Annotated in this window: 103 protein-coding genes and 6 pseudogenes (1 of these 109 running past the window's edge); 47 read left to right on the top strand and 62 right to left on the bottom strand. The window is 59.4% G+C overall.

Features of this window, described 5'->3' with window-relative positions; translation table 11 throughout:
- The 5 genes and pseudogenes from ACZ1J6_RS24185 to ACZ1J6_RS24205 all read left to right on the top strand — a co-directional run.
- Positions 1-1958, top strand: partial view of a TonB-dependent receptor plug domain-containing protein gene (locus ACZ1J6_RS24185; protein ID WP_465128821.1) — the 3' portion only. The gene continues 403 nt to the left of window position 1, outside the view; 1958 of the gene's 2361 nt are visible here — the last part of the coding sequence; its start codon lies beyond the left edge, outside the window; the stop codon is at positions 1956-1958.
- Positions 1959-2252: 294 nt separating this feature from the next.
- Positions 2253-2717 carry a hypothetical protein gene (locus ACZ1J6_RS24190; RefSeq protein WP_465128822.1) on the top strand — a complete coding sequence of 155 codons (465 nt, stop codon included), beginning with the start codon at positions 2253-2255 and terminating at the stop codon, positions 2715-2717.
- 387 nt (positions 2718-3104) lie between these two features.
- The gene (locus tag ACZ1J6_RS24195) at positions 3105-3317 is read left to right on the top strand and encodes a hypothetical protein (RefSeq protein ID WP_465128823.1); all 213 of its coding nucleotides are present in this window, start codon (positions 3105-3107) and stop codon (positions 3315-3317) included.
- Positions 3318-3532: 215 nt separating this feature from the next.
- Positions 3533-4135 carry an ankyrin repeat domain-containing protein gene (locus ACZ1J6_RS24200; protein WP_465128824.1) on the top strand — a complete coding sequence of 201 codons (603 nt, stop codon included), beginning with the start codon at positions 3533-3535 and terminating at the stop codon, positions 4133-4135.
- 737 nt (positions 4136-4872) lie between these two features.
- Positions 4873-4953, top strand: a pseudogene (locus ACZ1J6_RS24205) (DUF2274 domain-containing protein); the annotation flags it as partial.
- Between the two features lie 116 nt (positions 4954-5069).
- Here the strand turns inward: ACZ1J6_RS24205 and ACZ1J6_RS24210 are convergent.
- Both ACZ1J6_RS24210 and ACZ1J6_RS24215 read right to left on the bottom strand, forming a co-directional pair.
- The gene (locus ACZ1J6_RS24210) at positions 5070-5816 is read right to left on the bottom strand and encodes a class I SAM-dependent methyltransferase (protein ID WP_465128825.1); all 747 of its coding nucleotides are present in this window, start codon (positions 5814-5816) and stop codon (positions 5070-5072) included.
- Positions 5816-6613, bottom strand: a complete 798-nt coding sequence (locus tag ACZ1J6_RS24215; protein WP_465128826.1) for a hypothetical protein — start codon at positions 6611-6613, stop codon at positions 5816-5818. The genes ACZ1J6_RS24210 and ACZ1J6_RS24215 overlap by 1 nt, the downstream gene beginning before the upstream one ends.
- A 449-nt stretch (positions 6614-7062) precedes the next feature.
- On the opposite strand from ACZ1J6_RS24215, the pseudogene ACZ1J6_RS24220 reads away from it, so the two are divergent.
- A pseudogene (locus ACZ1J6_RS24220) lies at positions 7063-7425 on the top strand (transposase); the annotation flags it as partial.
- A 289-nt stretch (positions 7426-7714) separates the two neighbouring features.
- Here ACZ1J6_RS24220 and ACZ1J6_RS24225 read toward each other — a convergent pair.
- Positions 7715-7903 carry a hypothetical protein gene (locus tag ACZ1J6_RS24225; RefSeq protein WP_132269420.1) on the bottom strand — a complete coding sequence of 63 codons (189 nt, stop codon included), beginning with the start codon at positions 7901-7903 and terminating at the stop codon, positions 7715-7717.
- 334 nt (positions 7904-8237) lie between these two features.
- Here ACZ1J6_RS24225 and ACZ1J6_RS24230 point away from each other — a divergent pair, with 334 nt between their 5' ends.
- From ACZ1J6_RS24230 to ACZ1J6_RS24245, 4 genes are all read left to right on the top strand, one after another.
- Positions 8238-8468, top strand: coding sequence for a PilZ domain-containing protein (locus tag ACZ1J6_RS24230; RefSeq protein WP_465128291.1), 231 nt, complete (start codon positions 8238-8240; stop codon positions 8466-8468).
- A 428-nt stretch (positions 8469-8896) separates the two neighbouring features.
- Entirely contained in the window at positions 8897-11632 is a 2736-nt protein-coding gene (locus ACZ1J6_RS24235) for a TonB-dependent receptor domain-containing protein (protein ID WP_465128292.1), read from the top strand.
- 86 nt (positions 11633-11718) lie between these two features.
- Positions 11719-13692 carry a S9 family peptidase gene (locus ACZ1J6_RS24240; RefSeq protein WP_465128293.1) on the top strand — a complete coding sequence of 658 codons (1974 nt, stop codon included), beginning with the start codon at positions 11719-11721 and terminating at the stop codon, positions 13690-13692.
- Position 13693: 1 nt separating this feature from the next.
- Positions 13694-14779 (top strand): amidohydrolase family protein, encoded by a 1086-nt coding sequence (locus ACZ1J6_RS24245; protein ID WP_465128294.1) that lies wholly within the window; start codon positions 13694-13696, stop codon positions 14777-14779.
- Between the two features lie 682 nt (positions 14780-15461).
- Here the strand turns inward: ACZ1J6_RS24245 and ACZ1J6_RS24250 are convergent.
- Entirely contained in the window at positions 15462-18791 is a 3330-nt protein-coding gene (locus ACZ1J6_RS24250; protein WP_465128295.1) for a S41 family peptidase, read from the bottom strand.
- 593 nt (positions 18792-19384) lie between these two features.
- On the opposite strand from ACZ1J6_RS24250, the gene ACZ1J6_RS24255 reads away from it, so the two are divergent.
- A complete protein-coding gene (locus tag ACZ1J6_RS24255; protein WP_465128296.1) occupies positions 19385-19654 on the top strand; it encodes a hypothetical protein in 270 nt (89 codons plus the stop codon).
- 540 nt (positions 19655-20194) lie between these two features.
- Here the strand turns inward: ACZ1J6_RS24255 and ACZ1J6_RS24260 are convergent.
- A complete protein-coding gene (locus ACZ1J6_RS24260; protein WP_465128297.1) occupies positions 20195-20638 on the bottom strand; it encodes a hypothetical protein in 444 nt (147 codons plus the stop codon).
- Positions 20639-22001: 1363 nt separating this feature from the next.
- Here ACZ1J6_RS24260 and ACZ1J6_RS24265 point away from each other — a divergent pair.
- Positions 22002-23201: an MFS transporter gene (locus tag ACZ1J6_RS24265; RefSeq protein ID WP_465128298.1), complete on the top strand. Its 1200-nt coding sequence runs from the start codon at positions 22002-22004 to the stop codon at positions 23199-23201.
- Between the two features lie 2792 nt (positions 23202-25993).
- On the opposite strand, the gene ACZ1J6_RS24270 is transcribed toward ACZ1J6_RS24265, so the two are convergent.
- The 6 genes from ACZ1J6_RS24270 to ACZ1J6_RS24295 all read right to left on the bottom strand — a co-directional run bounded on the left by ACZ1J6_RS24270 (position 25994) and on the right by ACZ1J6_RS24295 (position 36148).
- Positions 25994-26209 (bottom strand): hypothetical protein, encoded by a 216-nt coding sequence (locus tag ACZ1J6_RS24270; RefSeq protein WP_465128299.1) that lies wholly within the window; start codon positions 26207-26209, stop codon positions 25994-25996.
- A gap of 1275 nt (positions 26210-27484) precedes the next feature.
- Positions 27485-31195 carry an AAA family ATPase gene (locus ACZ1J6_RS24275; RefSeq protein WP_465128300.1) on the bottom strand — a complete coding sequence of 1237 codons (3711 nt, stop codon included), beginning with the start codon at positions 31193-31195 and terminating at the stop codon, positions 27485-27487.
- Positions 31195-32430, bottom strand: coding sequence for an exonuclease SbcCD subunit D (locus ACZ1J6_RS24280; protein ID WP_465128301.1), 1236 nt, complete (start codon positions 32428-32430; stop codon positions 31195-31197). The genes ACZ1J6_RS24275 and ACZ1J6_RS24280 overlap by 1 nt, the downstream gene beginning before the upstream one ends.
- Before the next feature lie 234 nt (positions 32431-32664).
- On the bottom strand, positions 32665-33654 hold the full coding sequence (locus ACZ1J6_RS24285) for an IS30 family transposase (protein ID WP_465128849.1): 990 nt from the start codon (positions 33652-33654) through the stop codon (positions 32665-32667).
- A 464-nt stretch (positions 33655-34118) separates the two neighbouring features.
- A complete protein-coding gene (locus tag ACZ1J6_RS24290; RefSeq protein ID WP_465128302.1) occupies positions 34119-34298 on the bottom strand; it encodes a hypothetical protein in 180 nt (59 codons plus the stop codon).
- Positions 34298-36148 (bottom strand): HipA domain-containing protein, encoded by a 1851-nt coding sequence (locus ACZ1J6_RS24295; RefSeq protein ID WP_465128303.1) that lies wholly within the window; start codon positions 36146-36148, stop codon positions 34298-34300. The genes ACZ1J6_RS24290 and ACZ1J6_RS24295 overlap by 1 nt, the downstream gene beginning before the upstream one ends.
- 19 nt (positions 36149-36167) lie before the next feature.
- On the opposite strand from ACZ1J6_RS24295, the gene ACZ1J6_RS24300 reads away from it, so the two are divergent.
- Positions 36168-36509: an alcohol dehydrogenase catalytic domain-containing protein gene (locus ACZ1J6_RS24300; protein WP_465128304.1), complete on the top strand. Its 342-nt coding sequence runs from the start codon at positions 36168-36170 to the stop codon at positions 36507-36509.
- A 26-nt stretch (positions 36510-36535) separates the two neighbouring features.
- Here ACZ1J6_RS24300 and ACZ1J6_RS24305 read toward each other — a convergent pair whose 3' ends face one another.
- The 7 genes from ACZ1J6_RS24305 to ACZ1J6_RS24335 form a co-directional block, all read right to left on the bottom strand.
- Positions 36536-37579, bottom strand: a complete 1044-nt coding sequence (locus ACZ1J6_RS24305; protein ID WP_465128305.1) for an IS30 family transposase — start codon at positions 37577-37579, stop codon at positions 36536-36538.
- Between the two features lie 752 nt (positions 37580-38331).
- Positions 38332-38481 (bottom strand): hypothetical protein, encoded by a 150-nt coding sequence (locus ACZ1J6_RS24310; RefSeq protein WP_465128306.1) that lies wholly within the window; start codon positions 38479-38481, stop codon positions 38332-38334.
- A 53-nt stretch (positions 38482-38534) separates the two neighbouring features.
- Positions 38535-38585 carry a hypothetical protein gene (locus tag ACZ1J6_RS24315; RefSeq protein WP_465128850.1) on the bottom strand — a complete coding sequence of 17 codons (51 nt, stop codon included), beginning with the start codon at positions 38583-38585 and terminating at the stop codon, positions 38535-38537.
- 88 nt (positions 38586-38673) lie between these two features.
- Entirely contained in the window at positions 38674-39009 is a 336-nt protein-coding gene (locus tag ACZ1J6_RS24320) for a hypothetical protein (protein WP_465128307.1), read from the bottom strand.
- Between the two features lie 293 nt (positions 39010-39302).
- Positions 39303-39983 (bottom strand): hypothetical protein, encoded by a 681-nt coding sequence (locus ACZ1J6_RS24325; protein ID WP_465128308.1) that lies wholly within the window; start codon positions 39981-39983, stop codon positions 39303-39305.
- Between the two features lie 51 nt (positions 39984-40034).
- The gene (locus ACZ1J6_RS24330; RefSeq protein ID WP_465128309.1) at positions 40035-40889 is read right to left on the bottom strand and encodes a hypothetical protein; all 855 of its coding nucleotides are present in this window, start codon (positions 40887-40889) and stop codon (positions 40035-40037) included.
- A 336-nt stretch (positions 40890-41225) separates the two neighbouring features.
- Entirely contained in the window at positions 41226-41984 is a 759-nt protein-coding gene (locus tag ACZ1J6_RS24335; RefSeq protein WP_465128310.1) for a hypothetical protein, read from the bottom strand.
- 483 nt (positions 41985-42467) lie between these two features.
- On the opposite strand from ACZ1J6_RS24335, the gene ACZ1J6_RS24340 reads away from it, so the two are divergent.
- Both ACZ1J6_RS24340 and ACZ1J6_RS24345 read left to right on the top strand, forming a co-directional pair.
- A complete protein-coding gene (locus tag ACZ1J6_RS24340; protein WP_465128311.1) occupies positions 42468-43649 on the top strand; it encodes a serine hydrolase domain-containing protein in 1182 nt (393 codons plus the stop codon).
- Positions 43646-44137: a MarR family winged helix-turn-helix transcriptional regulator gene (locus ACZ1J6_RS24345; RefSeq protein WP_465128312.1), complete on the top strand. Its 492-nt coding sequence runs from the start codon at positions 43646-43648 to the stop codon at positions 44135-44137. The genes ACZ1J6_RS24340 and ACZ1J6_RS24345 overlap by 4 nt, the downstream gene beginning before the upstream one ends.
- A gap of 319 nt (positions 44138-44456) precedes the next feature.
- Here ACZ1J6_RS24345 and ACZ1J6_RS24350 read toward each other — a convergent pair whose 3' ends face one another.
- Positions 44457-45284, bottom strand: coding sequence for an oxidoreductase (locus ACZ1J6_RS24350; protein ID WP_465128313.1), 828 nt, complete (start codon positions 45282-45284; stop codon positions 44457-44459).
- Between the two features lie 114 nt (positions 45285-45398).
- Here ACZ1J6_RS24350 and ACZ1J6_RS24355 point away from each other — a divergent pair, with 114 nt between their 5' ends.
- Complete coding sequence (locus ACZ1J6_RS24355) at positions 45399-46310, top strand: AraC family transcriptional regulator (RefSeq protein ID WP_465128314.1); 912 nt, start codon at positions 45399-45401, stop codon at positions 46308-46310.
- A 143-nt stretch (positions 46311-46453) separates the two neighbouring features.
- Here the strand turns inward: ACZ1J6_RS24355 and ACZ1J6_RS24360 are convergent, their stop codons facing one another.
- On the bottom strand, positions 46454-47566 hold the full coding sequence (locus ACZ1J6_RS24360) for a DNA alkylation repair protein (RefSeq protein ID WP_465128315.1): 1113 nt from the start codon (positions 47564-47566) through the stop codon (positions 46454-46456).
- 85 nt (positions 47567-47651) lie between these two features.
- Positions 47652-48557, bottom strand: a complete 906-nt coding sequence (locus ACZ1J6_RS24365) for a LysR family transcriptional regulator (protein WP_465128316.1) — start codon at positions 48555-48557, stop codon at positions 47652-47654.
- Between the two features lie 96 nt (positions 48558-48653).
- Here ACZ1J6_RS24365 and ACZ1J6_RS24370 point away from each other — a divergent pair, with 96 nt between their 5' ends.
- From ACZ1J6_RS24370 to ACZ1J6_RS24390, 5 genes and pseudogenes are all read left to right on the top strand, one after another.
- Positions 48654-48983: a nuclear transport factor 2 family protein gene (locus ACZ1J6_RS24370; protein ID WP_465128317.1), complete on the top strand. Its 330-nt coding sequence runs from the start codon at positions 48654-48656 to the stop codon at positions 48981-48983.
- Complete coding sequence (locus ACZ1J6_RS24375; RefSeq protein ID WP_465128318.1) at positions 48980-49768, top strand: SDR family oxidoreductase; 789 nt, start codon at positions 48980-48982, stop codon at positions 49766-49768. The genes ACZ1J6_RS24370 and ACZ1J6_RS24375 overlap by 4 nt, the downstream gene beginning before the upstream one ends.
- 151 nt (positions 49769-49919) lie before the next feature.
- Positions 49920-50528, top strand: coding sequence for a class I SAM-dependent methyltransferase (locus tag ACZ1J6_RS24380; protein ID WP_465128319.1), 609 nt, complete (start codon positions 49920-49922; stop codon positions 50526-50528).
- A gap of 425 nt (positions 50529-50953) precedes the next feature.
- Positions 50954-51709: an SGNH/GDSL hydrolase family protein gene (locus ACZ1J6_RS24385; protein WP_465128851.1), complete on the top strand. Its 756-nt coding sequence runs from the start codon at positions 50954-50956 to the stop codon at positions 51707-51709.
- A gap of 193 nt (positions 51710-51902) precedes the next feature.
- Positions 51903-52236, top strand: a pseudogene (locus tag ACZ1J6_RS24390) (transposase); the annotation flags it as partial.
- Positions 52237-52482: 246 nt separating this feature from the next.
- Here ACZ1J6_RS24390 and ACZ1J6_RS24395 read toward each other — a convergent pair.
- The 5 genes from ACZ1J6_RS24395 to ACZ1J6_RS24415 all read right to left on the bottom strand — a co-directional run bounded on the left by ACZ1J6_RS24395 (position 52483) and on the right by ACZ1J6_RS24415 (position 58938).
- On the bottom strand, positions 52483-53325 hold the full coding sequence (locus ACZ1J6_RS24395; RefSeq protein WP_465128320.1) for a type 1 glutamine amidotransferase: 843 nt from the start codon (positions 53323-53325) through the stop codon (positions 52483-52485).
- A gap of 182 nt (positions 53326-53507) precedes the next feature.
- A complete protein-coding gene (locus ACZ1J6_RS24400) occupies positions 53508-56099 on the bottom strand; it encodes a GAF domain-containing protein (protein ID WP_465128321.1) in 2592 nt (863 codons plus the stop codon).
- A gap of 398 nt (positions 56100-56497) precedes the next feature.
- The gene (locus tag ACZ1J6_RS24405; protein WP_465128322.1) at positions 56498-57538 is read right to left on the bottom strand and encodes an AI-2E family transporter; all 1041 of its coding nucleotides are present in this window, start codon (positions 57536-57538) and stop codon (positions 56498-56500) included.
- 505 nt (positions 57539-58043) lie between these two features.
- Complete coding sequence (locus ACZ1J6_RS24410; RefSeq protein WP_132270524.1) at positions 58044-58235, bottom strand: hypothetical protein; 192 nt, start codon at positions 58233-58235, stop codon at positions 58044-58046.
- A 175-nt stretch (positions 58236-58410) separates the two neighbouring features.
- A complete protein-coding gene (locus ACZ1J6_RS24415) occupies positions 58411-58938 on the bottom strand; it encodes a regulatory protein RecX (RefSeq protein WP_132270522.1) in 528 nt (175 codons plus the stop codon).
- Between the two features lie 589 nt (positions 58939-59527).
- Between ACZ1J6_RS24415 and ACZ1J6_RS24420 the strand changes: the two genes are divergently transcribed.
- Both ACZ1J6_RS24420 and ACZ1J6_RS24425 read left to right on the top strand, forming a co-directional pair.
- Complete coding sequence (locus ACZ1J6_RS24420; protein WP_465128852.1) at positions 59528-60085, top strand: PRC-barrel domain-containing protein; 558 nt, start codon at positions 59528-59530, stop codon at positions 60083-60085.
- Positions 60082-63216, top strand: a complete 3135-nt coding sequence (locus ACZ1J6_RS24425; protein WP_465128323.1) for a DEAD/DEAH box helicase — start codon at positions 60082-60084, stop codon at positions 63214-63216. The genes ACZ1J6_RS24420 and ACZ1J6_RS24425 overlap by 4 nt, the downstream gene beginning before the upstream one ends.
- 241 nt (positions 63217-63457) lie before the next feature.
- Here the strand turns inward: ACZ1J6_RS24425 and ACZ1J6_RS24430 are convergent, their stop codons facing one another.
- Positions 63458-64351, bottom strand: coding sequence for an SDR family oxidoreductase (locus ACZ1J6_RS24430; RefSeq protein WP_465128324.1), 894 nt, complete (start codon positions 64349-64351; stop codon positions 63458-63460).
- A gap of 1245 nt (positions 64352-65596) precedes the next feature.
- Here ACZ1J6_RS24430 and lysC point away from each other — a divergent pair.
- Positions 65597-65839, top strand: coding sequence for an Rz1-like lysis system protein LysC (gene lysC / locus ACZ1J6_RS24435; RefSeq protein ID WP_465128853.1), 243 nt, complete (start codon positions 65597-65599; stop codon positions 65837-65839).
- Positions 65840-66590: 751 nt separating this feature from the next.
- Here the strand turns inward: lysC and ACZ1J6_RS24440 are convergent.
- From ACZ1J6_RS24440 to ACZ1J6_RS24455, 4 genes and pseudogenes are all read right to left on the bottom strand, one after another.
- Complete coding sequence (locus ACZ1J6_RS24440; protein ID WP_165921594.1) at positions 66591-66755, bottom strand: hypothetical protein; 165 nt, start codon at positions 66753-66755, stop codon at positions 66591-66593.
- A gap of 676 nt (positions 66756-67431) precedes the next feature.
- Positions 67432-67800, bottom strand: coding sequence for a hypothetical protein (locus ACZ1J6_RS24445; protein ID WP_465128325.1), 369 nt, complete (start codon positions 67798-67800; stop codon positions 67432-67434).
- 67 nt (positions 67801-67867) lie between these two features.
- Positions 67868-68197: a major capsid family protein gene (locus tag ACZ1J6_RS24450; protein ID WP_465128326.1), complete on the bottom strand. Its 330-nt coding sequence runs from the start codon at positions 68195-68197 to the stop codon at positions 67868-67870.
- A gap of 88 nt (positions 68198-68285) precedes the next feature.
- Positions 68286-68624, bottom strand: a pseudogene (locus tag ACZ1J6_RS24455) (DUF2213 domain-containing protein); the annotation flags it as partial.
- Positions 68625-68763: 139 nt separating this feature from the next.
- Here ACZ1J6_RS24455 and ACZ1J6_RS24460 point away from each other — a divergent pair.
- A complete protein-coding gene (locus ACZ1J6_RS24460) occupies positions 68764-69135 on the top strand; it encodes a DUF6950 family protein (protein WP_465128327.1) in 372 nt (123 codons plus the stop codon).
- Positions 69136-70454: 1319 nt separating this feature from the next.
- Here the strand turns inward: ACZ1J6_RS24460 and ACZ1J6_RS24465 are convergent.
- Genes ACZ1J6_RS24465 through ligD form a run of 4 tightly spaced genes read right to left on the bottom strand, consistent with a single transcriptional unit; the run spans position 70455 to position 73445 of the window.
- A complete protein-coding gene (locus tag ACZ1J6_RS24465) occupies positions 70455-70661 on the bottom strand; it encodes a hypothetical protein (protein ID WP_465128328.1) in 207 nt (68 codons plus the stop codon).
- A gap of 50 nt (positions 70662-70711) precedes the next feature.
- Complete coding sequence (locus ACZ1J6_RS24470) at positions 70712-70957, bottom strand: cupin domain-containing protein (protein WP_207913194.1); 246 nt, start codon at positions 70955-70957, stop codon at positions 70712-70714.
- Positions 70954-71763, bottom strand: coding sequence for an exodeoxyribonuclease III (gene xth / locus ACZ1J6_RS24475; protein ID WP_465128329.1), 810 nt, complete (start codon positions 71761-71763; stop codon positions 70954-70956). The genes ACZ1J6_RS24470 and xth overlap by 4 nt, the downstream gene beginning before the upstream one ends.
- The gene (gene ligD / locus ACZ1J6_RS24480) at positions 71760-73445 is read right to left on the bottom strand and encodes a DNA ligase D (protein ID WP_465128330.1); all 1686 of its coding nucleotides are present in this window, start codon (positions 73443-73445) and stop codon (positions 71760-71762) included. Before ligD ends, xth begins: the two co-directional genes overlap by 4 nt.
- Positions 73446-73796: 351 nt before the next feature.
- Between ligD and ACZ1J6_RS24485 the strand changes: the two genes are divergently transcribed.
- Positions 73797-73946 (top strand): hypothetical protein, encoded by a 150-nt coding sequence (locus ACZ1J6_RS24485; RefSeq protein ID WP_465128331.1) that lies wholly within the window; start codon positions 73797-73799, stop codon positions 73944-73946.
- A 978-nt stretch (positions 73947-74924) separates the two neighbouring features.
- Here the strand turns inward: ACZ1J6_RS24485 and ACZ1J6_RS24490 are convergent.
- Positions 74925-75239 (bottom strand): cold-shock protein, encoded by a 315-nt coding sequence (locus tag ACZ1J6_RS24490; RefSeq protein WP_465128332.1) that lies wholly within the window; start codon positions 75237-75239, stop codon positions 74925-74927.
- 608 nt (positions 75240-75847) lie between these two features.
- Between ACZ1J6_RS24490 and ACZ1J6_RS24495 the strand changes: the two genes are divergently transcribed.
- Positions 75848-76030 carry a hypothetical protein gene (locus ACZ1J6_RS24495; RefSeq protein ID WP_132270602.1) on the top strand — a complete coding sequence of 61 codons (183 nt, stop codon included), beginning with the start codon at positions 75848-75850 and terminating at the stop codon, positions 76028-76030.
- Positions 76031-76693: 663 nt separating this feature from the next.
- On the opposite strand, the pseudogene ACZ1J6_RS24500 reads toward ACZ1J6_RS24495, so the two are convergent.
- Together ACZ1J6_RS24500 and ACZ1J6_RS24505 are read right to left on the bottom strand one after the other, a co-directional pair.
- Positions 76694-77744 (bottom strand): annotated as a pseudogene (locus ACZ1J6_RS24500) (nucleotidyl transferase AbiEii/AbiGii toxin family protein).
- Positions 77744-78418, bottom strand: coding sequence for a DUF6088 family protein (locus ACZ1J6_RS24505; protein ID WP_132270628.1), 675 nt, complete (start codon positions 78416-78418; stop codon positions 77744-77746). Before ACZ1J6_RS24505 ends, ACZ1J6_RS24500 begins: the two are co-directional and overlap by 1 nt.
- 308 nt (positions 78419-78726) lie before the next feature.
- Here ACZ1J6_RS24505 and ACZ1J6_RS24510 point away from each other — a divergent pair.
- Positions 78727-79107, top strand: a pseudogene (locus tag ACZ1J6_RS24510) (transposase); the annotation flags it as partial.
- Between the two features lie 684 nt (positions 79108-79791).
- On the opposite strand, the gene ACZ1J6_RS24515 reads toward ACZ1J6_RS24510, so the two are convergent.
- Both ACZ1J6_RS24515 and ACZ1J6_RS24520 read right to left on the bottom strand, forming a co-directional pair.
- Entirely contained in the window at positions 79792-80247 is a 456-nt protein-coding gene (locus ACZ1J6_RS24515; protein WP_132268993.1) for a hypothetical protein, read from the bottom strand.
- 986 nt (positions 80248-81233) lie between these two features.
- Positions 81234-82010 (bottom strand): hypothetical protein, encoded by a 777-nt coding sequence (locus ACZ1J6_RS24520; protein ID WP_465128333.1) that lies wholly within the window; start codon positions 82008-82010, stop codon positions 81234-81236.
- Between the two features lie 523 nt (positions 82011-82533).
- Here ACZ1J6_RS24520 and chrA point away from each other — a divergent pair.
- Positions 82534-83727, top strand: coding sequence for a chromate efflux transporter (gene chrA / locus ACZ1J6_RS24525; protein WP_465128334.1), 1194 nt, complete (start codon positions 82534-82536; stop codon positions 83725-83727).
- 873 nt (positions 83728-84600) lie between these two features.
- Here the strand turns inward: chrA and ACZ1J6_RS24530 are convergent.
- Positions 84601-85875 (bottom strand): LysR family transcriptional regulator, encoded by a 1275-nt coding sequence (locus ACZ1J6_RS24530; protein WP_465128335.1) that lies wholly within the window; start codon positions 85873-85875, stop codon positions 84601-84603.
- 301 nt (positions 85876-86176) lie between these two features.
- Here ACZ1J6_RS24530 and dctA point away from each other — a divergent pair, with 301 nt between their 5' ends.
- The gene (gene dctA / locus ACZ1J6_RS24535) at positions 86177-87490 is read left to right on the top strand and encodes a C4-dicarboxylate transporter DctA (RefSeq protein ID WP_465128336.1); all 1314 of its coding nucleotides are present in this window, start codon (positions 86177-86179) and stop codon (positions 87488-87490) included.
- Positions 87491-87557: 67 nt separating this feature from the next.
- Positions 87558-89018, top strand: a complete 1461-nt coding sequence (locus tag ACZ1J6_RS24540; protein WP_465128337.1) for a carbohydrate porin — start codon at positions 87558-87560, stop codon at positions 89016-89018.
- Between the two features lie 83 nt (positions 89019-89101).
- On the opposite strand, the gene ACZ1J6_RS24545 is transcribed toward ACZ1J6_RS24540, so the two are convergent.
- On the bottom strand, positions 89102-90469 hold the full coding sequence (locus ACZ1J6_RS24545) for a CoA transferase (RefSeq protein ID WP_465128338.1): 1368 nt from the start codon (positions 90467-90469) through the stop codon (positions 89102-89104).
- 621 nt (positions 90470-91090) lie between these two features.
- Here ACZ1J6_RS24545 and ACZ1J6_RS24550 point away from each other — a divergent pair.
- Together ACZ1J6_RS24550 and ACZ1J6_RS24555 are read left to right on the top strand one after the other, a co-directional pair.
- A complete protein-coding gene (locus tag ACZ1J6_RS24550; RefSeq protein WP_465128339.1) occupies positions 91091-91894 on the top strand; it encodes an acid phosphatase in 804 nt (267 codons plus the stop codon).
- A gap of 84 nt (positions 91895-91978) precedes the next feature.
- Positions 91979-92413, top strand: a complete 435-nt coding sequence (locus ACZ1J6_RS24555; protein ID WP_132269008.1) for an NUDIX hydrolase — start codon at positions 91979-91981, stop codon at positions 92411-92413.
- Here ACZ1J6_RS24555 and ACZ1J6_RS24560 read toward each other — a convergent pair.
- From ACZ1J6_RS24560 to ACZ1J6_RS24570, 3 genes are all read right to left on the bottom strand, one after another.
- Positions 92391-92816: an ATP-binding protein gene (locus tag ACZ1J6_RS24560; RefSeq protein WP_465128340.1), complete on the bottom strand. Its 426-nt coding sequence runs from the start codon at positions 92814-92816 to the stop codon at positions 92391-92393. The genes ACZ1J6_RS24555 and ACZ1J6_RS24560 overlap by 23 nt on opposite strands.
- Before the next feature lie 103 nt (positions 92817-92919).
- Positions 92920-93357, bottom strand: coding sequence for a hypothetical protein (locus ACZ1J6_RS24565; RefSeq protein ID WP_465128341.1), 438 nt, complete (start codon positions 93355-93357; stop codon positions 92920-92922).
- Between the two features lie 28 nt (positions 93358-93385).
- Complete coding sequence (locus ACZ1J6_RS24570; protein ID WP_465128342.1) at positions 93386-93502, bottom strand: hypothetical protein; 117 nt, start codon at positions 93500-93502, stop codon at positions 93386-93388.
- On the opposite strand from ACZ1J6_RS24570, the gene ACZ1J6_RS24575 reads away from it, so the two are divergent.
- Positions 93503-93835, top strand: a complete 333-nt coding sequence (locus ACZ1J6_RS24575) for a hypothetical protein (RefSeq protein WP_465128869.1) — start codon at positions 93503-93505, stop codon at positions 93833-93835.
- A gap of 61 nt (positions 93836-93896) precedes the next feature.
- Here ACZ1J6_RS24575 and ACZ1J6_RS24580 read toward each other — a convergent pair whose 3' ends face one another.
- The 7 genes from ACZ1J6_RS24580 to ACZ1J6_RS24610 all read right to left on the bottom strand — a co-directional run bounded on the left by ACZ1J6_RS24580 (position 93897) and on the right by ACZ1J6_RS24610 (position 99279).
- Positions 93897-94793, bottom strand: coding sequence for a hypothetical protein (locus ACZ1J6_RS24580; RefSeq protein ID WP_465128343.1), 897 nt, complete (start codon positions 94791-94793; stop codon positions 93897-93899).
- Between the two features lie 41 nt (positions 94794-94834).
- The gene (locus ACZ1J6_RS24585; RefSeq protein WP_465128344.1) at positions 94835-95482 is read right to left on the bottom strand and encodes a hypothetical protein; all 648 of its coding nucleotides are present in this window, start codon (positions 95480-95482) and stop codon (positions 94835-94837) included.
- Positions 95470-95901: a hypothetical protein gene (locus ACZ1J6_RS24590; protein WP_465128345.1), complete on the bottom strand. Its 432-nt coding sequence runs from the start codon at positions 95899-95901 to the stop codon at positions 95470-95472. Before ACZ1J6_RS24590 ends, ACZ1J6_RS24585 begins: the two co-directional genes overlap by 13 nt.
- On the bottom strand, positions 95898-96800 hold the full coding sequence (locus ACZ1J6_RS24595; protein ID WP_465128346.1) for a DUF6999 family protein: 903 nt from the start codon (positions 96798-96800) through the stop codon (positions 95898-95900). The genes ACZ1J6_RS24590 and ACZ1J6_RS24595 overlap by 4 nt, the downstream gene beginning before the upstream one ends.
- Complete coding sequence (locus tag ACZ1J6_RS24600) at positions 96793-97470, bottom strand: iron-containing redox enzyme family protein (protein WP_465128347.1); 678 nt, start codon at positions 97468-97470, stop codon at positions 96793-96795. The genes ACZ1J6_RS24595 and ACZ1J6_RS24600 overlap by 8 nt, the downstream gene beginning before the upstream one ends.
- The gene (locus ACZ1J6_RS24605) at positions 97467-98606 is read right to left on the bottom strand and encodes a 3-oxoacyl-[acyl-carrier-protein] synthase III C-terminal domain-containing protein (protein WP_465128348.1); all 1140 of its coding nucleotides are present in this window, start codon (positions 98604-98606) and stop codon (positions 97467-97469) included. Before ACZ1J6_RS24605 ends, ACZ1J6_RS24600 begins: the two co-directional genes overlap by 4 nt.
- A gap of 115 nt (positions 98607-98721) precedes the next feature.
- Entirely contained in the window at positions 98722-99279 is a 558-nt protein-coding gene (locus ACZ1J6_RS24610; protein WP_243654406.1) for a TetR/AcrR family transcriptional regulator, read from the bottom strand.
- A gap of 293 nt (positions 99280-99572) precedes the next feature.
- On the opposite strand from ACZ1J6_RS24610, the gene ACZ1J6_RS24615 reads away from it, so the two are divergent.
- From ACZ1J6_RS24615 to ACZ1J6_RS24640, 6 genes are all read left to right on the top strand, one after another.
- The gene (locus tag ACZ1J6_RS24615; RefSeq protein ID WP_132269029.1) at positions 99573-100058 is read left to right on the top strand and encodes a hypothetical protein; all 486 of its coding nucleotides are present in this window, start codon (positions 99573-99575) and stop codon (positions 100056-100058) included.
- 7 nt (positions 100059-100065) lie between these two features.
- Positions 100066-100899, top strand: a complete 834-nt coding sequence (locus tag ACZ1J6_RS24620; RefSeq protein WP_465128349.1) for a hypothetical protein — start codon at positions 100066-100068, stop codon at positions 100897-100899.
- A 29-nt stretch (positions 100900-100928) separates the two neighbouring features.
- A complete protein-coding gene (locus ACZ1J6_RS24625) occupies positions 100929-101336 on the top strand; it encodes a hypothetical protein (RefSeq protein ID WP_465128350.1) in 408 nt (135 codons plus the stop codon).
- Positions 101337-101346: 10 nt separating this feature from the next.
- Positions 101347-101799 carry a hypothetical protein gene (locus ACZ1J6_RS24630; protein WP_132269035.1) on the top strand — a complete coding sequence of 151 codons (453 nt, stop codon included), beginning with the start codon at positions 101347-101349 and terminating at the stop codon, positions 101797-101799.
- A gap of 147 nt (positions 101800-101946) precedes the next feature.
- Positions 101947-103674, top strand: a complete 1728-nt coding sequence (locus ACZ1J6_RS24635; RefSeq protein ID WP_465128351.1) for a DUF4153 domain-containing protein — start codon at positions 101947-101949, stop codon at positions 103672-103674.
- Between the two features lie 37 nt (positions 103675-103711).
- Entirely contained in the window at positions 103712-104467 is a 756-nt protein-coding gene (locus tag ACZ1J6_RS24640) for a hypothetical protein (protein WP_465128352.1), read from the top strand.
- Here the strand turns inward: ACZ1J6_RS24640 and ACZ1J6_RS24645 are convergent.
- Positions 104454-105137, bottom strand: a complete 684-nt coding sequence (locus ACZ1J6_RS24645; protein WP_465128353.1) for a lysozyme inhibitor LprI family protein — start codon at positions 105135-105137, stop codon at positions 104454-104456. The two genes, ACZ1J6_RS24640 and ACZ1J6_RS24645, sit on opposite strands and share 14 nt — an antisense overlap.
- Before the next feature lie 131 nt (positions 105138-105268).
- On the opposite strand from ACZ1J6_RS24645, the gene ACZ1J6_RS24650 reads away from it, so the two are divergent.
- A complete protein-coding gene (locus ACZ1J6_RS24650) occupies positions 105269-106042 on the top strand; it encodes a hypothetical protein (protein ID WP_132269044.1) in 774 nt (257 codons plus the stop codon).
- 5 nt (positions 106043-106047) lie between these two features.
- On the opposite strand, the gene ACZ1J6_RS24655 is transcribed toward ACZ1J6_RS24650, so the two are convergent.
- The 7 genes from ACZ1J6_RS24655 to ACZ1J6_RS24685 all read right to left on the bottom strand — a co-directional run bounded on the left by ACZ1J6_RS24655 (position 106048) and on the right by ACZ1J6_RS24685 (position 109250).
- Positions 106048-106713: a hypothetical protein gene (locus ACZ1J6_RS24655; protein ID WP_465128354.1), complete on the bottom strand. Its 666-nt coding sequence runs from the start codon at positions 106711-106713 to the stop codon at positions 106048-106050.
- Positions 106714-106717: 4 nt separating this feature from the next.
- On the bottom strand, positions 106718-107131 hold the full coding sequence (locus tag ACZ1J6_RS24660; RefSeq protein ID WP_465128355.1) for a hypothetical protein: 414 nt from the start codon (positions 107129-107131) through the stop codon (positions 106718-106720).
- A gap of 156 nt (positions 107132-107287) precedes the next feature.
- Complete coding sequence (locus ACZ1J6_RS24665; protein WP_465128356.1) at positions 107288-107443, bottom strand: hypothetical protein; 156 nt, start codon at positions 107441-107443, stop codon at positions 107288-107290.
- Between the two features lie 48 nt (positions 107444-107491).
- The gene (locus tag ACZ1J6_RS24670) at positions 107492-107668 is read right to left on the bottom strand and encodes a hypothetical protein (RefSeq protein WP_465128357.1); all 177 of its coding nucleotides are present in this window, start codon (positions 107666-107668) and stop codon (positions 107492-107494) included.
- A gap of 13 nt (positions 107669-107681) precedes the next feature.
- Positions 107682-108215 carry a lysozyme inhibitor LprI family protein gene (locus ACZ1J6_RS24675; protein ID WP_465128358.1) on the bottom strand — a complete coding sequence of 178 codons (534 nt, stop codon included), beginning with the start codon at positions 108213-108215 and terminating at the stop codon, positions 107682-107684.
- On the bottom strand, positions 108212-108703 hold the full coding sequence (locus ACZ1J6_RS24680; RefSeq protein WP_465128359.1) for a hypothetical protein: 492 nt from the start codon (positions 108701-108703) through the stop codon (positions 108212-108214). The genes ACZ1J6_RS24675 and ACZ1J6_RS24680 overlap by 4 nt, the downstream gene beginning before the upstream one ends.
- 49 nt (positions 108704-108752) lie before the next feature.
- Positions 108753-109250: a hypothetical protein gene (locus ACZ1J6_RS24685; RefSeq protein WP_465128360.1), complete on the bottom strand. Its 498-nt coding sequence runs from the start codon at positions 109248-109250 to the stop codon at positions 108753-108755.
- A 47-nt stretch (positions 109251-109297) separates the two neighbouring features.
- On the opposite strand from ACZ1J6_RS24685, the gene ACZ1J6_RS24690 reads away from it, so the two are divergent.
- Complete coding sequence (locus tag ACZ1J6_RS24690) at positions 109298-109792, top strand: lysozyme inhibitor LprI family protein (RefSeq protein ID WP_465128361.1); 495 nt, start codon at positions 109298-109300, stop codon at positions 109790-109792.
- Entirely contained in the window at positions 109789-110016 is a 228-nt protein-coding gene (locus ACZ1J6_RS24695; RefSeq protein WP_465128362.1) for a hypothetical protein, read from the top strand. The genes ACZ1J6_RS24690 and ACZ1J6_RS24695 overlap by 4 nt, the downstream gene beginning before the upstream one ends.
- A gap of 115 nt (positions 110017-110131) precedes the next feature.
- On the opposite strand, the gene ACZ1J6_RS24700 is transcribed toward ACZ1J6_RS24695, so the two are convergent.
- The gene (locus ACZ1J6_RS24700) at positions 110132-111331 is read right to left on the bottom strand and encodes a tetratricopeptide repeat protein (protein ID WP_465128363.1); all 1200 of its coding nucleotides are present in this window, start codon (positions 111329-111331) and stop codon (positions 110132-110134) included.
- A 182-nt stretch (positions 111332-111513) separates the two neighbouring features.
- Between ACZ1J6_RS24700 and ACZ1J6_RS24705 the strand changes: the two genes are divergently transcribed.
- From ACZ1J6_RS24705 to ACZ1J6_RS24720, 4 genes are all read left to right on the top strand, one after another.
- Positions 111514-111981 carry a hypothetical protein gene (locus ACZ1J6_RS24705; RefSeq protein ID WP_465128364.1) on the top strand — a complete coding sequence of 156 codons (468 nt, stop codon included), beginning with the start codon at positions 111514-111516 and terminating at the stop codon, positions 111979-111981.
- Between the two features lie 15 nt (positions 111982-111996).
- A complete protein-coding gene (locus tag ACZ1J6_RS24710; RefSeq protein WP_465128365.1) occupies positions 111997-112566 on the top strand; it encodes a hypothetical protein in 570 nt (189 codons plus the stop codon).
- Between the two features lie 123 nt (positions 112567-112689).
- The gene (locus ACZ1J6_RS24715) at positions 112690-113157 is read left to right on the top strand and encodes a hypothetical protein (protein ID WP_465128366.1); all 468 of its coding nucleotides are present in this window, start codon (positions 112690-112692) and stop codon (positions 113155-113157) included.
- Between the two features lie 419 nt (positions 113158-113576).
- The gene (locus tag ACZ1J6_RS24720; RefSeq protein ID WP_132269069.1) at positions 113577-113996 is read left to right on the top strand and encodes a lysozyme inhibitor LprI family protein; all 420 of its coding nucleotides are present in this window, start codon (positions 113577-113579) and stop codon (positions 113994-113996) included.
- A 184-nt stretch (positions 113997-114180) separates the two neighbouring features.
- Here the strand turns inward: ACZ1J6_RS24720 and ACZ1J6_RS24725 are convergent, their stop codons facing one another.
- Positions 114181-114606, bottom strand: a complete 426-nt coding sequence (locus ACZ1J6_RS24725) for a hypothetical protein (RefSeq protein WP_465128367.1) — start codon at positions 114604-114606, stop codon at positions 114181-114183.
- Between the last annotated feature and the right edge of the window lie 27 nt (positions 114607-114633).

Here is a 114633-nt window from a genome sequence, read left to right on the forward strand (position 1 = left end):
ACGGGGTGGTCGGGCGCGGTTCCGCGGCGGTGGATCTCAACACGATTCCATCCACTGCGCTCAGTTCCATAGAGGTGCTGCGAGACGGCGCTTCTGCACAATACGGCTCGGATGCCATCGCCGGCGTCGTGAACTTGCGCCTTCGCGAAGCCGATCACGGCGGCGGCAGCACGGTGACTTACGGTCTCTACGATACGCAGGTGGACACCGCGCGGGACAGCCGCCACGTCATTGGTGAAAGTATTGTCACTGCAGCGGGATGGCAGGGCATCAAGCTTGGGCAAGATGGCTTCCTGACGGTGTCGGGCGAATATACCCACCGCAATCCAACCAGCCGCGGCGACGTCGACCCGCGCCTGGCCATCCCGGTCGTGGACAACCGCTTCGGCGATCCAAAGGTCGACAGCTACTCCGTCTACGTCAACTCGGCTAAGCCGCTTAGCGAGACCTGGGAAATCTACGCCTTCGGTGGCTATCAGTACCGTGACACCAGTTCGGCCGCGTTCCCGCGCCTGACACAAGGCACCACGGGAGCGGGGGCTTACGGCCTTGAAGGGTTCCTTCCAAAGATCAACACTCATTCCAAAGACTTGACAGTGACCGGCGGGCTGCGCGGCGAAATCGCTGGCTGGAAAGCCGACTTCAACGCCAGCTATGGCCGCAACCGCATCGATTACTGGACGCGCGATTCCGCGAATTATACCTACGGCGCGGATAGTCCGACCGACTTCTACGACGGTGCGTCGATCTATGACCAATGGGTCGCTGGGGTAGACTTTTCCAGGAAATTTGATGTCTTCAAGTCGCTAAACGTGGCATGGGGCGCAGAGGGGCGCCGCGAAAGCTACCAGATAAAGGCCGGCGAACCCGCTTCTTATGGCTATGGCACGGCCTTTCCCAGCGCAACACCTGGCGCACAGGGCTTCCCCGGATTCGGGCCGCAGAACGTGGTTGATAGGCACCGTCAGAACGGTTCCGTCTATCTAGACCTCGAAGCTCAAGTCACCGATAAGCTCTTGATCGGATTAGCGGGTCGCGGGGAGGACTATTCGGATTTCGGCACGACCGGAACCGGCAAGCTCTCAGTGCGATATGACATTGCTCCCGCGTTCGCTATTCGCGGCACGGCCTCGACCGGCTTCCGTGCTCCCAGTCTCATCCAGCAGTATTATACGTCTATCACTACGGTCGTGCAGAACGGTAATCCGCTCAGCACAGGAACCTACCCTTCCACTTCTTCCCAAGCCGTATCGCTGGGGGGTCAACCGCTGGAACCAGAAAAGTCCACCAACCTGTCGGCCGGTTTCGTTGTGCGTGCCGGCGGCTTCTCGCTCACCGTGGACGGCTACCGCATCCACGTTCGCAACCAGATCGGGCTTTCGGAAAATATCCCGGTCACCGGTATCGAGAGCGTGTCCGCTGCCCGCTTTTTCCTCAACGGACTGGCCACGACCACCAAAGGTGTTGACGCGGTCGCAAGCTACAAGGTGCTTACAGACGCCGCAGGCACTTTCGATTTCACGGTTGCGGGCAACCTCAACAACATCAAAGTCACCAAGGTCCCCACCAGCGAGCTGTCGACCCTGTTTGCTCGTAGCCGGATCCTGACGATCGAAGACGGCACCCCTGGTGAAAAGGTGTCAGGCACGCTCGTCTGGACTGGCAACAATCTCGGGGCGACGGCGCGCGTCACATATTACGGCGATGTGCTGCAACCCGGCACTGTGGCCACGAGCGATCTTAATACCGGAAAGCGTGCAGTCACCGATCTGGAAGTACGCTATCAGCCCCATGCTTCTGCTTTAGATCTGGCAGTTGGTGCTAGCAACCTCTTCGACGTATATCCCCGACAAACTCCGGCAGCTCTCAACAGTACGGGCGTGACCGCATTCCCGTACTACTCGCCGTTTGGCTTCAATGGGCGTTACCTCTATATTCGGGCCGGCCTAAACTGGTAGATCATTATTCCAAATGGGAAGACCGGAGGATTCTAAGATCTCCGGTCTTCTCTGTTTCGATCTCGTTCAAATCGGCGACAGCAGACTTTCCGCGGCGCGAACCGTCGGACTCTTGGCTTTATGATCCGCTCTGTCAGCGGATGGACGGCGCGCCATTCTAAGATATGTATTCCATTGCTGGGTCCGGGTTTTTCCCGATAGCGCCGCCCGACTTGGCGTAGCATCCTTGGAAGACTCGAATCGGCTCCGCAGAACCGGTGCACACCATCGGATTTGTGTCGCTGGGAGTTTTGCGTGACGCCAATCCGCGCGGAACTCCCAAACCTTTCAAAGAACCCATCTCCGATATCCGGCGGCTCGCTACGTTGCCAGCTTGGAGCTTATCAATCTCGATCAAGCCCAGGCCCTCGAAAGCCCAGCGGAACAGCAAAAAACCCCGGAACCGAAACCAAATCAATGGACACGGTGTTGTGGCTTGACCCCCATGGAGTGAGCTTTATGCCAAAAGCAACGTTCGAGAACGTCGATGGTGATGACGTTGAGATCGACAGCGATGATGTCGTGCATCTTGCGGCCGGTGAGGAACCGGAAGTGACGATAATCGAACTCGAAAATGGAGACCAGATTGAGGTGGTTGCGACCGAACTCGAGGTTGCTGCTGAGCTCGGTCTCAATCCGTTGGAGTATGTAGATGTTGAAGACGATGATGAATCGATCGAAGGCATGGTCGAAGACGAAGGCCTAGATAACGAAGAATGAGACTATGCGGCGGCTAATTTTAGCCGCCGCACAATTCTTGATTTCCCGACCTGCAAGTATCATTCTATTTTTGAACAGACTCGGGCTCATCTTGCGATGCTCGCGCGGGGTGAGCCTTGCCGCTGGCCGACATCGTCAGGCGAATTGAATATTCCCATCTACAGCCTTAACTTAAACCGCGGTGGCATTCTCGCAGGGAGAAAAGCATTGTAGACCGGATGTGAACAATGATCATCCCGCCTATTGCTAATTTTTTCGATAACCGCCAGCACTCCTGCCTAGAACCGCCAGTTCAGTCCGCTTCGTTGCGGCGATCCGCAAACAATCTCGGCGTTTTCTTCGAAATCCACCGGGCACGTAAGTCCATATATTTGGGGGTCCGGGGACATGCTCGAAAAATGCCTTAAGTATTTTAATATCGAGCGAAGCCGCCTCTTGCAAAAGATTGACCTGCTGCAAACAGCGCCGTCTTCTGACCCGGCAGAAGCTCAGAAATTGAACCTGTTAGCCCGGATCACCGAAGAGCAGATAATCAAATGGTCACTCGATCTCGGCGGCGATGACAGCGAACAACAAGCAGCCCGACAAAGCAGGGAATAGCCCAACAGGAAGGGGAGGGCACCACAACCTGGCGACGTCCGCGATTCGCGGTTACCGCTTACACCCGCTGGATTGCTCCGCCTCGGCTGCCATTAACCGATCGCTTGATAGCGTTCGCGAAACTTTCGGAACTCATCGATACAGCCGATGTTGTGGTGAATGAATGGGCGCGGGCCCAAACAATGTCCCTTTTTGGGAACGCCGGAGCTTGGCACATGACAGGATCGAACGATACTCGCGGGAAAGCCAATGCGAACCGCCCCGATCAACAATCCGTTGACGACCAGCGCCATGACCAAGGCCCCCCGGGATCTGTAAATGACTCGTCCCTGCCATCGCCCGAAAGGATCCAAGAGCTGCTGTTTGAAGCAGCGCGAATCGGACGGGACGATATGATCACCCCCCTGATCGACGCAGGTGCGGATCTGGAAGCCCACGATATCAAAGGCCATACGGCGCTGGTACTCGCAACGTACAATGGTCACGAGAGCACAACCGGATTGCTCCTCGAGCTGGGCGCGGTGGCCGATGGTGACACGGTGAGCGGGAGCCCGTTAATGGGAGTGTGTTTTAAGGGCCACCTCAGGATTGCGAAAAAACTCATTGATGCAGGAGCTGATGCCAACCAGCGCAATTCCGCCGGTCAAACGCCACTGATGATGGCATCACTTTTTGGTCACCGCGATATTATCGATTTGCTTGTTTCCAACGGCGCGGATCTGCGAGCGATTGACGCTGCGGGAAACGATGCTGTCAGCTTAGCCCGGGCCCAAGGCAACGAAGAGATGGCGTCCTGGCTCTTGGAACTCGGACCTTAGGGAGGTTTCGGAGCGTCCTGCGACTTCGCGATATGAAGCGAACCATGCACAACCAATTACGATGGCCTACGAATGCCCCGGCGATGATGACCTGAGTCTCTTGTCGAAAGAGGCTTTCCGCTGAACACAGCGATGCGTATTCATGATAAGCCGCCAGGTGGGCCACATCTTCCCGAAGACTGCGGCGAAACCGGCGGTGCTCCCATTTCTTAAAGCTCGAAGCGGCCTCGGGAGAGATCGCTCACGTCGGGTGAAAGGCCGAACAGATGATGCTCTTTGCATCGCCTGGTTTCGGCGACGGCGAGGTCAACCTTAATCGCCCGGTTGAGGGGGGAGATGCCCGATCCCGGACATAAGGGCGCACACCCCTAGTTGCAGTGAACGAGCCACAAGTCGTCGCGGCGTACATCGGCAATCCATCCACCGAGCCATCTCATGGCTTCCACCATAAGAAGGCCACTATGAAAATTCTTAAATAACCTCTTGTACTTGCGGCAATAGCTGGCGGCCCGGCATAGCCGCTACGGCCGACGCACACCCTCGCGATCACCAGCGCTACGAAGGGCGACGCGACCAATATCATGATTATCGCCGCTATGATCGCCCGCGGTATTGGAGCGGCCACCGCTATCGCTGAAACGATCGACGCTGCTGAACCGAATGGCGCCACCACCACAAGTTCCATGTCTGCCGCTAAACCTGGGGATGCGAAGGATTAGGGCAAAGAGGCTTTTTCTACTCTAGTTCCAGCGATGCTCGAAGCATTTCTGAGCAGCGATCGCGCGTTCTCTAGATCGCGCGGCCGTAGTGGGAAATAATGCGTTGCGTGAGGTGCGCGCCCGTCACGCGTTTTGTGACACGCGTGACAGTGCAATGCAATTACGGCATCTAGCTAGCTAGGCCGACGGACGTGCCGTTGGCGGTTATGCTGGCGTTATGCCTCCTTTATGAGGCGGTAGAAGTAGTAATCCGTGCCGTCACGCCCGTGCTCGACAAGTATTCGGGTATCGATGCGAAGTTTCAGCTTACGGAAAGTTTGGAATATCACATCCCTGTCATGCTGGATCGTGTGAGGGGCGTTCGCCTTGGGGTGTCTCAACAGTCGCCTCAGGGATCGCCTGAAATCGAGCAAATATCTTGTCACGAAACGCCGCAAGCCTTTTGGCCCGTTAAGCAGCAAGTCTCGGGTTGGAACCTGGTGGCGGATGCCCACGATCAGGTAGCGCTTTGAAACGCGGCGCAATTCGCCCAGGACTTCCTCAAGACCGCGAGCGTCGACCCAGTTGAGGAAACGACTGCTGAGTGCGCAGTCGTAAGTGTCATCATCATCCGGAATGGCGCGGATATCTCCGAGTTGGAGCGTGCAGTCCGTCCAGCCCGCTTCGCCGTTTCCGTGCAGTTCTTCCAATTCGTCGACTTCTTCCAGCTTGGCGCGCGCGGCTTTCAGCATGTCGGGAGAAATGTCGCGTCCAACTATGGTCATGCCGCGCTTGCGGTAGAGCTTGAGAAAGCGCCCGGTTCCAACCGGCATGTCAAGCACGGTGGAGCCGGCAGTGACGACCCGCAGAAGTTCGTCAACCGCGCTGTCTTCTCCAAGCCACTTCGTGGTCGGCGCGCGGCGGGCATCATATCCTGTTGCTGCCGCGCCCGTGTATGCGGTGCTTAATGTCTGAAAATCCATCAATTGATCTCCTGTTGAAGCATCCTGTCTTGCAGGAAACCTGCAACTTGCTCTGCCGCATCCGCAAGGTCCGCCTCGCCGTCCACTTCGAGCACGGGGACATCACGGCGCGTCATGATGTCAGATGCAAGATCGAAGGCTTCTGCGGCGTTTACGGTGGCGGCATGAAGCTCGCTCGGGCTTAGATCGATGTGGGCATTGATCCTTCGGTCCCTACTGCGGAGGCGTTCCACAATCACGTCGGGCCGCGCCGCGACCACTACGACCGCTCCGGGCTTTGGCACCGAAGAAAAATACGCCTCTCTCAGCGGGCGGTCACAGGCCCATCCCTTTTGAACAAGGGCGTCCTGTTGGAGAATTTGTACGGCAGGAGGAAGACGGTTCCAAAGGTGCAGGTCGCGCAGATGTTCCAACATGATCGGTAGCCTGGAGAATCGGGAGAACGCATCTCCAAACCCTGTCCGGGCCAATTCGATGCAGCACTCCAGGAAGGCGCTTTGATCGTGCAAAGTCTGCCGGAATGAAACTTCCGAAGCAGTTATCGCCAGTCGCCGGGCGTATACGTCCCCTATTCGTGGGAGCCGGAAGGCTGATCGATAGGAGATACGGCGCAATGGACTAACGCGATCCAGGTTTGCCATCGCCGCCAGAAGCCTGCCTTCCTGTACCGTGCGAAAGACTCGCTGCCGCCCCAATCGAGCATGCACCGCTTGATAGATAGCTGACTTCCCAACTCCCGGAGGACCGACGAATTCGACTTGCCGCTCGGATCCGGGAAAGACCGAGGATATCGCCATGGGCGGCACTGCATTGGGAATGGATAGGTGCTTCACCTTCACATCCTTGAGCCAGGAGGTTTAGAGCTTGGCTGCGCCAAGGCTTCGAAACAGGCGCGCTTCCGCAAGCGCCACCTTTTCAACCAAAAAGGTAGAGAATAAAAATTCGCGGTCAATCTATCCAGAATGGGTAGGAGATAGCGTGCGCGATTGCCGTTAGTCTGCGCGTCTGGGTACTGATTTATGGTAAGAAGTCGTTAAGGGAAAGGCGGTGCCATCTCTTAGCTATGTTATTGTAATTAATGCCATATCGAGTAAATAAGCCCTGACGATTGAGTTGATCCGGCTAGCTTGGAACGTCGGCGATAGCTCGGAACAGCGAATGATCAAAGCATCTGGCACGCTACAAGGCTGTTCATCTCGTTACATCCAAGCGTTCTCGACTGAAGGTTGTTTTAGAGGCTGGATAAGGCTCCGCCGAGTATATCTACGACAGCCTCTACTGTGCCCGTGGCCAAGCCGAAAACCTCATCAAACTGCACAAGACGCAACTCGCCAGCGATCGCACCTCGTGCCGCTCGGCCAACGCAAACCAAATGCGGCTCATCCTGCACACCGCCGCGTTCTGGATCATGTGGCGCATCCGGCGGGCCATCCCAAGGGCCTCCGCTCTTGCCACCGCCGAGTTCGCCACCTTGCGCCTGCGGCTCCTCAAGGTCGCCGCCCGCGTCATCGAAACCGCCACCCGCATTCGTGTCGCCTTCGCTTCCGCCTGTCCCGACGCCGCCGTGTTCCAGGCCATGGCCGCCGCGCTCAGGATAACCCCGACTTAGCTTGGGCGGCCATGCCGCAGAACGCTCAACCCCGCCCTTCAACCCAGCAAACCTCTCGATCCCACGCGATGAAAAAGACGCTACGATCCCGCTCGACCTGATTACGTGGAAAATCCGCAAGCAGGTGCGCGCTCGGGAATGCAGGCGCTTTATGAATAGGACGGGCTAGTGAAGTTCGCCAAATGACGCGCCGAGCAGTCTGTGCACATCCCGACAGACCTTCCTTACCACGCCTTAGTTCCAAACAATTGCTGCCCAGATTTTCGCAGACAGCCCGGGATTGGGTAACTCAATGATTCGGCGTTGAATCACCAGCCTGAAGTAAATCAAGCATAAACGTGAAAAACCTTAAAAGGTCTTCCTCGTCTTGAGGCCATTGAGAAAAACCTGCGGTTGATAAGGTCATGAAAACATGCTCGATGCGAGGAGCCGGGACGGCTGAAAAAAGTTGCACTGAAGAATTGAGATTTTTCTGCATCTGTTTAACATACACCGCAAATCGACGCCGCTCGCCATTACAATGCTGTCATTGAGAGCTATCGGCATCCCTTACGCGAAAAATAAAATCATCCCTCAAAATAGATATGAGATGAATGAAAGTTCATCATTTTGACGTGTATTTAATTAGCGCTCCGCGAATATGGTGATTGGACTTAGCATAAATTTAACTATCTGTGTCTAAATTGGTCGTCGAAGGGCGGAGAATTGGCGCAGTGACAATGCGAGCTAAATTGTCGGTGAGGGATGCACGGAAAGCCCTGCGACACCGAGTCGATTTTCAGACGGTTGGAACCAATCGCCGGCTGGGCGACATGGCCTTGCATATTATTAATCTTTCAGCGCAAGGCTTCATGAACGAGGGCACGATTGCTCTTGAGCTCGGCGAACGTGTTGAGCTTCTCCTTCCGTTCATTGGCCGGATCGATGCCCATTTAGTCTGGCAACATGGACACCAGGCGGGATTTCAGTTCGAGAGAGTAATCCGAGAGAAAGACTTGAATCAACTGCTTGCGGATATCGCAGAGCGACCGCAAGCCATTTGATGGATCGATGAACTTTAGACAGGATCGACTAGACTTCTTCGGGGCCCGTGCGATGAGTTACAAATGGTGTCTATGGCGGATCGACATGTGGTCAGCCGCTTTGGACGTTTGCACAATCCGTTGATCATCTTCAGGCCGTATATCGCGGCAATCGGCAGCATTTCACAGTGCAGATCTTATCGACAGGGTGCGAAGCGTGGAAGGGCTGCACTAGGGTGCAACATTTTTGCGTCTGCTCAAGTGCAAAAATTGTTGTTGTGTATCGCGGCGCCATTGTTACAAACCTTTGCAATAAAAATGAGACACTAGAGGGTCGCACCTCAACATAAACGCAATATCCATCGATCGCGGCCTTATACTTGGCGGTGACAGCGGAGCGCGTTCAAACACTCATTGATAGATATTCATGGGGGAGGCCACCAACATAAATGGCCTCAGGAAATGAGGCTCAGCAACAGGGCTTCTTAATGAAATCTTTTCGTAACCGGCTGACCGGCAGCGCCAGTGTGCTTGCCGCCGCCATGGCGTTCGCGCTCCCGGCACTAGCACAGGACAACACGGCTGCCCCCGACGAGCCATTGGGTGAGATCGTCGTGTCCAGCTCCCGCATTGATGCCTCCGGCTTCGACGCGCCTACGCCGACACTGCATCTCGGCGCCGACGATCTTTCGGTCGGCCAGCGCGCCAACGTTGCTGCGGCGCTGAACGACATGCCGCAGTTTCGCGCAACCACCTCGCCCCAGACGACCGGCACGAATACAGGCGCTGGACAAGCACCGGTCGATCTTCGCGGACTCGGCGTGAACCGCACGCTCGTGCTCATGAATGGTCGCCGCTTCTCTAGCGAAAACGACTTGAATACTGTGCCATCGATCATGCTGAAGGGCGTCGACGTTGTCACCGGCGGCGCTTCGGCGGCCTGGGGTTCGGGCGCAGTGGCTGGTGTCGTCAATCTCCAGACTGACAGCAAGTACACCGGCGCTACATTGGGAGCCTCTGCCGGCCTGTCGCGCTACAATGACGATTTCGAATATCGCTTCGAAGGCAAGGCGGGGGTATCCTTTGGAGACGGTCGCGGCCACTTCGTGGTAGGCGGCGAATTCTACGACAGTGAAGGCGTGGTGCCCAAGGTCAGCCGCCCGAACGTGGGCCGCTGGGCGGTCTTCAACGGAACGATGACGCCGGATGTTGGCTATGCGAACATGGCCTACGGCGGCCTCATCACGTCGGGCGCGCTGAGGGGGCAAGCCTTCAATTCGAACGGATCGCTGCGTCCTTATGACTATGGCAATGCCGTCTCGGGGAGCTATTCGGCCGGCGGCGAGGGTCCTTCGAACGACGACCTGAGCCCACTTGTCACACCGCAGCGCCGCTATTCGGGCATGGCCAGCCTCAGCTATGAAGTCAGCCCCGCACTGACTGTTACGGCTGAACTGCGGCACTCGCGCATGTACAACAACTACACCTGGTTCGGTGATAACGTGCAGGGTTCGGCAAGCTCTGGCGTCTATATCAGTGCAGAAAACGCATTCCTGTCGCAGGGCATCAAGGACACCTTGGCAAGCGCAGGCCAGACCGGTTTTTACATGGGCCGCTTCAACAACGACCTGTCCTTCTCTCGCATCGATTTTGAGCGCAAGACTACGCAGGGTACGCTCGCGGTTGATGGGACTTTCGGCGGAGATTGGCGCTACAGCGCTTACTACAGCCACGGTGAGTACCAGAACAACATCGACACCCCCGGTTTCCTGCTTACGCAAAATTTCGCGAACGCTGTTGATGCTGTTATCGATCCGGCCAGTGGCGCTGCCGTGTGCCGCGTGGCCCTGACCAATGCAAACTCCGGCTGCGCACCGCTTAACCTGTTCGGAGAAGGCTCCCCCTCACAGGATGCCATCGATTACGTCACCGGCACCCCTTCGATGCGCGCGAAGTCCAAGCTTGATGTCGGCGGCATCAGCCTTCGCGGCGAGCCGTTCCAACTTCCTGCGGGCCCAGTCTCGATCGCTATTGGCGCCGAAGCGCGCAAGGAATCGATTCGGCAGACCGTGAGCGACCTCGATGCCGCTGGCGCCTATCGAACGTTCAGCTTCTCACCGTTATCTGGCAGCTTCAACGTGAAGGAAGCCTTCGCTGAAGTTTTGGTTCCGCTGGTCCACGACACCCCGCTTCTGCGCCGGTTTGACTTCAACGGCGCAGTCCGCCTGTCGGACTATAATACCTCTGGCTCAATCTGGTCGTGGAAGCTGGGCGCAACGAACGAATTCTTTCCAGGCTTCCGTGGCCGCATCACGCGTTCGCGAGACATCCGCTCGGCCAATCTTTCGGAACTCTTCACGCAGTCGACGACGGGCTACAATAATATCGTAAACCCCTGGAACGGGCAAACCGAATACGTACTCAGCAACGGTGGCGGCAATCCGGATCTCGATCCGGAGAAGGCCGATACCTGGACCTTCGGGGCGACCTGGAACCCGCCCTCGATCCCCCGCCTAAATCTCTCGCTCGATTACTTCGACATCACTATCGACGACGTGATCACCACAATCTCGGCTCAAGATCTGGTGACGCGGTGCTACAACGGCAATAACGAACTGTGCGGCCGCGTTGAGCGCAACGCAGCTGGGCAAATCACCCGCACCGTGTCAAGTTACGTCAATCTGTCGAACTACAAGACCAACGGTATCGATGCCCAGGTTGATTACGTCCTACCGCTTGACCAAGTCTTCGGCTCTGGCAAGGGACAGGTCCGGCTCGGTCTCGTCGGTACCTGGATCGACAGTCTGACTACCAACGACGGTGTCTCGCAGATCGAATATGTCCGTTCGCAGGGCTATTCCTTCGGTCTCGGCGTGCCCAAGTGGCGTGTAAATGCCACGGTTGGTTATGAGAGCCAGGCCCTGTCGGGTCTCGTGCGCGCTCGCTATATCTCGCCCGGCGAGTACAACTCGACGCTGGCGATCTCGAACAACCACATCAAAGCCTATACCTACTTCGATGCGCAGATGAAGGTGAGGATCAAGAATGATACCGGCCCGCAGCTCGAGCTTTATGCCAATGTCAACAATCTCTTCGACAAAGATCCGCCAGTCGGCTCGCTCTACTCGCCTTACTATGACGTGGTGGGACGCTACGTGACGATCGGCGCCCGCGTCGCGCTGTAAGGCTTGTGGTATCACTTCGGCGCGGTCCGCGAAGGACCGCGCCGATCCTTCCTGTCATTTCCCCAATTTCCCATGAGGACCGCCTGATGAAATCACCTGCCGCGCTCCATCGCCTTTCCGCAGGTTCCGCTTGTGCATTGGCGCTGCTGGCCCTGGTTGGCACCCCCGCCTACGCCGATGCCGAAAAGCCCGCCGCTATAGACATCGAGGACGTTCCCGCAATTCCCGATTCTGTGGTCTCTGCGACCCGCCCCTACCTGGAATCCCGCCGTGCCGATTTCCTCGGTTGGAATACCACCGACCGCTCTATGCTGGTCAAGACTCGATTCGGTGCGACTAACCAGCTTCACGTCGTGAAGGCGCCGGGCGGCGCGCGGACCCAGATCAGCTTCGGCAAGGAACCAGTGTTGGCCTCCTCGATGTCGCCTGCGAAGGACCACCTCACGGTGGTCATGCAGGATAGCGGAGGGGATGAATTCTATCAGCTTTATCGTCTCGCGGATGGGCGGCTCGAGCGCATAACTGATGGGAAGAGCCGGAACTGGCTCGGTGCCTGGAGCGCGGATGGCAAAACGATGGGCTACACCTCCACACGCCGCAACGGTACCGACATGGACCTCTATGTCATCGATCCGCGGGAGCCGAAGAGCGACCGCCTCGTTGCGCAGGTTAGCGGCGGTGGCTTCACCTTTGCCGCTTTTGCGCCCGACGGCAGAACCGCGCTGGCCGTCAATCGCCTGTCGATCAACAAATCCGTGGTCTACAAAGTGGAGCTTGCCTCGGGCAAGCTCAACGCGCTGACCGATGCCAAGGCAGAAGCCTCGTTTATCGACCCGCAATACGCCGCTGACGGCACCATCTGGGTGCTGAGCGATGCTGGCGGAAGCGATTTCACGCAGCTCGGCAAGCTCGATTCCAAGAGCGGCAAATTCACGCCGATTACCCGGGAAAAGTGGGACGTCAGCGACTACGCGCTGGCCGGAGATGGTAGCTTTATCGCCTATGCGACAAACGAGGCGGGCGTAAGCGTACTTCATGTGATGGACATGCCCGGCGGCACAATCCGAAAGGTCACAGGGCTGCCGACGGGGGTCATCCCCTGGGCGATCGGCCCTGCCATTCAGATCGCGCCTTGGGGAGCCATTGGCTTCAGCCTGTCCTCCGCCAAAGTCCCGGGCGATGCCTTTTCAGTCGACCCCAAGACATTGGCGGTTACCCGCTGGACCGCAAGCGAGACAGGCGGGCTTGACGCAGCAAAAAATGTAGAGCCCGAACTCGTCACCATCAAGAGCTTCGACGGCGAGACCGTGACCGGCTTCCTTTACCGTCCCGATCAAGCCAAATTCCCCGGCAAGCGCCCGCTACTGCTCGACATCCATGGGGGGCCCGAAGGGCAGACCCGCCCTGATTTCCTTGGAGCGGAAAACTATTACCTGAACGAACTGGGCATCGCACTGTTCTTTCCTAATGTTCGGGGCTCCTCGGGCTTCGGCAAGCGTTTCGTTAATCTCGACAATGGTCCCTTCAAGCGGGAGGATTCGGTCAAGGACATCGGAGCCTTCCTCGATCACTTCGCAAAAGACGGCACGCTCGATGCCGGCCGCTTCTCAGTGACAGGCGTCAGCTATGGCGGATACATGTGCTATGCCTCCTCGACACACTTCTCCGACAAGCTGAAAAGTGCGAGCTGCTATGTCGGAATATCAAACTTCGTGACGTTCCTTGAGAACACCCAGAGCTATCGGCGTGACTTGCGTCGACCGGAATATGGGGACGAGCGCGATCCCAAGCAGCGTACCAAGCTAATGGAGATCTCGCCGCTCACCAGCATCTCGAAAATCCACATCCCGCTGTTCATTGCGACAGGCGGCAACGATCCGCGCGTTCCCGCCTCCGAAGGCCAGCAGATTGCCAAGGCTCTGCGGGCGGCAGGTAATCCCACCTGGTACCTAAATGCCACCAACGAAGGGCACGGGTTCCACAAGAAGGAAAACGAGGAATATTACTTCCAGGCCAGCGTGGAATTTTGGAAGCGTACACTGCTTTCGGAAGGGCAGTAGGATGCGAAGCGGGCGCCTGATCGCCGTGATCCTCCTGGCCGCCTCAGTGCTGCCGGCAGTGGACCCCGGCTTTGCCCGCGCGCCGTCGACGCCGCCCGCTTCGGCCCCCACTGTTGCTGCAGCCGGATCGCAGGTGTCGGTGGCAGTGGACCATCACCTTCATGTTCATTCTCCCGCGATCCTCGCGTTCCTGCCGGGCTACTGCTCCAGTCCCGGCAGGATTGGCAAGTGTCCTGAAGCGTTTACCCGGGCCTATGGAATGGCCGAACTCATCGCGCAGATGGACAAAGCCGGAATTCGGCGGGGTCTTATCATGTCCACGGCTTACCTTGCGGAAAGCCCGATGATGGTGCCGGAGAATCCGGATCACGCCAATATCTTGCACGCGGCGAATGCATGGACTGTGGCCGAAGCCCGAAAGTATCCGGGGCGCTTCGGCGTCTATATCGGCGTGAACCCGATGACCGACACTGCCTTGTCGGAGATCGCGTATTGGGGCGCAGACCCCAATGTGACAGGAGTGAAGATCCATCTCACCAACTCAGGCGTGGATTTGCGCGATCCCGCCCAGGCCCACAAACTAGCGAAGGTATTGCGTGCTGCTGCTCGCTCCCACCTCGCGATCACGATCCACATGCGAACCCGGGCACCGGATTACGGGGCAAGGGACGTAGAATCGTTTGTACGTGTGGTTCTGCCGGCGGCCGGCAATACCCCAGTGCAGATCGCTCACGCTGCGGGGTGGGGGGGGACGGACCCGCAGACGCTTTCTGCCCTTGCTGCCTTCGCCAAGGCGCTCGAGACGCAACCCTTGCTCGCCGAGCATCTGACATTCGATCTCGCCGAAGTTTGGGGGGCCGACACCTCTGACGCCAACCTGGTGGCCATGGCTACCGTGATGCGCCGGATCGGCCTCTCTCATTTCGTGCCAGCCTCAGATTACCCATTCAGCGGCGACCTTGCCCGCTATTACGGGGCGCTCTACCCCCGCCTCCCTTTGACGCCGGCTGAATGGGCTGTGATCCAGTCCAACCAACCCGCTTACGCCCAAGCGGATTATTACAAACAAAGATTGCTCGTTCGATAAGCGTCATCTCTTCAAGACACCGGCTTTGTGCGAGGTATCCCCCAAGATGCAAATGAGTGACCAGTCAAACTTGCAATTGGCTCACCAGCCTTGATGAAGCTGACGATGCAGGTACGCCGCCATCGCTGGCTTGGCCAAGTGTAAACTAGGAGGCGCCCTGCGCACCAGGCCCGCCAATCATAGGACGTTTCAGGATGTTCGCCGCGTTTGCGGAGGTGTTGTTGAATAAAATAGATATGACGAGATATCGGTAAAAGAAAATTCGACTGGATTTACAAGTAAACTATATTAGTTTGGGACGACAGAATTGAACTAAAACCAAAGAGCAATACCGCAATATTTGCGAATAATCCGGCGCAAGCGCTGCCCATACGATAAAGACATCCCCCCGTCCCGGCATTACCCCTGAGTTCCACAAGAGAAAAATATCAGCGGCGTCCCACAGGATTGGCCACCGTGCACTGCTCAGGCGAGCAATAGCCACGGGTATTCACAGCTGCCTTTCTGCCGTGCTGACAGTGTGACCCTGCCGCGGCATCGGTCGCTAAAACCATACTTTATTCGCCCATTCGCAATATATTTCATAGCCCCTGTAAAACGCCTTTTGCCTGTCCGCATAAACAGGGGCTGCATCACGTGAAGGTGCTGCCGGCGGCGGAAAAGGCGCCGCCGGCAGCGGCATTTACCGCAGGTCTGAATTCGATCGGGTCACGTCGCTTGCCGGCACGCCTAATGGCGGTAATGGCTTGGGTATGAGGAGGTGGATAGGGTCCTTTGCGATCTCCTGCTGAAGGAGGGAAACTGCCGCTTCAAGTTGGGCATCCCGGCCTTCGAAAGTCGCATGCGGTCCGTTCTCCACTTCGACGTCCGGGCCTATGCCGTGTCCCTCCACAATCCAGGTACCGTCGGCTGCATATTGCGCGTTCTCGGCCACTCTGACTGCCCCATCGTCGCTCAGCCGGTTGCGATCGGACAACCAGATGCCTGCCCCCGCCGTGCGCTTGCCGATCAGCGGGGCGATGCCGAGCGACTTGATCGCGGCGGCGAAAGTCTCCCCATCGGAGTAGGTCCTCTCGTCGATAAGAACGGCGACTTTGCCACGATAGGCATTCTGCATGTTCGTCGTTGGAACGCCGGTGCCATCGGGCTTGGCCCAGAATGCCCATGGGCGGCGCATCAACATCGAGATGATAAGACTGTCGATATTGCCGCCGTTGTTGTTTCGCACATCGATGATGAGGCCGTCCTTGTCGAGCTGTGCAAAGTAGTCGCGCGCGAAACTGGCGACGTCGTCCGATCCCATGGCGCGAAGATGCAAATACCCGATTTTTCCTCCCGACAGTTTCTGCGCAGCAAGGCGCCTACCTTCAACGAAGTCTTGGTAGCTGGCGGTTACTTCGCCATCAAAGGTCATCGGCTCGACGATAGCGCTCAGCGCACGGGTCCCTCGTGTGACATCAAGGCGAACTTCCTGGCCGGCCTTCGACGCCAGTTCGAGCCGGAGAGCGCTAAGTGAGGCAACGGGTCGGCCGTCGACACGGCGAATCACGTCCCCAACCCGAACATCGACGCCTGGCCGGCTGAGCGGAGGACGTCTGGAAACGAGGTCTGCCTCTGCCCGGAAGATACTGTCCACGCGCAGCCCTCCCGCAACTGCGGTGTAACGCGCGCCCAGAAAAGCCATGGCGCTGTTCTCGTCATCCTTTGGCAAGTCACCGGGGCGCACCTGGCTGTGCAGGATGCCCAGTTGTGAGGCCATCTGGCCGAGGATCGTATTGAGTTCGGCCCGGTGCCCGATGCGGGCCAGAAGAGGTTCCATCCGCGTCCGCACCGCAATCCAGTCGACACCGCGCATGGCCGGATCGTAGGCAAAGTCACGGTGAAGCCGCCAGGCGTCGACGAACATCTGTTTCCACTCCGAGGCGGGATCAACAGTAAGACGCCAGTCGTCCAGCCTAACGGTGTCCGGCTCGGTCTTTTCAGGTAACTTGCTCTTGGCGGGCACCAGCATGAGCGCCGGTTTCTTCGCGGGCCCTGTGACCACCAGGAGAGTTTTGCCATCTGCGGAAATATCGGCACTTTGGACCTTGTCCGCGAAAGTCTCAATTTTTGGATCGCTCTTGTCGATCGCGATCGAGACAAGCTTGTCATCTTTCAGGCTATACAAAAAGTCCTTGGAAGCGAGCAGCATCTCGCTCATCCCCGGCTCGGTCGGAATTTTGTAAAGACGTTCCGATACCCCATCGATTACGATATGCGCAGCCTTCGGTTTCTCGTCCTTCTTTCCGTTATCCCTTTTTTTGTCCTTGTCCGAAGAAGGTTCCTCATCGCTTTCGGGTTCTTCGTCGGGCTTTCGGCTTAGCTCGTTGTCCTCGCGAAAAGGGAACTCCGACGCTGGATCGAGCTGGAGCGCATAGATTTCGCCGCGATTTGGGAATGCCACACCCATGTTGCGATCGCCCCAAGGGCTGCCCGGTGTCGGTTCGAAATTGCGGTCGGACAGGAAATAGAGCCATGCCCCGTCATGGGCGAAGGTAGGCGCATAGTCGTTGTACTTGCCTGAGGTCGCCTTCACGCGCGCACCGCTATTTATATTTTGCAGGAAAATGTCGGTGGTGTTAGCATTGTTGCGGCGAGAGACCTCCGCATAAGCAATGTGCGTTGAATCTGGCGAAAAGACGAGGTTATGAAAGGGCTCGTCATCGCCGGCATCGCTTGTAGCAAGCAGGGTGACGCGGCCGGTGGCGATATCCACCTTTTGCAATCGGGCCTGCTTGTCCCACAAGACTAACGCCTTCCCATCGGGCGAGAGCGCAAAGGACCAAATGTAGGCGTCATAGCCGTGCGTGATCGCGGCGGGTTCTCCTGAACCGTCCGATCGCATGGTGTAGATGTCGCCGCGCTCTCCCTGGTCCAGGACCATGAATACGCGCTCGCCGTTCGGCCCTGCAACCGCCTGCCGGGCGCGAGCCTGCAGCGGCACCGAGAAGTCCACCCGGCGCAACTGTTTGGGCGCACCCAGTGCTACCCGCCCGCGCGCCGTTACAGCCACGCTTTCGCCCGACGGCGATATCCGGGCGCCCTCCAACTGGCTCAAAGGTGCGCCGATCGAACGCAGTCGCGTTTGTTCGCGATCGGTAACAATGTCGATGGAGAGCTTGCGCAGACTATTGTCCCGCAAGGAGAAGACATGAATGTCCGCCCCGTTCTGAAGAAAGATATCTCCTGTATCGAGACTGGCCTGAAGCACGGGGAACGGCATTTCGGCGGAGAGCTTGGTTACACCGCTGCCATCCTCGTTCACTGACCAGACAGCATCGGCGCCGCTCTTGTCCGAAATGAAGTAAACCCGGCCAGCATAAGCCATCGGGAAGCGAATTGGTGCATCGAAGCCCGCCAGCAGCTGGACTGCCTCCACAGCCGTGCCGGTCCGCCAACGCCAAAGTTGTTCCATTCCGCCGCCCCTGTAGAGAACGGCATTGTCACGCGCGCGGGCGGTCAAGCCCCGGCGGCTAAAGAACAGGGTCTGGCCGTCCTGACCGTATGTCGCATCGTTGGCGCGCCAAAGCGGAATAGGGGTGGCTTCTCCGCCAGCTGGATCGACGGTGTAGAGTATTTCCCCTTGACCCGCACCAGTGATGCGAGAGGCGTAAATAACCTTGCCCTCGGGCGTCCAACCTACCGTGCGCAGCATACCTCCCTCAAACGTAAGGCGGCGGGGCGCTCCGCCGCCGATCGGCATGACATAGACGTCCTGGTCACTGTCATAACTGGCAGTGAAAGCTACCAATGTGCCGTTCGGTGAGATATGAACGTCACTTTCCTCGGCAACATGGTTCGTCAGTCGGGTGGCAGTCCCGCCGTTTCGGTTGGTGCGCCAAAGATCGCCTTCGCTGGCAAAAACAAGCACGTCCGCGCGAGCGCTCGGATATTGATAGTAGCCTTGTTCTGCGTAGGCAGCAGAAGACGCCAGAGCGAACAAGCTGGTCGCGATCGCGCGAAAACGATTCATATTAGAGAGCCCCTGGTCGAACACCTGAAGCGATCATGGCCCATCTGGGGAGCGCAGCGCAACCTGCGCGGCGATCATCAGCAGCGAAGTTATATCCGTTTCGGTTGCTGGTCTAAGCGGTATAGAAAGGTCTGCAGCCGGTTCGCAGGATTACCGCGAGTTCTGCCGGGGGTGCTGGTTGCTTATGTACCGCGAGGTCAAGTTCCGGATTTTTGCCGGACTGTACTGTTGATTGGGATGGCCGCTATAAGCCTTCCGCTGGGCCACGGACCATAGGCAGAACCGTCTATGCCTCACCGAGACATAAGTCTCCAAGCAATATGTTTATTTTCAGGTATACCGCCCGCTCAGAAGCCGTGCCCATCGACCACGCCGGAGCCGAAGGGCCGCGTCAGCTTGGCACGCTCATGAAGGCACAGTGCACCGCACCAAGATCAGTGTCCTACCACCTCATCGCGTGTTGGAACTGGAGCTAATGAACTCTCCTGCTTGTTCGTGCTTGATTTCAGCCGCCCCGAGGGGACCTTTCGCGTTTTGCCTACCAACGAGCTGCGGGCTGGCGTATACCATCTTGAACGCCCATGGAGACGGACATGTTTGAAATTGACCCTCCCATCATAGATTCCCCGCATTCGCAGACCTTTATCCAGGACGGCGTTACTCTCAGAGTAGTGATCTTCAAACTTGAGGAGGACGAGGGCTGGACCTTGGAGGTGGTCAATGAAGCTGGCACTTCCACCGTTTGGGAAGAGCCGTTCGATAGCGACATGACAGCTTTAAACGCGTTTAAGCGCGCAGTTGAGCAGGAGGGGATCGAAGCCTTTCTCGACGATGATAATGGCGGCTCGGCCACCATTCACTGATAGGATGGCTGCTGTCTTCGGCGCTGAAAGATGATAAATACTTCAAGGCCATGCATGGAGAGTTTATGCGGCTGTTCGCCCGCGCAGGCCGAGACGGTAGGATACCGAAGCCTCCCGGACTTCCTTGCCACATGCATCGCAGACGCCAGGCCCCCAGTGACTACGTTGGGTGGTATAACGTCGCTATAGCTCTGATCTCCGTAGCTGGGGCGGCCGGTTCATCTCGTTAGAAAAAGAGCGCGAAGGAGGGTGCCGGGTAAGACCGATTTCCCAATAAGCGGTTTAAGGAGGTCCCCGCCTCCCGCATTGACATCCCGATTACCAGTTCGGCTGCGTCCTGACTGGAGCCTTTCTCAGGAGATAACGGCTATCCGATCCAGCGAAGGCTCGAACTGAATGGGATTTTGCACGTCACGCCAGCCAAATCGCGAAAGCCAAGTCGTGCAGAACCGGAAACCGATGTGCGAATTAGCTGGCTGCAAATCCATGCTTGTCAGGTCTGGAATTTCGTGAAGAGCCGCTACTCGGACCGGCAGCGACTCAGTGAGTGCTGCCAAAACCCACCGGCATGCGCAAGGCGTCGGCGGCTTCGTCGCTCTCTCGCTGACCCGACAGCACATCCAGCATGCAGTTAAAGAACTCGAGCGCTTCGTAGCTCGTCGTCAGGGGCAATGCCACTTTTGCGCCAAACAGGGCTTTATCCGCGTCATCCTCCGAGGCGCGGCGAAGCATCTTCATGCCGATATGCTCGTCTTTGAGGATTGACGGACCGTGCGCTGCCACCGCGCCGATCAGACTGAGCAGAGCCAAATGCTCAGACGCTGCTGGTGAGCTTTTGAGAAAATCACCAATCTCGATGCGCGTGACAGCCCCGCCTGAGGGTTTGTTAGCCTCATGTATCACATAGCCTGCGCCGTCCATATCGTCTCGCGCCAGGAGCCAGCGGTCACCATTCGAGCTTGACGCAAATTCCTTGCCAGACATTTTCATCGCAGAATCCCTTTTTTTGTCGGAATTCCCCGGTCATTTACTGGCGAAGAGACTGCTTCTGACGACAGTGAGCGTACCTTGCACCGTTGAACTTTTCCCAATACCTTTCACGAAGCGCTTCTCCGCTAGAACACGAGTGAACGAAACTTGGGTCCGCGCCGGTCGAGACTGCGTGAGCAGGAGCCAGAAGCCCGTCTTTGAACGGACACCAGATGCATCAAAGCCTCCAATACAGGCAGTCCGCTGAGCCCACTTCACTATGGCTTCGGTTCTGAAGATACTGCCAATTCTTTTGTGGAAGGTTTCGCGGCATCCTGTTTGGGAGGAAGGGCTTTTTCGGTTTGTGCGCTACCTTGTTGCCTCGAACCTGACCCTTAGCCATTACATGCCGACAGTGCCGAAGCCTTATCCGCTACCAAGAGCTCGGCCATGCGAGCTGTGGCCGTGAGGCTATGCTTCCCGGTTAGAGCGAAGCGACCAGGTATGCTCGCCCCTTGTCGCCATCGCGTTCCATGCCTCGGCAGAGCGCAAGCATCTTTCCTTCACGTTCTGAAGGCCAGCCATTTCCGCTTCTGCGAGCGCAGCGGCGGCACGTGCAAGATAATCGTCTTTGACGGCCATGAGTATGTTCTCCAACCCGGTGGCAGCTACAAACGCTTGCCATAGACGGCGCACATCGAGGGCAGATTAACAGGAGCCGCAAAGCGCCAATAAACGTCAATACGCTTCCGGGATTTTTTTATATAAACCTGTCTACTAAAAAAGATAGCTTCAATTCCAGGTAAATTTCATTACCCTCCGAATTTGTTTCTAAGACAATTGATCTATAAATTCTCAACGTCTGCGAAATGGTGATGCCGATCGGAGCGCAGGCCTTCCGGCACCGGTGCGATGGGCTGGAAGACCGAGTCGACCGCACTCAGAAACCTTGGCGCATACCCGTTCTTGCGGGCGGCTGACGAGTTCGCTTGTCGCCACCGTCCGCAGCTACTGCATCTTCATGCTCGGCGGTACCTTCGCCCTTCTGGGGATAGTGAATTCTGCGCAAATGGCGGCGGCACGCATCATGGAGATATTGCAGGCACGAGCTACGCTAACCGGCCCTTGACCGGACAGGCATCGCAAAGGTCGAAGTGATCCGCCATCCGACCTTATCGAAAACCGGAGATCTGGCTAGTCGATCACGCAGAGGAGGAAAGCGTACAGGCTGAACCCTGAACCATAAAATTGACCGCTGAACGACGGGAAGGGGGCGGCTACACGCGATCCGATATATCAAGAGCGGGCTGATATCCGTCCTGCGAATGCGCTCATTCTGGCGAGTGCGCACCGGGCATAGCTGTGTCAGCGTGAAAGGATGACAAAAGTTACAACCACACGTTTTTCCGCTCACTCTGAATTTGGAGGCGGGTGGCCGACGATCCTGGGCGCGGCGCTGGCAATTGGCGTAGGCATGATGGGCGTTGGCTTCTATTCTTTGGGCCTGTTTGTGACCCCGCTTCAGGCCGAGTTCGGCTGGACGCGAGCGCAGGTTTCCGGCGCGGCGACGTTTCAACAGTTAGGCATCTTCATGTCTGCGCCGATCGTTGGAAGATTGGCCGATCGCGTTGGCAACCGTACCATCGCCATTGCCAGTTATATTGCAACTCCGTTGGCTTTTCTGGCGCTGGCTCAAACCGGCCCTTCGCTGACCGCATGGTATGCTCTGTGGCTGCTCGTGTCGCTGGCGGGCTGTGGTACAACGCCCGCAATATGGGCTCGCGTGGTTTCGTTGCGGTTCGACCACCATCGCGGTCTGGCTCTGGGACTGATGCTGATGGGCACTGGAACGGCGGCGATGCTCGCCCCTGCGCTGCTCGGCCCGTTCATAGCCGCCCATGGTTGGCGCGCCGGGCTGACGGCGCTCGCCGCAATCGTGGCGGCCATCGGCATTCCTGTCAGCTTGTTGACCGGTCGCGAGGAGCCCGCGTCCGACCTTAGGGCGCAAGCGCACGATCGCGGAAAGATAGAAATCAACTTTGCCACTGGCCGCATTGCGCTGGTTGGGTTTCTGCTGGGTGTGATCGTGGCAGCGCTGATCGTCCATCTCGTGCCGATGCTGATCGACCGGGGTACCTCCCCCGCGCAGGCCGCGCGCATGGCGGCCCTCGTTGGGATGGCAGTGTTGGTCTCGCGGTTGGTGGTCGGCTGGCTGTTCGACCGTTTTCACGCTCCGCGAGTGGCCTGCCTGTTCCTGACATCACCCATCATCGCATGCGTCATTCTCTGGATGGAAGGCCCTGCTGTTCCTGCCGCGCTTATGCTGGGCCTTGCCGCAGGCGCGGAAGTCGACATGCTAGCCTATTTCACCAGTCGCTATGCCGCGTTGGAGAATTACGGGGCCACTTACGGTTTAGTGCTGGGTTTGTTCAGCTTGGGCGCAGCGTTCGGGCCGCCGCTTTTCGGAGCAGCCATTGACTCGACCGGCAGCGCTGATCTGGGGTTGCTGGTCTGTGGCCTTGGATTAATCGGCGTCCAGGCGCTGATCGCCTCATTGGGCAGGTATAGGGCTAGGTGAATTACCCACCGGATTTCAGATCAAACCAAGGAATCCTTATCCAACCTACCTTCCCTCCATTTACCAGTTCAGCCTCCTACGCCGTTTTGTCTCGTGAACTCTCAGTGGAGGGGCGGCGGCAATGGGGCCGACCTAGGCGACCTCTGTCGACGGATTTCCAAAATCGGCATTCAGCGCAGAGGCTGCTGATCGGCCAGCTGGCGAATGAGCTTGTTGACCAGCGCGATCTTGTCCGCGCTCACGCAAACGAGCCATTGCGCGGGACCATCATGTCGCATGCGTTCGGAGCTATTGACCAGAATCCCCGCCGCCGCAGACGCATTACCAGCACGAGCGCAAATCTGCCCGAGACGCCGAACGGACCATGGCCGCGTTGCTGCGAGCGAGCTCGGCCTAGAGTTTAGCCCACGCGTTGCCGCGCGCCTTGAGGTCAAGTTGATCCGGTCGCGGTGATGGTTTGGGGAGGCGGGTAAAAGCGATCCCCGAACTGAGGCCCAACGCCGCTTGTTGCAGCGCACCTGCCACAGGTCGTCGCAGCGTACATCGGCAATTCATCCAGCGAACCGTCTCATGGCCTCACGCATAAGGAGGCGACTATGAAAACTTTTAAATTATTGCTGGTACTTGCAGGAGTGGCCGGTAGCCTCGGCGCGGCAGCGACGGCAGACGCACACCCTCGCGATCACCACCGGTACGAGGAGCGACGCGATCACTATCGCGATCACCGCCGCTATGATCGCCAGCGGCATTGGAGCGGCCACCGCTATCGCGGAAATGATCGGCGCTGTTGGACGGAATGGCGCCATCACCACAAGGTCCGTGTCTGCCGCTAAACTCAGTCCAGATGTGGTTGTCTAAAGGAGGGTCGGGCTGTCAAAGGTCCGGCCTTCATGGCATTTGGTTCCTCGCCGCTTGCGGACCACGGCTTGTCGTTCGGTTCAAGACTATCGGCCGTTGTCATATTCGCAGCAGTAAGAACGTAAGGCATTCTACTCGTTCAACGCTCGCAACCTTCAAGCGCTAACTTAGCGGACGCTTCCCAAGCAATCAAAGTGATGGCAGACGCGGCAACTCACCAAGCAACCCACCGGTTATTGCCGTGCCGCACGTCCGCAACGATCAAAAGGGCAGGGCGCGTTAACCTGTCAATCGCAGATGTTATCCGGATTTGATCGCCAAAGGAGCGGAAGGGTCCCGGCTCAATCGCAGTGCGTTCGTTGGCCAGGCCGCCCCCGCGAGAACTTGTGTGCTGGCCGATATTGATTAGGCATCAGGAGCATTGGCGCTGTCACCAACCCCTCGATAGATAAGATCGGTTTTCCGGCAGCGCCGCCTTGCATAGTTCCTAACTTGCAAGCGCTTTAAGGGACATCGACGAGATAAGCGATGGAGCTCTGAAGACGATGCGGCCATCATGCCTGCGGACAGTCACAGCCCTGATTATATGCCCGCCAATCAGGTGTTATGGACAAGCCTAATCACGCCTTCGAGTGGACGGCCAATCCATGCTTCTTTACCAATCATCTGGCGATCCTCGAATATCGGTACGCCATACATCTCAAAGTCCTTACGGAACAGGATCAGATCGAAGGGGGCGTATTCTCGATATCGAGAAACGCCCCCTTCTCACCGCTCGGCATAGGGCAACTTGGGAGAGAGCCATGCCGCCGAACTTGATCCGTCTACAGATCCGATTACGGCAACGAGGCTAGATTGGCATCGGTTCCTAGAGAAAAATCGAAATAGCTTCAACGCAGCACGACAAAGATCGGAACTCTATATCCTGGGCAATAGGTTGCGAAAAAACACGCCGTCCAATAGATTGGATTGCGCGCCAATATTACTTGCATCGGGCCGATGCTGTCGATCGGCGTTCATCAGGTTTTGACTGACTTAAAAAGCTTCGACGCCTGCGATCTAAGCGTAGAGTGGGAAGAAAGACTCCGATTGCGAAGCTTGCGCGATCGCTACCTGTCAAAACATCCGCCTCCCGGACGGGACGCAATCTCGATAACCGGGGTGGGCTGTAAATCGGCTGTATTTACAGGATACAAATATGCTTAAAGCTAATCTCGAGGGATGGGTTAGTCCCGCGGTGCCAACGCAATACGATCACCGCCGGCGGCGGCAGCACAGATGCCGTTCACGTAACGACTACGGTGAGTCTGGCTTCGTCAGAAATATATGACAGCCGGTGAGAAACCCGGCCTGGAGTAAAGCGCGCATAATAAAAGAGGTCCCGCAGAGGTGTATTCGGCCGCGGGACCTGAGGTTCAGCGTGATGGGTCTGGCCGAAGCAGACTGATGGCTTTTCAAAGCAATCCATCAACTGGATCGGGTGCGCCTCCTTGCATGAGACGTGGGTCGTTCTCACCCGAGTGGGAGGATAGCGCTTGCGAAGGGCGGAAGTTGCGCGTTTCTCATAATTGCGAGATGATCTCAACAAAGCAGCCCCGCCCTTGCCGCGGTACTTTGATCCCTGAGCGCGAAAACGGTATGCCTGTAAGGGACAACCATAGTGGAAATTCTGTGTATTGTCAGTGGCATACCGCTAGCGTCGTGACCTGACAATGACGAACAGTCGCATTGACCGCAGCCGGCGAGGCACTCTGAGAACTGTCAGTACTTCGCATGTACGCGCGATGGCACTGCTAAGCCGCTCGCCTTGGCACGCCGCTGAAGAGCGAACCACTTGACCGAATCCCAGACGCTGATCCTGGCGAGCGCGCAATTCACCACAAATGACACACAAAGGGCTGGGTCACTGCATGGCCGTGCCGGTTCGCTGGGCTTCACGAGCCGATTGCAGCTGCTGACGCGGTCAAGAAAAACACTGACAAATGCTGATCGAACTGATTGTCAAAAAGAGCGGGCGGCGCCAAATCATCCGCCGCCCCGGTAATACCGCCCTCAGCGCGGGCGATTCCACTCCCCCCGGTCGCGATCACCATCACGACGATGATCGCCGCGGTGACGGCCCCGGTCGTGATCCCGATCATGACGATCATACCGGTCTCCGTGCGGCGGGCGGTAGCGGCCTGGGCGGTCATCAGTGCACGCGGCAAGTCCGGTGCTGGCGACCATCAAGAGGGCCACTCCAAGTTTTAGGTAACTGGGCATTCGAAACTCCAAGCTGGATGCGTCGCACGGCGATGCAGTTTGGTGGAGTTAACCTGAAGTCCTGAGCAGCTGCGAGGTTCCGTGAAATCGGCTCGGAGACGCGCGAAGGATGAGCCTCGAGGAAGGCTCTGCGAATTTGGACCGGACCGCCTCATCAAACTGGTACCAAAGCGCTCGACAGGTTTAGCAGGCCACCAAGTTTCGGCGCTACGGATCCCGCCGATCATCGCCAACTACGAATGCCTATCGCTATGGGACATTTCTAATTTGCGCCGGGAGTTCCAGTGAAGCGCGACATTCCTTGACGCTGAGTTTCATTGTTCCATGTGTGAAGCGAGCCTACTCAAGAGGCATCCTTCCTTGGCGCCCATAGTCCGACCTGTTTCGTCAAAAATTATTGGGGTGTCCGATAGGATAGGCATTTGCGCTAGGTGTTGTTTAGCTGGAGACAGACCACTTGGGTCGCCATCTCGTTCAGCGCAATGTCTTTATCTGATGGCAGGTATCGTCAGCAAGCGGACAAGGAGGAAGCCGCATGAGCGAACGCACGAAGCTGCAATTCGATGACCTGGCAGTGCGACCAAAGCGTCCGAGACCCAATCTCGACGAGTTGCACAACGTTAGCGAAGAGCACGGCTTTCTGTCCCGCGATCCGGCCGAACCGGCCGGGACAGGGGCGGGGGGCGACCTCGCGGCACCACAGACGGATTCTGCCCCACCGGTTGCAGCCCCGCAGCCTGCAGCGCCATCGCTTTAGCACGTAGAGACCGTCCCAATACCACAGGCCTCGGCCCCATCCATGTCGATGAGCGCTCCGGGTCAAAGTGCTGCAAGCACATATCCGATGGTGTTCCGCCGGCGGGGAAGACCGCCTAGCGACAGGCCGTATCCCCTTAACATCAAGGTCAGTCAGAGCGTGCTGCAACGCGTCTATGCCCGCTACGACAAAACTGCCCTATCCTTCGCCAGCTTCCTAAACCTCGCCGCAATCCGCAAATGGCTGCCACACTTTGTCAACGCGAGCTAGCACTGTATAGGCTTGCCGCGAGAAGGTTGACGGGCAGTGCCTATCCTGCGGGGCCTAAGCATAGCATTGCGTCTTCAAAGAAGGCGCAATGCCATCGCTGGTCTGTCTGGGGTGAGAAAACGCAAATCGGGCATTTCTACCCGTATGCAATCCCGATGGTGCTGGTGCCGCGCCCAGTAGGCGTCACCTCGATCTTGACCGGCACGCGCTCTTTCAACTCCTCCACATGGCTGATGACGCCCACCCGGCGGCCACTCGCATGAAGGTGTTCGAGGAGCGCCAAGGCCTGGCCGAGACTGGCTGGATCGAGCGCCCCGAAGCCTTCGTCGATGAACAGGCTCTCGATCTTGACCCCGCGTCCGCTCGACATTTCGGCGAGACCTAGGGCGAGGGCGAGACTGACCAAGAAGCGCTCGCCTCCGGACAGGTTGTGTAGTCCACGCACTTGCCCTCCCATGTCATTGTCCACGACCTGGACGAGCATTTCGCCGCCGGTCCCTCGCTCCAGAACGTAGCGCGGCTTCAGCTCTGCAAGCCGGGTATTGGCGTGTTCAAGCAGTCGATCGAGTGTCAGCCCTTGCGCAAAGCGTCGAAATGCCTTGCCCTCTCGGTCGCCGATGAGGTCGGAAAGACGCAGCCAGACGTCGGCTTGGGACGTGGCCGCCTCAAGCTCCGCGCGCAATGACGAAGTGCGCGCCCGGACCTGATCGTCCTGCAGAATGCGCAGGCGTGCCTGTTCTCGCGCGGCATTGGCGCCCTCGAGTTCGCCCTTCGCTTGCATCAGAGCGTCAGGGAGCAACTCGGGCGTGAGCTCTTCATTCTCCGGTGCTTCGGCGGTGTGACGTTCAAGGTCGGCATGGCACTTGCTCAGGACAGCCAAGGCTTCACCGACGCCGGTGTCCAGCGCCGCGAGCGCCTGTGCCTCCGCATCAATGGACTCCTGGCCGGCTTTGGCAAGCTGAGCGAGTTGATGCTCGGCGACTTCCATGCTGGAAAGTGACGCGTCGAGCGCCGCCGATGCGGACGAATATTTAACGTCGGCCTCATCGTGGTTTCCAACCGCGCTCTTCAGCGCAGCTTCGCTTCCGGCAAAAAGCCGCGCCGCATTTTCGCTAACCTGTCGAGCCACCTCATTCGCCTGTCGCGCTTCGCCCGAGGCCCGCGCTGTTGTTTCCTCGACCTCTGCGACGCTGCGCCCTTCGAGCAGTTCAGAGCGTTCGGCGCTCTTGAGGGCACGTGTATTGGCAAGATTGAGCTTTGTTGCGGCAGCAGCCTTAGCCTGTATGCGCGCGAGATCGCGCGTACGTACGGCCTCGTGGCGTTGCGCATCGAGGCCGGGCAGGGCAGTTTCAGCTTCGCTCTGCTCGGCCGTGTAGGACCGCCAAGTTTCTGCCTGCTTACGCAGCCAACTTCCTGCGTCCGGCAATTGCCGCCATTCCGAGAACGCCGCGAGGGCCCGATCGAGCGCGCGATCGTTGTTCTGCATTTCTGCGTTCTGCCGGTCGGTCATGGCACGACCTTCGCTGAGAGCCTGGGCACGAGCCGCCAGCGCGACGCGCGCGGCGTCCTCGCTCTGCTGCATATCATCAAGCGCCTTGCGCGCGAGATCCTGCGCATCACGGCTTTGAGACGCGATCTGCCGGGCGGAGAGAGCATCCTGGCGCTTCTGGACCCGTTCATCGCGGTGGCGGGCGAGGTCCTCACGACTGGGAAGGGCGGAGCTATCGAGACCAACATCCAGCAACGCAGCGCGCAAGGTCCGATTTGCCTCGCCGGCCTTATCCTGCAGTGGCATCAGCGCTTCGGCGCGCGAACTCTCCTCCTGGGTTAGCGCTTCTTCGCGCGCGGACAGCGTTTCGCGTTCGCGCGTAAGTGATTGCTGTTCGCTTCGCTGCCGGGAGAGTTCCTGCTCGAGGGCCTCTGCGTGCCTACGATTGCTTTCCAAATGTGTCCCGAGCAGCGTTTCGAGGGCGGAGAGCGGGTGCTCTTGCGCGCCGCAGACCGGGCAGGGCTCACCGTCCACCAACTCCGCGCGCATGAATTCGGCGGCCTTGCCCGACGCCGCAACAGACTGCGCCAGAACGTGACGGGCTTGCCGGACCTGCGTCTCCAGATCCGGAAGCGAGGCTTCGTATTCCGCCAAGCGCTGGACGATGGTCGTACGACGCGAAGCCGCGTCGGCTTGTGCGGCGCGCGTTTCCTCCAATGCGGCTTGGGCCTGCGTGACATCACGGCTGGCCTGCGCGAATTCCACCGACCGCAGCTCGGCTGTAGCCAGCAAGTCGATCTCCCGCGAGAGTGCGTCAAGAGCCGCTTCGGCGGGGGCTTCGGCTTCGGCTTCCGTGCGATGCCGTGTTGCCGCGCCAAGGTTTTCGCGCGCTATGCGCACAGCGTCTAGCGTTGTCGCATGCCGGGCGAGGGCGAGTGTCTCTTCGCGCTCCAGTTCGACAAGGCGGCCCTGCGCCTCTTGGGATTGGGTATGCGACGATGCGCGGGCGGCGATGAGCTCGGAGAGTTCCTCTTCGCGTTCATGGAGAGTGCGAAGTGCGGCGTTGCTGGTGCACCACGCAGCGGCATTGGCGATCCGGGTTTGCGCCTGTGCGAAGGATCCTTCGGCCGCCGCGGCGGATTCCTCTGCCTCATTGGCATGCTTGGCAAGCGCATCTGCTTCTCGCGAAGCATGCATGAGCGCTTCGCTGGTGTCTGCAAGTTGGCGGTCGAGGGCGCGTGCGGCCGCCAACACAGGGGTGAGAGCTTCGGCTTCCCGCTCCTGTTGCTTCAAGGCATTCGCTGCGGTCCGTGCTGCTGCTGCGGACATCTCGAGCTGCGCATTGGCGTTAGAAAGCGCATTCTGCGCTGCGGTGCGCTTGTCGTCGGCTTCCTGCAATACAGACCTGGCATTCTCGCGGGCCGTCCAGAGTGGCACGAACCGCAGCAAGGCACGATTGCGGGCTAGCGCGTCGCGTCGATCCGCAGCGAGGGCCTGAAGATTTTTTGCGGCGTCGAGCGCTTGCTCGGCGGTCGAGATTTCATTTGCCAACTCGCGTGCGCGTGCCGCCCGGCGCTTCTGGGCTCCCAGTGCCTCGAGAGCCTCCGAGGCAGCCGCATGAGCCGCCTCTGCCTCCGCCAATTCGGCTTCGGCAACGGCGCGGCCTTGGTCATCGAGACCGTGGAGCGCGGCAATGCGTTGGCGGATCGAGTCCAGCCCGGCGCGCAGACCTTGCGCCTTCTCGTAGGCAGCCCGGCCTAGGCGGGTGTAGATTTGGGACCCGGTCAGCCGTTCCAGGAGCGCTGCCCTCTCATTGGCGTCAGCACGAATGAATGCCTCAAAATCGCCTTGGGCAAGCAGCACCGCACGCGTGAATTGCTCGGCGGTCAATCCGATCACGGCTGCGATGGCGCGCAGAGTTTCCGTGCGAGTGCCGCCCATCCGCTCACTGGTGTCGAGGCGTTCGAAAGCGTGCTCGTGGTTTTGCAAGCGACCTTCTGCTTTGCCTCTTGCCCGCCTCACGCTCCAGCGAGCGCGGTAGACGCCGCCAGCAGGCATTGCGAAATCGACTTCGGCGTATCCATCGGCGGTGCCATGACGAAGGATCGAACGCGGGTCGCGCGCGGCGATCCCGTTTTCGTCGTTTCCAACGCTGCCGCTTGTCGGGGCAGCGCGTAAGCGAGGGATTTCCGCGAAGAGCGCGAGACAAACGGCGTCAAGAAGCGTGGATTTTCCAGCGCCGGTCGGCCCGGTAATGGCGAAGATGCCCGAGCCGGCCAGCGGTTCCGCCTCGAAATCGATTTCAAATTCGCCGGTCAGGCTGGCGAGGTTGCTGCCCCGGATCGCAAGAATGCGCATCAGGCGGGTTCCTCGGCAGCTTGGGTTTCGATCAGGAGCGTGGCGAAGGCGCGCGCGAGGTCGTCCGGAGGGCCGTCACCGCCATATTCACGGTTGAAGAGCGCCGCGAACACTGTTTCGGGATCGAGATCGGCAAGTTCGGCGCCGACGAGGGGATCGCAGCTACTGCCGGCGTCTTGTGGGCGAATGGTTGCAATGCGCACGAGCCGCACTGGCAACGGTTCGATCGCCGCGAGGATGCGCGACTGAAGGTCCGGCTCGGGTCCGTCGATCTCAATTGCGATTTCGATGAAAGGCCAGCTGGCGGCCGACAGTTCGGCGTCGAGTTGCAGCGCTTCGATGGCGGCCAGGGCGGTATCCAATGGGGCGGGCCCGACCGCAAGAAAGTCGACGGGACGCGGGATCGGCAGCAATTCGACCTGGCACGGCACTTCGCTGCCTTGAACCTTAACGATCACCACTGAATGGCGGTAGTCGCGTTCGGCGCTCGAGAGTGGGAAGGGTGAGCCGGCGTACCGAACCGTGGTCTCCGCGGCGACCGCTTGAGGGCGGTGGAGATGTCCGAGTGCGACATAGGCCGCCCTCGCGTCGAAAAGCGTTGCTGCTTGCGCCTCCTCGCCCCCGATTACGATGCGGCGCTCGGATAGCTCCGAGACCTCGCCGCCGGCGACATGGAGATGGCCGGTGAGGATCATCGGCAAATCACCAGCTTGCGCTTTGCCCGCTTCCGCGACGGCGTCGTAAAGCGAGGGGAGGTCGTGGGAGCCGAGATCGCCGGGACGGCAGAAGGGTACCGCGGCAAGCCATGCCCCTATATCGCCGGAAGGGCCAAACAGCGGCAGGAGCAGGCGCTCGAAGTCGGGGCTTCCATTCTTTCGCGGCAAGGCGCCGATGAAATGCACGCGGCCTTCCCCGAGTAGTGCGGCGGGAAGGTCGATCCGAGCTGCACTGTCGTGATTGCCGCCAATGACTACCACTTGAAGTCCAGAGAGCCGCGTGGTCGCCAGGTTGAGGAACCGGAAAAGCCGGCGCATCGCAGATACTGGCGGATTGGCGACGTCATATACGTCCCCCGTGACGAGCAGCACATCCACAGCCTCCGCTTCGAGGCGATCAAGCAGCCATTGGAGGAAAAGATCGTGCTCCGCTTCGCGGGCGTGACCATTGAGTTCGTGGCCAAGGTGCCAGTCGGATGTATGACAAATGGTGAGCGTTTGGGCGCGTTGCGACATCATTTGCTCATTGCCTGCGCTTAGGCCCGAGGCAAGCGCCAGATTGGGAGAACTCGGTGCTAAGCCATCTGGCTGCCGCCGGTAAGGGTTTTCAGATTGAAACGTGCTTGCGATCCACCTTCGGAAAACCGTATGTCAAGTAGTACTAGGCAGTGTCATCTCTATCTAGCGGAGGATGTCATTTCTATCTGGGGCTGCGAGTTCCAGTTGAAGCGCGACATTCCTTGGCGCTGAGTATCATTGTTCCTTGGGTGGGGCGAACGCCACCCAAGGAACATCCGACCCCGGCGCCCATAGCCCGATCTGTGCCGTCAAAACTTCTTGGGGTGTCCGATAGGACAGGCATTTCCGCGGAGTGTTGTTCAGCTGGTGACAGACCGCCTGGATCACCATCTCGTCCATCGCCGCAATGTCCGTATCTGATGGCAGATATCGTCGCAGACGGCCATTGAAGTTCTCAACGCCGCCTTTCTGCCAAGGGGTCTTCGGATCACAGAAATAGCTTTCGATTCCGAGCTCGGTCCGGAGCCTCCTGTAGGCTGCAAACTCCGTGCCTCGATCAAAAGTGATAGTCTGGCGAAGCGTAGAGGGAAGGGGGCCAAGTTGGGCACAGATCCCTCCCATGATCGCAACTGAGCCCCTATCCGGATTTCGCCAAAGCACCGCAAACCGGCTCGTTCGCTCGACCAGGGAGGTGAGGTTGGCTTTGCCGTAGATCTGGCGGAAAGCAACGAGATCGCCTTCCCAATGGCCAAATGCGGCGCGCAGCGCGATCTCGGGGGGACGGTGCTTGATACCGTTGAGCAGCGGGATTTGCACACCTCGAGGCTTGCGGCCACCACGCGGGCGACGACGACGACGCGCCCACGGCAACAATCGGGATAACCCTAGGCGTCGACCTTCCGTCCCATAGACGTATTGGTAGATTGTCTCATGGCTGACGCGCGGTTGCTGGGCGGTCAGGCGCATTCGTCCAGCAATTTGCTCTGGAGACCAACGCCGCCGAAGGCCTTGGACGACATCCGCGGCTAACTCCATGTTGCGTTCAAGCTTACGACCAGCAGCCCGGCGACGGCGGGCTCTTTTGTGTGCGACGACGGGGAAATAGCCACGAAACCACGCTTCCTCATCGTGCATAAAATAGCGGCGCAGCTCCCGGTAAATAGTAGATCGATGCCGTCCGAGCCGAGCTGCAATCTCGCAAACCGGGACGGCGGCATCCCTCATTTTCGCCAAAGCTTCACGCTCATCGTAATAGATGACGATAGCTGTCCGTCATAGACTTTCCTCCGAGAGGGCACAAAGCCCAGAAATCCTCGGAATTCGCACTTCGATCTAGAACCCACCAGCTTACACCGTAAAAAACAGATACTATTTATTAAGTTAAATCGTAACGCGCGAATGGACAGCAGCCGCCTAGCTGAAACCATGTGGGGCTGGGAGAAAGCCCGGTTTTCAAGAGGGCATATTCGAAACCTTGCAGATAGAACCGGCCGCTGTGAGGGTGAATTGGCGAGCGCCTTGGCGCGTCGTAGGCTGATCACGTCCAAACTCTTACGCGCGCTGCTTTGGGTTGTCGCAGCAGCGTTAGGTGGCGCGACATTTCTCCTGTTTGCCTTCTTAGCAACAAACATCGTCGGGCGCCGACGCCATGTTCGCTAACCACCCCTCTCAGCCGCGAACGAACCTGGTCAGCAAAGCCGGATCTCGGAATGCCAAAACGACCGCTGAAGGTTGCGAATGGGCGCGTAGCCGACCGGCAGCCGTACGACTGGCGAAGGACCGGTTCCAGCGTGTGCTGCCAGACCGCCTTCTGATAAGCTGAAATTGTAGCGGTCTTTGGCGCCTTCGCCTTGGTCGCGCAGGTTCATCATAGTTCGGCAGCGAGTGCAGCATGACGCGATCGCACAATCTGGAGAACTGCCTCGGCCGTTTCGCTCGCCGATGCGGACTCCTGCACTATCGGTGGCAATGCGATCACGTCCATGGCCTCTCCAAGCGCCGCCAGTAAATTTTCGATGATTTCGCGGGCCTTGCGGAGCGGGAGATCGATCGTTCGCGCGCACGTCTCGAAGTCAGCCAGATGCAACCGGTCGTCCTTGCCGGCGAGCTTCAAGGCCATGTGATCGTTGTGCAGCCCCGGAAAGACGCGCGTGGTAAGGGCATCGTAGAGCGGTGCCATCCGGACACTCTCAAACACCCGTGCGCGCGGTGCCGCGATTTTGAGCATCGCGATATTCTTCAAGTGCATGTCACCGTCGGCAATCAGCCAAGAAAAAAGCGCGCGCCCGAAAAGCTCCGCGATGTCTTCGGTGGGATCCGTCGACAGGGCGCGAAGCGCGCGTGCCATGCGCTCGATAGTACCTTTGTACTTGTCTTCCGCGGGTACGCCCAAGATCGAGCAAAAATCCTCCATGGCGAGCCGGCGCGGATCGCTGCCATTCTCACGAATGTCGAAACGCTCGACGACCAGCGCCGGTGCCATCCCGTCCGGCATGACAGTGAGCGCGGCCTCGGCTGACGTGAAGCCAGCCATTCGTCCAAGCTCAATGCATAACCATTCCACTACCGGCATCTGTTCGAATCCCGAAGTGCCAGCGGGTTTGAGAATATGAGTGAAGGGTAGATCGGTCGCGGGCAGCAGTGTACCGTCGTGGCGCAGATGCATCGGTGCCTTGATCTGGACTCCCGACAAGCGCGGCGTTGTACCGGTGGCGAAAATCCGTGCGAGATTGGTCTCGAAGCTTTCCTCGAACGCTCCGCGGGAAGGGCCGCCGTAGGTTCCGGTGAACATGCCGTGCTCCTTGAAGTCACCAAGGCGCCCCGCAAGAATATCCGCTGGCAGTGAGGCCAGTTCATGAGCGTCTACGCCAATGGTGATATTCGACATGTACCGTTTGCCGTGACGCAGAGTCGAGCGTTGGTCTTCATCACGCAACACGTGGGCGAGCCACCCCTCGGGCAACAGGGATTCGATAAATGGCGGCAGCGTACCGGGTAGCGTTTCGCGGATGAGCGGTGGGGTCGTAATCTTGCCGGGCGACCAGCGCCATTCATGGCCGTCATGAGCGAGCATGCCGAGGGGGCTACCGTGCCAGGCCACGAGCAGAGAGAACGCGGCGTGGTTGATCGCAGGAGCCGCGCTATCGATGCCCCCTCGCAGATAGCGCTCGGCACTCTCACCCTCGCGGAACCAATCATTTGCGCGTGCTAGCACCCACAGAGCGTCTGCCACTGCGTCGTTCGAACCATATTCCGCGATGAGCCGCTCGGCCGTCGCGCGGCGCTGCTCCTCATTGAGTGCATTTGCCTGCTCGCTGCGCAGCCGGAAGGCTTCTAGCATGCGCTGCTCGGGCGAGGAGACCGAAAGGGTGAAATCGCCAAGCGAGTCGCCGATGACTGCCCTGTCGAGCGAGGGCCTGGGTGGTGCCTGAGTCTGGATGATTTCGAGCGAGCGCAGCCGCGTTCGCTGGTTGCGCCGACCTCCCAGGAAAAGTCGGCCGTCGAGGGTCGGGCCAAGCAAGGCCGCGCTGGCGGAACTCAGATAGGCGGCGGGGTACAGGTAATGGGCTATACGGACAGCGTGCGCACGCAGAATGGCGTCGGCGTTCGCTTCTGCATCCACGTAGATACCGCGATAGACTTGGAGGATATCGCCGTCTCGCCCCCGTCGAAAGGCGGTCTGAGCATCTATATCCTCGCCAACCAGATAGAGGGTCATAAATTATTCCGCATGTCAGATGCGGGATAATTTCATACGAAAGCGTCGTTATGTCAACCAATATGACGCATTTGAAATGCGTGAAAATTTCAACCGAGGTATGGGGGCGTTGGATCGCCCAGAGGGTCGCTTCGACATCGAGGAAATTGCGATCGACACGCCCAAGGGGCGCGAGGTCCTCGTCCAGGTGAAGGCTAGCGGCCTGTGCCATTCCGACCTCCATCTCGCCGAGGCGGATTTCGGCACCCCGCTGCCGGCAGTCTTGGGCCCCGAGCCGACATTCCGCACACCACACCAGGCAGTGTCATTTCTATCTAGCGGAGGGGTGTCATTTCTATCTGGGGCTGCGAGTTCCAGCTGAAGCGCGACATTCCTTGGTGCTGAGTATCATTGTTCCTTGGGTGGGGCGAACGCCACCCAAGGAAAATCCGACCCCGGTGCCCATAGCCCGATCTGTTCCGTCGAAACTTCTTGGGGTGTCCGATAGGACAGGCATTTCCGCGGAGTGTTGTTCAGTTGGTGACAGACCGCCTGGATCGCCATCTCGTCCATCGCCGCAATGTCCGTATCTGGTGGCAAGTATCGTCGCAGACGGCCATTGAAGTTCTCAACGCCGCCTTTCTGCCAAGGGGCCTTCGGATCACAGAAATAGCTCTTGATCTCGAGCTCGGTCCGGAGCCTCCTGTAGGCTGCAAACTCCGTGCCTCGATCAAAAGTGTTGGTCTGGCGAAGCGTAGAGGGAAGGGGGCCAAGTTGGGGACAAATCCCTCCCATGATCGCAACTGAGCCCCTATCCGGATTTCGCCAAAGCACCGCAAACCGGCTCGTTCGCTCGGCCAGGGAGGTGAGGTTGGCTTTGCCGTAGATCTGGCGGAAAGCAACGAGATCGCCTTCCCAATGGCCAAATGCGGCGCGCAGCGCGATCTCGGGGGGACGGTGCTTGATACCGTTGACCAGCGGGATTTGCACCCCTTGAGGCTTGCGGCCACCACGCGGGCGACGACGACGACGCGCCCACGGCAACAATCGGGATAACCCTAGGCGTCGACCTTCCCTCCCATAGAAGTATTGGTAGATTGTCTCATGGCTGACGCGCGGTTGCTGGGCGGACAGGCGCATCCGTCCAGCAATTTGCTCTGGAGACCAACGCCGCCGAAGGCCTTGGACGACATCCGCGGCTAACTCCATGTTGCGTTCAAGCTTACGACCAGCAGCCCGGCGACGGCGGGCTCTTTTGTGTGTGACGTTGGGGAAATAGCCACGATACCACGCTTCCTCATCGTGCATGAAATTGCGGCGCAGCTCCCGGTAAATAGTAGATCGATGCCGTCCGAGCCGAGCTGCAATCTCGCAAACCGGGACGGCGGCATCCCTCATTTTCGCCAAAGCTTCACGCTCATCGTAACGTAGATGGCGATAGCTGTTCGTCATAGACTTTCCTCCGAGAGGGCACAAAGCCCAGAAATCCTCGGAATTCTCACTTCAATCTAGACCCCACCGGCTTACAACCGTAAAAAACAGATAATAAGAATTATGTTAAATAGCGATGATTTATGCCGATGCGGAGCCTGATATCGCTGCGGAGACGGTAAATGGAAGTCCCATTGAGCGCCACGCCCAAGGGCAATGGATTTCAGGCAAGGATTGCGCTGCCCGACGGCGTTTCGATCAGCTCGGCGGAATCCTTTCCGGCCAAAGCTGAAGCTATCGTCGCAGCGGCGGATTGGAAGCCGGCTCTCTTGCCGGCTGACGATCAGCGGCGGAGCACCGCGAGCGCCTCGGCATCACGGTATAGACCGCTTCACGCTGCGCGCCGCGGTTCTGATGATCGACGCGGAAGCCCTGACAATTGCGACGCAGTAGCCTGACCCTGCAGAGATCCGAAACCGCACGGCTCACGTTGCACCGTCCGGAGCGCCGCACCCGCTCATGAACCTTTCTTCGAGGACTCTGTCAGCTTCCGCCAGATCGATCGGAAGTGCCTCGGCTAGCTAAGCGCGGACCGCCTCCATGGTCGATCGACGGCGAGCATCCCGCCGCGCCATCGGCACAGGCGCGTCGCACAGCCACCCCCCTCCTCTCCTCGGCCGTTCGGCCCAGTAAGGCGCGCCAGCGCCGCTCCAACGGGCGCCACTGCGGCACCGTCGGTTGGCTTCGGGTCATCTTTGAGCTGTCCTGGGGTATCAGGCCCCTGGCCGTGACGCCGGCGAGCGCCACAGGGCGATGATGTCCTGCATCTCCTCGGCAAATCCGAGGCTGTCGATATAGACTGCACCGCGATCGGTCTGGCCCAGGAAGCCGATGACGGTCGTGATGTCATTGGCGATCGCCACGTCGAGCCCGAAGATGTCGGCTATCTGGAGTGCCCAAGGTCGGGCCCGCTCCACTAGGCCATCAGTAAATCGGCGACGCGTTTCGACTGCCCGGTGTCGGTCATCGCGATCGGGATCAGCCGCGCCAGCGCGGCCCGCACTGAATCATAGTCGGTCGGAACCGGACGTCATCGACCTTCTTCCCGCTGCGGCTCAGACACCTTCGTAGTCGATCGAGAGGCTGACCGCGAGCTTCTGGATTTCACCATGGCAGATGGGATCCGCGATATCGCGCTTGCTCAAGCCCTCGAGGATATCATCCGGCACACGATCGCCGAACAGGAGCACCGCGAACTCGGGACCATATTGGTAGGACGTATAATAGAGACCTTCGGCGGACGGGCAGACAACGTGAATTTTTTCCGCCCAGCCCCGCTTGACGGGGTAGGAACTACGCGGACCGGCCAGCAGGGCGTTGCCATTTACGCCGATCTTGCGTTGACCCGTGATCGTGATGCTGACGAGGTTGAGGTCATGCTGCGTGCGCACGTGACTATGACCACCTCGCAAAGCAGCACGAAACGGAGCGCTCGCACGCTTGCGGAGGTCGCCATGGCGACAATGGGCGCAGAGCAGCCGCCTTGCTGTAGGGGTCCCCGATACACCATTTCCACCGAGGGACTGATGGTCATCCGCGCCTCACAAGGACAGCTCCTCGTCGCCGCATGGCCGAAGGAAGATAAGGGGTTGCGCCCCTTCGTTTCGTATCGGTGGGGTAGAACAAAGGGAGCCTGACACGTCAGGGGGACAAAGCCACCCTGGCGCGTCAGTTACGCAAAAGATCAGAATCCGTCGCGGGTCATGGCCATGACGTCGATGAAGCGTCCCCGCGCATCGAACCTGCAACGAAAACGCTTGATCCCGTTACGCCCCTGATCGGCTGTCCCGTCGATCATGATACCGGCCGCGTTCGCTATGGCGGGGCTGGTCCGGATGTAATTGGGCCGCACGCCGTACTGCTGAGAGGCCTCGCCTCGGCAATAAGCCGGCCTGTTGCCGGCCGATATCGCCGCACCCGAGCCGACTGGCCCCGGTGCGGTTCCGACGCTACCGGGCCGGGTTTTCACGCCGACCGTAAGGCTGAACGTCGCCCGCTCACCTCGCCTCGCGGCGCTGCGGATCAGGTAAACCCTGACGCGGTAGTCGCCCGAGTCCTTGAGCCGACCGTCGAACCGGCTACCTGTGATAGAGCCGTTGAAAACTGCTTCCTCGGAGCGCGGGGGCAGAACATTGAAGTAGGCCGACGTACTGCTCGTTTGCATTGACACGGACATGGATTGGCCGGCACGCGCGCCGACGATGTAATCCACAGTGTCGTAGCCTTTGAGGGAACCGCGAATGGTCGACGAGGTGGCACCTCTGGCAAACTGGACGCGTTCGCTCCTTATTGGCGATTGCGCCGTGACGGGCATAGCTGCGGTCACGACCGCGAGGGCAACGATGGCTCCATGCTTCCATTTCATGAGCATTCTCCCAAAGCCAGTCGGGCCGGGTACACCGGTCCGGGCCGAATCTTAGAAGCGGCGGTGATCGTCGCCGTCAATGAGGTCGCAAGATCCGCTGAATGCGTAAGGATCGACCCCGCGAATGCTGATCTGGCCGCTCCGGCGGTTGATCGTGACGGTGGGCTTGTTCATGCCATTGAGCCGATACTTCGCCCGGATCACATCGGGGCCCATCTCGACGTCGTACAGGTCCCACCAGCCATCGTTACCCCGGCTGTTGATCGGCGGGACAAGCTTCTTGGGAAGGCGGATATGCCCTCCGCCTGGCCAGAACTGCAGCGAAACCGAAGCGTCGAACTGCTGTCCGGTCATCTCCGTACGGTTACCGTAATCATAGCGCTCGGTACGGCTGTTCCACGAATATCCGTAGGTCGTGGCAAAGCCCGGCCGCTGGCCATCGCCGAAACACACGAGGCCCAAATCGACGTTCTGGCCATCAACCTGATATCGGCCCTGCCCGCGGTCGCGATCTTCCACATAGCTGGGAGACTGGCGTTGATTGGAGGATGCCCCCCCGTAGTTGTAGCTCTGGGTGGGACGATAGCTGCTGCCCTCGCTCGATCCGCGATGCTCTTCACGCTGGCCGCAGTCCGGGGCGGGCGAGGATGTGATCGAATCGTAACGCCCATCCATCGTCGCCACGGTGACGCACTGCCGGCTGGAGGAGTTCCACCAGTAGGAGTAGCTGCGATCATCGCTTTTTTGGGTTTTGACGAAGGTATAGCCACGCGCCGCCATCTGGGTCTCGGCACCCGCAGCTCGTGCGCCTACCAGGTCGTTCAATGCAGAAGGGGTCTGCGCTTGCGCGATCCCGATCATGTTGGCCAGCACGAATGCCGAAGCGGAAATGATTGCCCTGCTCATTCTTGTCGCCTTCCAACTTTTATATTTGTTGTTAAAGCACTCACGCCTTTAAACGCTCCATATCATGGAAGCGGTATGACACCATCCATGATCGTGAGGTGCCCGCGCTGACCATCATCGCAAGGCAGGCATCCCCCCTGCGCACATTGTAGTGCAGCTACGAGCAAGCTCGATTAGCAAGTTCGAAGCTCCGTACTTGCGCGAAGCACGTTCGGCAGCGTGGTCGGCCGTCCCTGCGCCCATCACCGTAACGTCTGTCCGCAGAGTTATCGACTAGGCTCTGTGGTCATTCATGGGTGGGTGCTTCCTATCGATTGGTAGAGGTATTTGCAGGGATCAACCGTGTCGCGCCCGGTGTTGGTCGAGTGTCTTTTGGATCGCTGAGAGCGCGCGGCTCAGTTCATCGCTCCATCCGTCTGGCGGCAAGTGACGCACGGCGGAATGAGCGGCGCAGACAATCGAAGTAGTTGCCCACTTTTCAGCCAAATCGTGTGTCCATGCGACGAAATCGTCGACGGCACCGTGACGATGCTGCAGCGCTTTTCCCAGCATAGGATGAAAGCGGAGCCGCGACTGGGGAAGAACGCTGCCCAGCGAGCCGGGCATTGCAAGCACCATAAGCGTATCGTCGACGTGGACGATACTACTCGGTCGGTGCCGGACGAGAACGGAAGCCGCATGCACGCCGTCGTCGCTAGTCACGAGATCAAGCCCGGCAGGAATCGACAAGTCCAGATCCTCGAACGTAGCTTGGGTTGCCACGTCCTCAATAGTCTCCTTTTCCCAGGGCAGTTCCGGTGCCTGTTCGCGATGCCGCCGCGTGCCAAACAACTTCGCGCGGGGCGCCAGTTCATGGGCGGCCGTGCAATGCAGAGTGTGAAAGGGATGAACGTTGATAATCGTGTCAATCTCGGCGCCGTTTCCGGTTAATTCCAGCAGTGCCTCGCGGTCAGCGCCTGAGACACCATAGCTGTCGATCAACGTGAAACGCCCGCCGTTCCGGCGCACCAATGACATTTGCGTGCCCACTTCGACGATCCTGGCGATCTTGAACGAGCCTCGGAAATTCCAGAAGTTCTCGGCAAGTTGCTTCATGTTCGGCTCGGCTCCAACCCTAACATTGCGATCGATTGACCGAGGGATATGCGTGCAAGTCATGGAAGCCGCCATCGTTCCTCATCAATATGCCCGAAAATGCGCAAAGGCCGCACGCCGTATTGCAACAGGAAGGAGTTGCGAGACATTGGCCGGAAATCTCGAACATGGCTGGGTTGGCACTCGACGGACTTTGATTCACCCTGTTCGAACTGTCCGGCGCGCCCGGCTCGCCCCGCTATTTTCGAGCCCGATGTCGGAAAGGCCTCCCAACATGGAGCGGTTGGTCAGGCGTCGATATTGCGTTCCGATTTGGTAAGGTTCGGAAACGGTGGGTGTCGGCCAACTCACGTCGGTCCGGTAGACCACGGTGATTGGCGGTTATCTGCCAAATCATTCATTTAACGGTGTTGAACCGCTCCCACCTTGCGCCGTCTTATCAAATAACGTAGGCGCCTACGTAAACTTTTGTGGGTGGGATTTATGGCAAGTTTTTATCTTCCTATTTTCCGTGCACCGATGAGCCGGCGAACAATGCTCGCGGCCTCCATCTTCGGTGCTGCGGCCCCCGCGCTGGCGAAGTCGGATAACGACCCACTGGAACGGTTTCTCAAGAAGCAGCTGGAAGGTGCCGCGATCCCCGGCATGGCGATAGGTGTCGCCAAGGCAGGCGAAGTAACGCTGATGCGGGGTTATGGCTTTGCTGATATTGCGCAGCATCGGCAAGTCACTACCGATACGATATTCCATCTCGCTTCCGTGACCAAGACTGTGACGGCCACGGCGATAATGATGCTCGTTGAAGCAGGCCATATCAATCTTGATGCGCCGATCAGCGGCTATCTCGATTTCAAGGTCATCAATCCGGCTCATCCCGATTCCGCGATTACAGTTCGGCATCTGCTGACCCATGTGTCGAGCCTTTCCGATCAAACATATTACCAAGTCGATTTCCGAACGATCGGGATGGATTCGCCGCTACCGCTCAGGGCTTTTTTGACGGACTATCTCGTATCTGGGGGCACCTACTATACAGCTGCTGGCTGTTTTTCGTCGGCTGCCCCGGGCGCGGTCTATGACTATTGCAATGTTGGTTACGCGCTACTGGGCTATATTGTGGAGCAAGTCGCGGGCCAAGATTTGCGCACGTTCACCCAAGAGCGAATGTTCACGCCCCTTGGCATGCGCCCCGTTTCCTGGCGCATTGCAGATGTGCCTCCACAATTAGCCGCCACCCCCTACGAGGTCGTGGATGGTCGGGCAGTCGCCACCCCAGCCGTCGGCTTCCCGGACTATCCGGTGGGCATGCTCCGCGCCTCCATCGCCAGCTTCATGCCCTTTGTCGCGGCGGCGGCAAATGGCGGAGCGTCCTACAAGGCCCGGATCTTGTCGTCCGCCAATCAGGCCCAAATGCTGACCATGACAGTTCCGTCCGGCCTGCCGTCGTGGGTAAGTGGGCAAGGACTGGGCTGGATGGAATCCAATAGCCATGGCAAGCGCTTGATCAATCACTGGGGCGGCGATCCCGGCGTGTTCACCGCTGTCTATCTGGACCCCGTCACAACCACCGGTGTGGCGGTCTTCACGAACATGTCGGCCACTCCTGCGAGCAAGAACGCCATCAAGAGTATAGCCGAGCATCTTCTGACAGGACCATTTGCATGACAGAGAAGCGGAAGGATTATAGCCGTGCCGCGGGCGCGGCCGCCTTGGGTGCGCGCCTACGCCGCTTATCCGAACGACTTGATCGTGAAACGGCGGAGATTTATGTCGCGCGAGGCATTCGTTTCGAGCAACGATGGTTCGGTGTTCTCAATCAGATCGTTCTGAATGGGCCGATGACAGTCGGCGACATCGCAGAGGCGCTTTGCATCACCCATGTATCGGTGAGCCAAGCGAGACGGGCGCTTGAGAGCGCCGGTTTGATCCAGATGGCCGGCGACAAGGCCGATGCGCGGCGTCGCCTCATCTCTCTATCTGCCCAGGGCGATGCTCTGGTCGCCGCCCTGGCGCCACTCTGGGCTGCTCTGAGTGAAAGCGCCAAGGAACTGGATGCCGAGGCTGGCCATCTCGTGCCATTGTTGGACCGCTTGGAAGACGCACTCGATGCGCGCGCCCTATCGGACCGCGTCGCTGCTCGCCTCGGCGTTTAGATATGAGCCGTCGTTTCCTATTCTGAGCGACGGGCCGGTTGGCGAAGGAATTTGACCCGCTCGGCAATCGGATTTGGCTTGGTGCAATCAGCGCTGGGATTTCTCATTCCGAGCACTGGAAAATCGTCGTCGGGTGGCAAAAAGTGGCGAGATGGTGTGCAGGGCCGCTCTCAGCCGTACGCTGGCATCCAACCGTCAACTGGCGAGCGACAAATTGCCGTTCGTCAGTCGACTCTTCCAGACTGTCGAAGCCGATTTCTACTCCCCAGGTGGGGACGTCCCGCTTATCCGCGAAGGCTGTCCTTGCTCGGCGGTTGGCTTAGCCATCCGTTGACAGGGTCAGGCCCTCCCATTCATCGATCTCACGTTCCATGTGCTTGTATCGTTCGCGTACCAGGCGCAGGGCATCGCTACCCAGCAGCAACTGCGGTGGCGGCGCGTCGGCATCGACCAGGGCGAGGACAGCTTGGGCGAGCTTGGCTGGATCGCCCACCTGTTTACCGCTCTTCTCCATGCGCGCAGCCCGGATCGGATCGAACTGGGCGTCGTAGTCGGCGATCACGCGGGAGCTTCGGACCATCGATCGTCCCGCCCAATCTGTGCGGAAGGAGCCTGGGCACAGGGCCGTGACATGGACGCCAAAGGGAGCCATTTCCGCGCGCATCACTTCGGAAATGCCCTGAAGAGCAAACTTGCTGCCGCAGTAGTAGGCAATCCCCGGCATGGTAATCATCCCGCCCATGGAAGTCACGTTGACGATGAAGCCGCGGCGACGTTCGCGAAAGCGCGGCAGCAAGGCCTTGGCGACCGCCACCGCTCCGAAGACGTTGACGTCGAACTGACGGCGCATTTCCTCGAGCGGGGATTCCTCGATTACACCTTCATAGCCATAGCCCGCGTTATTGATGAGAATATCGATCGGACCATGATCGCTGTCGGCTCGATCGACAATTCCGGCAACCGTCTCGAACTGGGTAACGTCGCACAAGACCGTCACGACCTCGGGCAGACGCTCAGCCAGGCAATTTCGTGCTGCCTCGGATCGAACCGTGCCGATTACCCGATGGCCGGCCTCCAGCGCGGCTTGGGCGATTGCAAAGCCGAATCCGGAATTTGCTCCGGTTATGAAGAAAGTGTGTCGCGACATGGCGTTGTTCCTGCTGGTTGCGTTTCTGCTTTGCCAAATGGTACAATCGTCCTCATTCGAAAACGGCAGTTTCTCTGAGTTTCTTGCTCAATCCTATGATACGATTCCCGGAACATGACTGATCTTGTCGAAATTGCGGCCGAGCTCGCGCCGCGGCATGGGTACAATTCGACTGGCCTTCCCGGCCTGCGCATCCTACGTTCGGAAGCCATGCTTGAGGACGTGCCGGTGCTCTACCGGCCCGGAGCCGTCTTTGTCTTACAAGGATCAAAGCAGGGATTTCTCGATGGCAATGTGTATCGCTACGATGCCGATCATTACCTCGCCATCTCGGTGCCCGTGCCATTTCGCATGGCCTCACAGGCGGATGCAGGCAGCCCCTTGGTCGCCCTCTATCTCGATTTCGACCTTCCTCTCGCGGCCGAGATCGCCGCAGTGATGGCCAAGGCGGACGCGTCGCACGCCCGCGAGCAAGCACGCAGTCTGGTTTCAAGTCCAATGGAGCCCTCCATTCGCGATGTACTGCGACGGTTGCTGGTGGCTCTGCACTCCCCGCAGGAGTGCGCTATCCTGGGTCCCGGGCTTATCCGTGAATTGCATTTTCGCGTGATGACGGGGCCGCAAGCTCGGCCGCTATTGGCCGCACTTCACCACGAAGGGGCGGCGGACCGGGTCGTGAAGAGCCTGTCAGAGATCCGCGAACGCTTTCACGAGAAACTTACCGTTCCCGCCCTGGCTAAGGCTGCGGGGATGAGTGTTGCTTCGTACCATTCCGGATTCAAGGCTCTCACCGGAAGTTCGCCCATTCAGTACATCAAGGCCATGCGCTTGCACGAGGCGCGCATGATGATCGCGCGGCGCGAAGCTCCCATAGCGACGGTCGCGATGCAGGTCGGCTATGCCAGCCCAGCGCAGTTCAGCCGGGATTTCAAACGTCATTTCCATCGCAATCCAAGCGATGAGGCCCTCTGGCTGCGTGAGCACATCGGCGAGGCCTCGCAGGTATGGGAAACTGCGACCAGATGACGCTGTTCACTGATCGTCGTGTGGACGGCAGCCCATGCCAAGACCTTCCGTTCACCTAACTTGCAAGCCCGTTCCGCTCTACGAACCTTAAAGCCAAATTCTCCTCCAGTTCGCTATGTCTTTGCGGCAGCGTCGCTGGTTTCTTAATCAGAAGGATCGCTCGCGATTTCAAAAACAGTGTTCGCCATCGTAAGCCCGTTGACGATGAGCTCGACCTCATGGCAGCCGGGATGATGGCGCCGGGTGCTAAAATCGCGAATGGCCTGGCGAATTTTCAGCGTGGCGATCTGTCCGGCAGGGAGGTCAAATGTCCAGAGCTTGAAGACTTTGGCCGCAGTCTTTCCGCCGGCACGCGCGTAATGGATGCGATAATCGACGACCAAGCGTTGATCCTGTGCGGAGGTGGAGGTCAGTTCGGCATCGATCACGATTGTGTCGCCTAGCCGAACTATGTGAGGTTCAATCGAAAAGCGGCGTACCATTACCGAGGCTCCGTGTTTGACGCCGATGAGAGCAAGAGCCCGAGGTTCGCCCTTCTTGATCAAGGTCCGCAATGCATGACGGATGATCCAGACTGTGTGAGGATCATCGATCGGCCATTCGGATAAGCAATCCAGCAGCCAGTCCGGACGGTCCTTTGCGATATCGTTGAGATGATTGCCGACAGACTTGCACACGTAGGCGCTGGGGTCCGCCTTGAGCGCGTTGAGGATCTGCGCAGCGAGCGTTGGGTCGTCCCTTAGTGCCGGGATGCGCGATGCCCATGGTAACCTTGGCCTGCTACCTTCGCTTGCGAGCCTGCGGACATGTTCGTCGGCGCTGCTGGTCCAGCGCTCCATCACGGCGAGAGTACGTTCAGTATCCTGAAGCAGAAACGGACGAATGGCGAACTCGGCGGATCCGAAGCGAGTCAGATCAGCGAGCGCGCTTAGCGATCTGTCGAAGTCGTCCAGGCCATATCGTGCCACAAACTCGGTGACAGCGACCGCCTGGAAGCCATGGGTGAGGCTTGGCACCATAGCGCGGACGATCTCAAGTGCATCCATATACTGGCGAGGCAGTGCGACGTAGAGGGCATCGGCGATATGGCGCACGCGCTCCATTATCGACAGCGTGTCGAGTCCATCTGACGCAGCGCTGAGAAAACCCGCGTGATCGAAGCGCGACGATACTGACGTTCCAGCATCGGCGATGATGGCAAGCGCCTGCGGACCGAGAATGTCTTTAAGCAAGGCAGGGGTGGTTTTGTCCGTCATTGCAAAGCCGATCTCAGTTTGATTGTCGCTGGGTTGTGTGATGGCATGCCTGCAGCGTGGCTGACGTGCTGGTACCGGCTTCTGACTACGTGAGCCGTCCGGCAGCGAAGTCGCGCGCGAGCGCAATAAAGGCCTGGAAAGCCGCGGACGAATTGCGCCGGTTGGAATAGTAGAGGCAAAAGGGCGCAAGCGTAGGCGTCCAGTCTTCAAGAATGCGCACAAGCCGACCCGCAGCGATGTCTTCACGGACATCGGGTTCCATGAGATAGCCGATGCCGACGCCATTCGTGACAGCAATGCGCGTCAGGAAGGCCTCGTCGAGCGTCATCGGCCCCTCGACGTCGAGCTGAAGTGATTCGCCGTCCTTCTCGAACCGCCATCGGAGCAAAGCGCCATTGGGAAGCCGCCCGCGAACGCAGGGGTACGCAAGCAATTCCAGCGGCATTTGGGGAATCGCTCTGTCTTTAAAAAAGTCAGGAGAGGCGACAACCGCGATACGTTGCATCTGACCCAGTGGTATAGCGATCGCGTCGCTGGGCACCAGATCCGCACGTCGCACACCCAGATCAAACCCCGCCGCCACGACGTCGACCAGTCGCCCCTCGGTGACTAAGTCGATATGAACCTGCGGGTAGCGCTGCATATAGGTCAGAACCAGCGGCACCATGATCTCCCGCGCGGCCGTTGCGAACGCATTGATGCGCAAGGTTCCGGATGGTGTCTCCTGTTGCGACCGCGCCGTATCCATCGCCTTCTGGATGCCTTCGAACGCTGGTTTGATCTGCGCGACAAAGATCCGCCCCGCATGAGTGAGCGACACGCTGCGCGTGGTGCGATTGAATAATCGTACGGCTAGGTCCCGTTCGAGCTTCCCCACAGCATTGCTAATGGCGGTGGTCGACATGCCAAGGTCAAGTGCTGCTGCTCGAAACGAGCCGCATCGCACTATCGCGATAACAGCCTCGAGCTCGATCAGCGACTGGCGACTCATTATCCCGATCCCCGTGATACTGCATGCCGATTTGTCTCGATTATCAGGCGAAAAGTCCATCGCTAAACAGGTCTCATCACCGTCGAGGAGATGAGCATGTCTATGAACTTACCCAAGCCGATCGCCGACTATGTCGAGGCAAACGCCCGTCTCGATATCGAAGGCATGTTGAAACCCTTCCAGCCCGACGCCGTCTTCATCGACAACGGCAATCATTTCGATGGACAGGCGGCAATCCGCCAACTGCTCGAGGAAGAAGTGCTCCCGGCGAAGGCGATCTTCATGCCCGATACCGTCCGAGAAGGAGACGGGGATGTCATCGTCGAAGGCCCCGCTCAAGGTGACTTCCCGGGCAGCCCGCTCCGCTTCACCTATCGATTCACGCTAGCGCACGGCGCCATCAAAACCTTGGAGGTTACAATATGAGCATCAAGGCAGATTCCACAGAGTTCGCCGGCAAGCGCGTGCTCGTCAGCGGTGGGACCAAGGGGCTGGGCAGAGCAACGGTCGAGCGCTTCCTGGCCGGCGGAGCCCGGGTCGTCACCGCCGCCCGTACGAACAAGGATCCCATTGAAGGGGTCGACTATGTGCAGGCGGACCTGACGACTGCGGAGGGTGGCGAAGCGGCGGCCCAAACGGCGATCGAGCGGCTGGGAGGCATCGACATTCTCGTACATGTCATCGGCGGTTCGGCCTCGCCAGCGGGTGGCTTTGCCGCGCTGACGAACGATCACTGGCTCGCAGAGCTAAACCTCAATCTGCTGGCGACGGTCCGACTCGATCGGCTGCTGATCCCGCAGATGCTTGAACGGGGCGAGGGCGTCGTGGTTCACATCACTTCGATCCAGTCCGTCTTGCCGCTGCCCGAATCTACTACTGGCTATGCGGCCGCCAAGTCCGCGCTGAGGACCTACAGCAAATCGATCTCGAAGGAGCTTGGCCCTAAAGGTGTGCGGGTCAACGCCGTCTCGCCCGGCTGGATCATGACGGAGGCCACCGGAGACTTCCTTGAAATGCTTCGGACTGCAAATGGCGGAACGATCGAGGACGCGCGCCAGTCCGTGCTCGACACGTTGGGCGGGATCTCGATTGGACGGGGAGCCCAACCCGAAGAGGTGGCCGACCTCATCGCCTATCTCGCCGCAGACCGTGCTTCAGCGATCCACGGCGCGGAGTTCGTGATCGATGGCGGAACCATCCGCACTGTCTAACGGTGCCATTCGCCGCTCGCCCACGGAAGCCTGTTGGGACAGACTGAACGACCTTCGTCCCGCTCCGCCAGTTGGCTCATTCAAGCCACATCGCATGCTGTCTGGTAGCGGTGGCTAGAAACTAAAGGTATGCTGTTCGCGGGAGAAGAGCATGACCAGCGGCGCTGAAGATTCCGTAATCGATGTCTATCAGCGCCACGGTGTGGCCTGGGCGAGGCTGCGGAGTGATACTTTAGTCGAGACGTCATGGCTTGATCGCTTCTGTGCACGACTCCCTGCCGGGGCAGCGGTGCTCGACATAGGATGCGGTTCTGGCGTGCCGCTCGCACGCGAGTTGATCCGGCGCGGTTTTGACATCACTGGCGTGGACGGCACGCCGACGATGCTGGCACAATTCCAGCGTAATTTTCCAGGGGTCACAGCGCAACTTGCCGATATGCGACACCTCGCCCTTGAGCAACGGTTCGCCGGACTGCTCGCGTGGGACAGTTTCTTCCATCTCTCACCCAAGGAACAGCGAGACATGATCCCGCGCTTCCAGGCACATGCCGCCCGGGGAGCCGTCCTGATGTTTACCAGCGGAGATGCCGAAGGCGAGGCGATTGGCGAACTGGAGGGCGCCCTTCTCTATCATGGCAGCCTCGATCCTGAGGAATACCGAAGCTTGCTTGCCAACGCTGGCTTTTCAGTCATCGCGCACGCCGCAAAAGATGCAGCGTGTGGCGACCGCACCATTTGGCTGGCCCAAAAAAACATCTGATTAGGAGCGGCAGCCCTGGCCGTGCCGGCCGCTGCGCTCGCCACCCGTTTGCGCTACCCCGCGTGAGCGCCGCGCTCGATAGTAACCTATCAGGTGCCGCCGTCCGCGAATAAAAGCGCCCTTCCGTCCACGCATACGCGCCATTCCACTGCTCAGGTCAATGATGTGGGATCCCGATAGCAGCTAGTTCGTCAAGTGCGGTCATACCGCACTTCGGTCATTCAAAAATTCAATCTTCAAAGATTGAGGGCCGCTGGTAGGCCCTTCGCAAGCCTTGGATTGGGCATGGCATCGGAAGGACTGAACACTTGCGCGATTTGAAATGGCATTTCGGCTGCCTGCTCATTTTATTGAGCATCGCCGCCTGTGCAACACCGCGTTCCCCGCACGTCAGTCCGATCGCGCCAGCATCAATTTATATTGCGTTGGGGAGTTCTTACGCCGCTGGGCCTGGCATCACGACTTCAGCGGATGAGCCGCAGAACCGGTGCGCCCGGTCGACGGACAACTACGCGCATATCCTGGCTCGAAAGCTAAATTTGCGGCTCTTCGATGTGAGTTGTAGCGGTGCTACAACCGAACATGTCCTCGGGCCGTGGAAAGAACTGCCACCTCAGATCGAAGCACTGACTGTCGACACCAAGCTAGTCACGGCGACAATCGGTGGTAATGATGTCGGTTATTTCGCAATGCTGTGGTCTGCCTCCTGCACTACGGCTCCATTGCCTGCCGCATCGCGCAACTTCCAATGCCCCTCGCCCCCGGCAGGGGCTGATGCATGGAGAAAGGTTGAGGTCGGTATGCGAGAGATCGCTGCTGAAGTTCATCGCCGGTCGCCTACCGCAAGACTGGTTTTCGTGGATTATCTGTCTGTCCTGCCTGCAATGGGGACATGCGGTAACGCTCCTATGAAGCTGGATAAGGCCCGGAGCATTAGGGCGGTCGCGCAAAGGCTTGCGCGGCTCACCGAACGTGTGGCAGCAGAAACTAAGGCCGACGTGATCCAGGCATCGACATTGTCAGCCCACCACAGTGCCTGCAGCCGCGATCCATGGGTTACGGGTTTCCCGACGGAGAGATCGGCACCGGGTTTCGTACCCTATCATCCCAATAAAAGCGGCATGACCGCTATTGCTGACGTGCTAATGCAGCGGCTTGTCACCGCTCCTGGAACACCATAGTCGCTTGCGGGGAGGTCCAGCGCCGCACTGTCGACTCCGCATCTGCATTTCCAAAACTGTACAGAAACGCAATCCCCGCAATCCAGTTCCAAACCGGTCGAGCCGCTACGGCCGATCCGGACCAGAGCACGCCTCCGCTTCGGGTGATTGTCGCTTGGAGTGAGGTAGCGTAGTGTTACCCGGGGTTTGAGTGCGTCGTCCTTTCGCCGGTCCCGAAGCGGTGCTCGCCTATCTCGCGCGCTACACCCACCGCGTCGCCATCTCGAAGCCCACCTCATCGCCTTCAACGAGAATGGGGTGACCTTCCGCGTCAAGGATTACCGCCGCGACGGTGCCGACCGTCAGCGCGCGATGACGCACGAGACCCACGAGTTTATCCGGCAGTTCCTGACCCACGTCCTGCCTCGGGGCTTCCATCGCATCGCCACTACGGCCTGCTTGCCGGCTCCGCGCGCAAGACCTCGCTTGCCTTGGCCCGTCACCTCCTCGATATTCTCGCGCCCAGCGAGCCGCAGTCCGAGCAGGCTGACGATTCCGGTGTCGGGATCGGCATTTACGCCGCGGTCCTCCAAGCAATGTGGCTCTTCGGCGGCCTTGGAACGCTCGCCGATCCCGCCAATGACATAACCGGACAGCGCCTCTCCGCCGCCGCCTTGTCTTAGCGCGGACGGATCAAGCGGCGCAAACCGCTCTCCGTAAATGCTCGACCTGACGGCGATGGCTGAGGACAGGTCTAATGGGTATTTATGCCATTGCGCTTAACCCAGAGGCCTCTACCGCCGCAAGTGCGGAGCGTAGCCTAGAAAATTGACGATCTCACGTCGGCGTTGTTGTTCATGCGCGAACTCACCATCGATACCGATACGCCACTGAAGCGTTTGGTCCTCGGGATCTTCGTGAAGTGCCTCTATCTCGTCGGCTCGCGAGAAAACTTGCTGGTCTGTGCTGGCAAGACCAGCCTCTACCAGATCGCTAGCTTGCGCCCGAAGCGCAATTGCTATCTCTCTCAAAGCTAGCTCCGGGTGATACTGCACCCCCCAGAAGATGCCTCGATCATACCTTATCTCGGCGGCCTGGATTTGCGTCATTCCGTTCGAGGCCAGCAATATAGCGCCATCTGGCAACAATTCCACTTCATCACCATGGATAGCCGGCGCATCCCAGCTACCGGGGCGGCCAGCAAGAAGGGGATGATTTCGGCCCGCTTCGGTCGCACTGATGCGACGCGCGATACCCGCTTCCATGCGCCTAGGCATTCGGCGCACTTTTCCGCCCGCTGCGGCCGTCGCGACCTGTAGGCCCGCGCAGGAACCGAATGAAGGAACTCCGGACGCGAAAACGGCGCGCATGAAATCAAGCTGGCGATCTACCTCGGCTGTCTCACGATAGACATGCATAGGAGAACCAGTCAGAAACACGGCATCATATTTTGCCAGGTCGATCGGTTTAAATCGCCGGGAATCCGCGTCTGCGGGAGATGCGATGTCTATTCTGGCTGCTGGCCGAAGCTGCTTCAGTGTTGCCTTGTATGTTTCCCCTGCGCTCTTTCCGGCCCTTTCGCGGCGCTTCTCGCGTTCATCGGGAAGTTCACTTTGGGCAACCAAGTATGAAGGCATCAAAATCTTTCTGAGGCGAGCGGAGTCAAACGTTTGGGGTAGTTTCTCAGATCACGTAACTGACAGAAAATTTGGAGTTGCTTTAGTCAGGCGGCGATAAATGAGCGAAGCGTATGCGCATAATCGAACGGAGGAATAGGGGTGCTGGAACAGTTTGCACTTTTCTCCAGATTAAAAAAAGATCATCCGTCGAGGCTCAGCAGGTCGGTAATATGATGTTTAATAAGGTCCACCGCGAAAGGCTTGGTGACGAGCCGCACACCAGGCTCAAGCTGTTCATTGCCCACGACCGCATTCTCCGCAAACCCGGTGATGAAAATCACCTTGAGGCCAGGCCGCCTAGCGCGCGCCGCATCGGCAATCTGCTTTCCATTAAGGCCGCCCGGCAAGCCCACGTCTGTGATGAGCAGATCGATATGCGTGTCGGAATTAAGCACAGCCAGCGCTGAAGGCCCGTCGCAGGCCTCCAGCGCCGCATGATCCATATCTTCGAGCAGTTCGCACACCAACATCCGGATGGTCGGCTCGTCGTCGACAACCAGCACGCTACGCTTTCCCGTGCTTGGCAGATCATTGATTACATGCGAAACCTCTTCCCCAAGCGCATCGCCGTAATGGCGCGGCAGATAGAGGCATAACGTTGTGCCCATGCCGAGTTCGCTATAAATGCGAACCTGCCCGCCGGATTGTCGAGCGAAGCCGTAGATCATCGACAGCCCCAGACCAGTCCCCTCGCCAATCGGCTTGGTGGTGAAAAACGGATCGAACGCGCGCTTGATCGTTTCCGAAGTCATGCCAGTTCCGGTATCGGTGACGCAGAGCGAGACATATTGTCCCTCAGGGAGATCGCGCTCACGGCCCGTCCGGGCGTCTAGCCACTTGTTCGCCGTCTCGATGGTTATGCGTCCGCCACCAGGCATCGCATCGCGAGCGTTGAGGCACAGATTGAGAAGCGCATTCTCGAGTTGATTAGGGTCGACCAGCGTCGACCACAATCCGCCGGCACCCACGACCTCGACTTGTATTCCAGGCCCGACTGTCCGGCGAACCAGATCTTCTATACCCGCTATCAGGCGATTTACGTCCGTTGGTTTGGGATCGAGCGTCTGGCGCCGCGAAAAGGCCAGCAGGCGGTGCGTCAAAGCAGCCGCTCGGCGCGATGCTCCCTGAGCCGCCGTCACATATTTCTCAAGTTCGCTGATCCGCCCCTGCGCGATGCGGATTTGAAGCATTTCCAAAGACCCGACCACCCCAGCCAGCATGTTGTTGAAATCATGCGCAAGACCACCGGTGAGCTGTCCAACTGCCTCCATTTTCTGCGCCTGCCGTAATTGCTCCTCGGCAGCCATGAGGCTCGCGGTACGCTCTTCGACCTGCTCCTCGAGCGAAGCCGTGAGTTTTGCAAGATCATGTTCGGCTCGGCGACGTTCGGTAGCGCTGCGAGTTCGCGCGGCAATTTCCCGCATGAACTCCTGTTCTTCGGCCAGCCATACCCGCGGCGTCGCATTGTTCACGTAGATCAACGCGACAAACGCGCCGTTCTCCTGCAGCGGCATGTTGATGAAGGAGTGCGCAGTAATAGCTTTCAGCACATCTGCGGTGGCTCTCGTTCGTTCATCGACATCGGCATCGACACACATCACGGTTTCGCCCCGCTTCAGGTCCTCGATGTAGCTGCCATGCTCGCGAAAGTGCAGTGTACCGGCGATCGTTTTGACGCCCGGGGCGTTCCAGTCGCGTTCTACTGTGATCGTCTCTTTGACAGGGTCGATTGTGCCATATCCGGCTCGGCTCACGCCAAGCGTACGACCCAATATTTCGGAAGCGGCAAATGCAATATCGGACGGGTCGTCCATATCGCGCAGCCGATCGCTCAATTCGAGAAGGGCTGCCTGTCGTGCTTCTGCGCTGCGTCGCTCGGTAATATCGAAGCTTACGCCCGGAAAATGCCGTTCACCGTTATCTGATACGGTGCACTGACCCTCTGCGGCAACCCATCGAAATGAACCATCGGGCTGAACGAGGCGATATTCTGCCGAAAACGGAGCTGAGGTCTCTACCGCCTTATCGATCTGCGCGGTAATCCGCGGACGGTCATCGGGATGGATGTTCGCAAAAAACTCGCTGATCGGTGCGCCGCGTGAAGCGCGCCCGAGATCAACGCCGTACAGGCGAGCGAAGCCGGCATCAGACACCACGAGATCATCGTCCACAGACCAGTCCCACGTGCCGACGGAACGAGCCGCCACGAGCATCGCATCGCGCTTGCGCTGGAGGAGGCGCCGCTCAATCAAAGCCATGATTTGTTGAGCAAGGATAGTCAGTCCCCGGCGCTGCTCTTCGGTCAGGCCGCCGGGTCTGGGAACTGTGTCAATGACGCACAACGTCCCCAGCGGCATACCGTTCTCGCCGACAAGAGGGACCCCCGCATAGAACCGGATTTGTGGTGCCTCAGTGACGAGTGAGAAGGCCGACGTTCTCGGATCGCAAGAAAGATCCGGGACCTCGAAAACCCCCGAATGACGAATAGCGAGCGCGCACACGGAGGTCGCGATGGGCGTTTCCGACACAGTCACACCGACACGCGCTTTAAACCATTGACGTTCTGTATCAACGAGACTGACGAGCGCGATAGGCGCCGAGCATAGTGTCTTGGCAAGCCATACGATCTCGTCGAATGCAATTTCGGGAGCCGTATCAAGCACCTCGGCCTCGAGGAGAGCGTCAATCCGCGCTTCTTCGTCCCATTCTAAGGGCACCTGCCTGTCGCTCACAGCGATATTCGCACGCTAAGCGCCGTGCCGATAGGAATTCCGAGGTAAAACAATGTAACATCCGAAGTGCGGGTCTGATGACAAGATCGAGTAACCCGAAACGCTTTAGCTCGCCTGCGGTTGCGGGACCCTCGTTCGGGATATCACCTTCCAGGAATATCGGTTGCTTGCAGGGCACCCTGGATTGCCATGATACAGCAAGCCACTCCCCTTTCCCGGTCCCGCGGTGCCAGCCTGAGAGGCAAACCGTCCTGTTTGACGGGCCCGCTATTTTGCAAGCCCCAATGTCGATCGACATCGCCCGCCGGATTTAGCAGAAGATTGTCGGGCACCCTTCTTTTCGCAATTTCGTTATGATCTCCCTGAAGGGAAACACTGTCAAGAAACGGTCAATGCTTTCAAACTTCGATGTTTTTTCCAAGGATGGTCTTCACATAGATCCGCTTAACCAGGACAAAGATTGTAATGGTTAAAGGAGCCGCCAGAAGAACCCCAAGCAAACCAAACAACATGCCAGCCGCCAGGACCGTAAAGAGCAATACCGCAGGTGGAACATCAACCGCCTGCTTTTGTATCATGGGCTGTAAGAAATTGCCCTGAAGTTGCTGCACTACTAGGAATAGAACGACCGTCCAGAGCGCAGTAGCGGGCGATTTCGTGAAGGCCAGCAGAACTGCCGGCACTCCTGAAATAACCGGCCCCACCATCGGAATTACGTCAAGCAATCCAGCGATAACCCCCAAGCCACCCGCGGAAGGCACGCCCAGGAGCGCAAGTCCTGCCGCCGTCAGGGAAGCAACCACGACGGAAGAGATGGCCTGCCCTTTCATCCAACCGTTCAAGCCGCGCCTGACGTCATCAAGGGAGGCCCCTGCAACCTTTACCCCGCCTTGCGGGACGAGCAAAAGCAGACCGCGTCTATAGAGGCCTGGGTCTGCTGCGAAAAATATTGCGCCGAAGATCACGAGGACCAGGTTGGTCAGCCCGTTTCCAATCGCCAACATGTAAGTCCCGATCTTGGATACGACGCCAGAGAAGGCACCCTTCCCCCCTTCGAGGATGCCATTGGCAGCATCGCCCAGCCCGGCCCGACTGAGGAAAGCCTGGAGTTGCTCGATGCCGTTTGGCAGGTTCTGACGGATCATGTCGAACTGACTTGTCAGCTGAGCGCCGAATAGAATGAGCGCACCAATGAAGATCCCGAGTAGGAGAATAACGGCAGTTCCCAGCCCTAGCGTTCGCCCCACGGGCACGAGAGAGCATATGGCACGCGCAATCGCATCGAAAACGACGCCCAGTACGGCGGCTGCAAAAAGCAGCAGGAGAAAGCTGGAAAGTTTGACCAGTAAAAGGAAAACGCCAAATATCGCAGCTACTACAACAGTGGCAAGTGCGATCCGCCCTAATGTCCAGTATTTCCCCTCGTCGCGCACCGTCATTGGCTCCAAGCGTATTTCCTTTGCTCCAGTTGCTCACCGGCCTGGCTAAGCATCACGACCGCCCGAAGTTTTTCTAGCCGGTCACATTTCGGAATTTTTCCAAATGCCGGCGCGGACGACCGGGAGCTAAGCCCCAGCCGCCCTGCCTTTTTTACAATTTCTACTTATCGCCGATCACGGCACCTGCCGTGCCGCCGATCACAGCGCCTTCGGCCGTGCCCAATCCGGTCGCGCTACCGACAACCGCGCCCCCGGTACCCCCGATCAATCCGCCGCGGGTCGCCCCATGGGAACATCCTCCTAGGCCAGCGCCTGCAGCAAGAATCATGACGAGCCCACTTACAAATTTGGTTTTCATAAAAAAATCGCTCCTGTGCAACTTCGTGCTGGAGCGGCCGAACGGATTGAAAGTTCCGTTAGCAACACATTGAAATTCAGAACGGACCAATTGCGTGAAAGCGAACGAAGTATCGTTCGCTTCTCTCTCAGGCAAGCTCAGCTCACATCATGTTTGCAGTGGGGAAGCCTGGGCACCTTCGTCGAGCTTGCGGGCGGGCTTACAGCCCAGATCAGGGCTAAAGAAATGATTTTTTGAAGCGGCGGGCATGGCTTGTGACAGCCAGAACCAAGGAATGGGCGATTTGCGCAGGATGGCGGTCGGCAACCGCCACGCTGACAACTCCAGCAGAGCCTTCAAGAAAAGGGGTGGCTGCGAGCACGTGCCTGTGAAACATCGCAGCCGACGTGCAAACGACGACGGTCTGAGGAGGTTCCACGTAGAGCGCAGACAATTTGAACCCGCTGTAGATCCCTACTGCGACAATTGACGCGAACGTAAGTGCGGTCCCAAAAAATGGTGGAAGCTCTATCCGCTAAATCAAGGCTGCGCGAACACCCGGCAGAAGCGTGTAAACAGCTTCCCTTTGGGCGCCGCGATTCTCGTGGTCGACATGGTAGCCCTGATAGTGCCGATGTACCAATCCTGCCCGAACCAGATCGGAGACGGCTCGGCTAACTCCGCAACGAGCGGACTGTTGCAAACGATCTTGAACTTGAGCGTCCAGAATTTGGTCAAGCTCGGCCTGATCGGCAGGTAAAGGCGCCTTCTTCTTCATTTCATCCAGGATCTTGCGCCGAATGTCCTGCCGGCGATGATGTCGCCGCGCCATCGGAATCAGAGCGCGTCCCAACCAGTCTCGTACCGGCACCGCCTGCCCTTCTTCGAAGATGTACGGGCCGGCGACTCCATTGGGATTTGCCGCCTTCGCGAGCAGATTGAGTACAAGCAAGGTATAGCGAGGACGCGGCGAAACGGCCATGATCTTGTCGACGACGGCCGGCATGTCCAGCCTCTTTTCCTTGGCTGGCTGCGGAGCGAACAGATCGAGTTGATAGAACATATCACGAATCTAGCGCGAACGTGGCGTAAGGTGAATCCCCTTATTTTGTCAGGCGTATATTTTCCACCTATGGCACTTTACCGGCAAAGCGCTGGTAAAGTGCCATAGGTGACACTTTGAAGATCGCTTACGGAAAGTAAGCCGCAGAGCACCGATCTCGATCTACCCTGATGGGTACGCCCCTTAAGATGAAGCTGCCTTTCCTGACGGCATCGAACTGCGCAATGCTATGCAACGCAGAGGCGGAGCCTTCATCCAAACCGCCTCATTCGATCAGCAATCTGCAAGATCATGCCGGGCGATAGCGGGATGCCGCCCAGTCCCCCATTCGCCTGGGGCCTGTGCTGCCTATGATGACATACTGAAGACAGCAGCAAGCACTTAGAACGCTCTGGGATGAAAGGCGGCGATGGCTTCCGCATACTCTCGATAGATCCGGCGTGATTGTTTTGTATCGCTGGGCACACCCGGGAGAAGTTGTTCGCCGCAAGGCCACCAAAGTGGGCTGCTGCGCGTTCTGGTCACTCAACGCTTAGACAAGGAAGTTGAATTGGAAATTGCAGCCGGTTGGATCGCGCCAGTGGCCACCATGATAGCGGCGATGATGACGGCGGCAAACCTGGGCGCGCGCATTACGGGCTGGGGCTTCGTTGTCTTCACTGTAGGCTCGATTGCCTGGTCCATCGTGGGGCTTTCAACGGGCCAGACCAATCTCCTGGCCACCAACGGTTTTCTAACCTTGATCAATCTTATCGGTATCTGGCGCTGGTTGGGCAAACAGCGCGCATATGAAGACGGTGGTAAGTCGGCCTCCGAGGCGAGCCGCCGCTCCGCGGCACCAACGCTGTTCATGGCCACCGGGATTTCAGGAATGCCGGTCGAAGACGAGACTGGCGATCGGCTCGGCAAAGCGGTCGAGGCACTGATCACCTGCAATGACGGGAATATCAGCTATGTCGTGGTCTCGTCGAACGGGATAGGCGGTATCGGCGAGGATCTGCGTGCCGTAGCCCGTGCAGACCTTACTTTCGCCTGTGACCGGCTGATCGTTCGCAATTCGCGCGCCTTCTACGAAAATCTACCCGCGTTGAGCGATGGAGAATGGCCCGCATACCCGGGTGAAACCAAAGGGGCCGCAGCGTCATGAACGATGCAAAGAGCACCGGTGAGACTGTCCTGGCCTTGGTCGAACAGCTGCGAGCGGGAGATCTGGTTTATCTCGCGGACGATGAGCAACAAGCACAAACTATCGCCGGAGCGCTGGCCGCCCTCATGCCAAAAGCTCATGTTATCCACTTACCGTCCAGCGACACTCTCCCGGGCGATAGCGCACCTGCCTCACCAGCCAATATCGGTCGCCGTGTTTCGGCGCTGAGCACGTTGCGCCGCATCTCGCAGCTGCGCGAGCGATCCCATCTAGTCACTGTGATGAGCGGCGAGGCCGCAGCAAGGCTGTATGCCGAGCCTCGTGTCTTCGAGGAGGCCCCTCCCCTTCTTTCAATAGGTGATCCGCTCGACCCTGCGGCATTTGCCTTGGAAATGGAGGCGCTAGGTTATGTGACCGATGACCGCGTCGATGAACCCGGTGAAGTGGCCGTTCGAGGAAACGTTATCGACATCTACCCTGCCGACGCCGGCCATCCCGCCAGGATAGATGTGGCCGATGGGCGTATCGCATGCATCAGGCGTTACGATCCGGCTACCCAGCTCTCAGAAGGGACTTGCGAAGTTCTCGCGATCGGGCGAGCGGCCGAGCCTGTTTCCAATAAACGTGTAACTATTATTGCTCATCTTCCTTCCGGCCGGATCTTTTTCTCGGCGCTTGCCAACAAGCGCCGCGAGCGTTTCATCCGCCTGGCGCGTGAGGCTGCATCTGCAAGCCGCAAGGACCTTGATGCAACCTCCGAAGCCCTCTGGCAAAGGGATCTTAATGCGTCGGCGCTGGAAGTTTCGGATTTTCCTGAAACAGCGCCGGTCCCGCGTTTTGCCGCGCATCGCTCGCCTCTGCAAACACTGAAGAAATTTGCCTCAGGCCATCTCAGAGAGAGCAAGCGGCTGTTACTGGTCGGGGCGGAACGGGATATCCGTTTCTTGCGAAGCAAGGTTGGCCGGGTTCTCGATGCTGAAGTTGCGCTCATTGAAGAGATAGACGCACTGCGCGAATTGCCGCCCGCCAACATTGCAGCAATTTCAGCCCCTCTCGATCAGGGCGGCGTGCTCGGCGATATAGTGATGATTGCTGCGGCCGACCTTTTGGGCAGCCGCGCGCTCAGCCCGGATCACCAAGAGGGAAAATCATCAGGGTCCGCCCTGGGCGGCCGCGAAATCCAGATTGATGACCTTATTGTCCATGAGGATCACGGCGTAGCTCGCGTGCTCGGGTTGGAGGCTGCGCCGGGCGAAGCAAACTCAGAACTCATTGTTCTCGAGTATGCACAAGGCGATCGTAGGTTGGTGCCTGCACAGGAAGCCGGCCGACTTTGGCGGTACGGGGCAGATAAAGATGCCGTGAGACTCGATAGGTTAAATGGCTCTAGCTGGCAGAAGCGCCGCCTAGCCATCGACGAGGCCGTCGCGACCAGCGCACGCGAACTCCTTCAATTGGCTCGGCAGCGAGAACAACTGAAGGCACCAATTATGGAACCTGACAGCGCAGCCTACGAACGCTTCGTTGGTACGTTTCCATTCAATGAGACCGCCGACCAGGCACGGGCAATTCAGTCGGTGCGCGAGGACCTTGCCAGCGGACATCCAATGGACAGGCTCGTGATCGGCGATGTCGGCTATGGCAAAACGGAAGTGGCACTGCGGGCAGCGGCACTGGCGGCCCTTGCCGGCTTTCAGGTTATCCTGGCCGCACCAACTACCGTATTGGTAAGGCAACACATTCAGACTTTCGAGCGGCGCTTTGCGGGGATGAAGATCAAGATTGCCGGATTATCCCGTCTTTCGACCACGGCGGAAAAAGCGGCCGCCAAGACCGGGCTTGCAAATGGTGCGATCGACATCGTTATCGGTACCGCGGCTGTCATGGCCAAGGATGTGCATTACGCCAAGCTTGGGCTCGTCATAATTGACGAGGAACAGCGTTTCGGTGCTGCCGCCAAACGGGAGCTGCGCCGACATCCCGAGGTTCACCTGCTGTCTATGAGCGCAACCCCGATCCCAAGAACGTTGCACCGTGCAATGATCGGGCTACAGCAGATTTCGGTCATAGCAACGCCCCCCGCGCAGCGTCAGCCGATCCGGACCAGTCTCGTGGGACCCGATGATGCAGTCTTTCGAACCGCGCTTTTACGGGAAAGGTCGAGAGGCGGCCAAAGCTTCGTAGTGGTTCCCCGGATCGAGGACCTGGCGCCCTTAGCGGATCGCCTCGACCGTCTCGTACCAGGCCTTGAGGTGGTCCAGGCCCATGGCAAGATGCAAGCCGCCGAGATCGATAATGCAATGGTTCGATTTGGTGATGGGCGCGGCGATGTTTTGCTGGCGACCAACATCATCGAGGCGGGACTGGATGTCCCGCGCGCAAACACCATGATTGTCTGGCATGCCGATCGTTTCGGTCTGGCTCAGCTTCATCAATTGCGCGGCCGCGTAGGCCGCGGGAACCGCCGCGGCCAGGTTTTCCTCCTTACCGAAAGCCAGGAAATCTCCGAACGCACGATGAAACGGCTACGCACTCTGGCCACTTATGACCAGCTAGGCTCCGGCTTTGGAATTAGCACTGCCGACCTCGACCAAAGAGGAGCAGGCGATCCTTTGGCCGATGCGCAGGCAGGTCATATGAAGCTTATCGGTGTCGATCTCTATCAGCATCTGTTCGAGGCGGCCCTAAGGAAAGCGCGCGGCGAAAACGCAGGGCTTTGGCACCCGGAATTGAACGTAGGAGATGCAGGAGGATTACCAGCAACGTGGATTCCGGATGAAAATATCCGGCTCGGCCTTTATGTCAGGCTAGCCCGACTGACAGACGGCGCTGAGGTCGATGCGCTGGAGGAGGAACTTGCAGACCGGTTCGGGCCATTACCGCCGAACGCAGAACGGCTCGTAGAAGCCGCAAGAATCAACATTCTCGCCCGAGCGGCGGGCATCGAGAAGGTCGATGCAGGCCCTGCGGCCGTGGCGTTGACCCCTAGATCAGCAGGGCCTGCGTGTCCTTGCGCACATGGCTTTGCAAAAAAAGATGGCCGCTGGATTCTTAAGGAGCAAATCGCGGACGCAGCGCGCCTTGTCAGAGTGCGCGAAGTTCTTGAAACTCTGCTTGAGGACGAGAATTGATGCTCGCCATGCGTGGCTATCCTCGCCCGCGAGCGCGCGGACCTATCGGCCTGCTTAGGTTCGCCAGATGGTCCATGCCGATTGATAGCCTTTGTTACCCCTGGTCTCGATCCGCTGGTCGCCGCCTTACCCGCACCGGCGCGGCTATAAATGCTGATCGGCCAATTTGCTGCGACGCGTTCAGAGACCATTGATTGGAGCAAAACTAACGGCCCGGCCGGTACGGCCGGGCCGTCTCGATTCAGGCGATTCCGGCTCCGCCGGTTACCCCGTAGACTTCACCGGTAATGTAGCTGCCTTCCTGCGAAGCAAGCAGCACATAGACAGGCGCAATCTCAACAGGTTGGCCTGGACGGCCGAATTGGCTTTGCTCTCCAAATTTGGCCACTTTGTCTTGCGGTTGCCCGCCGCTGGATTGAAGCACCGTCCAGAACGGTCCCGGCGCCACGACATTAGCCCGGACGCCCTTTTCGATCAGCTGCTTGGCAAGGGCCTTGGTATAAGCAACAATGCCTGCCTTGGTGGTGGCGTAGTCCAACAGAATATCTGACGGTTCATAGGCCTGGACCGAGGCTGTCGTAATCACCGAAGCCCCTGGGGGAAGATGCGGCACTGCGGCTTGGGAAATCCAGTGCAGGGCATAGAGGTTAGTTTTTAGCGTCTTGTCGAAGTCTTCTGAACTGACCTCACTGAGGCTTTCGCGAAATTGTTGCCGCCCAGCGTTAATGACGAGGACATCCAGCCCTCCCAGACGTTCGACGGCTTCCGCTACCAATTGCCTGCTCCAGGCCTCGTCAGTGATGTCGCCGGGAAGAGCAACTGCGATGCGTCCCTCTGCCTTGATAAGCGCTATAACTTCCTGGGCATCGCTCTCTTCGCTTGGAAGGTAAGAGATGGCGACATCAGCACCCTCGCGGGCATAGGCTATCGCCGCGGCGCGCCCGATCCCGGAATCGCCTCCGGTAATCAGCGCCTTGCGCCCCTTGAGTTTGCCCGCGCCCACATAGCTTTCTTCTCCATGATCGGGCCTGGGCTCCATTTTCGCCGCAGCACCAGGCGCTGGTTGGGGCTGCTCGGGAAATGGAGGCTGCGGATATTGAGTGCGAGGGTCCTGCAGCGAAAGGCGGTCAGCCATGAATTCTCCTGTAAGCTGGAATGACGCGGCATCAAAAGCCGGGCACACTCTACAAAGGGAGAAGGATTGATCTGGTTCCAATCGGGACCGAGCTGGTCCCCGTGGCAAGCCTCCATTGAAAATAGGCGTTAAAGGCCACAGACTGCTCGCTGGTTTGGGACCCCCGGGGGACAGCTCGCAGATTTTCTCGATCAGCCGCAGCGGATGCGGATCAGGCTGACCCCATAGGCGATAAAGCGCGTTTTATCCTGAACGACGGCTCAAGTAGAATGTGTCGATAAATTGCAGTCTGCGAAGCTACTTATAGTTGCCGATCTTCTTATTCGGCCAAGCTGACTTTCTTTCTGAGCGCTGCGATAACCGGAAATCACGGCCGACGAAGCTTATCTGCGATGATTGCAGCGAAAAATTTGGCAACCGAGGAACGTTCCTTGTACGCAGACCGTTTATTATACGTTGTAGCCGCGTCTTGCCCTTACAAGCTACTGCGACCGCGGGAAACGGTCCCGAACAAACCTTACCTTTACCTCGCAGCCTCGAGAAAGCTGCGAGGTTTTTTCTTTGGCGACAGAAATCAACTTTGAAGCGGCGGCTTTATCGATTTCCGCCTCAAGCGTCGGACACGGCGGAATGCAATATCGAATATCCGGTCGGCGATCAGCTTGGTTTTTTCTCTACGCTGAAAAAATCGGCAAGCTTTTAAGCTTTTGGCGGATCGGCCGCTGCTGTCAGCGAGCGGTTGCTACGCTGGGATGGCTATCGATGTATATCACATTCGCTAAAACATAGACTGCTGTAACAAAAGTTAGGGCAACAACCGCAGAACGGAGCATATTTTGCGGAACGCGGTTTGCAATCGGCCGTTGTCCGTGAAAGTTTCCAGGTCGGTTCATAATCATTTTCCCGAAATTCGAGCGCGCTCGGAGCCGATAGTCGTTTGGCGCTATAACCTTTGCGGCTAACGAATGTTCCCGCAGCGCTTCGCCAGCATTGCAAACGAGCCGAAGCCCGAAGCCCGAAGCAGGTGCGCGTGAATAGCTGAGGAGTAACAATTTAAGGCGATTATTATCACCTCCGAGGGTTAGTCGCGGTTATTCACCGTAGAGCTCGAGGGGATGGCGGGAGTAGCGTATGGCACTGTCCTAAAATACAAGTGGCTCTCTACACCTTCTCCTGTTCAAAGCTGAAAATGCCACAAGCCTTACTCAGCGAGGGCGAGCTTAGCGCGCGCGGATTTTCGTTCTGCTGACCTGCGCCGCCTGCTCGACAAAAAGTGAGGTCGCCTCGGCGCCGCCCCTGCCGGCTTACCTAGGCAGTCCGGCCGGACTGATGAGCCGCTGCACGGTACACAACGTCGATATGGTCACGACCGGGGACATCGTCACGAGCAGGAAAAGCTACAAGGAGGGGTTCGAGAAGTGCGCGGCTGAAGTGGATGCAATTCGGGAACATGACGCGATAGCGAGGTCTCGCGCAGTCACAAACTAGTGCGCCCAGCTTCAAGAAGACTTTCACATTTGTTTGCTATTCCTCGGACGATAGGCTGGCTGCGCGCTTCCTGCCGTGCCGCTGACCTCCCCTAGCGTGCTTTTGCGCTTGGAATGCAACCTGGCCCCGGAGCGCGACCTCGAGTGCGCCCCGGGGCCTTTTCCAAGCCAAAAGCTTAGGGGAGCGCCATTGTCTGGACGCTGTGACGCCGTACAGGCGGGCATGCAACTCCAGCCTTTAAACCTGTCTTAGCTGCTGGTATCGGATCAGGGCCGTAATCCCTTGACTGTTTCAGAGGGGCCATCGTGACGGCAATTGAGGGCGGCCCCTCATCTCTGCTGATGCGGTAGATCGCGCCGCGAAGAGTATCCACCCGTGCCTCCGGCGCATTTACCGGAAGGGTCGTTCTCCACTCGGGAGAACGGCCCTTCAAAAATCAGAACAATAGTTAGCTGAAGGCCGGGCTCGACACCGGCTGGCGAACACCCATGCGTCCACCCCCTCTGCTGAGCCTATGAGGGCGCGTCCCTCCGCGCTGCCGCGGCTGCTAATTATATATCAAGTTGGTAGGTGCAAACCGGCATGCGCATAATTGCCAGCGAGGAGCCGGCCCGACGCCGGCGCAGACCTGCACCGACCACGGAACCATAGCCCTTGCTGAATGTTAGCTCGTTGCGGTGGCCAATTAGACCCCTCGGCACGTCGCCCCGAGGCCGTTCCTTTTTGTGAGGGGCGGGCTCTTTTCTTATGATCAGAACGCGACGACGCTCAAAAGAATTACACAGCAGCCGAGCGCAGCCACAGCCCTGCGGACCTGCCGGCCAATTACCCCATCTGCCAAGATTCCTACGGAAACCAGCCCGATGCCGAGAACGATCGCGGCAAGCAGGGCATGAAGATGATTAATCTCGACCACTAAGCCTCCTCAATCGATTCCTTCGTTCGATCTCAATAGCAAATTCGGGGAATTTTCTGATTAAAATATGTAAAACGGAGGAACCAAATATCAATGGCGCTTAGCCCGCGATCCTGTCCCTCGTGAACTTAGGTACCCTGCGACAAGCCTACGCCATTTACGGCCAGCAGGTCCGAGTCGGCAGCTCGGCCGCGTCCTGCTGTTCCTCGCCATAGCTCTGGCCGACGTACGCCTCGGCCCTCGCGGCCCATGCGGCATACGGTTCTTTGGTCCAGCCTGGAGAACTCGGCGTAAACTGCTTTGAATTGGGCTAGCGGGAGGCGAGCGTGAGCCATGGTTCAAAGTGCAGGGAAAACCGCCCGCACCTTACCCCTTCGAGCTGACAGGTTTGCGCCAGTGTGCCTAAGGTACTCACCGGAGCCCTTCGTGCGACCCGAAGGATTAAGTGTCATTTATAGAACCAGTTATGACGGTTGCAAATGGAATTTTTGCACCTTGATTTTATCAGTACGCGCCCTCGCCAGATCACAAGATAGCAAAAAATACCCGGCCCAAATAATTGGGTCGGGTAAGTTATGATAGGAAAGTTATGACTAAATTTCCCATCGGGTCGCATGTGCAAATTGGGCCTATCTAGCATAGATCGCAAGAGATCAAATTGACCGATATTTGGAAATTAATAGAGATTGGCTTGCGGGAACTTTTGGGTTTTGTAAGTCAATGGGGTTGACGCTCTCGATTTTAACGACTTTGGGCCGCCACGACGATGCGAGCCGGCCCTGTATGTCGCTGACGCCCCGGGTGGCTTGACGGGCTTCTTCAGCGTTTCGGTTTGCTTGGTAAGGTCGGCACCTGCTTTGCGCCCCGGCAGCGCCGCCTTTAGCTCTTCCACCTCGCGCACCTGGTAAAGGTCAATCCCGGGCAAAGACTCTAGATACACCGGGCCGAAGCGGCCGGGCAAGGACCCCATCACTGGAAGCCGCGTCGGCCCGTCCAGTGTTTCAAGTTGGTAGGGCAAATTGGTCACGTTCTTGTTTTCGTGCATCTATCGTCTTCAACGAAAAGGTCCGCCCGGTTAAAGACGGACCTCATCTCGTTCAGGCCTTGCCCGATCAGGCCGGAGCGGGGGTAGCTGCGCCGCCGTAGCTGATGGCGTTCGGGCACATGACGTCCGGCGGCCCGGTGCGGGCGATGCCCGGGACCGTGAAGTTCGGCAGACCGTCCTGGTAGACCGGCAGGAAGCGATACGGCATCGGCATCCAGGGCTTTAGCATGTTCGCGTCATAGCGGGAGGCAACCGCTCGACCGCCGCCGGGAATGTCCGCGCTGGCCCTGTTCTTCAGTTCGTCGAACGAACGGATCTTGAGCTGCTTTCCGGTGCGGCGGGTGTATTCGTTGTTCGCCGCGATGTACTGCATGATGGTCTGGTTCGGTTTCGTCACGCCGTAGGGGTGCCGACCATGTAATCGAGGGCCGTGTCCGGTAGCAGCAAGGTGTCCTAATGACGAGAGTCGACCAACTCGGCGGGTTATTGATAGTGAAAACGGTCGCCGCGAACGGCGCCATGCTATTGCGGCTGAAAACTTCATTTTCCGGGCGATAAGCGCGAACGACCGAGCCCTTGAAATCTTTAGGGGCTCCGGCTTCGTCAGGAAGATATGTTTGGACGCCGACGCGAGCACCACGGACTTCGGCAACAAAGCTGCCGTCCGCGCAAATGCGGGCAGTCGTGGCAGCGTCGAGGGTGTCGCAGCGCTGCACATGCCCCGCACAGTATTCGCGCGCGAGGCATGGTTTCACCGCCGTCGGGTCATCCGCCTCACGGCGCCAGTACCGCGTTAGCTTAGTTACTACGAGTCGCGTTGGCATGCGGTTTGAAAAACGCGTCAGCAGTGCCGCTTTCCGAGGCCATCGATATGACACATACGATGACAACGGCGGCGACGAGCAGGAGAATGATGGCAGCCGCGATCAATTTACGAAGGAACATCGACTGCCTTTGCCGTAATTGAGGCTAATTGCCAATGATTGGCGCCGTTATGGCACACGGCCCGTCACGGCGTTCGAAACGGTCGAGATAGCGGCCGGCCGTGATGGTATGGTGCAGACCGACTGCGCCCTAGTCGCGGCCGATGCTGTGCTTGCCATGACCGGCGAAGACATAGCGGCCCCCTTCCGTGGCAAATACTCCTCTCCGGCCGAGCCGGCCCGCGCGCTCAAGCGCAGCAGCGTTGCCGATCTCAAGGTCACGTTCGACACCCTCCTGCCCCCGAAGCCGATCGGTTATCTTCACATCCAGCGGCAGCACGATCAGATCGAGACCTTGGACGGACGGGATGGCGATCTCGCGGTCGCAAATAAGGGCTGGTCTACGCGATAAGCGGAGCAGGACCGCCTCCGCGCTCTTGAGCAAAGGAACGTCCTACGGCTTCAGCACAAGCTTCCCTCATCGAACAGCACAACACCGCCGCAGCAACGCAGCTCAAGCAATGGAGGCAATCAATGCCGAGGTTAAGGAATATCGGTCTCGCCCGATCCCTGCTGACCTGCGCCGCCTGCTCCACAAAATGTGAGGTCACCTCGGCGCCGTCCCCGCCGGCTTACCAAGGCATCCCGGCAGGGCTGATAAGCCGCTGTACGGTGAACGACGTGGATATGGTCACGGCATCATGACGAGCCGGAACCTCTATAAGGACGGCTTCGAGAAGTGCGCCGCGAAGCTCAATGCAATCAGATCGCCTGACGCCGAAGCTCCAACCGTCCACTAGACAGTAAGTATTGCTGATGCCGGGATGACAGCATTTTTCATTCGCAAAATCATCAGCGCCATCGCAAGCTTCGCGTGATTCGGTTGGTCACCTTCCTCCCTTCCGGCTGATCATCAGATACGCTCCGGCGTATCGCGACCCAACACCTCACCCGGAATACCCATTTGGGTGTTTCGGGTTTTTTCGCACTCGCTATCGCATTCAAAATCAATCTAATGATTTACCGGGCTCATGCTCTATATAGCCTTCAAACATGCATATTCACAATCAGCGAAAGCTAGTCTTCGCTTTGAACCCTCCAGAAATGGAGACGTTGGATTTTTCCATTTTTGAAGGTGCGCGTGACATTTGCGCATTGGTCATCCCGGATAAGAACGGCCTTTGACTTACGTTTGTGTAGGAAACAGAGATGGATCTGGACGACGTTCTGGTTTTACCAGGTTTCAGGCGCGTCAGAGCTCGGGTTTCAGGATCGAAGGAAGGCACTCGGCATTAGGGCGGCTAAGCGCCGATCCCCTCCTGTTGGTCTCTTTGCATACTAAAGAGGCAAAGCAAAAATCCCATCGAGATATTGAGCTGATCACGGTCAGCTATCTAAAGTTGCTGGGTAATCGGTGCCCCCCGGTTATAGAGGTCGCCCTTTCCGCGAGGGGCGGCCTCTTTCAATAGAAGGCGCATCGGAACCTCGCGTGAAGTCGCCGTAGTGTAGCTGCGGACCGGGTTCGACACCGGCTGGCAAACGCCCCCACGCGTCCGCCCCCTCTTCAGCCCATAAGGGCGCGTCCATCCGCGCTGCCGCAGCGGCTGCTTCTATCACGTTGGTAGGTGCGGAGCGGCATGCGCACAATTGCCAGCAAATAGCTTGGCCTGTGCTGACGCCGCACCGCCGCGCGGGAACCCTTGAATGTGGCGATGCGAAAACGTTCAAGCCTCATACGGCTTGATAATCCAGTTCTGCATCCTCCAGCGCTTCCCAATCATCGCCGCGGGCGCTGCTATCCTGAAGCCATTTTCTTGCCGCCTCGATATCGCCGCCACGCGGAAAGCGCCAATCTTTCCGGCCCCTGCGGTTAGGCCCCACGACTTGAAAATCCTGGCTCGCAGAGACCGCGCGGTGACCGGTCGCCGTCGGCAGCATGGCGCATCGCCAGCTGTTACAGAAACGTTGCGCCCACCTGGCCCGCCAAGCTAAAGCGTCGCCTCGCCTGCAAAGAAACCCAAAGCCTCATATGCGATCGAATGATAGTGGTGATAATCGAACACGCTGTCGCGCCAGTCCGGGGACCCACCGTGACCTTCGAACAGGGCCTCGAACTGGTCCGCCAGTCCATTAGCATCACCAACCAGTGCCCCGCGGTAGAAGACTACCGGCAGCCGCGAATTATTCGGTACCCAGCCCTTCTCGCTGAGCAGGAAGCTCTCGATCTTCATCACGACTTCGCTTTCCGGGCTCGCTTTCGTTTCGGCTTGTCGGCCAACTCGATCCAGACAGGTGCATGGTCGCTGGTCTTTTCCCAACTGCGCACATGGCTGTCGACTTGCGCATCGAGCAACCGGTCGGCGAGCGCGGGGCTGAGGAGCAGATGATCGATGCGCAGGCCGGCATTGCGGCCATAGGCGTTCCGAAAATAGTCCCAGAACGTGTAGATCACTGCACCCGGATGCAGCGTACGCAGGGCATCGATCCAACCTTGGTCCAGCAGCCGGAAGTAGGCCGCCTTCACTTCGGGTGCGAACAACGCATCATCAAGCCACCGCTCCGGCTTGTAGACGTCCAGATCGGTCGGAATGACATTGAAGTCACCCGCCAGGATCACCGGCAACCCACTCTCCAGCAGCCCGGCGGCATGCTCGATCAGCCGGTCGAACCAGCGCAGCTTGTACTCGAACTTGGGGCCGGGCCGCGGATTGCCATTGGGGAGATAGAGCCCGCCAACCAGGATGCCGTTGACTGCCGCCTCGATATAGCGGCTCTGACCCAGGTCAGGATCGTCCGGAAGTCCGCGCCGCGTCTCGTGGATATGGCCGACGCGGCTTAGCAGCGCGACCCCATTCCACGACTTTTGTCCATGCCAGATGACATCATAGCCAAGGTCGCGAATGGCACTTTCCGGAAACTTCTCCTGCGGCGCTTTCAACTCCTGGAGCACAACCACATCGGGTTCTGCTTCCTCGAGCCAGCGCAGCAGCACCGGCAACCGGCCATTTACGCCATTCACATTGTAGCTGGCGATTTTCATAGGTCGGGCAAGGTCTGGTCGGCGCGCCCCCAACCGCTGAGCGCCTTCGAGCCGGCCCGCTTTACCAGATCGGTACCATCGCGGATGCTCCAGTGCGATGGCTTGTCGATCATCTCCATTTCCTTCCAGGTGATCGGTACTGCGACCGGTGCGCCTTCACGCACGCGGACCGCAAAGGGCATGACCGCCGTCGTCCCGCGCTGGTTGCGAAGATAATCGACGAATATGCGGCCCTTGCGCTGCACTTTTGGCAAGGCGGCGGTGAAATGCTCGGGGTCGCTCTTGGCAACTGCCTGCGCCAGCCGATGCGCAAGGTCCTTCACTTCCAGCCACTCCGCCTCCGAGACCAGCGGCGCAATCTCATGCACGCCCTTGCCGCCGGTCAGCATCGGAAAGGTCTCGAGGCCCAGGGTCTTGAGGATGTCGCAAAACTGGAAGGCGGCACTGCGCACATTCTCGAAATCGAGGCCGACATCGGGATCGAGATCGAAGACGAGGCGGTCAGCCTTCTTCACGTCTTCAATCCTCGAACCCCACCCATGAAACTTGATTGTGCCCATCTGCACACAAGTGAACAGACCCTCTGCTGTGTCGAGGAAGAGATAGGGCTCATCATGCCCGTCCTTTTTACGAATCGCGACATGCCGCACGGCATCTCGGAAACTGCCCGCGTCATGCTTCTGGAAGAAGCATTTTTTAGCGCGGCCCTGGAGGCAGCGCACAAGACTGATGGGTCCGGATCCAGCCCAGGGCAGCATGATCGGAGCAACTTGCGCGTAGTAATCCGCCAGCTCGCCCTTACTCATCTTGCCCTCGGGAAAGATGACGCGGTCGGGGTTGCTGATGACGACCGACCTGGCCGGTATCGTCGCCGCCTTCACCGGCGCCTCCGTTTCCATCACTACCGCCTCGTGCTTCTTGTCTTCGTGTAGACCCAGATAGAAGGGATGCCGGAGCGTTCCCACATTGGTCATCTCGCTAAACGCGATCTCCGCCACCCGCTTGGGTCGCAGCCAGTGCGCCCCACGAACCTCTGCGCGCGGCGCCTTCACCGCCGGCGCCTCCTGTTCGAGCGGTGCCATGACCACCATCAGGCCGATGATCTCCTGGTTGTCGAAACCGGTGCCGACCTTGCCGGCGTAACGGAGCACTCCATCCTCGGAGACGCCCAGGATCAGCGATCGGAAAAGCCGCGACTTGTCCGACGGCGTCCATCCGACCACGACGAATTCCTGACGCTTGATACATTTGGTAGTGAGCCAGCCTCCCGATCGCGAGCCGACGTACCGGCCATCGGCCGGCTTGGAGATGACTCCCTCGAGGCACGCGGCGCGGAACTGGTTTAGCAAGTTCTCACCATTGCCCGCAATGTGATCCGAATAGGGAAAACGCGACTTACCCTGAGGGAGGATCTTCGCGAGCTCCGGCTTGCGCTCGGTCAGTGCCAGCTGGGTCAGGTCCTCGCCATCGGACTCCAGTTGGTTGAACGCGAAATAGTCGATCGAGGCGGGCGCGCTTTTCAGTGCATTCTGCAGCACCTGAAAGCTGGAGCGACCCTCGGTATCGAGCACCACCGCCTCGCCGCCGCCGACGCTCAGCAGCACGCCGTAACCATCATATTTCATCTCGTGCAGCCAGCGCTTGCCAGCAGGAACGGTGTCCGCCAGCGTTGCGAGCTTCACCGCACGAACGGGCGGAGCACTGCTAGTCGAAGCTGCTTTCCTGCACGCTGGGATCACTCGCGCCATGATGAAAGGCCGATGTTCGTCATAACAACAAAAGTGCGGGAGCGACCGACTCGCTCCATCGCGTTTCGGGCTCGGCTTGCCGTCCGCCGCTATGAGTCTCATCGATCGTGGAAACTGCATCTGGACCGAGGCGTCGCCGACTTAGGTCACAAATGAAGGAGAAGAGAAATAGCAGATGACAAGACGGATCGCGGGCCGCAGAACCGCTGAGCCCCACTGCGATCTCATGCTCGGTATGAGGCCCCAGTTCGAGGGACACGATCTCGGCAGCCTGTCGCGAAACCCATGAGCAATGTATTCGCGCGCGCTCACGAGATTTTTGCCTTGATCGTCCATGCCGCCCTGCACGAGATCGGCATGGCGATGACCCGTATTGAAGTGCTCGACGGCGATCGGTCCGCCCTTACGGCGAAGCTGCTTCAAAAGGCGGCTTAAATCTTGAGATAGGCCGCTGCCTGGCCGGTATTGAGGAAGGGGGAGCCGCGCTTTGCAAGCTACGCCCGGTCAATGTTGCTCGACAGTTCCATGATATCCCTGTCACGTTGCGCTGGACAGCACCGTCCGCCCTCAAGGGACACTCGATTTGGAGCACAATTCCCCGGTCAGGCACGGTAGGAAACGCGTTTAGCCGATTCTGACCCCCCTCTCGAGTTCACTCGAAACTCGGTCCGATTTGCTATCGACGTAGCCTCCACCAGTTTGTCAGACGAAGGTTCTTCTTTCCTCTTTTGCCCTGGCGATACCAGTAGCCGCGCCCGCCTCCGTTCCAGCTCCGAACAGCTCTCGGGAACAGCGCTCGGCTCTGGAGGCGGCGCATAAACGGCAGAGTGATTTTGAAAGGAAACTGCTGACCGAGGCCGGTGTCGGACCCGCCGAGAACCTAGCCGGTGAACAAGGGGAAGCATGGCAAATGCTGCTTGAAGAACCTTACCGCATGCTGGCCATGCCAAGGGTGCAGATCGAGAAGAAACCGTTAGCTTCCGCGGTCATGTCTATTGCCAGCAGGAGCGGGGCATCGCCGGCTGGGACCATTAGCGCACAGGAATGAGAACACCTCGCCTCGCTCGAACAGGACATCTTCAAGCCCCGTGGTTATGTGCCGTGGACACCTGCAACGCCCGGCACGAAGCCGCCGCCCCCACCGGGGATCTGCTATGAATGAACCCTGCGATTGCCCGCGATATTCCCCGCGCGAGACCTGACTACAAGCTACTCCGAAAGCGGCGGCGGAGAGAGCGTCAAACGGGAATTTGCGGCGGAAATGGCGCGACTGGCGGTCCCGGCGCAGCCGCGTTCCACCTTCGATCCCGCGAGCCCTTTCTGGTCATTTCAGAAATGCTTCGCTGCTCCCTGAGACCCGATATAACTGCTTCCGATGATCGGTAGCATGCTCGCCCCCGTGACGGAATGCTATCAGCCCAAACGGCTTAAATTGACAGCAGATCGCTTGCCGTTCCGCGCCGTCAGCACTTGGTAAGCCACCGCCTCGCCTGCAACAAGATTGGTGAGGCCGGAAGCTCCCAGCGCATCGGCATGAACAAAGCAGTCACCCCCGCCATTATCCGGCGAGATAAAGCCATATCCTTTCGCAGCATTGAAGAATGCTACACGACCCGTTGGCATTATTGCCCCCCGAACAATTCGTAGCAATCCATTGCGCGAGGATAGCCAGAGGGTCAACGCAGTTAACTTTTCAGATTTCTCGAAATGAAACAACTTAGTGTTCACTTATGAACACTAAGTTGTTTTGTACTTGGTCGGCGCGCAGCAACTCCTTTTGGCTTCAGCTGGCGGTGCTCCTCGCAGAGCCATTTCCGGGCGATAGGCAGACCTTGAGGAACGGTTTCAGCGGGCACCCGAACCGCCAGGCCGTAGCGAAGCGCAGGACCGGAATTGGCCGCGAGGAGCCTCCCCCGGCAGGCGAGGAAAAAAGGGCCGGTCGGCGCCGCAAACAACAGCAGGAAGAGCCGGTTGGATTTTCGGCGGACCGGGCCGCTGACCGCCACCGGCACCGGTTGCTCCGAACCGCGTCTAGGGTGACATCACCGCACATCCGCGCCGTGTCCATTTGGGCGCTGGAACAGCGCTGCCATAATACCCTGGATACCGGGGCGCTCTCGAAATTCGAAAACCCTGTCGTGTTTCCCGGAGTAAAACATGACGGAGCAACCCAAGTTCAAAAAGCGCCAATACCTAATCGTTCCCCATAATAGAAACCGGCACATCTTCTCACAGAGCTTTCACAAATCTGAAAATCCGTGTTATTACCGATAGGGGCAGCCAACGGAATGAGCGCAAATACACCTGAAATATCGCTTGCCAACTAGGAGAAATCGATGCGCGAGCTGGATAGCCGTGATGGAATGCGCCATGATTTGGCGTCGCGCGGGCTTGAGGACGAGATCTGCGAGACGGACAGCTTGGCAAAAGCGCAGCAAAAGGCCGCTGATGCCGATCGCTTACGGCGCAGATCGGCAGGCCGGGTTACGTCGCTTCCGATACCGTTCTTTCGCAACTGAGCCTTTACACGGCAGCCGCCCCAGACCGAGCTCTGATGTCGCAGCTTACCGCTTGACGGCAGCCACGCTCGGATGTTTTTCGATATGCACGACATTCGCCGCGGCATAGACAGCGATCAGGATCGTCAAGGCAACGACGGCGACCCGTAGGAGCGTTTGTCCGGCCCGATTCGATATCGGGGTACGACGCGCCAGCGCCCTTCGTTCACGCATCTATACGCACCTCATGATTCCTATGTCCCGGACATCTGCGATCCAGTGCGGCGATAATCACATGCGTGGCCGGGAAATTCCAGACCTCTTTAGGATCACCACGCGATCGGCACCTGAACCCGGATTCCATGAGGAAGCCAAGGCCGGCACTGAAGGCTTCGGCGTTGCACCGCCTTTGCGTGCACCTCGCAGAAAGGAAATGGCGAGCGAGCCATCCGTTTCGGTCAAGACAAGCACACCTAGCCGGAAGCCGGTGCGAGGCCGACGCTAATGAAGGCATCGGAAAGTTATCGTGAGGTCTTACTATACCATTTAATCTTTGGGTTTCTGCACGCCGTTGAACGAGCTTATGCCCGCATGACGGGATGGTTCGAGTCCTTCAGACATCCGGCTGCTCATGTCAGGAATACATTTACGAATTTCGAACAAGAGGAACGCCATGGGTGTTAATTAGGCGGCTGACTCATTCAATGAGCGCTGGAGCGTATCGACGGTCGCGAGGATGGCATCGAAGTCCGGCACATCGCCGAAGATCATGCCCGCCATAGCAGCATAGTCGCGACGGAGGTCAGCGATCATCGCATCGGTCGGCATCATGGAGAAGCTGCCGGGCTCTGCATGGGCAAGATCGAGGTCGCGGCTGTTGAAGAACATACGGGCGTGCGCGACGCAATCCCTGCCTAGGTCTGGGTCAGCCATCGCTGAAGCGCCCGCTCCGGCGATCATCAGTTGGTGCACGTCGTAATAATGTCGCGAGACACGTTGGTCGCCCACACGCAGAACTTGACGGGCATCGAACCAACGGCGGAGGCCATGCAAAATGACGACCTTGTCCCAGAAAGTGCGTTCCGCGTCGACGATAGTCACGTTGGCGACTGTCAGATCGAGGGCTGGTAGATCGTCGGCGAAATAGGGAACGACGCTATGCCGGGCGTGAGGATCAAGAGCGGATTTTGCCCCGGATTCGATTTTGACGGCTTTGCGGATGTAGCCATCCGACTCGGCGGTCACGCTTGGATACCACAGGAGAAGGCTCTGGGCGCTTTCATCGTCCTGATCGAGTTCGACCTTCGCGCCCGCCATGCCCTCGCCGACTGCACTGACCAGCGTCTCCGATAGCTGGGCAATCAGGTCTCTGCTTATGAAGGCCTGGCATGCCGCCTTGATCGTCGAGCTTTGCCTGTCGCTTCTTACCGGACATCTCCTCCAGCGCCTCGACGCTTGCATCTTGGCCGATGTCTTCGCGAAACACGGTGATGTCTATGTCTTCGGAGAAACGCTGGATCAGGCCGAAGCCCTTCGACAGTGACGTGCCCCCTTTGAACAGGAAGCGCGGGCCGTGGGACGCCGGACCGTTGAACAGCGCATCAAGGGTCCAGCAAACCCAGAAATCCTTCTCGATATTCTGGGGCGCAGTGCCGAGCCGCTGCCCGGCGCCGATAAACACATCCCGTCGATCCGCCGGGTCGGCCGTAAGGAACTGGGCGTAAGCGGGATTCATTATGATGCACGCTTGGTTATCAGACGGTTGGCTGACGCGGTAGCCGGCATCGTATCGCGCAGGATATTTTGCATCCAGAGCGGGAGCGTCAGCATATCGGCCTGGAGGTCGTTGACGATGTCGGCGCCGTGATCGGGGTGGGCGAAGATGTTGCGCAGACGCTTGGCAACATCCGGATCGGTATCGCCCCCGGCGTCGTGCAACCAATGCAAGGCCTGAACGACCCGCATCGCTGGCCGCCCAGCCCAATGAAGCCGACTTGGCGCAGTGGTTTTGAAATCGATCTTGAGGTTGCCGAGCGTGACGGGGTTCAACCTTGCGTCCGTGTGGACGACGATACGAGCAGGGACTGCATCGGATAGTCCTAGATCGTTGGCTGCGGTTACGCCATCGACGAGCATACGGGCCTGGTCCCGGCGAGCCAGCGCATCGATGACGGCCCGGGGATCGGGGTGCGTGGGCTTGCCTGTAAGGGGGTTAAGTTTCGGCTTGTCATAAAGGCCGCGGGCAATCCTGCGGGCGGCACCATTGCGTGTCATTCGATGGAGCACTTGGTCGACGGCATCGCGAGAACCGAGATCGAGAAAATCCTGCGGCGTCCAGACTGAATGCGCGCCGCCGGAGACCATTCGGTCCGATATGGCACTTTTGAGATCGAGGCCCGGTCCACGCATAGCCACTCCTTTGTCAGAAGCGTGTATACGCAATTCTGACAAATTACGCGAGAAACAGGCGGCGTTGCAACGCAGCGCCATGTTGGAACTGGCGGGACGAATGGAAACGATGATGGATGAACACTGACTCAGAAGAGCTTTCGTCCGGGCAGCCTAAGCGATTGATTTGACCGCCAAATCATAAACTTACGAACTCGCCTGAAACATTCATAGCAAGATCTGGATTTGTGGAAAAGGCTGGACGTGAATGGACAGGGCCGTTCGAGTCAGCTGGGGCATTGGGCGGGTTGGAGCTTTGTCCGAAATACGTGATGACCATCCCCGGGGTAGGTGTGGCCACCGCTACCGCCTTCACGACAGCGATCGAGGATCCGGCCAATTTCGCCAGATCGCGTTCCGTTGGAGCGTGGGTGGGCCTTACGACCAGGCGTTTCCAGTCCGGCGAAGTGGACTATGATGATCATATTTCCAGGCGCGGCGACGCGAACCTGAGAGCTCTGCTTTATGAAGCAGCCTCGGTAATCTTATCTCGAACTCACGCGGAAAGTGATCTGAGAACGCGGGGCCTGAGGCTTCGTGAGAAACTTGGATTCAAACGAGCTGCGGTTGCCGTCGCGCGCAAGCTGGCCATTATCATGCACCCCATGTTAGAGTCCGGGAAGAAATTCAACCCGCACGCCGCCGCGTAACTACCAGTTTTTTTCTGGCGGCGCGGTAGAGAAGCGCGGCCAGGCGTCCCTGCCGGGACGGGAGGTGGCCCATTGCGTGAGGTAGCCCATTCCGTGAGATGGCGTTGCACCGTCAGGCGAATTGGCGCGTGCGTTTCTGCACATTGGAAAGGCCGCTCCGCGAAATACCCATCATGCAGCGACTTGTATCGACTGCGAAGACGACCGTGATCCCGGCAATCGCCGCTGCAACCGAGAAAGCCCTTGCCATGAGAGCCGCTATTAGACGACGCGGCTCCACACTTGGCACCGGCGCTTCGAGAACGATCCAGCACATCGCTGGCTGCGCGAAATGGTCCGAGCACTGTGTGTTTCTGAAGAGCGAGCGGCGGTATTGTAGCGCGGACTGGGAGAGGTCATTCTCTCAAGCCGAGAGCCCACAAACGGGACGTTGCACCCTCGTCGTTTCGGCTGCTCCCTGATCGCGGCCGCCGTTTCACTCGATTAAGGATGAACCTGAACAACATTTCGTGGGACCTTGTATCCCCTCCGGTTCTAAGCGTGCGACTCAAGAAAGCCATGGCTCCCAGCGTATAGCTTGCCACCGGTCCTATGACGGCGATGCGCATGTTGGCGCCCTGCAGCCCGCCATTCAAAATTCTCATGAGCGAACACTGGCGATGTGCGTTATCCAGCGTTCCTAAATTACACGTGAGTGCTGCCGAAACCGGGACGGATGCGATGAGCATCTTCCTTTACGTCAATGGCACGCTGACCCGTCACTACGTCCACCATGCAGTTGTAAAATTCCAAGGCTTCGTAAGGCGTCGTAAGTGGCAGTTGCACTTTTGCGCCGAGCAAGGCGTTCGCCGCGTCTTCTTCGGTCGCATCGCGAAGTTGTATCAGCAGAACCTCCGCACGGGCCTTGCTGTCATCAAGTTCGTTACCAAGCAGATCAGCGACCAGACTCACGAAGTCCTGCCGCTCAGGCGCTTGCGGATTTGCACGTAGGAAGTCCTCAATCGAGATTTTCGAGATAGCGCCGCCTGATGAGCGGTTCGCTTCATGCACCACCGTGGTTTTATCGGTGCCGTTTCCACGGGCCAGATACCACTGGTCGCCGTTGGAGCTGAGGGAGAAAAGCAACATCGGATGGGTCATGGCAAATTCAACTCCGCAAGTGCCACGAGGTAACGCTGGGTGGGTTCGTTCGTCATAACCACCGCCCTCGTACGCGTTAAAAGATGTACTGCCGGACGATGTCCGCGATCAGCTTGTCCGAGAAAACCTAACGCATCTCCTCGGCATCTTCCCGGCCTAACGCAAACACAATGCCTGCCGCCCCTCGGAAGAGGCTCGCCCCTACTGATTGAAACGTTGTGCTCGCCGCTTTGCCGTTCGACGTTTGCCTGCGGGAGATCAACGTTGAGCAGACGGCTATGATGCGATCCTCAGATCTCAATCAGGCTACAAGTCAAGGTTGTGCGAGGTTCTGACCCAGCCGTCTGCTGCGCATGCACCAATGCCGAACTGATGGTTGCTGATCCGATACGCCCTAATGCCGGCTGCGGCGAGATGACGCGTTCTTGCAAGACTCGTTCCAGCAGCGCTTGCGCGCATAAGCGATAACTGGTGTTCGAAATACTGATGGTTGAGATCCATGACAACACCCCTTCTTACAAGCGGGAGCACTATGGTCTCTCAGCCGCCGGTGCTTATTTTCCGATACCAGCGATTATAGGTATGTAGGGAACGAAATTTATATTTCAATGGAAGGCTTGTTATAAGCGCAATAAAAGCCGTCGCGCGCACGGAAAAATTAGATCGCTGTATTATGCTCATTTTTATTGCGTGCGCAGGCATCGTGCCCGCGCGCATGTGCGCTTTACCGCGTATTGCGTGTTAAATTTTGCTTATAGCTTGGAGTCGCTCCCGGCCTTTGGGCCGATCACATGCACGTGCAATTACCGGACGGGCAACTTTCTACGCTTTCCCGAGCAGCCCGAAATTCTGGAATCGGCTCTCATCGAAGCCCATGAATGGCTAAACGGATGGACCGCGCTTGGGAGCAGAAATTCGATAACGGAACGGCCAAGACGGCACGTCAATTTCGAGGGGCTTAGTCCTCATGGCCAGCTACACTACCATTAAGAAGTTGGGAACGGCGGGGACTGGTAGACAAGCGGTGGGACAAGCGCACCGGGCGTCCCGATCACCGCATGCTCATAGATGGATGCAGCGAACCTACTGCGGCCCAACGTCTCAGTGGCTAATTGTAGAAGCAGAAGTGAAGTAAGGCCCCACCACCAGGCCGGATGCACCTTTCCGTAGCGCCGCTTGTCCCGCACGATGCCCGCCACCGGGAACGCGATCATGCCAACGAAGACTGCCGTCAGCATCGAATACATGAACAGCGGGGCCGGCAGCAGCCTTCCAAATGAGGGACCCATGATAGCCGCCATGCCGCATATGACCAAGCGTGGATGCCACTCACGGTCGCGCCGCTTTAACACGGCACCGATCAATAATGCCGCAAACAGCATTACACTGAGCGGGTTCATCAGCAAAAACTGCGCGGGTAGGAAGAAGAATGGCACTGCCGCCTTTTGGGCGCTCCATACCGTCGAAAGTGTGCCGACGACCACCATGGCCAGAGCCCAGCCAAGGGCTAGCCAACCTAATTTGCGATGAAGCCTTATCGATCCGGTCGCGGCGAGTGACACCTGCGAGACGAACAGCAAGACCCAACCCATGAACAATATGGCGTGGATATGCACCGAAACTGGAGCACGAAACGACGATATGCCCATCACTGCAAAGAACGAGAACGCGCCAACATTAATGAGCGCCATGACGATTGCAGTGATCGCAAAAAAGCGCGTCTCGGCTACGAAGAACCGCTGTCTCAAAATTGCTGAATCCATCCCACCGTCCCGTAGCTTGAATCTGCCACGGCAAAATATTACAGTATTCTCCCGTTCATGTAAAAGCTATTCAGATGGACGTGACGAGCGCCATCATAGTAAATATTATGAGTAAGGGGTTGAATGCTCTCCACAGCAATATCCTACGACGTTTATGGAGGATGAGCCGCAATCATCCTAGAGCGCTTTTTTCCAATGACCGTTGGCGTATCGTAAGAGGCATCGTCGGGGCGGCATTCAGCAAGGGCATTGGCAAGAAAAGCCAAGCCGCTCGGAGTTGGAACTCAAAAATCTGCGACCGAGCGGCCCCAAAGGGAAGTTCAGACCTGGGCCGGACGCCACATCGTACGGCATTTTTGCCGTCCTCAAATGCACGGAGGAAAGGCAAAATTGGTTTGAGATGCGACCATTGACGCGGCATCTACATTCAACGATAAGTTTTTATCGGGCAGTGCGGGCGCCCGATTAGACGGCATCCGTCCAAGTCCGCTCCATTCGCCGCGCCTGCGGCCAAGGAGCGTTTATGGATTACACGGCTACTGGCAAGCACCCCCCGTCGATCAGCCTTTCCGCACTTTTTCTGAAATTTCTTCGTTTTGGCTTCCTCGCCTTTGGCGGGCCTGTAGCCCAGATTGCCATGCTGCGTGAGGCACTGGTCGAGGAGGAGCGGTGGATTGACCGCTCCCGCTTCAACAAGCTGCTCGCGATTCTGCAAGTGCTCCCAGGACCTGAAGCCCACGAACTCTGCGTACACTTCGGCATCGTTGCGCGGGGCCGGATTGGCGGGCTTTTGGCGGGGCTGGGCTTCATGCTGCCCGGTTTCGCCTTGATGCTGCTCGCTGGCTGGATCTATGTCACTTGGATAGCGGGACACGGACTGTGGAGCGGGCCGCTTCTGGGCGTCCAGATCGCTGTACTCGCGATCATTCTGCGCGCCGTTTTCCGGATCGGCGAACATATCCTTATAGATCGTCTTACATGGGCGATCGCCTTGATTAGCGCACTGCTCACGCTGACTAATATGCCGTTTTGGTTGCCGCTCATCGCAGCCGCGGCAATTTATGCCTTTGCGCAAAGGCCTTATCTGGCCATTGCCGTAGCTATCTTCACCGCGGGCCTCGCCGCCTGTCTCTATATGCTTCCTGGCGGACAAGCGGCCCTCACTATCTCTCATGAGCCGTCAACAGTCATTGCCCTCTTCATTGCCGGCCTAAAGGGCGGACTGCTGACATTTGGCGGTGCCTACACCGCAATTCCCTATGTCCGCGCCGACACGGTGGGCCGTGGATGGTTGAGCGACGCCACCTTTCTCGACGGGATCGCGCTGGCAGGGATTCTTCCTGCCCCGCTCGTGATTTTTGCAACATTCGTGGGCTATGTTTCGGGCGCGCTGCCCGGCGCGCTTGCGATCACGGCGGGGATGTTCCTTCCTGCGTTCGCTTTCTCGCTGATTTTTTATGAGCGGTTGGAAGCGATCGTCGATCATCCTGCGCTTCAAAAGGCACTGGAAGGCGTTGCGGCAGCAGTGGTCGGCATCATCGCCGCGACCTTCCTACAACTAGGCGAAGCAGCGTGGTTGCGCGTACCCTCACTGCCAATGGCGTTGACGCTGTTTTGCTTCGCCTTGATCGCCGCATGGCGCTTGAAGGGAATGTGGGTGACGCCGGCAATACTGGTCTTTGGCGCATTGGTCGGTGCCGCCAGTTCACTATGGTAGAGCCGCACGGATGCGGCGGACGCTTTCGTCGCCATATGAGTTACAGTTGATATCAATGACCGCGAGTTGTAGGAACCCGGACGGACCGCACCTGGACAAAGAATTTTGACGTCTGAATGACGACAAAGGGTCGATGCCGCCAACGGCCCAGCGAAACAATTAGCCGAATTCTGCGCCGTTACGATAAAGGGCCTCGATAAGCGAGACGCTAAGCCCGTCGATCACATCAGGCTTTGATCGGCAGAGACGCCAGGACCTCCACGATAATGGTTGGGCGGACATGCCCAGTTTTGAGCGATTCGCCGTTCGCCCCCCTCCTTCTAGGAGTGCGCTGACGGGGCGAGGGGGCTGCTGACCGTCGGCGCGATGGCCGAACAGTGAAAGGGGGGCGAGATGCCGGGCGCCACCGCGCCGGATGGGTAGCCTTTCGTTCAGGCACAGAGCATCCGTCGATATGATGTCGGCCTGACGGCAGAGACGCCGCTCGAAGGTATCGGCACGTTTCACCTGCACACATCAGGCGTGGATCCGCCCCATCGCCATCGCTTTGGCGACATCATTGAGAATGACCGGCATAGGACCGGGCCGGGGGAAGCATCGATTGGCGGAGAGGCTGGCGCGACCACTTGGCCGGCGGGCGCTGCCATCCAGGTGGACGACTATCGTTCAAGGACATATTGTTCCTTCGGCTATAGCTACGCTGAGCCCTCGCTCTCCGTTCAGATTGAGCAAAAGCTGGCAGACAGGCTGACCCTTGCGGGAAGCGCACAGTGGGACGGTCACGGTGACTATGGCTCGCGTATCAGCCCGCGCCTGTCGGCGCTGTACCAGCCATATGGGCCGCAGCCTACACGATGGGCAACCGGCTCGACATCACTCGCCCAATTGGATCGCACCGCCCTCCCCATAGCGAAACGGCTGATACTCGGAAGTTTTCTCCGCTCCCCACTCCCGGCAGACTTCTCGAAAGGTTTCGACGAACGCTGCCTGCAATTCTGTCGGACGCCAGTCGCTTCGCGTCGTGATGCCGAGGCGGCGGCGCAGTTTCAAACCCGGTTCGTCGAGGCGCGTCAGCAGTCCGGCGCGAGCCTCGAACAGAAACTGATCCGGCGACAGAAGCGTGAGCCAATCGCCCTCCAGCATCAAACCGCGAATGACCAGGAGCGAGCCGCATTCTATGCGTAGCTTCGGCGGCTCGAAACCATGGGATGTGAACATTTCTTCCCATCGCCGGCGGCCCGGCGTCCCGCTGGCGGAAATTACCCAGGGGTATTCAAGTAGCTTTTCAAAACCGAATGGGCGCCGGGCGAGCGGATGGCCGGATCTAGCAACAATTACGGGATCATCCGAGAAAACCCCCTCTTGCGTGACATCGGAAACCGGCAACGGATCTCGCAAAGCTCCGACAAGGATGTCGAGCTCACCGTGCCGCAGGCTACTGAGCAGTTCGGGATATGGGCCCTCGACGATGTTCACATGCGCATCCCCATACGAACGCGCAAATCGCGCGAGCGATTGCGGCAGCAGGACCGCCTGCGCGACGGGCATCGTGCCGATCCTCAGGCGCCCTCCTCCCTGAGAGCGCAATGCTTCAAGCTCATCGACCCCGGCCTCAAGCTCCGCGCGGACCAAGCTGACGTAACGAAGGAAATGGGCGGCGGCCGGTGTCTTGACGACGGTCCGCCCCTGTCTCGTCAGCAAGGGGACGCCGAGCTGCTCTTCAAGCTCGCGCGCAGAGCGATGAAGTGCAGGCTGGGAGAGCTGCGTCCTTGCGGAGGCCAGCGCAAAACTTCCCGCTTCATCGACCGCGAGCAAGGCGCGCAGCTGATTGAGGGTCACCCGCCGGGAGATATGGGGCAATGCGGGCAACCGGGCACTTCGTCGTAGCGCCTGACCGCCCCGCTCCAGATAAGCCACGGCCCGATGCACCCTGGCAATCAATTGGGATCCGGCCCTGGTCGGACGGACACCGGTGACCTGGCGCTCGAGCAGCGTATGGCGGAGCTGGGCTTCGAGACTGGCAACGGCCTGGGTGACTGCAGGCTGCGAAAGGTTCAGCTCCTTGGACGCTGCACTCAAGGTCCCTAGACGGGCCGCGACAGCCAACGTGTCCAGGTGCCGCAGGTTGAGTCCCATTGGGTCGATCATATGAACTTCAGCATTGCTTATGGTTGGTTCGCATTTCCACATTGCCGAAAGGCGCTACAGAGCGTGTAGATAGGACAACACAAGGGTTGAGGATACGATCAAATTGCGTCTCGGACTTATGGTAACGAAAGCACGGATGACCTGAGGGTCACGCCAACGGGCGGCAGATTTCAGACAGCGTGCGCCTCCCCTTCGCTATCGCAGTACGGTCAATTTGGCATTCTCACGTCGGGTTCGCTCATCTCGCAAGGCTCTACTCCGAGCAGATGACGGGCCGCAAACATGAGACAAGACAAAAGCCATGAAAGCATTGGAAGAGAAGAAGACCAAAGGGCGTTTTGGCATTTTCGGCCAATTATGGTTCCAGGTCCTCGCCGGCACGCTGATCGGCATCCTGCTTGGCCATTTCGCACCGCAGGCAGGCGTTGCGATGAAGCCGCTGGGGGATGCCTTCATCAAACTTATCAAGATGATGATCGGTCCGATCGTTTTCGTCACTGTCGTTCACGGCATTGGCGGAATGAACGACATGAAGAGCGTCGGCCGCGTCGCTCTGAAATCCATCATTTATTTCGAGGCGATCACCATCCTGGCGCTCGTTTTCGGCCTCATCGGAGTGAATTTGTGGCAGCCAGGCGTTGGCATGAACATCGATCCGGCCTCGATCGATACGGCGTCCATCCAGGGATATGTCGCAACAGCGCATGACCAGTCGATCTCTGCCTATCTCATGGCCATCATCCCGGATACATTTCCCGGTGCCCTGACGGAGGGCCACGTTCTCCAGGTCCTTCTGGTTGCAGTCCTGTTCGGCCTTGCGATGGCCGCTGGCGGTGCGCGCTCCAAGCCGGTCATGGAAGTAATCGAGAGCGCCTCCCAGGGGCTTTTCCGGATCATCGGCTACATCATGTACTTCGCCCCTCTCGGCGCATTTGGCGCGATCGCGTTTACGGTCGGGCAGTTTGGGACGGCCTCGCTTCTCTCTCTCGGAGAATTGATCCTCGAATTCTTCGTGATCTGCGCCGCATTCACCGCGATCGTAATGGGCGCAATCACCTGGTGGTGCGGCGTAAACCTCCTTCGCCTGCTGGGCTACATCTGGGATGAGATCGTCATTGTTGCCGCGACGACCTCGACCGAAACCGTGCTGCCCCGCATCATCCAAAAACTGCGTGCGCTTGGCTGCGATGAAAGCGTCGTCGGCTTCGTCGTGCCGGCCGGCTATTCGTTCAACCTTGACGGTACTTGCCTTTATCTGACGACCGTTGCCGTATTCCTCGCCCAGGCGACAAATACGCACCTCACCATGTGGCACGAGCTTGGACTGATCGCGGTATTGCTGCTTACCTCGAAGGGCGCAGCCGGGGTCGCCGGCGCAGCCTTTGTCGTCCTGGCCGCGACACTGAACACGACCGGAACGATCCCAGTTGCAAGCATTGCTCTGATTTTGGGTATCCACCGGATCCTCGCGGAAGGCCTGACGTTCGTAAACCTCGTTGGAAACACGGTTGCAACGATCGTGATCGCGAAGTGGGAAGGCAAGCTCGACGAGCACACGTTGGCTGCGGCCGTGGGCACCAAAGCAGCCCGTCAACGCTTGGGCATCGCCCACTAACCGAAGTCAATACCTATCCAATCAGAAGACCGGCCGCGCAACGACGCGGCCGGGTGTGGAGAGTCGCATGTCCATTAGCCGAGCCTTGGCCCTCGTACTGGCCTTGCAGGTCTATTCCCCCGCAGCTGCTGCCCAGACGGCCGCATCAGAGCCGTCCCTTGCAACCTCCTTGCCCGCTGGGTCCTACCGACCTGCGGTTTCTCAGGAAGCGGATCGGGATGTAGAAGTTACTGCGGTGCAGGACGGTTCGTCTGCACCTCAACCGTCCAAATTTGAGCGCTTGCAAAAAGACAATATAATCGGGAAGCAATTGCGCGCCCTGAAGACGAAAGGAATAGACCTTTCTCTCGATTTTGTCGGTAACATCGCCGGCAATCCCATCGGCGGAAATCGCAACGGGTTTGCAGAATCCCACTGGGTGAGTGCAGCCGCGAACGTGGACCTCGAAAAAGCACTGGGCTGGTCTGACACGAAGCTGCATGTGCAAGGCGCGTGGTTCAGCGGAGAAAGTCTGGGACGCAGCTACATCGGCAACTCGATCAGTTTTCAGCAAACTTGGCGCCCCGTCCCGGGACCACGGTTGACGCAGTTCAATATCGAGCGCGATTTCGGACGCTTGAACGTCGTTGTCGGACGCGCGGCGGTGAACAGCTATTTTAACAACTCGCCATTGAACTGTTTGTTCATGACGAACACGTCATGCCTGACCGCATATGGCGGCATCAGTGACATCGGAATTACAGCATTCCCAAACTCATCCTGGGCGGCAAAGGTGCAGTATTCATTCTCCAAGGAAGCCTACTTCCAAATCGGTGTCTTTGATTACAACAACGACTTGAACCTCAAAGGAAAAGCAGGGCTCGACTTCGCTCTCGGGAAAGGCTCGGGTACGCTTATTGCCGGGGAATTCGGATACGAAAGCGATGCAAAAAAGTCCCGGTTTCCAGGTTTGTACAAAGTGGGTTTCTACCTGAATACAGATGGGGGACAGAGCCCGTACTACGACGCGAACCATGGGTCTGCGGCCCAAACCGGACTCCCCCGCACGGGCTTGGATGGCAACCGCGTCGGGATCTACGGCCTGCTGGATCAGACGGTGCTGCGCGCCTCCGGGTCCAGTAAACGCAATCTGGCACTATTTGCCCGCGCATTTCTAAATGTCGGCAATACCCAGCAGTTGGACTGGTTTGCCTCCGCCGGATTTGTAAAAACCGGGACTTTCCGTTACCGTGATGCTGACACCATCGGCTTCATCGTATCGAACACCCATTTCAGCGGTCAACAGATTGCTTATTTGCGAGATCTTCGCGCTAAGGCAGGTGGCAAAGGTTCTCCGAAATCCAATGAAATCATCGCCGAGCTCAATTACGGGTTCGCGGCGCTTCCGGGCCTTCGGATAATGCCGAATATCCAGTATGCAATAAATCCGGATCCAATTTACGCTACCAGCCGCAAGACCGACATTCCCAATGCCCTGGTTCTCGGCGTCCGGCTCGATCTCAAGCTCGCGCAGTTCTTTGGGAAGTAACCGCTAAGAGGGCCAAGCTCTTCGGATCTCCACCGATTCCGGCGAGCTTGGCCTTTCCCATGCGAATCACACAAGCCCGTTAATCAGGAGGGCCCGCCCTCCATCGGCCACCTCGCGATAGAGGTCCCGAGTTCGACTGCGGGCGTTGTCCAGGCCAGCCTCGTCCCTCCGATATCGAGCGGCGAGCGAAGCCGCCGCGCATCTCCCCAAACCGTATGCTCGATCGCGGGGAAGAAATCAGCGTCGTCGGGTTGCAAGCCCAGATTGCCCTGCGCAACCGCCGGATGACGGGTAAGCAAATCCCCTGTACGGGCGAGGGATAGACGGGCCGAGGCTATTTCTTGTCCCTGGATCGCCCTGTCCAGACCCATCAACGCCGCCGCAGCCATGAGATACCCAGTCGCATGGTCGAGCGCCTGAACAGGAAGCGGCGTCGGTTCGGCGCGCCCTCGCCACGTCATTCCCGCCTCGGCTATTCCGCTGCTCATCTGGACCAGGCTGTCGAAACCTCTGCGCTGCGACCAAGGCCCAGTCCAGCCATATGCATCAAGCGCAACCTCGACGAGAGAGGGATTGAGCTGCCGACGCACACTGGCGCCGAGTCCAAGCCCATCCAAGGCGCCTGGTCGATACCCATGAACAAGCACGTGCGCGCTTGCAAGAAGGTCCTTCAGCGCATGGAGGCCCTCAGACGTGTCCAGACGCAAATTGGCGCAGCACTTTCCGAGCGTCACATCTGGAACGATGTTTGGCTCCTCCCATAGCGGAGGATCGATCCGCAGGACTGTCGCCCCGAGACCGGCCAATGTGCGAGTGGCGACCGGACCGGCTATCACCCTGGTGAGGTCCAGGACCCGCAGACCTGCCAGGGGTCTGGCCCGCGTCCCGTGCCAGCTATCGATTGATGCCGAAGCTTCTGCGCGCCAGGATACAAGCGGTTCGGAAGCTATGGCAATTCCTTGAGGATGCGAAGTCCATTGCGCACGCGAACGCATCATGGCGGCCACGCCGCCCTCAAGGACAATCGCGGTTTCAAGGGCTTCGGCATCCCACCGCGCCACAGCCGAGGCGACGTTTGCGCGATCGGGTCCAACCCCGAGGACTTTGAGCGCCGCACCGCGATGATGCGGTAAATTGGTGTGCAGTTTTATCCAGCCATCACGCGCCCGATAGTCCCCCGCAATAATATCCCAGACTGGCGGTAGCTCCCATCCAATGGGATGGACTGATCGACTTGACCATAGCAATGCCAAGCGTCGATCGACCCGAACAGCAGGAGGTGACGGCGCTAATCCAAGCGATGACAGGAGCGCGCTCGCAGCACTTCCGACCGCACCGATCGAGGCACTGAGAAGATCACTGACCGCGTAACAGGATGCGAAGCTTACATCGCCGATTATGTCCGCAGCGATGCTTGTGCCGAGGGCCTGTTGGATTTCCGATGCAATCATGTACGGCCTTGTCTCGGTAACGTTGAATGCGCTCCTACCAGATTACATGTGCTGCTGTGCGGCGGACGAACGTGAATTTTCTGCACATTCTATGAGCAAAAAGAGATCCACGCTTCCCTTTTGCGAGCGGAGACCCCGGGGGCGCAAGTTTTGCCAAGAGATGCCAGGATGGATGATACCCCCTCCCCTGACCATTCGTGGTCAACCATGATTGCGAGCGTTTCAATGGCAGAACCTATCTGCACAGTCCTGGGAAAGGGAATACTCAGCAAAGCTCCCAGCTATCGAACGCTATGGATCGCCGAATGGGTTCATGCAGTTTGATCCACATGTAGGCCTGCTTGCGAATGATCGCAGCCCAGACCTGGGCAAATATATGACAGATGCGGCGCCCCTTCCGCCGCGCGCTGCGGGCCGAGTGACTGGGATTGGCCTCGGTGTCGTCGACGCGAACAGGCAACTGGTGAAGACGCTGGCTGAATATCGCTGCAAGGCATGATCACGCTGCTCACGGATGGTGGCGGACGTTCGTAGCTCGCAATGAATCTGGATTGTCACATAAGTGTCATATTGACGCCGCGTAGATAGAGAGACTAGCTCGTCAGCGATTGGAGAACAGGCGTGAAGGTCAGACTATCGATTGCCGCTGCGGTCACTGCAACCGTGCTCTTTACCGCATCGGCGGTCTCGAGCGAAAGACCCAAGGGCTACCTCGCGCCAGACGAATTCGACGTGACGCATGTCATCGAACCGGCGCCGCGGCCAGGCGATCCGCGCTACGAAACCGATCGCAAGATTTTCAAGGCCACACGCAAGCTTGTCGACACTCCGCGATGGAAGCTTGCAACCGAGGATGCCGACTATACCGTGCCGGCGCTGGCGCGCGATTTCAGCTGCGCCGTGGGCGTCAAGCTCACGCCTCAGAATGCTCCGAAGCTCATGATGCTGATCGAGCGCGCGGGCGCGGATACCAGTGTACAGTCGAGCAAGGCAAAAGCGGTCTACCAGCGGCATCGTCCTTTCACGATTGACAAGGGCCGGATATGCCAACCCGAATCCGAGCTTTACGACGAGAAGAAGCAACGGATGAGCTATGACTATCCCTCCGGTCATACGACCTGGGGGTGGACCTGGGCTCTCGTCCTCTCGAGCATCGCACCCGATCGTGCGCAGCAGATCCTAGAACGCGGGCGTGCTTATGGCGACAGCCGCTTTGTCTGCGGCGCCCATAACGAAAGTGCTGTCGAGGCGGGAATGCTGTCGGCGACAGCCACGATGGCTGTGGTGCAGACCAAGCCGGAATACCAGGCTGATCGCGAGGCCGCGAAAGCGGAACTCGACGCCCTGCGCCACAGCGGCGAGCAACCCACCGCATGCGAAGCAGAGGCTTCGTTGCTGAACCAGCGGGTAATGCCGCGCTTTTGAAGGCGCGCTGTCATTTGCTTCGTTGTTGCCTCCTTTGACTTGACCCGCTTAGGGTTACGTCAGCGGTGCTTATCGAGCTGGAAAATGCCACTTCAGACACATGCCCTTCCTTACCGCCTGACAGGCGACGGCTTCGAAGTCCTGCTGGTGACGTCTCGCCGCAAGGGAAAGTGGATCCTGCCCAAAGGTAAGATCGAAGCGGGAGAGACGGCGGCGCAACGTGCCGCCATAGAAGCTTTTGAGGAAGCCGGGGTACGTGGCACCGTTGCAACAGAGCCATTGCTCGCATCCTCACTGGCAGACCCCAGTCAGGCCCAGATCTATCCTCTCGCAGTTCTGGAAGAACTGGAGCTGTGGCCGGAAATGGGCGTACGGCAGCGTGCCTGGTTCTCGCTTCCGGAAGCACGGGCACGATTGCGAGATGCGGGATTGCTTCGAGCGCTCACTGCCTTTGCTGCGACGGTGTTCGAAGATGCCCGCCCTGCGACACCAGCGACTAGGGCTCCGACGCCCAACTGAGAGCAACGCGCAGGCCTCCGATAGAGGCTTCGGCAACTTCCATCGTGCCCCTGGTCGCATCGACCAGTTCCTTGACGAGGGCGAGCCCGAAGCCATGTCCGGAAACCGCTTCATTCTGGCGCCCGCCGCGTGCCAACGCATCATGGATCCGTCCAGCCTCCATGCCCGGGCCATCGTCGTCAATGAAGACGCAGATCGTTCCGCCCTCTGCAATGCCGCTGATCGCAATCCCCTGTCGTGCGAACCGGACCGCATTTTCCATCAAGGCGCCGACGATTTCCGTCATTTCCGGCGCAGCCACGGGAACTACAAAGCCGTCGTCGATGTGGACGACGTAGACTAGACTTCCGCCCTTCTCAGTCTGCTCCAGCACCGAGATGACGTTATCGACGACACGGGCCAAATCGGCGGTCTCCCCGTTCGATCCACGCGCCAATAAACTTCAGGCGCGCGCAAGTTCGGTTTCCAGCGCGGCACGGGCGGCGGCAAGTGTACCATCGATGGCATCAGCGGCATCCGGCGCCCTCACTGCGCGCCCGGCGCCTCTGCGCGGCCATGGCAGCAAGCGGCGTTTTGAGGATGTGGGCGAGGTCCGCGGCCCGGTGACATGCCCGTTGCACGTCAGCCGCCCGGACGTCACCCAACGCGTTGATCGCCTCGACGAGGCGGGTGATCTCACGAGGGTGGTCATTCGACAGCCGAGCGGAAGGATTGCTCTGCAGCCTCTCGATTTCCCCCTCAACGCGCAGAAGCGGCCACAATCCAAGCCTGATTTGCACGCCGGTAGCGACCAAAAGCACGATCCAAAGCATCGCTACGGCGAACGCGGTTTCATTGCGGATTTCTCGCAACGATAGCGCCAGGGCATCATCATCCGAGGCGAACTGGACAAGCACCGGCTCATTGCTTCCGGCCGGTCGGATAAGCTTGGAAATGACGATCAAGCGATGCCCGAATGGCTGATCGATGCGCCTAAAGCTCCAGATGGTTGACCTCCCGCCCCCGTCCGTCCGGTGTCAGCATCTTGACCCCATACACGAACCTGCCGTCATCCTCTTCCAATTCCACTTCGAGCACTTCGCCTGGCACGTGCTTCTGAGCAAGGTCGAGAATGCGCGGAAGTGGCAGAACCTCGCCCCTTTTAACGGCAGCCTAGATATCGCGAGGGTCATACGCTTGGCTGAAGGCGGCGTTCAGACCCTGCCGAAGAAGGCCGACAAGGCTCTGTTCGGTAACTCAGCCTATCGCCGCTATCTCAAGGCCAGCGGCAAGACCTTCGAGATCGATCATAACGATCCTCCGCGCGATAAGGCTTTCATCAAGGAGCGTGATGCCTGGCGGAACGTACAGTGCGTCAAGGAGGTGTTCGTGCGCCACACCAACGACAGCCTCGGCGGCGAATCTCGCTATTACGCTCGTTGAGGATCACCATGCACGGTGACGGAGCAAGCAAACCGCCCTGTCACCGCGCATCGCGGCCCCTTCAGTCGCAGCTTACGCCGTAGTCGGACACGGTGGGATCCTCGTTGTCGCCCATAGTGGTTACGCCAAGCTTTGCCTTGCCCTTGCGATAATCGAAGCTGCAATAGCCGAACCCGGTGCCCGAGCAGCTCTCCACCTCGGTTACGCCAAGCAGCGCCAGTGCCTGTTCGCGCTCATCGATGTGGTCATCGGGGACGCCGTGGTTCACTGGTGTCCAGCCTGCCGCGATCAGCGCCTTGCGGGCGTGAGTGATGGGCATGTCGTTGATCGTCGGCACGACGCCGCCGCAAGTCTTCTCCTCAGCGGCGAGCTTGCCGATCACCAGCCCTTGCGCGCTGCGGCGAATGTCCGCGATCGGCGCAGGGACGATGTCGCCGTGCCAGATGCGCGCGCCGTCTTTGCCGAACGGCTGGATGCGGCCGATCGTCTCCATGCTGCTCGAGCGGGCGTAGGCAATAGCGCGCAGCGCAGTGCCCTCGAATACGCCGATGTTGCCCTTGCTCACGAAGCACGAACCGCTAGTGCCCGGCTCGAACGAACCGGCGAAGCTGACCAACTGGTAAGCGCCAAGCTTCGCTTCTCCGGTCACGCCCCAGCCCGCCTTGGCGACCTCGCGGGCCGCGGCGGACTTCGCATCGATGACTTGCCCGGCGCATTCGGACCTGCTCGCGGCACTGGCGGGCGCTTTGGGGAGCTGCGACACCGGATCGAAGGCGAGTTCCCTGACCTCAGAAGTGAACCCGGCGTTTTTCTCGGCCATAGCCGCCTCAGACATGACGCCGGTGGCGGCTTCGGATGCGGTGTCGCTTGCATCGCTGCCGGGACCACGGTCGCCTGAGGAACAGGCCACCAGCATGGCCAGCGCGCTCATCGCAGTCGGAAGAAATAGTTGCTTCATCGAGAGGGTGCCTTTCACTTCGATCGGGGGGAAGAGCCGGATCACCCCGGCGTATCGACCGATTTCATGTCGCAGGTGGTTTCGTAAATGGCGCAGACACCGCGAAACCAGGCGGTTCCGAAGGTCATCATGTCGCGAACGTCGCTGTCGTCGTGATAGGTAAGGAGCACCCAGTCGCCGCTGCAGCCATGAATCTCGCCGATCCGGTAGACCTCGGTCAGCCATCGGTCACCAAGGTCGACGATGCGCGGAGACGCGGCATCGGGCAGCAGGTAGCCGCGCGCGGATTGCACCCCGATCTTCACGGTGTCGGACGATACCCAGCGCTCGCCCGCGAAGACCTCGCGGCGGGGATGGCCGGCCTGATCGTTCGGCGCATCGGACGCATGGGCAATGTGCAGCCAGCCGGGCTCGGTGCCGATCACATCGAGATATACCGGATAGTCTCGTTTCTCGTCAGGGACGGGCAGCGTGCCGAGGAGCGCCGACCTGTCGTCGGGCGCTGCCATGACGCGCACTGCCCCGCCCTCCCAGCGTTGCCATGCGCCGAACGCACACTGCGTGGGGCCGGTCGGCGCTTTCGCATGCGGCGGCAGCGGACCGAGCCTGCGCGCCGAGGCCGGGGCCTGCGCTGCGAGAAGCCCGATCACCGTCACTGAAATCGTGGCGAGCCGGATCATGATGGGCACGAACCGGCAAGGACGCGCGAACCACCCTTGCCGTCGTACCTGCGTGACTGTGCGCCGGTGGCCGAATAGCAGACCCGCGCAAGGTTGCTGGCCGGATTGAAGTAGATCGCCCAGTTGCGCCGGTCGCAGGCGTGCTGCTGGCAACCGATGACGATAAGTTCCCCGTTCTCGCGCCGGATCTGCGGGAACGGGCTGCCCTTGGCGCCCAGCAGCCAAGCGCGCGCCTCGGGATCGCTTACCCCGCGCGTCACTGCGGCGCGAACCGCCGGGTGATCGAGAAAACTGACGCCGTCCACTTTGTCGAAAGGATACTTACCGACATAGGCCTCCACCGGCGGCGCCTTTGCAGGCGGAGCGGCAAGAGCGGCAGCGCTTGCGAAGCAGGTCAGAGCCGTGAGAGCGACACGTGTGGCAATCATTGACCGGTTCCTTCCATCTCGGCCTGCCTGCGCTTCATGTGCAGGAGGAAGCCGTGCAGAAGTTCGGTCGACAGGCCGTGCAGCATCAGCCGGAAGCCCGCGCGCAAGGTAGAGTGCGGCACCAGCGGATGGCCGTTGACGATCATCGAAAGGTGCTTTTCCTCCCCCGTCAGCCGAGCAGCATAAAGGCCGATGGTCTCGTCCAGCTGCAGCGAATTGGTGGCGCGCCAGAAATCGCGGTCGGTCAGGAACATCGCGTAAGCGGGGGTGTAGCACTCGATGGCTGTCTGAAGGTCGATCACGTTGAAGCGACCGCGCGGCAGTTCCTCCAGTTCGACGTCCTCGACGATGGCGGAGAAGTCAATCCGCTCCACCTTGTCGATGTCCTTGCCGCGACGATCCAGTTCGGCGTTCAGGCCGATCAGGTAGTTGTAGATGTTGAGGTCGTGGTTGAGGAACAGGTTGGCGCGCACGTCGTCGATCCGGCGCGGGGTCATCGGCTCCAGCGGGGGGTGAAAGCCCGGCGTCGCATTGTCCGAGATGAAGCGTAGGATCTGCGCGCCCAGATGAAAGTGGCGCAGGATCAGCCGGTTGGCGTCGGGAGTGAGGAAGTGCTTCATCCCGAAGGCGATGCTGGCGTGCAGGAAGCGCGGCGCATGCGGCCAGCGCGGCGTCACAGTATGGACAAGCTGCGCGGCGACGATCCACATCCGCGCGAAGGGACGCACGATCGGCAGCAGGAACTGGCGGCTGCGTGAACGCTGGTCGCGGATCAGCGCGGCCTTGGCCGCAGGCGCGATCGGCAGCGAACGGTCCATCGACAGCGCCAGCCACGGATCGGGATCGCTGCGGTCCCAGTCTGCAATGTCCGGGATGTCAGGCCCGCGCATGTCAGACATTGTCGAGTTCTTCCAGCTGCAGCCGGTAGAGCCGCGCCACAATGCGGGCATGGCGGACCACCGCCGTTGCCGTGGCCGCATCGATGACGGCCATCGCCAGCGCGCGGTCGAACATCGCCAAATGGTCCTCATCGTTTGCGCCGTGATAGGCAAGAAAGCTGACGGCATCCTCGTCCAGCGCCAGCTGCATGCGGATGGCCTCCGCCCAGGGCCCGGCCATGCGGTTGCCCAGCCCCTCGATCACAAACATCGCGCCGAGCAACCCGACCGGGTTCGCCTGCGACGCCGCGTGGAACATGAAGGCCGAAAGCGCCTCTGAACCGATGTTCTTGACCCCGCCCCGGATCTCCTCACGCATGCCGCCGGCGGCGACATAGTTGTCCTCCAGCATGCGATAGTCGCGGTGCTCGGCGGCGGCATGGCGGATGAACAGCGAGCGCAGCTCCTCATGCTCCAGGTTGGAAGCGGCGCGGCTGATCCAGCGGCCGCCGTCGACAACCTGCTGACGCAGGTTGAACAGCAGGCTGCGATAATCCTCTATCCGCAGGCGCCCCGAAAGCAGGCGGTCGATCACCGGAACTGCCGCCAGCCCGCTCTCGAACTCGATCCACGCGCGGGCAAGGCCGCGATGGGCAGACTCAAGGTGCGCAATGTCCAGTACCTCGGTCATCTTTCATCTCCGTCCACCACGGTCATCATCGCATAGGCCATAACGCACTGACCGCTCTCGGGCACGGCGCAGAGCACCGTCTGGCCCGCCGCCAGCCTGCCGGAGCGCAGCAGGTCGTCAAGCAACAGAAACAGCGAGGCCGCGCCGACATTGCCCTTTTCGTAAAGGTTGGTGAACCAGCGGTCCTCGGGGATCAGGCACCCGGCCTTTCGCGCCAACGCAACCATCTCGTCGCGCAAACTGCGGGCGGAGAAATGACAGAGGAAATGGTCCACCCCGCCAGGATCGACCCGCCCTTCGTCGACGAGGCGCATCAGTTCGCCAAGCCATACTGGCAGCATGCGGTGCAGCGCCTCGACATCCTGCCGCAGCTGGAACGCACCCGCCTGCGCAGCCTCAGCGATCGTGGGAAAATGGCTCCAGGGCACAAGGTCGCCCTGCTCGTTCAACGCGGCGCCACCGGTCATGCACGGCGCGAACCGATCGGCGAAGGAGCGCAAAGAAATCCAGTCGATCCGCAGCGAGAGCCCGCGCGGCGCAGGGCGGTCCTCCACCAGCACCCCCGCAGCACCGTCACTCAGCGTCCAGCGCAGGAACTCGGCATCGCCCGGCAGCGTGCCGTCGGCATTCATCGCGGCTGTGCCGTGATAGTGGCCGGGCCGGAAGTAGCGGCTGGAAAACTCCGCCCCCACCGCCAGCGCCGCCGCGTGCTCGCCTGCGGCAACCTGCAAGGCTGCGGACTTGAGCGCCATCATCGCGCTCGCGCAGACGCTCTGCATGCTGGCGATCTCCACCGGCGGCAAACCGGACTGGGCATGCAGTCCGCTGGCCAGCCCCGGCACCATCAGGTCGTTCTGCGTAGTGGCGGTGGCAAGGTAGCCCACCGCGCGCCTGTCCAGTCCGGAACGGGCGAACAGATCGTCCAGCGCCGCCGCGCCCAGCCGGGCCAGTGTCCAGTCGGTGGTCCCGTCCGGTCGCATGGCATAGTGACGGCTGCGAATGCCGTTGCGGCGCAGCGTCAGCCTGCCGAGCCGCGCCGCCTGCAGCGAGAGGCGTCCGATATAGTCAGCCATCGCGTCGTTGGAGACCGGTTCTCCAGGCAGGAACTGCCCCGATCCGGTAACATAGGCCCGCATTCAACACGCTCCCGAAGTCTAGGACGAATCATCGGAAAGCCGGTGATGGCAAAATTATGATCGGTGTTCAATATAATTCTGGACGGCGATTAATTTCACCGCAGCCAGAGCATTTTCAACAGCTTGTGCGAGCGGCCGAGAGGCTTTCGCGAACGCGGGCAAGCGCCAAAGCCATCGGATCCTTTTCGCCCATAAGCGCGAAGGACCCGTTGATGTCGAACATGCAGTGGCCGTGCACCGTCGCCACAAGTGAACGCGCCAAACGCGGCGCCTCTGCCTGACAGGCGGCCGGGAGCGCGGCACGCACTTCCTCCACTACGACGTCGGTCAACTGGCCGCGGAGCACGTCATGCTCGGGCGGCATCGTCACGTCAGGTGGCAAGTGGTGGTCGTAGATCGCCATCCATGCGTTGCGGTTGGTATGGGCAAAGCCGAAGTAACCTTCCACCAACGCACGGATGCGGTCTTCTCCGCCTTTTTCCAACGCATTGCGGATGTAGGTTGTCCACAAGACAAACGTGCGTGTATTGATAGCGATGATAAGCTGATCATACGTTCCGAACACATTATACAGCGTACCGATCGAGTATCCGATCCGCTTGGCGACTTCCCTCGCCGAAAACCGCGCGAATCCCACGTCAGCCATGTGTTTGTGGCCTTCAACGATGAGCATGTGCTCCAGCTCTTTGCGGCTGTGATCTGATCTGCGACCCATAGGCGTTCACCATAACAAACAACTCAAAAATGTACATCGTCGAATTTTTAATTGATCGTCGATCAATTCCCCTATAGACCTTTGGCCAGAATCAACAGCTTGGATGCGCCATGTCCGTGATTCCCGCCAGGTCTACTAACGTGTCCGCTCTGGCATGCCGCATCGTGGACAGCCGAATCATCGGAACGGCGCTGGTCGCGCACCCTATCCATGCCCGGTTCACCGCAAAGTCGGAAAAGGGAGAACCCGCCGTGCGAAAGATATCTCGCTACACCGCGATCGCCGCAGCCGCCTTGCTGGCAGGCAGCGGCAGCGCCTCCGCCCTGACAACGCCGCCCCCCGACCGGGCCGTGTTGGCGCTAGGCACGCTGGGACCGCTAGATCTGGACGTGAACAACGGCCCCGGCAAGGCGTTCCTCGCCTCGCTGTTTCCAGGCCAGAGCGATCCTTGTCCGCTGCCAGCGGGCCAGAACCCGGATTTCGACGGCGCCTGCATGTGGTCCACGGACGACAACGAGGAGGATTTTGACCTGCTCATTGGCATCGAGGACCACGCGCTCGTCAGTGTGGTCACATCCTGGCCGCGCCAGCTCGACGCGCAGATCTGGGCCTGCGAGCCGGTCGATCCGGTCAATCCGGACAACTTCCTGAACGTGTGCAGCGTCCAGTCCGCCACCCCGGCGCACCGCGCGCACTGGGCAGCCAGTTGGCGAGCCTTCCTGAACGCCATGAACTGAGGCGCCCATGACCAGAAACGCGATCACCAAGCCTGTGATGAGTGGTACGCTCGGCCTTGTCGCCTTCATGCTTTCATCCAGTGCGCCTTCGGCCTTCGCACGGGCCGCGCGCGATCCCTTCCCGCCCGACTATAACCAGGCGATAGGTGCGGTATGCCGCTCAGTGGCGGAAGACCAAGCCTGCACGCTCGGCGGCCGGGAATGGTCCTACTGGTTCAGCTTCACCACCGAATTAACAGGCCTGAAGACGTACACCGTGGTCGCCATAGGCCGCCCGCGCGATGGCGCCAGCGACCTGTTGGGCACGACCGCGAAGATGCCGATCGCACAAGTCACATACGGACTGCGTGACAACGCCTGGACGTTGATAGGACGGCAGATCGATCTGGGCGAGGTCTACGTCAACAATACCGGCAACCCCTCGATGTCCGACGACGACGGCGATGCCGCCTACCTGGAACAGCCTCTGCAGGGCGGCAGCGCACTGGTCGGCTATCCCACCGTGACGATGGCTGGCGGCGGCGTGAACCTGCATGGCCATGTGCTGTTCCGCTCCGACCCGGCGAAGCCCGGCACGTGGTCCTTCGGCGGCGAGATCGTCGATGCCTCCGACAACTGGAACGACTGTGACCGGGAAACCGCGCCGGAGAAATGCTATCGCTCCTGGGGCAAGCTGGCGCTGACCGGCAAGACCGTGGCGGGATGGCCGGAACTGCAGTCCACGCAGACAGGCACGCTGCCCGGACCTGATGGCCAGGCGCGGCGCGCCAAGCCCGCCGACGGCTCGGTGTGGCGCTTCAGTGCCGCCAGCCACGCCTATGAAACCGATTCCACCCGATGACGGAGCCCCCAATGATTCGAACTTCCCTGATGATCGCAGCACTGGCCGGCGCCATCTCCGCCGCGCCCGCAATGGCTGCGGCGCCCGCTTGCCCCGGCAGGAGCTTCAACACCTTCCTCGCAGCGTTCGCCGCCAACGCGGATATTCAGCGCGCCCATGTCGCGGATCCGCTGTCTTCCGGCCGGATCGATGCGGAAGCTGAACCGGAGCCGCGCATGGTTACGTCAAGTTTGCCCAAGGCGGCGCTCGGCTTTCCGATAATGCCGCTGGGTGCGGAGCGCCGCCGCGATGGGCTTGAAATGCGCACCGCCCCCAAAGGCGGCGGAAAGTTCGAGGTCGTGCTGGCCAAGCCGGATACCGGGTATCAGCTGCGCTACCAATTCCAGCCGGTCGGCGACTGCTGGCAGTTGTCCGCGATGACTGACGAATCGATGTGAGGAGCCTGCCATGCACTACCGAATGACCACCGCCGCGCTTGCTCTAGCCGTCTCGATTACGCCGGCGCTTCCCGCCCCTCAGGCCATCGCCGCCCCGGCGCGGCAGGGCTTCGACCGCTTCTTCGCAGGCTTCCGAGCTGCGGTTCTGGCCGGAGACAAGGCAAAGGTCGCTGCAATGATTGCCCTGCCGTTCAAGGACTTCGCGGGCGGCGAGGTTGACCGCAGCGCCGCCACGCGCGCGCAGTTCCTCGTCCGGTACGACCAGATATTCACCCCTTCCGTGATCGCCGCGATCCGTGCTGGCAAAGTCCGCGCCTTCAAACCCGGCAGCGATGACGGCGAGGCCCCCGGGCCGATCGTCAAGGGCGAATACCTGCTGGATTCACCGGAATTCGCCAACCAGCTGGTATTCTCGCCCAAGAACGGCACCTATGTCTTAAGCCGGGTGCCTTTCTATTCTTGAATTTTTTGAACATCGATCAAATTATGAATTGATCGATGTATATTTGGCCGGCATATTGGTGCCGAAGACGGATTGCACGGCAACGTTCCATGGCAAAGCGGCATGGCGGTCGCAGATCACCAGACAAGCGGAGCCTCGAAAACGGCCATGAACATTTTTGCTGGACCGGATGAAACGCAAAACCCAACCTGGCCGCTGCGTGCTTGGGGCCTTGCACTGCTAGGCGGACTGTCCGGTCTGCTAATCTACTGGATCATCCGGCCGGACAAGTACCTGCCGAACCTGGATCACGCGGACCTGCGGGCGGCGGCGGCCAGTTTCATCGCGATCGCCGCCGTGCTGCTCGGCTTCGTGGTCGAACGCGGGAAACTGGGCTGGAACATCGCTTTCGCGATTGTCGGCGGCGCGCTGGTGGGGCTGACGGTCTACTTCAACGGTCCGTTCGGTGAAGGAGAGGATGCCTGGCGGGTAGCATGTGCCGCGCTGGCGGTGGCGATCTGCACCCCGCTGTTCCAGGCCTGGCGCGGGGCGCAGCCGTCCGAAGGGCCGCTGAGCCGCGCGATCCCCTATCCCGAGGCATATCGCCACGCCTGGGGCGACGTGGTGCTGTGGCTGGCAGCATGGGCCTTCGTTGGCGTGGTCTGGGCAATGGCGACGCTGCTGGGACAGCTGTTCAAGCTGATCGGCATCGTGATCCTTGCCGAACTGCTGAACGATGCCTGGATGATGCTGACGCTGAGCGGCGCCGCGCTGGGCGCGGGCATCGCCATGCTGCGCGACCGCGATCATATCCTTGCGCTCATGCAGCGGGTGGTGACGACAATCCTCTCGGTCCTCGCGCCATTGCTGGCGATCGGCCTGCTAGTTTTCCTCGCGGCGATCCCGTTCACCGGCCTTGCACCCTTGTGGGGCGCAACGCGCTCGACAAGTCCGATCCTGCTGAGCTGCATCGTCGGCGCGCTCTGCCTTGCCAACGCGGTGATTGGCGAGGAACAGCCGCACGAAGCGCGCAGCCCCCTGCTACGCGCAAGCGTCGGCGCGCTAGGGGTGTGCATGCTGCCGCTGGCACTGATCGCCGCGCTCTCGATCGGCCTGCGCCTCCACCAGTACGGCCTGACACCCGACCGGCTGTGGGCGGTGATCTTCTCCGGCATCGCCTGCGCCTACGGCCTCGCCTACATCGTCACGCTGGCGCATCGCCGGCTTGGTGCAGCGCCGTACCTGCGCGCCGCCAACCTGCGCCTTGCGATGGGCCTTGCGGTGCTGGCGCTGGTGCTGGCCACCCCGCTGCTCAACTTCGGCGCGATGTCCGCGCGCGATCAGGTGGCAACGCTGGAAAGCGGCCGCGTTCCGCTTAAGCAGTTCGACTGGGCCGCACTGCGCTTCGATTTCGGCCGGGCCGGTAAAGACGCCGTGGCCCGGCTGGCGAAGCAAGGCCGCACGAAGGAGATCCGCACTGCGGCCGCTTATGCGCTCAAGGAAAACAGCCGTTATGCGCTGGAACCACGCCAGTTGGCAGAAGGCAAGCCGCAACCATATAATCGCGATCATCTCATCGTTCTTCCCCGCGGCGCGCAATTACCTGCCGCTCTCTACGACCAGCTCAGCAGTTATTCGGCCTGCTACACCAGCGCCGCCTGCGTGGTCTGGTACGCACCGGGCAGTCGCGAGGCGGTGATTGTGACCAACAATGGATCGACGCGCTACCATCTGAGCAACGGAGCCTGGGGCCCCAATGAGCGTAATCCGGTGCGCACCGCAGAACAGAACCGCCAGATCGAAAATGGTCTAGCCACCGGCAAGGTGGAAGTGCGCACCGTGACACGCCGCCAAGTTTACGTGGACGGCCTGCCGGTCGGCCCGAATTTCGAGTGAGCCACATTCCTTCCCCAAAGCAGTTTGAGGTAAACCCATGCCCCCTATCCTGATGATGGCCGCCGCCCTTGCCGCCTCCCCAACTGCGATAGGTCAAAGCTTCGAGGCGCTGACGCAGGCCAGCAAGGACGCCCCGCTCTGCACCGAAGAAGGCGGCCTGTGCGTCACCGGCACGCCAGAAGGTGCCTTCGTGGTCACTCGCAAAGGCAAGCCCGTCGCGCAATGGACCGCGAAGAAGGAGCAGGACGACGATCGGTTCCGACCCCTTCCCTCGGTGCTGCGCCTGAGCGACGGCAGCGGCGTACTCGTCGGGGTCGGCGTGCAGCGCAGCAAAATGTATTCCGGCGGCAATGCTGAAGTGATCTTTCAACGCCTGATGCTCGTGCGCTTGGGCCAAAAGCAGGGGAGTGAACCGGTCGCAGTAATGGAGGCGCCCTACAGCAGCGACATCTCGATCCGGGCCTGCTTTGACGAAAAAGACATGAAGCAGCGACTCGATGCCTGCGCCGATCAATATACTCTGACGAGCACCCTGGCGTCCGCGCCCAGCACTCACGGGGGCACGCAAAGCGGCATGCCCGACCTTATCCTGGTGGTGAAGGCCACCAATTTTCCGCGCGGGGTGAGCCGTCAGGCGGACTCGCTGGAGATGCCCGCGCTAACCCAAACGGAACTCGTCGAGGAAACCGACAAGATCTGTACGTACAGTCGCCGCTATACTTTTAATGCTGCGGCCCACGCCTACCGACCCAACGTGCCGCTGCCTCCATGCGAGGATTTCACGGTTCCGTGACGCCGTCCGCCTCAGGCTGAACGGCGACCCGGAAGAATGGCTCACCGCCCAGCGCGCAGGGACTTTCGGCCGACATGGCGCTGTCGGTGACGACCATGACGGTGCCAAACCGTTCAAGCCTCACGCTGCGACGGGGTTGAACGTGCAGCGTCACCTTGCCCGCCATCGCTGATCCTCCCAGCCTGCCGGTAACCCTGCAGATGCTTTGCCCGTAGGCAGACTGCGCCTCAACGATCATCACGCTGCCGTCGTCAGTCACCGCGACTGTTCCGGTGAAGTTGCGCCAGGTTCCCGCGCGCAACTGGGGCCCGCCGAGAACCACCGCGTCAAGAAACGCCGCACGCTCAGCCAGCACCGCCTGCAAGGCTGCCGCGTTGCCACCCGAGGCCCGATAGGCGAGGCCGCGCAGTTCCTCGAAGTAATGCTGGTCATCGGCGAGCGCCATGGCTGCATCTTCGGGAAGGTCCCGGCGCACGGTTTCGAAGCGAGCCGTGATCCTGCGGTCAAGCGCAACGCTTGCCGGGTCAGCGCAGATCGCGCGCGATACCTCGTCCATGTACGCTGCAGCGCAATCCAACGACGGGTCGCCACGCTCGGCCGCATGAGCCGATGCCACCGTGGTTGCCGCGAGGGCCAGAGCAATGGCGTAGCCCAGATTCGTGACGGTCATGAACGGTCCTTCCTTGATCGCATCTTGGGTCAGGAACCTAACTTGCCACAAAATAATCAATGTTCAATATATAATTGACTGATGTCTATTTATGTCGCACCTTCCCCTCGCCACGATGGAGATTCAGACCCATGCGCAAGATTGCCCCCGTTTTTGTCGCTGTCCTGCTTGCAGCGTGGGCCCCCGCGGCGGTCGCGCAGCCCGAACCGGCCACGCGGCTGACTTTGTGCCGCCCCGGTTCGGACATGCCCAGCGCCGAACTGGAGACGCAGGCGCTAGGTACCGCGACCTGCCCTTACGACGAAACCGATCTGGGCGGGCGCATCGCACATCTGATCGAGCGTGCCAGCGGCACTCGCATAGAGCATGTCGGCTTGGCACTGAGTTTCGGGCTTCCGGGGATCAAGCCGATCCGCAGCGAACGCCGCATGACTGCGTATGCGACAATGGCAAGTGGTAAGGACTGGAAGATGCTGATTGCCGTCCGTGAGGCGGCTTTCCCGCTCGGCGACGACCAGCCTGCCGTCTTCGAGACTGGCGCAGATCCGCGCCGGCTCGTCGGCCTGGACAAGCTCGATGTCGAGATCGATCTGACGCTCGAGACTAAGAACGGCGCAACCGGCCCCGATGGCTGCCTGACCGCCGCACGGTTGGCGGCAGCGGCGAAGAGTGCGGGGTGGCAGGACCTCACCACCGTTTCCCAGACGTTCGTGACCGATGGTGGCCCGGGCTACCCGCTCTATCGCGGGCCGGAAGGGCGCATCATGACCTTCACGCTCGATCGGCAGGAGGGCGGGCTGCCGAGCGGGAGGGACATGGAAAGCAGTTGTCTGCGCAAAGTCATGATTGCAACCGCTGCCAACACCCCGGAAGGACTCAAGCGCCGCACTCTCCCCGTGCCCTGACGCTTTCAGTAAAGCAGCCAGGGTATGACCTTGTCGGCCCCCTCGATGCGGAAATACTGTCCCACCAGCGCACCGCCGAGCTGGCAGTAGGGCGCCAAACTGCCCGGCCGCACGCTCTCGTCCTCGATCGCCAGCGCGATACCTAGGCGGCGTATAAGGATGACATGGCCTGAGCTATCTGTTGGCGTCACTACGATGCCATCACCCGCCGAAGCCGCAGATCCCTCGATGACGCAGATACCTTTGCCTCTATCAAGGGTATGGGAAATGCTGACTATCTTGGCATGGCCTCTATCGTTCAGGTCGAGCAGGACTTCCTTCATCCCATCGCTCCAGCCGCCTTTCATGCCCTGCCAGTCGCCGGGCCGGATGCTGGAGAGGAATTGGTGTCGCTGATCCTTTAGCGATGCCGTCACCTCCTCCAGATCCTGCGCGCTCGCCTTGCCTTCCCGCACCATGACAGCCGCCCTTTTTGCGAGCGCCTGTGCCCAAATTTTCCACGCCCTCTGGTTACCGCGTAGCACCTCGGCGGAAACTGGATCGAGGGTGGCCGCTACCCTGTCCGCCTCCGCAGTCATGGCTGATTGGCGATCAGGGGTGGTGGATGCAGCGGCAGGCGCGGCAGTAAGGCACAAGGTCAAAGCGAGAAAACGTACACGAACCACAGCCATTCCTTTATCGAAAGATCTTCAATGTTGTCAGGGCCGGCGTGAAAAGCCGGGCCACCTCCGCGGGGTAGTCACGTTCCAGCATCTCCCAGTCGGTGCGCGGCAAAGGCAGGAATGCGGCATCGCTATTGCCCTGACTGTCCTTGCAATTGCGCAGTTCGAAGTCCAGGCGGAGCACCTCGGCAAGCGCTGCCAGAGTTTCGGCGCGATCGGCATCCCCGCCTCCGTAATCAATGCGCGTAAGCGCCGCTTCGCGCGTGATCTCCAGCCACAAGTCATCGAAGCGCGCGGACAGCGCCGGCAAGCCCAGCAACGCTGGGCATTTTGTCGCGATCTCATCCTCCTCCTCGCCGCGGTCGACCCACAGCACGATTTCGTCGGTGTCTGGCGAGCACATCGAACAGGTAATGTAGATCGGCATGCGCGATGTAATGGCGGATGAGTGCCATCGGGACGGTCCGGTCGACGGGACCGGCATGAACTGGGCGGGCGGCGTCCGCGATGCGCCGTTCCTCCTGGTTAGCCTCCCACAGCTCGAAGGCATCGTCGGTCAGTGCGATCCGCGCGGAATCCCGGGTTACGGGCAGTCATAACAGCGCACCTGCCCGGTCTCGCTCCAGCGGTATTCCACGCAGCCATCCACCAGCGAGATTTTGGCAAAGCAGGGCATGTACGAAAAGGCAAGGTGAGCGGGATGGACGATGATCTCGTCGCGGCGATAGGGCATCCGCACGGCGCATGTCGATCTCGAACGGGTCGGGATGAAAATGCAGGTTAAACTTCAGACGACGGCGGGCATGGTGCAGCGCGCGCCGATCGATTCCACCGTCTTACCTCTGGCGTATGAGAATATAGCGTCCAGGCGCTCCGCCGTGATGCGCCCGGTCGGTTTGCCATCTGCTCCGCTGCCTTCGAAATTGCCACTGATCAGCGCGTGCAACCATTGTCCTATCTTCATTGCATGCTGGTCCTTATGGATCGCTTGTGCTGCTGAAGTAGGCTTTCTCCAATTCCCGCAATTCCTCGTTGCGGCGTTGGTAGTGCGCGATCACGCAATCCTCCCCCGCCAGCCCTTGCGCAGTGCCATAGCCAAACACATCGTCGATGATACCGCAGTCGGCCTCGGCAAAGGCCGTCCAGTGCCGCTGCGCCTCGGCGAAAGAGGCTGCCGCGCGGGAGTAATCGGTTCCGGCAGGGCCTTTGCCTTCCAGGGCCTTGCCAATGCGCGCCACGATCCCGGCCTGCGCGGTCTTGAGCGCTTCGCGGTGGTCGACCATACAGTGCCCCCAGCCCAACGTGGTGCCTTCGCCTTCGGCTTCCGCCTTCTTCACGCACTGCGCCAGCCATGCCGGATCGTCCATCGGCTGGGTCTGCCTCGCCGGGGCCTCGCTTGATGGATCGGGCGCAGCCACGACGGCTGCGGCAGGCAAGGCCTGACCGGCCAGCAGAAGCCCCGCGAGGACGCGTGCCATCGCCGCGCCGCCCGCTCTGTTCAGCCCGATCATGTTCCTTCCGCTCCCTTCAGGCACTCGGAAATGCGGGCGGCGACAGGATTCCAGGTGGCCGCAGCCGCCTTGGGATAGACTAACCGGAAGCTGGCGAAGCGCACCGTATCGGACAGGCCGCGCTGGTAGAACACCTTGCCATTCATTGTTCCCGACAAGGCGTACCAGCCCGGCTTCGACGCCTTGTAGGTGATCGTTCCATGCTCAACGGTGATGTGCGCGGTTTCCGCCGCCAGCACCTGCGCGGGCGTGAGGTTTTGCGCATTGAAGGTGCCCCATACCTCCAGTCGCGTTCCATCCGCCGCAACGAACACGCGCCCGTCGCCATTGTCCGCCTCCGGCTGCGGGGTCAGCAGGTCCGCTGGGAAGCAGATCAGAAATTCAAACCGCGCATTGCCGTACGTATTCCAGTCGTGCTGCGGCGGCGCAGCGCCCCAAACGGCGGATATTGGCGCTGCGGCGGCCGCCAGCAGCGCCAATTGAAGCATTCTCATTGCGGTTCCTTTCCGGTCGGATGCAAAGACACATAAGTCGGTGTTACGCGCCCGGCGCGATACGGGCGAGCAGCGCTTCCCAGTCCGCAATCAGCCGCGTGCGCTGCTCGGCCGGCACTACCAGCGAGATGCAGATCGTGGAGACTTCCCTGTTTAGCACCCGCTTGCATTGCCAGTTGCGGGTGTTGAGCGGCATTTCGCCCCAGAACACGACGCTGTCGAGCTTGCGGCGAGACAGCGACACGAACATGTCCGGCAGGATCGCGCCGCTGGTGTTCGCCCCCGGCGCACGCCATTCGCAGACGGCATCTGATGATATCAGGTCGGCGCCGGGCCCGCAGGGACCCTGCTCAGTGTACTTGGGAAACCACCGCTCCAGCATAGCCAAGAAACGCGGTGACGGCCCTGCAAGGTCGGCCCGCGACAAGCCGTTCAGCGTTGCATGGATCTGGGTGACCTCTTCCGCGCGGGCAGAAACCGTTCCTCCGAAGGTCGACGCGATCAGCATGACGGCGGCGGCGGCATGCTTAGCGAAAGCCATGACGAACCTCTTCGATATCCATGATAACAGGGGCAACCTAGCGTAAAATGATCGCCGTTCAAATTAAAAATCGACAGCGATCATTTTTGCAGGGCGTGGTGGCCGCAAGATTACGAAACATCGTTCTATATGACCTCTTCATCTTCATGAAGGTGCCTTTCGATCCTGGAGGAGCGATCATGCCCGTCCGGATGCTGAGCGCATGTGTGGCCATCGGCGTTGCCGCCTGCTGCCCACCGTCAACCCTGCCTGGCCGCCGCGCCCTCGTTCGATTGCCGCAAGGCGTCCTCGCGCAACAAGAAGCTGATCTGCGCAATTCTGGGCTGGCCTCGCTCGACCGCCAGATCGCCGCACGGTACAGGAGGCTGCTGACACAGTTCGACAGCGCCTCCGCCAAGCTGCTGAACCAGGATCAGCAATGGTTGACTGGCCGCCGCGACGACACCTGCATGGGCCCGCGTTCGGCCAAGGACCTCGCCAGTACCCTGCGCCGCCTACTTGCCTTCCTAACGCGATCCGGCTGTCCCCGCCCGCCGGATTGATCGGCAAGTGGCGTAACGTTTCCGGCGAAATCCGCCGTCGCCCGTCCGGAACCGCCTCGTTCGCGGCGAACACGTCAGAACCGTCGGTGGTGCGCTGGGTCTGCGATGCCCAGGGCAACACCGCCAGCGATGCACATGGCCGCTGGACCGCACAGATCACTGAGCCGACGGCCAGCCATCTCACTGGTCCGCACCAGACCGCCGCTGACAATCACGCAGAGTGACAACAAACCGGGTTACTGCGGCCACAACCGATCGCTGTCCGTCGGGTACTTTTTCGTAGGCCCGAATTAACCGCGCGTCGCCCCCCAGGCTGCTTAGGTCCGGCTTAGGAAGCCCTCAATAATCCACCACCACCGGTTCGGTCTTGAGCACCGGCGGCGCCGAGGCGAGCGCCTTGCGCAGGGCCTGCGTGGACGGATGGTTCGCGCCCAGCGTGCGCTCGTCTATTTCGATCGCCGTGGCAATCAGCGCCTTGCCCTCCTTTTCATGACCCATCGCCCGCTCCGCCATGCCAAGGTTGCCGTAGCTTTCCGCCGTGTCGGGATGATAGCGCCCGAGTGCCGCTTCGCGCAGCTTCAGGGCTTGGCCTAGTTGCACAGCCGCCATCGAGAACATGTCTTGGCGGTAGTAGTTCATCCCCAGACCGTTATAGCCGCTGGCGGTCGTGACGTGCTCTGCGCCATACAGCTTCGTCCACATATTGATCGCGATGCCGTACATCATCTTCGCCTTGCCGGACTGGCCCTGACTATCGAGATTGAGCGCAATGTTGAGTGCATTCTGGGCGACCAAATCCGGCACCGTGCCATCCGCCTCGCGGATGGCCAACGCCGTCTCGAACAAACCTTGCGCTTCGGCGAAGCGTCCCTGTCCGCTCAACGCCGCCGCCAGATTGTTGTAGCTTGTCGCGGTATCCAGATCGTTCTCGCCCAACTCCTGACGCCGGATATCGAGCGCGCGGCGATAGAACGGCTCGGCTTTGGCGGGGAGCCCCTGCTTGTCGAGGGTCAGCCCGACGATCGATAGGGCGTGCGCCGCTTCGGGCGCCTCTGCCTTGCCCGCCGTCCGTAAGAGTTCCAGCGCCTTATAGCTTTGCGCCGCGCCCTCATGCAGCTTGCCCTGCATGGTCAGGTTGTAGCCCAGCGCCGAGTAGGCCTCCGGTACAATCGGCGCGGAGTCCGCATCTGTCTGCAGCAGTTTTAGAATGGCGCGGCGCATTGGCTCTGCCCGCTTGTAGTCGCCTTGGATTTCGATGTTGCGCGCAAGCCGCTGCATGCCCGCTGCAACCATCGGATCACGCTCTCCCAGTAGGCGCCGTCGTTGGTTTAGCGCATCGCGCCAAACAGGCTCGGCGTCCACAAAGCGGCCCTGCTTTTCAAGAGCGTCCGCTTTTCGCATCGCTTCGCCAAGCCGCGCGACGGCGGTATCGACAGCGGCGACTTGCTTGGCAGTCGGTTCCCGCGCCTGAACGCCCGGAGCGAGGATAGCAAGAGCCGCGCCGAGCGCGGCGCAAGCCACAGGCTTGCAGGAAACCATCGTAATTCCTTCCGTTGCCAAAATGCTGGATTGGACGTCACCATACCGAAAATTAATCGCCGTTCAAATTACAATTGCACATTGATTATTTTTGGATAGTCTTCCTTCCGTACGGACAGTCGGAGGGCCCTATGCGACATTCAGCGTTCCGCCGGATATCCATCTGCACAAGCGCGTCAATCATGCTCGCGGGTTCTGCGTATTCCGCCACTGCTGACCCGACCTCGCCTGCCGAAACCGAGGAATTTCTGAGGAAGGCGACCAGCGCCTGCCGGCGAGGTGAGTTCTACGAATTTTTGGAAGCCTTCATCGCCTCCGGCGCAGTGCGTGCCCGCTACCACGACGTGCCCTCTGAACCTTTCCGGATCGGCAAAGTCGATTATGCTTACCTCGATCCGTCCTCGGTCGCGTTGTCCAATCCAGATCCAAACAAGCGTTTCCGCGAACTTGCCGTCGACGTGACGGACTTGCCCGGCAAGGGTAGTCGCCTAACTTACCTGCCCGGGATTTTTCAGGATGACGGCGAAGGCGACGGCCGAACCCTTGTGCGCAGGATCGGCATGCCAAAGTCCTACGACTTCGCATGGAAGAATGGCTGCTGGCGGCTGAGTAAGGCCGGCAACTTACCCCCGGCAGCTGGCGCGAAATGAAGACAAGGAGAAGATATGAAGGCGGTTGCTTTGACGGGCTTGGCTTTGCTGGCCCTTGCAGGATGCAGGCAGACGGCAGGCACGTCCGATGAACAAACCCAAGGCCCCGAGATCACGGCGAAGACCGCCACGCCGAACGCCACTCCCGTCGTCCAGCCCTCCATCGCGCCTGCGGTCGATCTGACGCCTTACATTGGCAAGTATCCCTTCGACGTCGTGGAGGGGCATCGCTTCCTTGATAACCCGGTGGTGAAGGCAGCGATCGCCGCTTCGGTGCCAGACGCGAAGGTTCGTGCGGTCGTCCGATACAAGGACGGCGAACTGGGGATCCCGATCAAACGCGTCAAGGGCGGCCGGTTGCTGATATGGGGCGGCGAGAACCACGCCGAGGACTATAGGAACTGGGCTGTAGTGCTCGCACCCGATGGGTCGGACCCAGAAGTATGTATATACGGCGGGCTGGGCTACGATGAAGACTTCCAGTCTTCGCAATGGTTCGAACCGGGCACGCCCAGCCTCATGAAACAAGGCAAGTGCCCTTCGGATGCTGAAGATTATCCCGCTGTGCCGATTGCGGCTGGGTAAGTTTGTATCGCTGATGCCTGGGAAGCTGCCGGTTGATCGCGATTAGCGCCACTATTTTGGGTGCCGCGACCGGCCAGCTGCCATGGAGGGAGGTTTCAAGATGGGCGGCCTCGATCTAATTTGATGACAAAGAAGGCCGGAATGAATGGCTATCGTCACTGTGCTGTCGGCATGCTCGCGATGGCCAACTGCGTTTCACCGGTATTGGCTAGTGGCCAGCTACCCCCCTCACCAATGGAATCGCGCCGCTTTTCCAGCTTCGCAAAATGCTTGGCGTTCCTGAAAGATCGGTATCGGGCAGACTTGAAAAAAGCAGATCGCAGGCCGATTCGCGTCGATGACGGAAGCAGCCAGACGCTGATTGATAGCCTTGGCGTCGTCGCCACTTCGCCAAAGATTGCGACTTACAAGGTGACCGAAGGCTGGAGCTTCCGCCGGCCGGATCTGAAAATCCGCCAGATCATCACAAGCTACAGTTACGAGACAACCTTTATGCGGTGCGATCGTGAAGAGCTGACGGGGTCAAGCTATAAAGGCTACGCACTCGAAGGATTCGAAGATTTGCCCGAGAACTGGGACCCGACAAAGTAATCCGCTATGGCGTCTCGAAACGCGATGAAAGAATACGTGTCCTTCCTCGTTTGAAAACCGCTAGTGTGGCCATCTGCGAACTGTCGATTCCGATCAGCGCGATGCGCAGATCGATAGCCTCGCGCCATTGATGCTCAGCTTCGCGATGCTCCTCAGCTTTGTCGAGAGCGTGGCCCGCGCTCCATGGTAACGCCAAGTTCGGCAATGCGGGCATGATCCGGCTGGTTGGGTTGGGGTGGGCGGCGGTGGGGTCGAAACTTGGCCCACACCTGCGGCTGCGACGACGACTAGGGCAATGGCAAACTGGCGGGAAGCATAGCGTCAGGAATACCGATAATTACACAGCGATTAATAAAATTATAGCCATCTTTCAATTTAGTGCTAGTTTGAGGCAAGATGGCAGAAGGACTGAGGCGGTCATGATGAAAGTTTGGGCAATCGCAATCGTCGCCGCAGGCACGATCGCTGCGATGCCGGTGCTCGCGCAGTCTGACGCCGAGGTTTCGGCGGCCTACACACCTTTGTTCGATCGCTGCATGAAAAGCGGCGACGCGGCACAAGGTGTCACCGCTGGCGTTATGGATTGCCTAGGCCGCGAAAATATACGCCAGGATGCCCGCCTTAACCACACGTACAAAGTGGTCATGGGCGGGCTCAACGCGCCACGAAAAGCCACGTTGCGCGGGCTGCAGCGTTCCTGGCTCGAAGAGCGCGAGAGTACCTGCCATGCGGCTATGGATGAACTTGGCGGAGGCACGGCCTCGGCAATCGTTTATAGTAATTGCTTCCTGGACGAAACGATAAAGCGCACGCTTTATCTGAAGAATTATCGTCCGTAGCGTTTGACTTTGAGACTTAGAATTACTTCGTCCTCCTACCGTCCGTACCGCGCTTCAACACAGATCCGCACGAATTAGTGATGAGGCCATTTGCGCGTCCTCGATCCTGATCGGGCACGCATCGCTTCGCTCTAAAGGTTTCTTATCGGCGCCGCGGCGGAGCACGATCGGTGCTTTGCAATTTTCAAGGGATCGTGTGCGGGCTCAAACGGATGCCGTTTTCGTCGATCGGCTTGTCCGTCCAGGTCCTGATCTTGCCGAGAGGGCCGCCGGGTGCGGCAAACCGGCGGCATGCTTCGTCGGATCGCTCGTCGGCGGGATCGGCAGAACGGAACGCGCCGTCGTTGACGCCTTCGCGATAGCTGCGTGCCCACTCGGCATCGGCAGAGGACAGGTGCGTAGCCTCCCCGGCGATCAGCGCGTCGGCGTTATCTTGGATGATGGTGGCTTCATCGCGCGAAAGCACGCCGCAAATCTGTCCTATCAACATCAGCCGCTTGAGCTTCATCGCCGTAGTCACGGCGCCCTTGTACATCGCGCGCGCGACGGCGGCCTGATCCAGCTTATCGCCAGTCGCTGCGTCACAAGGCGCGGCAGTCAGCAGCAGCACTCCTGCTGCGCCGGTCACAGCCGGAGC

This window comes from Novosphingobium sp. BL-S-21 (genome assembly GCF_055521655.1).

Coding starts and splice junctions, on each gene's coding strand:
- ACZ1J6_RS24195 (WP_465128823.1), top strand. CDS start 3,105: ATGCTCGAAAAATGCCTTAAGTATTTTAATATCGAGCGAAGCCGCCTC.
- ACZ1J6_RS24200 (WP_465128824.1), top strand. CDS start 3,533: ATGACAGGATCGAACGATACTCGCGGGAAAGCCAATGCGAACCGCCCC.
- ACZ1J6_RS24210 (WP_465128825.1), bottom strand. CDS start 5,816: ATGGATTTTCAGACATTAAGCACCGCATACACGGGCGCGGCAGCAACA.
- ACZ1J6_RS24215 (WP_465128826.1), bottom strand. CDS start 6,613: ATGGCGATATCCTCGGTCTTTCCCGGATCCGAGCGGCAAGTCGAATTC.
- ACZ1J6_RS24225 (WP_132269420.1), bottom strand. CDS start 7,903: ATGCAGAAAAATCTCAATTCTTCAGTGCAACTTTTTTCAGCCGTCCCG.
- ACZ1J6_RS24230 (WP_465128291.1), top strand. CDS start 8,238: ATGGCCTTGCATATTATTAATCTTTCAGCGCAAGGCTTCATGAACGAG.
- ACZ1J6_RS24235 (WP_465128292.1), top strand. CDS start 8,897: ATGGCCTCAGGAAATGAGGCTCAGCAACAGGGCTTCTTAATGAAATCT.
- ACZ1J6_RS24240 (WP_465128293.1), top strand. CDS start 11,719: ATGAAATCACCTGCCGCGCTCCATCGCCTTTCCGCAGGTTCCGCTTGT.
- ACZ1J6_RS24245 (WP_465128294.1), top strand. CDS start 13,694: ATGCGAAGCGGGCGCCTGATCGCCGTGATCCTCCTGGCCGCCTCAGTG.
- ACZ1J6_RS24250 (WP_465128295.1), bottom strand. CDS start 18,791: ATGAATCGTTTTCGCGCGATCGCGACCAGCTTGTTCGCTCTGGCGTCT.
- ACZ1J6_RS24255 (WP_465128296.1), top strand. CDS start 19,385: ATGTTTGAAATTGACCCTCCCATCATAGATTCCCCGCATTCGCAGACC.
- ACZ1J6_RS24260 (WP_465128297.1), bottom strand. CDS start 20,638: ATGTCTGGCAAGGAATTTGCGTCAAGCTCGAATGGTGACCGCTGGCTC.
- ACZ1J6_RS24265 (WP_465128298.1), top strand. CDS start 22,002: ATGACAAAAGTTACAACCACACGTTTTTCCGCTCACTCTGAATTTGGA.
- ACZ1J6_RS24270 (WP_465128299.1), bottom strand. CDS start 26,209: ATGATCGTCATGATCGGGATCACGACCGGGGCCGTCACCGCGGCGATC.
- ACZ1J6_RS24275 (WP_465128300.1), bottom strand. CDS start 31,195: ATGCGCATTCTTGCGATCCGGGGCAGCAACCTCGCCAGCCTGACCGGC.
- ACZ1J6_RS24280 (WP_465128301.1), bottom strand. CDS start 32,430: ATGATGTCGCAACGCGCCCAAACGCTCACCATTTGTCATACATCCGAC.
- ACZ1J6_RS24285 (WP_465128849.1), bottom strand. CDS start 33,654: ATGAGGGATGCCGCCGTCCCGGTTTGCGAGATTGCAGCTCGGCTCGGA.
- ACZ1J6_RS24290 (WP_465128302.1), bottom strand. CDS start 34,298: ATGAACCTGCGCGACCAAGGCGAAGGCGCCAAAGACCGCTACAATTTC.
- ACZ1J6_RS24295 (WP_465128303.1), bottom strand. CDS start 36,148: ATGACCCTCTATCTGGTTGGCGAGGATATAGATGCTCAGACCGCCTTT.
- ACZ1J6_RS24300 (WP_465128304.1), top strand. CDS start 36,168: ATGCGGGATAATTTCATACGAAAGCGTCGTTATGTCAACCAATATGAC.
- ACZ1J6_RS24305 (WP_465128305.1), bottom strand. CDS start 37,579: ATGACGAACAGCTATCGCCATCTACGTTACGATGAGCGTGAAGCTTTG.
- ACZ1J6_RS24325 (WP_465128308.1), bottom strand. CDS start 39,983: ATGAAATGGAAGCATGGAGCCATCGTTGCCCTCGCGGTCGTGACCGCA.
- ACZ1J6_RS24330 (WP_465128309.1), bottom strand. CDS start 40,889: ATGAGCAGGGCAATCATTTCCGCTTCGGCATTCGTGCTGGCCAACATG.
- ACZ1J6_RS24335 (WP_465128310.1), bottom strand. CDS start 41,984: ATGAAGCAACTTGCCGAGAACTTCTGGAATTTCCGAGGCTCGTTCAAG.
- ACZ1J6_RS24340 (WP_465128311.1), top strand. CDS start 42,468: ATGGCAAGTTTTTATCTTCCTATTTTCCGTGCACCGATGAGCCGGCGA.
- ACZ1J6_RS24345 (WP_465128312.1), top strand. CDS start 43,646: ATGACAGAGAAGCGGAAGGATTATAGCCGTGCCGCGGGCGCGGCCGCC.
- ACZ1J6_RS24350 (WP_465128313.1), bottom strand. CDS start 45,284: ATGTCGCGACACACTTTCTTCATAACCGGAGCAAATTCCGGATTCGGC.
- ACZ1J6_RS24355 (WP_465128314.1), top strand. CDS start 45,399: ATGACTGATCTTGTCGAAATTGCGGCCGAGCTCGCGCCGCGGCATGGG.
- ACZ1J6_RS24360 (WP_465128315.1), bottom strand. CDS start 47,566: ATGACGGACAAAACCACCCCTGCCTTGCTTAAAGACATTCTCGGTCCG.
- ACZ1J6_RS24365 (WP_465128316.1), bottom strand. CDS start 48,557: ATGAGTCGCCAGTCGCTGATCGAGCTCGAGGCTGTTATCGCGATAGTG.
- ACZ1J6_RS24370 (WP_465128317.1), top strand. CDS start 48,654: ATGTCTATGAACTTACCCAAGCCGATCGCCGACTATGTCGAGGCAAAC.
- ACZ1J6_RS24375 (WP_465128318.1), top strand. CDS start 48,980: ATGAGCATCAAGGCAGATTCCACAGAGTTCGCCGGCAAGCGCGTGCTC.
- ACZ1J6_RS24380 (WP_465128319.1), top strand. CDS start 49,920: ATGACCAGCGGCGCTGAAGATTCCGTAATCGATGTCTATCAGCGCCAC.
- ACZ1J6_RS24395 (WP_465128320.1), bottom strand. CDS start 53,325: ATGCCTTCATACTTGGTTGCCCAAAGTGAACTTCCCGATGAACGCGAG.
- ACZ1J6_RS24405 (WP_465128322.1), bottom strand. CDS start 57,538: ATGACGGTGCGCGACGAGGGGAAATACTGGACATTAGGGCGGATCGCA.
- ACZ1J6_RS24415 (WP_132270522.1), bottom strand. CDS start 58,938: ATGTTCTATCAACTCGATCTGTTCGCTCCGCAGCCAGCCAAGGAAAAG.
- ACZ1J6_RS24420 (WP_465128852.1), top strand. CDS start 59,528: ATGATAGCGGCGATGATGACGGCGGCAAACCTGGGCGCGCGCATTACG.
- ACZ1J6_RS24425 (WP_465128323.1), top strand. CDS start 60,082: ATGAACGATGCAAAGAGCACCGGTGAGACTGTCCTGGCCTTGGTCGAA.
- ACZ1J6_RS24430 (WP_465128324.1), bottom strand. CDS start 64,351: ATGGCTGACCGCCTTTCGCTGCAGGACCCTCGCACTCAATATCCGCAG.
- ACZ1J6_RS24445 (WP_465128325.1), bottom strand. CDS start 67,800: ATGCACGAAAACAAGAACGTGACCAATTTGCCCTACCAACTTGAAACA.
- ACZ1J6_RS24465 (WP_465128328.1), bottom strand. CDS start 70,661: ATGCTGCCGACGGCGACCGGTCACCGCGCGGTCTCTGCGAGCCAGGAT.
- xth (WP_465128329.1), bottom strand. CDS start 71,763: ATGAAAATCGCCAGCTACAATGTGAATGGCGTAAATGGCCGGTTGCCG.
- ACZ1J6_RS24485 (WP_465128331.1), top strand. CDS start 73,797: ATGAGCAATGTATTCGCGCGCGCTCACGAGATTTTTGCCTTGATCGTC.
- ACZ1J6_RS24495 (WP_132270602.1), top strand. CDS start 75,848: ATGCGCGAGCTGGATAGCCGTGATGGAATGCGCCATGATTTGGCGTCG.
- ACZ1J6_RS24505 (WP_132270628.1), bottom strand. CDS start 78,418: ATGCGTGGACCGGGCCTCGATCTCAAAAGTGCCATATCGGACCGAATG.
- ACZ1J6_RS24515 (WP_132268993.1), bottom strand. CDS start 80,247: ATGACCCATCCGATGTTGCTTTTCTCCCTCAGCTCCAACGGCGACCAG.
- ACZ1J6_RS24520 (WP_465128333.1), bottom strand. CDS start 82,010: ATGGATTCAGCAATTTTGAGACAGCGGTTCTTCGTAGCCGAGACGCGC.
- chrA (WP_465128334.1), top strand. CDS start 82,534: ATGGATTACACGGCTACTGGCAAGCACCCCCCGTCGATCAGCCTTTCC.
- ACZ1J6_RS24530 (WP_465128335.1), bottom strand. CDS start 85,875: ATGATCGACCCAATGGGACTCAACCTGCGGCACCTGGACACGTTGGCT.
- dctA (WP_465128336.1), top strand. CDS start 86,177: ATGAAAGCATTGGAAGAGAAGAAGACCAAAGGGCGTTTTGGCATTTTC.
- ACZ1J6_RS24540 (WP_465128337.1), top strand. CDS start 87,558: ATGTCCATTAGCCGAGCCTTGGCCCTCGTACTGGCCTTGCAGGTCTAT.
- ACZ1J6_RS24545 (WP_465128338.1), bottom strand. CDS start 90,469: ATGATTGCATCGGAAATCCAACAGGCCCTCGGCACAAGCATCGCTGCG.
- ACZ1J6_RS24555 (WP_132269008.1), top strand. CDS start 91,979: ATGCCACTTCAGACACATGCCCTTCCTTACCGCCTGACAGGCGACGGC.
- ACZ1J6_RS24580 (WP_465128343.1), bottom strand. CDS start 94,793: ATGAAGCAACTATTTCTTCCGACTGCGATGAGCGCGCTGGCCATGCTG.
- ACZ1J6_RS24590 (WP_465128345.1), bottom strand. CDS start 95,901: ATGATTGCCACACGTGTCGCTCTCACGGCTCTGACCTGCTTCGCAAGC.
- ACZ1J6_RS24595 (WP_465128346.1), bottom strand. CDS start 96,800: ATGTCTGACATGCGCGGGCCTGACATCCCGGACATTGCAGACTGGGAC.
- ACZ1J6_RS24600 (WP_465128347.1), bottom strand. CDS start 97,470: ATGACCGAGGTACTGGACATTGCGCACCTTGAGTCTGCCCATCGCGGC.
- ACZ1J6_RS24605 (WP_465128348.1), bottom strand. CDS start 98,606: ATGCGGGCCTATGTTACCGGATCGGGGCAGTTCCTGCCTGGAGAACCG.
- ACZ1J6_RS24610 (WP_243654406.1), bottom strand. CDS start 99,279: ATGCTCATCGTTGAAGGCCACAAACACATGGCTGACGTGGGATTCGCG.
- ACZ1J6_RS24620 (WP_465128349.1), top strand. CDS start 100,066: ATGACCAGAAACGCGATCACCAAGCCTGTGATGAGTGGTACGCTCGGC.
- ACZ1J6_RS24625 (WP_465128350.1), top strand. CDS start 100,929: ATGATCGCAGCACTGGCCGGCGCCATCTCCGCCGCGCCCGCAATGGCT.
- ACZ1J6_RS24630 (WP_132269035.1), top strand. CDS start 101,347: ATGCACTACCGAATGACCACCGCCGCGCTTGCTCTAGCCGTCTCGATT.
- ACZ1J6_RS24635 (WP_465128351.1), top strand. CDS start 101,947: ATGAACATTTTTGCTGGACCGGATGAAACGCAAAACCCAACCTGGCCG.
- ACZ1J6_RS24640 (WP_465128352.1), top strand. CDS start 103,712: ATGCCCCCTATCCTGATGATGGCCGCCGCCCTTGCCGCCTCCCCAACT.
- ACZ1J6_RS24645 (WP_465128353.1), bottom strand. CDS start 105,137: ATGACCGTCACGAATCTGGGCTACGCCATTGCTCTGGCCCTCGCGGCA.
- ACZ1J6_RS24650 (WP_132269044.1), top strand. CDS start 105,269: ATGCGCAAGATTGCCCCCGTTTTTGTCGCTGTCCTGCTTGCAGCGTGG.
- ACZ1J6_RS24655 (WP_465128354.1), bottom strand. CDS start 106,713: ATGGCTGTGGTTCGTGTACGTTTTCTCGCTTTGACCTTGTGCCTTACT.
- ACZ1J6_RS24660 (WP_465128355.1), bottom strand. CDS start 107,131: ATGCCGATCTACATTACCTGTTCGATGTGCTCGCCAGACACCGACGAA.
- ACZ1J6_RS24670 (WP_465128357.1), bottom strand. CDS start 107,668: ATGAAGATAGGACAATGGTTGCACGCGCTGATCAGTGGCAATTTCGAA.
- ACZ1J6_RS24675 (WP_465128358.1), bottom strand. CDS start 108,215: ATGATCGGGCTGAACAGAGCGGGCGGCGCGGCGATGGCACGCGTCCTC.
- ACZ1J6_RS24680 (WP_465128359.1), bottom strand. CDS start 108,703: ATGCTTCAATTGGCGCTGCTGGCGGCCGCCGCAGCGCCAATATCCGCC.
- ACZ1J6_RS24685 (WP_465128360.1), bottom strand. CDS start 109,250: ATGGCTTTCGCTAAGCATGCCGCCGCCGCCGTCATGCTGATCGCGTCG.
- ACZ1J6_RS24690 (WP_465128361.1), top strand. CDS start 109,298: ATGATCGCCGTTCAAATTAAAAATCGACAGCGATCATTTTTGCAGGGC.
- ACZ1J6_RS24700 (WP_465128363.1), bottom strand. CDS start 111,331: ATGGTTTCCTGCAAGCCTGTGGCTTGCGCCGCGCTCGGCGCGGCTCTT.
- ACZ1J6_RS24705 (WP_465128364.1), top strand. CDS start 111,514: ATGCTCGCGGGTTCTGCGTATTCCGCCACTGCTGACCCGACCTCGCCT.
- ACZ1J6_RS24710 (WP_465128365.1), top strand. CDS start 111,997: ATGAAGGCGGTTGCTTTGACGGGCTTGGCTTTGCTGGCCCTTGCAGGA.
- ACZ1J6_RS24715 (WP_465128366.1), top strand. CDS start 112,690: ATGACAAAGAAGGCCGGAATGAATGGCTATCGTCACTGTGCTGTCGGC.
- ACZ1J6_RS24720 (WP_132269069.1), top strand. CDS start 113,577: ATGATGAAAGTTTGGGCAATCGCAATCGTCGCCGCAGGCACGATCGCT.